The organism is Polyangium sp. 15x6 (assembly GCF_029960785.1).
Taxonomy (GTDB): domain Bacteria; phylum Myxococcota_A; class Polyangia; order Polyangiales; family Polyangiaceae; genus Polyangium.
In genome coordinates, this window is sequence record NZ_JASBQE010000002.1 from 57,672 (window position 1) to 171,411 (window position 113,740).

The following is a 113,740-nucleotide window of genomic DNA, read 5'->3' on the forward strand; positions in this document are numbered from 1 at the left end:
TCCTCGACGCGCGCTCGCCAGGCGAGCGCATCGACGGACGCTGCCGTCTCCTTGTTCGCGTCTTCCGTCACGCGCGGCCCCTCCCTCCCGTCGCAGCTGATCTCGCACGGTAGGCTTTTGTTCGCGGCAGATCAAGACGGCTGGGTACGCTCGAGCGCGGGCGTGGTCGACGCTTCTGCGGACCACCCAAACCCAAGAGAGTGCCCATGGGGGCCATGAGCGCTATCCGGGGCGTTTCACGGGTGAAGCCCGCGGCCCTTCGTAAGCGGGCATGTGTATGGTTTCCCGTCGCTTCCCCTTCGGTCGGACTTGATGTCAATGGTGCTCGGGCCATGATCCCGGTGCTCCGTCAACTCCAAGATCCAGATAGGACGGTTGGACACCGCTTCTGGTCACGAGGACACGGTCGGCAACCGATGGGGGATGTCGTAATGCGTGCTGGGCTGCTGCGAGCGCAATGCTGGCCGCATCGAGCATCTGGCCGGCCCCGAAGGCGCGTGCCATGCGCGGCAGGGCGAAATCGCGCGGGCGGACGCGCTCCGGACGTGTTCGTTCTGCGGGAGAACCGAGGCACAAACGAAGCTCGCTGCCGGGCCCGCCGCGAACATCTGTGCGACCTGCGCGCGCCTGGTCTGCGGAGTGCTGGGGCTTCGGCTGCTCGACACCGAGTCGAGATGAAGGGTTCGTCTTGACCGGCCACAACGTGGAGGTGTACTCTCTCGCCTCTATGCACAGCCCTCCTGATTGGGGTTTCGAATTCAACCCCGCGATTCTCCTCGGCCTCGTCGAACGATCCATTCTCGCGCAAGTGAACGGCCGTGAGTTCCGGCTCGTGATGCTCACGGACGAGCGCGGCGCGCGGCCCCTCGTCCTGATGCAGACCAAAGACGGCGCCTGCGTCTGGGCCCTTCCGGCGGTCGTGCCCGAGGGCGCTTTTGCGGTCCCCATCTCGGCCAGGGCGGTCGAGGCGCTTCGCGCGGGTGCCACGTCCGGGCTCGCACTCCGCGTGGATGATCGCGGTCTCGCTTTTGCCGACGTTCCGTGACGGGCCCGCACGTTGCCGTCTACGTCGTCTCGATCCTCGCACTGCTCGTGGCCCTGTCGCGGGCGCAGGGTGATCGCGAGTTCTTGCCCCTGGTTTGGCTTGCGGTTCTCGGCAACGTAGGGAGCGCGATCGCCGACGTCGCGCCTCTCATCAAAAACAACGCGCCGGTTCCTTACGTTGGCGCGCCACTCTGGGCCTGGCGAGCCGAGCATGCGGCTTGGCTCGCCTGGTTCGTCTCCGTTCCCGCCTGCGCGGATGCCCTTCGCGGCGTCCCGCGCCACCGCATCCATGTCGGCATATGGCTCGCGCTCGTCGCCCTCGTCTGCGGCGGGTATCCCCTGATTCGTGGGGAACGGCTTCGCCTCCTTTATTCTGTCATTCAAGTCGCGATTGCGCTCTACGTCGGGCTGTCCGTGTACCTCGCCAAGCGCGGCGGTATACCACGAACGCCGGCGCGGCTGGTCGGTTTTGCTTTTCTGGCGGGTGAGATCACCTTGCCCGTCGTGGTGTACGCCCGGATCGGCCCGTGGAACTACACGGAGGCGGTCCGGTTCGTGCAATTCTTTTTCATGCTGGTGGGGTGTTTATGGGTGCGTCGTTATCGTTCATTGTCGGACTCGTCGTCGCGTTTCTCATAACTGGAGCAGCCTTCCTGCTCCTCGCCCGCGACAAGATGCGCGCGGATCACCAGTGGTACATCGAGGTGCACGGCGCATCGCCGGGGCTCTTCACGTTGTTCATGGTCGTCCTGTTCGGTCGCTCTGCCCCTGCCGCCGCGGAGCCCCGGGACGAAGCCGCCGTCGCCACGATTGCGGCGACGCAGGAGAGCGAGGAGCCTGCCTCGGAGGACGAGCCCCCCACCTCGTCCGAGGACTATCAAGACAAGCGGGACCCGCTCGAAATCGGCGGCGATTACATCGGCATGGGCGCCCTCTTCCTGGTCAAGGCCGCGGCGCAACATGAAGCGCAGGAGGTCATGGCCGAAGTCTACGAGGACGAGCCTTATGACGTCCGCGAGCGGCACGCCATCGCCCTGTCGACGGCCGGGCGCATTTCGTTACGCGCGGCCCTCCTCCTGCGGATCTTCGGCGAACACTGCGAGAAGGTCGCGCGCGCCTTCCAGGAGAAGGGGGCCTCGCCGAGCCGCGATCAGGACGCGTGGTGGCCGGACGTGGATGCGCTCGTCGCGATGGCAGAGCGCGAGCATCGGGAGGCGAGCGCTCGGCGAGAGCGAGCGCCGCTGCGGGTCGTCGAGCTACCCGACGAACCGGAGAATGATGGGGGCGCGTGACGGGGGCGGTGTAGGTGTCCATCGCGGCGTCCTCGTGACAACGTTGGTTCGATTCGATCCGGTAGGCTGGTTTCATGTCGCCCACGATGCCCAGGATTGAAGAGGGTCTGCGGAATGCTCTCCAAAGGCTTACGGGCCAGCCGCGCGTGACCGCTCTGGACGATATGATCAATGTGGACGCGCAGGGTGAAGAGTATCTCCTCGTGTACGCCATCCTCGATGATCGCGATGCGAGCCCCGTCCCGCCGCGCGAACAGCTCGCGCGTATCGAGGAGATCATCCAAGCCGCGCCGCGTGTCGGCAGCCTGAGACGTACGATGACCAAGAAGTCCACGAGCAAACGTACCCCCCCGAGCGCTTGTCGCTGGCGGCCCGCCGGCCCGCCCGCGTGCCGCGCGCCCCCCGACCCGTCGCGACGGCCTACGGCGAAGACGTACAAGATTTCGGCCGAGAGGCAGCATCGACGGCGAGAACAAAATTATGGTTACAGCTCTGGTTTTTGCCCTACAATCTACGAACATGACAGGGTTGAGATATTTCGCACTGACCGTTCTCGCGGCAGCGACGGCCGCCTGTGACGCCAGCCGCCCCGCGGTGGCCACCCCCGCGTCGCCCCGCCCGAGCCCCACCCCGGTGACGGCGCCAGCCCCCCCTCAAAAGCACGTCACGCTCGGCGACGTCGGCCTCGACCCGACCGCGCTCGATCGCACCGCCGACCCTTGCCAGGACTTCTATCAATACGCCTGCGGCGGCTGGCTTGCCAAGAACGAGATACCCGCCGACCGCACCCGCGTGGGTCGCAATATCGAGATCGTCGAACGAAACCAGAACGCACTCAGAAGCATTCTCGAGAGCGCTTCGTCGCAGTCGACCGGCGACCCGGCGCTAGAGGCCGTCGGCACCTTCTACGGCACGTGCGTCGACGAAGCGGCGCTCGAGGCCGCCGGCACCAAGGGCATCGACCCCCTTGTAAAGAAAGTGCGCGCGGTGCGTGACCTGCCTTCGCTCGTCGCCGCCGTCGCCGAGCTGCACCGACACGGCATCTTTTCGATCTTCGTCATCGGCAGCGAGCAAGACGCGAAGGACGCGACGCGCGTCATCGCCCGCCTCGACCAAGGCGGCCTCGGGTTGCCCGACCGCGACGACTACCTGAACGACGACGCGCGGTCGAAAGAGATTCGAACGCACTATCTCGACCACGTCGGTCGCATGATGCAGCTTGCCGGCAAGAAGCCCGCCGATGCAAAGAAGGCCGCCGACGACGTGATGGCGATCGAGACCGCGCTCGCCCGCGCCTCGAAGACGCGCGTCGAGCGGCGCGACCCGTCCGGCATGTACAACAAGGTCGACCGCGCAGGGCTCGCGCGCCTCGCGCCCACCTGGGGCTGGAGCGCCTACTTCAAGGGCCTGGGCTTCGAAGGCCTGCACGACTTCAACGTCACCGCCCCGGGCTTTCTGCAGGGCCTCGAGCACCTGCTCGCGTCGACCAAGCCGGCGGCGTGGCAGGCCTACCTCGAGTGGCATGTTCTGAACGCCACCGCCGACGCGCTACCAAAAAGGTTCGACGACGAATCGTTCACCATGTGGCGGTTTTTGAGCGGCCAGCAGAAGCAGCGAGACCGCTGGAGGCGCTGCGTGACCGCCACCGACGCCGCGCTCGGCGAGTCGCTCGGCCGGTTCTTCGTCGCCCGCCACTTCGCCGGCGAGAGCCGCGATGTCGTCCGGCAGATGATCGGCGCCATCAGCGAGGCCTTCGACGAGCGCTTCGGCGAGCTCGGCTGGATGGACGAAAAAACCAAAGAGCGCGCCCGCGAAAAGCGCCAGCAGATAGCCTACCTCATCGGCTACCCGAACACGTGGCGCGTCTATGATTTCTCTCTCGACAAGAAGGTGCACGCGGCCAACGTGCTCGCCGGCAAGGCCTTCGAGGTGAAGCGCCAACTCACCAAGGTGGGCAAGCCCGTCGACCGCGAGGACTGGCAAATGAGCCCGCCCACGGTGAACGCCTACTACGACCCGCAGCTCAACCAAATGGCCTTCCCGGCAGGCATTTTGCAGCCGCCCTTTTTCTCGGCCCGCTCTGGCCTGGCCGTCAACATGGGCGCGACCGGCGAGACCATCGGCCACGAACTCATCCACGGCTTCGACGACGAGGGCTCGCGGTACGACGGCAAGGGCAACCTCGCGTCGTGGTGGGAGCCTGAAACGCGCAGGCGCTTCGAGGCCAGGGCGCAATGCGTCGTCGACCAGTATTCGGCCTACGAGCCCCTGCCCGGCGTGAAGATCAACGGCAAGCTGACCCTCGGCGAGAACATCGCCGACATCGGTGGCCTCAAGCTCGCCTTTCGCGCGTATCGCGCCCTGCGAAAGAGCGCAGAAGAGCGCATTCGGGCCGACGGGTTCGACGAAGACCAACAGTTTTTTCTGTCGTTCGGCCAGTCTCAGTGCACGAAGTGGCGTGAAGAGCGGGCGCGCACGCTCTTGCAGACCGACCCGCATTCGCTGGCAAAATTTCGGGTAAACGGGTCTGTCTCGAACATGCCCGAGTTCGCCCGCGCCTTCTCATGCGCCGAGGGCAAGGCCCTGAACCCCGAGCAGCGCTGCGACGTCTGGTGAGCCGCACTCCGACGACGATTTTTGTTCGATCGGTCCGCGAGAATCAACCTGCCGGATCACGTTACGGAGGCCCATGGCCTTCGCACCCGCCTTGACGGTTTCCGAGAATCGACCTGTCGGACCACGTTTCGGATGCGGATGGTCTCCGTATCCGCCATGCCGGACAGCGTCACCCAGGGTCCCGGTCTACGTGCTCAAGCCCCCGGTCTACGCCAACCGACGGGATGGGTCGACATCGCCTCGCCAACAGCGAGGAAGTGTCACCCGAGGTCCCGGTCTGAAGTGTTACCCAAGATTCCGGTTGCACACTTGCCCAAGCCCATGGTCCCGAGCATCCGCTCGGCCTACCTGCTTGCCCAAACGCATGCTCCCGACCATCGCCTCGGCCTACCCGCTTGCCCGAGCCCATGCTCGCGACCAGCCGCGCGGCCTACCCGCTTGCCCGAGCCCATGCTCGCGACCAGCCGCGCGGCCTACCCGCTTGCCCGAGCCCATGGTCCCGACCATCGCCTCGGCCTGGCCCCTACCCCATCCCCATGGTCGCGTTCATCGCCTCGGCCTACCCGCTTGCCCGAGCCCATGCTCCTGACCATCACCTCGGCCTACCTGCTCCGCCAACCCCGTGGTCGAGGACGGCACGGGCGGGCGGCGTAGGTGGCCCTCAGGGTTCCGTCGGATCGGGGAAGAGCTTGTCGATGTCGAGCTCGATGGCGTCGAAGGGTTCGGCGCGGAGGCGCTGACCCCGGGCGGCCTCGGCCGCGATGAGGTAACCCTCCGGGGTCCAGCGCAGGACAGTGAGGGACTCCCGCATCGGGTCGAGGATCCAGAAGTGCGGGACTTCGAAGCGATGGTACGTGTGCCGCTTCCGGATGGTGTCGTGCGCCTTGTTGCTCGGTGACAGGATCTCGCAGACCCAGTCGGGCCGGAGGGTGATCGGCGAGTCGTCAGGCAACCGCGGCAGCCGCTCGCGACGCCATCCCGAGAGGTCGGGGCGGTAGATTTGATCGGGCGCGAGAAGAATCTCCATCTCGGGGATGATCCACCACCCGCCGGGGCCACCGGAGCCCGGAGGGCCTCCGAAGACCGGATGGAGCGTCGAGCCGATGCTTATCTGACCGAAGCCATGGCGGGGCTTCGGCATGGCCTTCTGCACGAGCTCGCCGTCGATGATCTCGTGACGGCGCTGCTCTTCGGGGATGGCGAGGAGGTCTGCGAGGGTTGCAGGCGCGCGTCTCCGTGCGGGGTCGGCCATGGCGAATCAGGGTACGCCGCGCGAAAGGGGGTCGCAACAGGCGCGGGCGTCCCCGAAATGTCGATGGCACGACGCCCCGGTCGATAACCGGGTTGATTCCGCCGGACCCTTCGTGGCACCCTCCTGCCGATGCGAAATCTCACTGCGAATGATCTTTTTCTCGGGGTCCAAGATATGCTCACCGAGCGCAAGGCCGACCTCGAGCTCTCTGTGATCGGTAAGCTCTACACGCCGCAGCTCTCCGCGCGCCTCGTGCTCCTCGAAGCTTTGCCCGAGCGGCAAGCCACGCGAGCCAATGCCGGCGCCCTCGCGGAGACCGACAGCCGCCACGACGCCTTCGGCGATGGGATCTGGTGTTACACGGAAGCCGTGCTGGTCACGCCCGGCGTGTCGGCCGAGGCCCGCGCCGCCGCGCAACGCGTGCGCGACGCGTTCGTCCCGAACCGCGGCAGGCTCGTGGATTCGTACGCGGAGGAGGCCGCCCAGGCGAAAAAGAATCGTCCCAAGCTCGACGAGCTCGAGGCCGACCTCGGCAGCCTGCCCGTGCCCGATGGGAAAACCTTGCTCCACTGGGCCCTCGGCTTCGTCGATGCCGGCGAGACGCTCGACAAGCTCCTGAGCGACCGCTCCTCCACCGAGGCGACCGCCGCGAGCAAACCCGCCACGGAGCTCCGGACGACCACGATTGGCCTCCTCCGCCGATTCCGGGACGCCCTGCGCGACGAGGTCGCGACGAATCCCGCATTGCCGCGGGATCTCGAGAGCCGCGTCTTCGCCTACATCGACGAGCTTTCGGCTCGGCGCGCCAAGAAGAAGAAGGACGAGCAGCCTCCTGCGGGCTGAAGGTCGCCTTTCGAGATGTCAGGGCTCGCCCGCAGGCGGCCCTTCCTCTTCCGCGTAGCCGAGCAATTCGTCGATGTCGAGCTCGACCTCATCGAAGGGTTCGGCGCGGATACGCTCGCCGCGCGTGGCTTCCGCCGCGACGAGATAGCCGCCTTCGGCCCAGCGATAGACCGTGAGCTCGCCGCGCATCGGATCGAGGATCCAGTAGTGCGGGACCTGGAAGCGATGGTAGGTGCGGCGCTTCTTGACGGTGTCGTTGGTGCTGTTGCTCGGCGAAAGGATCTCGCAAACCCAGTCGGGACGCAGCGTCATGGGCCCGGTGTCAGGCAGCCGGGGCAGACGCTCGCGACGCCAGCCAGAGATGTCGGGGCGGTAGAGCTGATCCGGGGCGAAAAGGATCTCGAGCTCCGTGAGGATCCACCAGCCGCCAGGTCCCCCACGGCCCGAGGGGCGGTGGTAGGACGGACCGACGCTCATGACCACGCTCGTGTGCCCGCAGCCATGGCGTGGGCTCGGCGCCGCTTTCTCGACGAGCTCGCCGTCGATGATCTCGTGACGCCGCTCCCCCTCGGGGATCACCAGCAGTTCCTCCAGCGTCGCAGGCTTGGCAGACGGCTTGATGCCTCGCGCGGGGTCACCCATACCGGCCATCTTGCCCGGGGCAGCAGCCGTACGCAACGACCATGCCCCTTGCCAACCCCCCGCGTCCCGCCGAGGATACCGCGGAGTGTTCGAGCTCCGCGTCCACGAAACGATCCGCAACATCCCCGAGGAGGCCTGGGACGGGCTCGGGGGCGTCTCCGAGGCTCCTTTCCTGCGCTGGGCGTTCTTCGACGTCCTCGAGCGGACGGGCTGCGTCGAGCCGACGAGCGGCTGGCTGCCGCACTACCTCACCTTGCACGAGGGCGAACGCCTGATCGCGGCCGCGCCCACGTTCCTCAAGGGCAACAGCGAGGGCGAGTTCGTCTTCGACCATGCGTGGGCCAGCGCCGCGCATCGCGCTGGCATCGAGTACTTCCCCAAGCTCGTCGTGGCCGTCCCGTTCACGCCCGCGACGGCCCCGCGCATCCTCTTGGCCGAGGGCGCCTCGTCCTCGAAGATCGCGGCCGCCATGGCCGAGGGCCTCCGGCAGCTCGTCGCGCGGCTCGAGATTTCGAGCGCGCACGTCCTCTTTCCGACTGCGGAGGAGGCGACCAAGCTCGCGAGCTTCGGCCTCGCCGAACGGTACGGGCTGCAATTCCACTGGAAGAACCCCGGGTATGCGACCTATGACGATTTCCTCGCTCGGTTTTCGTCGAAACGTCGCAATCAGTGGAAACGCGAGCGGCGCGAGATGGCGGCGCAGGGGATCGAGATCGTCACCTTGCGGGGGCGGGAGATCACGCCCGATCTCGTGGACGCGATGTATGGGTATTACACGGCCACCGTCGACAAGTTTTACTGGGGGCGAAGGTACCTGAACCGCGCGTTTTTCGAGGAGATCGTGCCGCGGCTCGGGGACGGGGTGGAGGTCGTGCTCGCCCGGGACGGCAAGCGACCCATCGCCGGGGCTTTCAATTTCGCCGGGAAGGAAGCGCTCTACGGCAGGTACTGGGGCGCCTCCGAGGAGCGGCCTTTCCTCCATTTCAACGTCTGCTTCTATCACTCGATCGAGCAGTGCATTCTGCGGAAGATCGCGCGCTTCGAGCCAGGCGCGGGGGGAGAACACAAGATGACCCGGGGCTTCGAACCCACGATCACCCGGAGCCTCCATCACGTGGCCGATCCCAGGCTCGACGCGGCGATCCGGGATTACCTCGCCCGGGAGCGGCAGGCGCTCGCACGCGAGGCGTCGAATCCAGAGATCGCGTTCCGCTGAAGGAGCCCCGCGAGACCGAGTTGTTCGCCTCGTCTCCATGGTACTCCATGGTATGAGGCGAACATGGGCATGAGCGAGATCGAGACGCCGGCACCCGAGGCGCGCACGGTCCCAGGGGAAAGCGGGCGGCTCTTCCAGCCGGCGCCGAGGACGGAGGCGGAGATCGAGCGCGGAAAGCCGCTCGACATCGCGCCGGAGACCGTCGGCGAGATGGACGAAGAGACCTGGTATGCCAAGGCCTACCGCGGCGACGGGACCGCGCAGCTCACGCCTCGCGCGGTGGGCATGGGCGCGGCGCTCGGGTTCTTGCTCGCGTTCACGAACCTCTACGTCGGCCTGAAGACGGGCTGGCACCTCGGCGTCGCGATCACGGCGTGCATCCTCTCGTTCTCGATCTGGGGCGCCTTGCAGCGCGCCGGGATCGCGAAGACGCCGATGACGATCCTCGAGAACAACTGCATGCAGTCGACCGCGTCCTCCGCGGGCTACTCGACCGGCGGCACGATGGTCTCGGCGATCCCGGCGCTGCTCATGCTGAGCGTGACGCCGGACAACCCCAAGGGCACCCACATGCCCTGGCCCGTGCTGGCCGCCTGGACCGTGGCGCTGGCGCTTCTCGGGACGGTGATCGCCATCCCGATGAAGCGGAACATGATCAACCAGGAGCGGCTGCGCTTCCCCTCGGGCACGGCCGCGGCCGTGACGCTGCAGAGCCTCTACAGCCAGGGCACGACCGCGCTCGAGAAGGGGCGCGCGCTGATGGCGTCGGCCGCGGTGGCCGGGGTCATTCCGCTGCTCAAGGACCTGAACATCGTCAAGTCGGTGGACGCGGCGGGCGTGGTGACGCGCGCGGCGCTCGTGCCGGGCGCGTCGGCGCTCTTCGACTGGCTGCCCAAGATCACCGCGGCGGGCAAGGCGTACCCGCTCTCCGCGTTCAACATCAAGCTGGATCACGGCGTCGCGCTGGTCGCGGCCGGCGCGATCGTGGGGCTGCGCGCGACGATCTCGATGATGGTGGGCGCGATCGTGCTCGCGGTGTTCGTGACGCCGATCGCGATGGAAGCGCAGTGGACGAACCAGCTCGGGCAGGTCGTGGCGGCCGCCACGAAGCCGCAGACGGCGTGGAAGGAGATCGGGCTCTGGCTCGGCGCGCCGATGCTGGTGGCGTCGGGCCTGCTGTCGTTCCTGCTGCAGTGGAAGACGATCGTCCGGGCCTTCAAGAGCTTCGGCAAGGCCGCCGGCGGCGACGCCGGGACGGCGCGGGCCGGGGTCGAGGTGCCGATGCGCTGGTTCGTGATCGGCGGGTCGATCGCGACCGTGGGCGTCGTGGGGATCGCCTGGCAGTTCTTCGGGGTGCCGCTGCACCTCGGCCTGCTCGCCGTGGCGCTCACGTTCGTGCTGTCGCTCGTGGCGTGCCGCGCGACGGGCGAGACGGACATCACGCCGACGGGCGCGATGGGCAAGATCATGCAGCTCATCTACGGCGTGCTGATCCCGCAGAGCGCGACGGCGAACCTGATGACGGCCGGGATCACGGCAGGATCGGCGAGCGCGAGCGCGGATCTCTTGAACGATCTGAAGTCGGGCTACCTGCTCGGCGCGAACCCGCGGCGGCAGTTCGTCGCGCAGATGCTGGGGATCCTGCCGGGGACGATCGCGACGGTGATCGGCTTCTACATGCTCGTGCCGACGGCCGCGTCGCTGACGGGCGACAACCCCGCGTTCCCGGCGCCCGCGGCGCAGCAGTGGAAGGCGGTGGCCGAGGTGTTCAAGGTGGGCATCGGCAACCTGCACCCGATGGCGCAGACGTGCATCGTGGTGGGCCTCGCGGTGGGCACGGCGCTGGTGGCGCTGGAGAAGCTCCTGCCGAAGTACAAGAAGTACCTCCCCTCCCCCACGGGCGTCGGGCTCGGGTTCATCCTGCCGTTCTACTACCCGCTCGCGATGTTCCTCGGCGCAGTGCTGGCGTTCGCCGGCAGCAAGCTGAGCAAGAAGGGCGAGGAGATGGTCGTGCCGATCGCCTCGGGCCTCATCGCCGGCGAGAGCATCATCGGCGTCGTCGTGGCGACGCTGAACAACTTCGTCCTGACCTGATCCCAAAAGCCCCTTGCGATGCCGGTCGTGTGAGGCACATTCAATTTGTGCCCAAACGATCTGGTGTCCTGGTCGGAGCGCTCGCGTCCGCGTCGACGTTCGCCGCGGACGCGCTCGCCGCGGACGGAGACGCGGCGAGCGCCTCCCGGCTCCTCCATCGGGAGACGCCGTTCGGGCTGCTCGTCTGGCAGGCGCTCGTGGTGCTGGTGGCGCCGGTGGTCGGCTGGATCTGCGGCACGGTGGCGGTGCGCCTGCTCGGCAAGCTCGCGTCGCGCACGGGCGCGCGCTGGGATGATCGGATCGTCGAGGCGTTCGAGGGCCCTTGCCGTCTCATCCTGGCGGTGATGTTCGTGCGCGGGGGGGCGGCGGCGTTCGAGCCGACGGCCGAGGCGGAGGCGTGGCTCGGGCGGATCCTGAGCCCGCTGCTCGTGGTCGGCTGCGCATGGGCGATGGATCGGGCGCTCGGCGTGGGCGCCACGGAGATGACCGAGCGGTACGCGGCGAGGGATCAAGATCCCGCGCACGTGCGGGCGGCGCGGACGCGGATCTCGATGCTCCGCCAGATCGGGGGCGTGCTCATCGCGCTCCTGGCGACGGCGCTCGTCCTGATGCAGTTCGATCTCGTGCGGCAGGTGGGCGTCTCGCTGCTCGCGTCCGCGGGCATCGCGGGCGTGGTGCTGGGGTTCGCCGCGCAACGGTCGATCGCGACGATCCTCGCGGGGCTCCAGCTCTCGATCGCGCAGCCGGTGCGGATCGGCGACGAGGTGGTGATCGAGGGCGAGTGGGGCACGGTCGAGGAGATCACGCTGACCTTCGTGGTGGTGCGGATCTGGGATCAGCGGCGCCTCGTGCTGCCGATCTCGCAGCTCCTCGACAAGCCGTTCCAGAACTGGACGCGGTCGTCGCCCGAGCTCCTGGGGACGGTGTTCCTGCACGTGGATTACACGGCGCCGATCGACGTGCTGCGCGAGGAGGTGCGCCTGACCTGTGAGGAGGATCCGGACTGGGATGGGAGGGTCGCGATGCTGGTGGTGGTCGACGCGCTCGCGACGACGCTGCAGCTCCGGGCGCTGGTGTCGGCGCCGAGCGCGGGGAAGCTGTGGGATCTCCGGTGCCGGGTGCGGGAACGGCTGGTGAAACGGCTGCAGGGGCTCGACGGGGGGCGGTACCTGCCGCGGACGCGGTTCGAGCCGGCCGCGCCCACGGAGAAGCGCTCTTCGGAGCCGCCGAGGGAAGGGCCGGGAGCGACCCCGCTTCCGCAGCCGCTCACTGCACCGAGAACCTGACCGGCTCGGACGAGACGCCGTCCGCCTCGACGACGAGCGTGTGCTCGCCGGGGACGAGCGGGATCGATCGCTCGAACGGGGGCGTGAGGACGACCGCGCGGCCATCGACGAGGAGGCGCACGGCGTGGGTGTTCGAGGGCGCGTCGACGCGGACGCGGATGGCTTCCTCGGCGGCGAGGGCGCCGTCACGCACGAAGCGCGCGCCGTCGGGCGGGAAGGCGATGCGGATGCGGGAAGGCGCCGCCGTGCGATCGCTCTCGGGGCAGAAGGGCGACGAGGCGCGCGGCGCGACGGGGCGGCCGGCGTTCTCGGCCCACGCGGCGAGCTCGGGCGGGTAACGCTCGAAGACGCGCTCGTCGACGGAAACGTCCGAACAGGCAGGGCCGGCGCGCAGGCCGTTGCGACGGTCGATGCGGATGCGCTCGTGCATGTCGCAGGTCGCGAGCGAGGTTTCGCGGGGAAGAAGCTCGCTGCGGCGGTGCGGGCAATCCGGGCCGGGACGGGCGCCGGAGAGGGGGCAAATGTCGACGTCGACGAGGCCTTCGGGTCGCTCGAAGTCGCGCTGCGGGTACAGGCGTGCGGCCGCGAGCATGGCGTCGTGGAAGAGCGGGCCGGCGCCGGTCACGCCGCTGACGCCGCTCATGGGCGAGCCGTCGAAGTTGCCGACCCAGACGGCGACCGTGACGGAGGGCGTGAAGCCGACGGTGACGTTGTCGCGAAAGCCCTTCGACGTGCCGGTCTTCGCGGCGACCGGGAACGGCAGCTCGAGGACGCTGTTCTCGCCGAACGTGGCAAGGCGCGCGTGCCGATCGGCGAGGATGTGCGTGAGGACGTAGGCGGCGCGCCGATCGAGGACGCGGCGGGGCGGCGGTGCGGGGAGCGGGAGGGGCTCGCCGGTGGCGGCGCGAGCCTCGCGGACGGCGCGGGGGGTCACGGAGAGGCCGCCGCGCGCGAGGGTGGCGTAGGCGGCGGCGAGCTCGATCAAGCGGACCTCGCCGTCGCCGAGCGCGAGGGCGAGGCCGTAGTCGCGAGCGCTGCGATCGAGGGAGGCGAAGCCGAGGTCGCGCAAGCGCGCGAGGAGGCGCTCGGGGCCGACGCGGGAGGCGGCGACGACGGCGGGGACGTTGAAGGAGCTCGCGAGGGCCTCGCGGACGCGGACGGGGCCGTGGAAGCGGCCGTCGTAGTTGTTCGGGTGGTAGTCGCCGTCGGGCGTGGGGAAATGCAGGTCGACGTCGGGGAGGATCGTGGCGGCGGAGAAGCCAGCGATCTCCATGCCGAGGCCGTAGACGAAGGGTTTCAACGTGGAGCCGGGCTGACGTCGCGCGAGGACGCCGTCGTTGTGCCCGAGGCGGGCCTCGTTTTCGATGTCGGGCGAGCCGACGTAGGCGAGGACGTCTCCCGTTTCGTTGTCGAGGACGACGACCGAGGCCGCGGTGACGTGGCGTGGCGCGAGGCGCTCGACCGTTTGGACCGCGAGGATCTCGATCTCGCGCTGGAGGCCACGATCGAGGGTGGTCGTGATCGTGGTAGCCCGCCCGGCGAGCGCATCCGGGCCGATCCCCTTCCCTCCCGCGAGGAGCGCCTGGCGCAGGTGCGGGATGCCGAGGCCGCTGCCGCGCGGGGCGAGGATGAGAGGCTCGCCAAGGGCACGGTCGACGTCCTCGTGCTCGGCGAGGCGCGCAGCGCGCATGCGTTCGAGGACACGATCACGGCGGCGTTTCAGGAGATCGGTGCCGCGGCGAGGATCGTAGAGCGTGGGGCCACGCGGCAGGCTGGCGAGCGCGGCGGCCTCGGCGAGGGAGAGATCGCGGGTGGATTTGTCGAAGTAGAAGCGGCTCGCAGCCTCGACGCCGCGCAGCGAGGGGCCGAAGGCGACGCGGTTCAGGTACTCCTCGAGGATCCGCGGCTTCGACAGGGACGCCTCGATCCGCAGCGCGAGCGCCATCTCGCGGAGCTTGCCGACCACGGTGCGCGGGCGCGGGACGAGCGTGCGCGCGAGCTGCTGCGTGAGCGTCGAGCCGCCGGAGACGATGCCCCGCGCCAGGAGGGTCTGTCCCGCGGCGCGGGCGATCGCGAGGGGATCGACGCCGGGGTGGAGGTAAAACCGCTTGTCCTCGGCCGCGAGCACGGCGCGGGTGACGCGCGGATCGATGTCGGCGATGCGCACGGGGCGCGCGCGCGTGCCGTCCTTGGCGCGGACCTCGCAAAGGACGGTGCCGTGCCGATCGAGGAAGACGGTGGAGGGATCGGCCGCGGCGAGATCGTTCGAAGCGAGCTCGGGCGGGAGCGGCGTGAGCGCGGCGGCGAGGCCGAGGCAGAGGATCGGGGAGAGGAGGGCCGCGAGCGCGAGCTCGATCCGGCGGCGGCGGCTGCGAGGCACGAGCCACCGGACGAGCGCACGAGCGAGGCGGGATCGGGTCACTTGCTGGCGGTCACCGTGATCGTGCCGGCGGCGGTCCTTCCAAACACCTCGGGCGCGTACATCTCCTCGGCGCGCGCGGGCGGAAGGACGAACGTGCCGATCGAGGTCGCGCGCGCGAGGTAACGATAGCGATACATGCCCGCCGGCATGCGGTCGATGAAGAAGAGGACGCGGTCGTCGCGCAGCTCGCGCAGGTAGCGGCTCGAGAGGATCGCGCGGCCCGTGGCGACGTCGTCGTAGCCGCCCTCCTCGTAGAAGGCGTCCTCGGGATCGCCCTCCTCTTCGTCGAGATCGGCGTTGCGCGCGGTGGTGGCCAGGCGCGCGTCGACGGGCTCGAAGCCGGCCGGGAGCGGGTCGTCGACGACCACGTATTTGCGCGGCGAGGGCGTGACGACGACGATCTCGCCGAGGACGAGCTGGCCGCCGGGGAAGGAGCTCACGCCTTTGCCAGGCGGCGCGCCGAGGATGCCGGCGAGCTCGGCAGGGGTCACGGGGCGCAGGGTCTTCTGCACGAAGAAGCCACGATCGAGCGGCGCCTTGGGCAGCTCCTTGCGCGCGTAACGGAGGCGCGCCTCGTAGAAGAGGCGGCCCGTTCCATCGACGTCGAAGGCAAGGACGCTGCCGCCGGCCGAGGTGAGACGCTCGGCAGGCAGGCTGATGCGGGCCTGGTCGACGTCGCGGCCGCGGAAGGCCTGCGTCGCGATCTCGGCCTGCCCGAGGAAGACGTGCGCCACGAAGTCGGGCGCGGCCTTCTCCTGCGCCTTGCGATACGCGTCGAGCGCGACGAGCGACCAGGCGGCCTCCTGCGTGTTGCGCCAGGATCCACCCTTGCGATCGCCGAGCAGGCCCATGGCGAGCTTCGCCGCGATCGGGTGGTTCGGGCGCGCCGCGAGCAGCGCGCGGAGGACGAGCGCCGTCGTGCGCGTGTCGGAGTCCATGAGCACGGCGTACTTGTCGCCGAGGTTCGTCGCAGCGCGGGCGACGTTTCCGTCGAGCCGGAGCGCGCCTTCGAGCTCGTTCGAGAGCAGATCGATGCTCGCGCGATCGTGCTTGCTCGTGACCATGGCGTGCAGGAGGAACGCCTGCGAGAAGAGCGGGAGGGTCTTGCGCTCCTCGAAGAGGCGCGTCGTGCGGCCGGTGTCGGGGTGGCGGTTCTCGGCGAGCACGTCGAGGATGAAGGGCGCGGCGGCGCGCGTGTACTCGTCGGCGGCCTCGTTCAGCGCTTCGTGGACGTACCGCGAGGCCGCGTCGATCGCCGTCTGGGGAATGTCGGCCTTGCGGCGCTTGGCCTCGCCGAGGCCCCAGAGCGCGTACGTGCTGGCCCAGAGGTTCGATCGATCCGAGCCCGCCCACATGCCAAAGCCGCCGTCGCCGCGCTGGTGCTTCAGGATCTCGGCCACCGTGGACGCGATGATCGCGTCCGTGTTCTTCGGCAGCGGGATCTTGAAGTCCTGCGCGAGATCGCGGAGCGGGAGCATCGGCACGAGCTTGCTCACGAGCTGCTCGGTGCAGCCGTACGGGTAGTCGATGAGCTGCTCGACGCCGCCGCCGAGGCCCACGAGCGCGGTCGAGGCCATGCTGACGTCGAGCCCGCCCGTGTCATCGCGGATCGCCGAGAGGTCTCCGAGCTTCTCCGCGATCTCCGTGGTCGTGTCGCCGTAGAGCGCGACGGCCTCGGGCGAGAGCGGAACGCGGACGTCGCGCTCGACCTCGACGGCGTCCTCCAGGGGTTTGCCGGACTCGGTCGCGCGCACGACGAAGCCGATCTTCGCCTTGCCCGCCTTCGGCGCCGTGATCGGGAAGCGGACCTCGACGGGCGTGCCGGGCGCGAGATCGATCGTGCGCTTCGTGTCTCCCGAGAGCGTGAGGCCGTCGAGCTTGAGCTCGACCGTGGCCGTGGTCTTGCCGATGCCCTTCGAGCTCACGACGACGGACGCGTCGAGGGCGTCGCCGGCGCGCAAGAAACGCGGCAAGGCCGGGCGCGCCATGAGCGGGCGGCTCGCGACGACGCGGTTCTCCGCGAAGCCGAAGCGATCGTCCTCGGCCGCGGTGACGGCCATGAGGCGGTAGGTCGTGAGCATGTCCGGCAGGCGGAATTTTACCTTCGCGCGGCCCGCGTCGTCCGTGATGATCGAGGGGACGAACGTGGCGCTCGCGCGGAAGTCGCGCCGCACGGAGGTGCCGCCGCCGCCGTCGCCGCCGTCGAGGCCCTTGTCGGTGCCGAGATCACCGTACGGCCGGAAGACGCGGGCGAGCGCGGCGCGCACTTCGAGCGAGGTGACGCGCAGCGGGCGCGGGGCGCCGAAGACGCCGATCGGATCGGGCGTCTTGTACCCGATGAGCGAGAGCACGCCTTCGTCGACGGCGTAGAACGTGACCTCGGCGCGCGCGGGTTTGCCCGCGTGATCACGCACGACGACGTCGATCTCGACGTTCTCGCCGGGTCGCGCCTCCGCCTTGTTCGGCGTGAGCGCGATCTTGAGCCTGCGCTTCTCGGGGTTCACGAGCAGCGGCGCGTACCCCATGCGGAACGCCGGCGCGCCGACGTCGGGATCCTTCACGTTCGTCGGCGCGGGCTTGGTGCGGCCGCGGACGAGCACGACCGAGACGAACGCGTTCGGGCGCAGATCCTCGGTGACCGGGATCTCGATGGTCGGCATCGCGCCGGCGAGTTTCACGCGACGCTGCGAGAGGATGCCGGCGCGCTCCACGGTCACGAGCGCCTCGGCCGCGGTGAACGGCGATTTCACGAGGAAGCGCGCCTTGTCGCCGACCTCGTAGCTCTCCTTGTCGGCGACGAGCTCGACGACGAGCCTGTCGCTGTCGCCGAAGCCGCCGCCGCCCGAGCCGCCGAAGACGTAGAGCGGCTCCGCGGCGCCGACCGGGTTTTTCCGGGGGTCGACCGCGGTCGCGTGGACGATGTGGTAGCCGGACGCGGCGGGCGTGAGCTTGCACGAGACGGGTTTGTCGCCGGCCGTGGTCGTGACCGTGCAGCTCTCGACGACGCGATCGACGATCTCGGCCACGGTGTGCGCGAGGCCGCCCGAGGTCGCCTGCCTTGCGACGGTCCACGTGCGCGACACGAGCTCGATCTTGATCGGGACGCCCGCGACGCGCGCGCCCTTGGGATCCACGGCGAAGACCTCGGGGCTCACGGGTTTGCCCGCGTCGACGAAGAGGTCTGCGCCCGTGCGGAGCGCGACGTAAAACTCGGCCGGATGCACGAGGGCCGTGGTGCTGCCCGCGATGAACTGGCGCGAGACGTCGCTCACCTCGGCCTCGGCCGTCACGCGCTCGGGGCCGCGCTGGCCCGGGAGCGCGAGTTGCGCCTCGATCGAAGCCGTGCCCTTGGCGTCGAGCTTCGTCGTGCTGCTCTGGATCTCGCCTTCCCGCGTGGTTTCGTCCCTGTAGTCCGCGTGGAACGTGTCTTCATGAACGGTGAAACCGTCGGTGTTCGGCGGGCGGAACTCGGCTTCGCCGCGCGTCACGACGACCCGCGCGTCGGCGCCCGCCATGGGCGCGCCGTAGAGGTAATCGCCGCGCGCGATCCACTTGCCCTTGTCGCCGCGCACGTAGCTCGGCTTGTCGCTCTCGACCGAGACCGCGAACTCGGCGGGTCGATACTCGGCGACCTCGAAGTCGCCGCTCACGTCGGCCCAGCCCGGGTCCCCTTCCTGCACCGTGGCGCGAACCGAATACGTGCCGAGCCGGCCGGCGCGGGGGACGACGATGTCGATCGCCGTGGTGCCGAAGGGCGAGAGCTTCTCGGTGCGCGAGGCGATCTCGTCGCCGTCGGGGCCCTCGACGCTGATCTCCACGGGCACGCCGACGGGCGTGACGGTGCCGGGGTTGCCCTCCTTGCGGAAGATGCCCTTGATGTGGACCGTGTCGCCGGGCCGGTAGATGCCGCGATCCGTGAACACGAGGCCGAACGGCCGATCGGGGCCGGGATCGACCTGCACGTCGAAGCGCCAGCTGCTGAGCGTGTCGTTCAGATGCTTGTAGGTCCAATCATTGCCGTCCTTGACGATGATGACGGCGCGCTCGGCGCCCGAGCTCCCGCGGGCCCAGACCTCGGGCGGCAGCTTGATGAAGCCGCTGTCGTCGGAGCGGAACGGGCCGATCGGCGATTCGCCGGGCGTCTGGATCGTGACCTCGGCGCCCTTGACCGGCGCGGCCGACGAGAGGCGGCTGATCCAGAGCAGCGAGCCACGCGCGGAGAGTTTTCCGGTGACCGCGAGGTCACTGACCTTGGCGACCGCGGTGTTCGTGACGGCGCGCTGGTGGTTCGAGCCGGGCCAGCCGGTGTAACGAATGCCGAGCGCGAGCGCGCCGCGCGCGTCCTTGCCGCCGAGCGCCTCCTCGGTCTTCACGGCGTGCCGCGAGGCCTTGTTGAGCGGCGCGTTCGAGGCGAGCTTCGAGACCTTCGCGCCGGGCAGCTTCAAGATGTCTTCGTACGAGGGCGCGCGGCCCGCGCCGTACGGATCGTCCTGCAAGCGGATCGCGTCGGCCGGCGTGAGCGGAGCGACGACGAGCTCGAGATCGTTCGTGTTGATCGAGTCGATCGGGATCTCGCGCCGCGCCGCGGGCTCGAAGACGCTGCCGCTCAGGCCGATGTCGGCCTTCGGCCAGAGATCGTCGAAGGCCACGTCGGCGCGGTAGTCGGCCGCGAGCTTCTGCCCATGTTCGTCGGTGAGCCCCTTCGCGACGACGACCTTGACGCTCTTGCCCGGCGTGAACGCGCCGTAGACCGTGACGCCGGTCGTGACGTGATCGTCGTCGAGCCACGAGGGCCACGTGACGTCGATCTTCGGCTCGAAGCGGACGGCCTTCTTCAGCTCGGCGAGCTTGACGGCCGTCGTGAGGTAGATCCCGATGCCGCCGTCGGGCGCGCATCTCCCGTGCGGCGTGTCGTGATCACACGGGAGCTCCTTCACGGCGAGCGGGCCGTACGTGCGGAACTCGAACCGCTCTTCCTTCTCGGATCGGAGGTTGCCCTCCTTGCCCGCGAGGCCCTTCACTTCGAGCACGACCTCGCTGTCGAGCGGGAGCGGCGCGCGCGGGATGACCTCTACGAGCTGCTCGTTCTGCGGATCGGGACGCTTGACCGAGAAGGCCCACTTGTCCTGACGCTTGCCGGCCGTGACCTTGAGCGCCTTTTCGAGCTCGCGATCGTCGATCGGCTGGTTGAAGCGCAGCGTGAATTTCGTGTCGGGCCGCAGATCGTCGCGGCCCACTTCGGGTTCGACGGAGGTGACCTCGGGCCGCGCCGTCGTGAAGCGCAGCTCGAAAGGTTTTTCCAGGGTGGATCCATCGAGCGCCTTCGTGCCGGCCGGGACCGTGGCCACGAACGCCGTGGCGCGCGGCAGGCGCTTGTCCGGCACGAACGAGAGCGCGTTCGTGCCGACCCAGGCCCATCGACCCGGTACCGCAGGCTGGATCGAAGCCGGCGGCGCGCTCTCGTCGCCCGCGAGCTCGAGCGGCCGCATCGGGCGGTTGAAGACGAGGCTCACCTCGGGCGGGTCGAGCGTGTCCCCGCGCGGCGTACCGAACACGACGGCGAAGGCTCCACGCGTGTCGACCGCGGCCGCGCCGTCGGCGGCGCCGGGCACGAGGGTGCCGCGAGGCGCGACCTCGGGCGGGCGGTTTCCCTGCATGCATGCCATGCCGAGGGCCATCGCGGTGACCGCGAGGAATGCGTTGCGGGGACCTGGAAACATGGCTCGCGCCGTCATGGCGCGGCTCCTTCTCGCGGGCCCGCCCCGGCGGCAAGGCCGATGAGCGGGATCACGTGGAAACGCTGAACCTCCCGAGGGATCCCCCCGAGCCGCGAGGCGCGCCCCCCCGGCCGGCGGCTGCCCAGGGCGTTCGCGGCCGGCTCGACGTCGGATCCCGACGAGGTCGGGAATCATGGGCGCGAGCTTCTGTTATAAGGGCGCCGTCGCCGGGAAGCCGGCGCATGACGAAGGCTTTTGCCGTGATCGAAATCGTCGACCTCTACAAATACTACGGGGAGAGGAGAGCGGTCGGACCGCTCTCGTTCTCCATCGAAGCCGGCGAGATCGTGGGCTTGCTCGGGCTCAACGGCGCCGGAAAGACCACCACGCTCCGCATCCTCGCTTGTGACCTGCTCCCGTCGTCGGGCTCCGTCCGCGTGAACGGGCTCGACGTCGTGGAGAGCCCGCACGAGGTGCGGTCGCTCATCGGCTACCTGCCGGACACACCTCCGCTCTACGGCGAGATGACGGTCCGCGCCTACCTGCACTTCGCCGCGCGCCTGCGGGGCCTCTCGAAGGCCTCCGCGGACAAACGCGTGCCCGAGGTGCTCGAGGCGACGGCGCTCGCCGAGGTGCAGGACCAGCTCATCGCTTCCCTGTCGCACGGGTACAAGCAGCGCGTCGGCATCGCCCAGGCCATCGTGCACGGGCCGAAGCTGCTCGTGCTGGACGAGCCCATCAGTGGCCTCGACCCTGTGCAGATCGTGGAGATGCGTGAGCTGCTCCGCAGCCTCAAGGGCGAGCACACGATCCTTTTGTCCTCCCACATTCTCTCGGAGATCAGCGAGACGTGTGATCGCCTCCTCGTGATCCGCGACGGCCAGATCGCCGCCACGGGCACGGAGGCCGAGCTCAGCGCGAAGCTGCTCAAGAACCAGCGCATCGACGTGACGGTGCGCGGCGACGAGGAGAAGGCCAAGGAGGCCGCGAGCGGCGTGCCGGGCGTGGTGTCGGTCGAGGCGATCGACGCGACGGAGGGCGGCGAGGGCGTGATCGCGCTCAGGATCGAGTCCGAGGGCGACACACGCGAGGCGGTGTGCCGCGCGCTCGTGACGGCCGGGATCGGGCTCCTCGAGGTGCGTCGCGGCGAGCGGGAGCTCGAGAGCGTGTTCCTGGAGCTCGCGGGCGCGGAGACGGCGGACGGCGGCTCCGGGGCCGCACCGAAGAAGAAGCGAGCCGGCAAGAAGGGCGCGAAGAAGGTGCGCGCCACGGCCGGCGAGGGTGATGCCGGGGCGAAGGACGCCACGGCGGAGAAAGAGGACGGGAGCGGGACATGAGAAATGCTCTGCTCGTCGCAGGGAGAGAGATCGGCTCGTACGGGCGATCCCTGCTCGGCTGGGCCATCGGGGCCGCGGCGCTGCTCGTCGAAGGCGTGTGGTTCAGCGCGAACGGCCTGTCCGGATCGCGCATGTCGGCCGACGTGCTGCGCGAGTTCTTCAACGGCGCGAGCGGCGTCACGATGATCGTGGCGGTGCTCATGTCGATCCCGCTTCTCGCGGGAGAACGTGAGCGCGGGACGCTCGTCTTGCTCAACACGGCGCCGATCCGGGACGTCGAGATCATCGTGGGCAAGTACCTCGCGGCGCTCGCGATGGTCGCGCTCATCACGCTGGTCAGCGTGTACATGCCGCTGCTCATCTTCGTGAACGGCAAGGTGAGCCTCGGGCACGTGGCCGTGGGCTACACGGGCATCGTGCTGCTCGGCTCGGCCGCGCTGGCGATCGGGATGTTCACGTCGGCCGTGAGCCGAAGCCAGGTGATGGCGGCGATCCTCGGCGGGCTCTTGCTCGCGGTGATGGTGACGCTCTGGCTCGTCGCGAAGGTGACCGAGCCGCCGGTGAACGGCGTGCTCTCCGGGATGGCGCTGCACCACCAGCGGCAGTTCCCCTTCATGACCGGCGTGTTGAAGCTGGAGAACGTGGTCTATTACGTGGCCGTCACGTACTTCTTCCTGCTCGCGGCCACGAAGACGCTGGAGGCGCGGCGATGGCGCTGAAACCGAAAGAGGCGGCTCCGGCCGCCGAGAAGGCGCCCGAAGGCAAGGCCGACAAGGGCGCAAAGGCCCCCGCCCCGCCGAGCTACGCGCCCTTCCTCGCGCCCGCGTTCGTGGGCTCGCTCGTGCTCGTCTTCATCGGCGAGCGGATGCTCGGCAACGTCGAGACCTGGCGGCTCGTGGTCTCCGCGCTCGGCGCGCTCGGCGCGGTGGTCGCGACGGCGCTGCGGTTCGTGCACGCGTCGGCCGAGAAGGATCCGGAGCGGCGGAAGATCGAGCGCGCGCTCTCGCTCTTCGCGGCGCTCGGGCTCGTGGCCCTCGCGATCTACTTCGCGGGGAACACCGAATTCGGAAGGCGCACGCTCGGCATCCTCGACGCGGCGCCGGACAAACGCGCGCGCTTCGACGGGGCGAGCACGGTCGCGTGGGTCGTCTTGATCCTCGTGTCGGTCGTGCCGCTCGTGTTCGGAGAGATCGCGCTCGCGCCGATGCGGCGCGCGCCCCGCGTCGAGGGCCGTCGCGTGCGCGCGGCGACCGTCGCGGGCCTCTCGCTCGCGCTCGCGGTGGCCTACGCGGCGCTCTTCACGTACGCGGCCGGCGAGCTCGACGCGAAGGTCGACTTCTCGTACTTCCGCACGGCGAAGGCCAGCGAGTCGACGAAGAAGATCGTGACGAGCGCGCCGGACACCGTGGAGGTGCGCGCGTTCTTCCCGCCGTTGAACGACGTCGGCATGGAGGTCGAGGGCTACCTCGCGGACATCGCGAAGAGCGCGCCCAACTTCAAGTACGGCTTCTACGACCGGCTGCTCAACCCGCAGCTCGCGAAGGACAACAAGGTCACGCAAGACGCTGTGATCGTGATCCTGCGGGGGCCGACGCGCGAGACGCTCACGCTCGACAAGGAGCTGAACAAGGCGGCGGCGAAGCTGAAGACGCTCGACGCCGACTTCCAGAAGGCCCTCCTCAAGGCGATGAAGGAGCAACGCACGGCCTACTTCACGGTCGGCCACGGCGAGCTCAACGAGGGCGCGGGCGCGGCGGCGGCCGAGGGCCGGACGTCGAAGATCCTGCGTCGCTTGCTGGAGAGCCAGAACTACGTGGTGAAGGATCTCGGCATGCCGCAGGGCCTCGCGAACGCGGTGCCCGAAGACGCGTCGCTCGTCGTGGTGCTCGGCCCGTCGCAGGCGTTCCTGCCCGAGGAGATCACCTCGCTCGAGAAGTACGCGGCGCGCGGCGGCAAGCTGCTCCTCGCGCTGGATCCGGAGACGAAGGGGGATCTCGGCCCGCTCGCGGCGCTCGCGGAGCTCTCGTTCGATCCGACGGTGCTCGCGACGACGGACCAGCTCTTCGTGCCGCGGCGGCGCAACGCCTCGGACAAGGCGAACCTCGTCTCGAACCGCTTCTCGTCGCACGCCTCGGTCTCGACGTTGAGCCGCGTCTCGCAGCGCGCAGTCGTGCTCGTGCCCGTGGCCGGATCGCTCGACAAGAAGGCCGGATCCGAGCCGAAGGTGGATTTCGTCCTTCGTTCGTCGGGCGCGGCGTTCGCCGACAAGAACGGCAACTACGAGCTCGACGGCGACGAGAAGAAAGCGACGTTCAACCTCGCAGCAGCGGTGACGAAGCCGCTCGGCGAAGGCGTGGACAAGGCAAAGGTGAAAGGTCCGCAGGAGATGCGCGCCTTCGTGCTCGCGGACGCGGACGCGCTGAGCGATCTCGCGCTCGGTGTGGCCGAGACGAACCAGCTCTTCGCGGTGGACGCGGTGCGCTGGCTCGGCGGCGACGAGAGCTTCAGCGGGGAGATCGTGACGCCCGAGGACGTGCGGATCGAGCACACGAAGCAGAAGGATGTGTTCTGGTTCTACGGGACGATCATCGGGGCTCCAGCGCTCCTCTTCGGCGTGGGGCTCCTCGTGACGCGGCGGGCGCGCCGCACGGCCGGGAGGAAGGCATGAACGTGGGACGCGGCCTCTTCGTCCACGTGGGGCTCTTCGTGCTGGCGTCGGCCAGCGCGGTGGCCGTGTGGACCCGCGACGAGCAGCCGAAGGCGCTCGTGCAGACCGAAGCGACAGTGTGGCCCGGGCGTCCGGCCGACGTCGCGAAGGTCGTCTTCGAGGGCAAGAACCGAAAGGTCTCGCTCGAGACGAAATCCGACAAGATCGGCGCGTACTACGTCGGCTCGCTGGAGCGCGAGGCGACGCCTCCGCCGGTGAACCCCGACGCAGGCGCGCCGCCGCCCGCGCCCGGCGGCAAGACGAAGACCGATTTCGTCGGCGTGGGCGTGGCGCAGAAGCTCGTCGAGTCGCTCGCGCCGCTGAAGGCCCTGCGCGCGCTCGGGCGCATCCCGGAGGATCGCGCGGCCGAGTTCGGTCTCGCGGAGCCCGAAGGCACGCTCACGGTCACGATCGGCGGCGCGGAGCGCAAGCTCGTGCTGGGCGGGACGACGCCCGGCGGCGGCGATCGTTACGTGCGCGAGCCGCAAACCGGCGAGACGTACGTGATCGACGGCGGCGCGATGCGTGATCTCGACACGGCGGAGTCGCGCCTCGTGGAGCGTGAGCTTCACGGGTGGAAGGAAGCCGAAGTCTCGACGGCAGAGCTCAACGCCGGCGGGAAGAAGCGGCAGATCGTGCGCGGCGGGCCCGAAGGCAAGCGGTTCTGGGCCGATCCGGCCGCGGCCGATCAGAAGGACGAGACGGCAGCGAACTTCATGGCGAAGCTCGATCGGCTACGGCCGACGGACTACGTGATGAGCGACCCCGCGGGCAAGCAAGACGTGCTCCGCGTGGAGTACGCCGCCGGCGCGTCGCTCGGCTTCCTCGAGCTCGTGCGCGTGCCTGCGACGGATCCCTTGAGCACCGTGGAGTACTTCGTGCGCACCGAGCGCACGCGTCTCTACGCAAAGGTCCCCAGGCAGACAGCAGAGCAGGTCGAGCAGGACCTCGGATCCATCCTCAAGTAAACGCGTAGCGCCGGGGTTTCACCCCGGACCCGAGCAGGGGCTGTCCGCCCCTGCACCCGGACCAGGGCCAGCCCTGGACCTCTGGGCATCGACTGCGCGAAGCGCAGTCGATGCGGGGGAGATTTTTGGTAGCTGTCCGCCCCCCTTTGCAGGGCAAGCGCTGGACCTCTCTGGTGCATCGACCGCGATGCGGTCGATGCAGAGGGGCTTCAGGAGCGAGGATGCGCCCGACGGTACACGGTGCGGACGTGATCGTCCGTGAGGTGCGTGTAGATCTCCGTCGTCGTGATGTCCGCGTGTCCGAGCAGGGCCTGCACGCTGCGGAGATCCGCCCCTCCTTCGAGCAGATGCGTCGCGAACGAGTGGCGCAGTTTGTGCGGCGAGCTCGGCTTCGTCACGCCAACCCCACGCGCATACGCGCCGAGTAGCTTCCACACGCCCTGGCGCGTCAGCGGTTTGCCCCGGGGTGACAGGAACAGCGCGGGCGTCATCGCGGCGCGCGGATGATCCTTTCGAACCGCCAGGTACGCATCGAGCGCATCGAGCGCAGGTTCCCCGAGCGGCACGATCCGCCGCTTGCTGCCCTTGCCGAACGCGAACACCACGCCTTGCTTGCGATCCACGTCCGCGATCTTGAGCCCGACGACCTCGCTCACGCGGAGCCCCGCGGCGTACATCACGTGCAACATCGCGCGATCACGCAGGCCCCGGAACGATGCTCGGTCCGGCGCCTCCAAAATCCGCTCGATCTCCTCCACGGAGAGCACCTTCGGCAGCTTGCGGCTCGTCCGAGGCCGCTCGACGAGCGCCGCCGGATCGGCCGAAATCGCCCGCTCCCGCAGCAGGAACTTGGAGAAACCTCGCACCGCCGAGAGGTGCCGCGTCGCCGAGCGCGCGCCGAGCCCCTGTTTGCCGAGCTCGACGAGGTACGTCGAGACAACCGTCGCGTCGAGCTGCCCCGGCGCCGTGATCCCGCTCCGCTCGCAGAGCGCGCACAGTTTTCCGAGGTCCCGGGCATACGCCTCCAGCGTGCGCGGCGAGAGCGCCCGCTCGACCCGCAGGTGATCCAGGTACGCGTCCACCCAGGCGTGTAGGTCCACGCGCCGAGCCTACCGCTGCTCTCGGCCCCGCCGAAGAAATGCGCGAAACGCAAGGGGGAGTGGCGCGGACGAAACTTGGTACATGGGGCGGACGCACGAGCGAGGCAAGAGGCCCTTCCGTGCTCCTTCGAGCGCTCCACCTGCGGCCGGGCGCTTTATGGGGTATGAGTGTTCGCCGTGGTCGATCCCCGATACGACGATTGGGGGCTCCGCTCCGCCAGCGGAGCTATTCCGCCCAGCACCCAGTTCGAGGTCATCGAACCCAAAGGGGGCGAGACCCCCGTGGTCGTCGAGGTCCCCCACGCGGGCCTGTCCCTCGACGCCGAGAGTCTGTCGTTCACGATCGCGCCCGCGCGCAGCATCGCCCGCGACGCCGACCTGCACGTCGACGCCCTCTTCGAGGACGCGCCCGTCGAGGGCGCAACGCTGCTCTACGCCCGCGCGAGCCGCTACGTCGTCGACCTGAACCGCGGCGAGCAGGACGTCGACCACGACGCCGTCGACGGCGGAGGCCGAGCGCCCTGGCCACGCGGCCTCATCTGGCGCCTCACCACGGACAGCGAGCCCATCCTCTCGCGTAGGCTGCCCCGCGCCGAGCTCGAGCGCCGCCTCGACCTCGTGTACCGCCCCTACCACCGCGTCCTCGAACAACTCCTCGCCCGCAAACGCGCCCGGTTTGGCTTCGCCATCCTGCTCTGCGCCCACTCGATGCCGAGCCAGGCCCGGCGCGGTCATGAAAGCGCCGGGGTCGCCCGGGCCGATATCGTCCCCGGCACCCGCGGGCGGACAACCGCCTCCGCCGCGGTGATCGACATGGTGGATCGACACGCGCGCTCTTGCGGCTACACAGTGCGTCACGACGACCCCTATCGCGGTGGATTCTCGACGGGCCACTACGGGACCCCGGCGACCGGCATCCACGCCATCCAGGTCGAGATCTCTCGACGGCTCTACATGGACGAATCTACGTTGCGGACGGATCCACAGGGCTTCCAGAGTGTGCGAGAATTCGCCCGCACCCTTGTCGCCCGCCTCGCCTTCGCCGAAAACCCCACGACGCTCGACGCCCTCCGGGGGTATGCTCCGGGCGGTACCTGATCGACCGCGGGCGATCCAGATGGCCTCTCCAGCGCAGAACATGGACAGCCCGGCCTCGTCGAGGACGGCGACCGCCGGGACGACGAGCAGCGAGCCGCCGCCATCGGCGCGCCGCAGCGACCCCGCCGCCGCAATGGCCCCGAAGGCGCTCGCCGAAGCCGAGCCCGCCGAAGCGCCCGCGAGCGCACCCCGCTCGAAGCCGCGGGAGCTCGCCCTCGTGGCGGACGGCGCAGCGGCCGCGGCGGAGGGCGTGGAAGCCTCCTCCGACGGCGTCGCCGTGAGCGGGGTTTCCCGCAAGGTCGGTTCTCCCGCCGAGACCACGCCCTTCCCGGCGACGTCGGCGACGACATCGTCTCCGCCGCCGTCACTCGCTCCAGCCTCGCCGCGCAGCGAGGAGCGTCCGCGCGAGACGCCGGTCAAGCCGCTGCTCGCGTCCGAGGCGCTGATGGAGGACCTCGCGCCGATCGAGCCCTCGCGGCAGGCCGCGCGGTTCTGGTGCGCCGCCGTGGGCCTCGGCTTCGCAGGGCTCGGCGCGCTTCCGCTCGTGGGGGTGCGTCCCGGCGGTACGGTCGCCGCGCTGCCGTATTTCCTGCTCGGCGGCGTCACGCTCGCAGCCGCGCTCACGCGCGTGAGTTACCGCCATCGCGGCGTGGCCATGCTCGTGCTCGGCATGCTCACGGCCCTCGTGGGCTTCGGCGGATCCGGGCCAGCCGCGGGCATCGCCGCGAACGCGCCTCTCCTCGGCTTCGCGCGTCTGCTCGCCGCGACGACCCTGCCCGCCGCGCTGCTCTTCCGCGCCCGATACCGCGCCTACGCCGGGGCGCGATGGCTGCTCGCCGGCGCATTCCTCTGCGCCCTGCCCTTCGTGCTCCTCACGGTGCTCCGCCTGGCCGCGCTCTCGCCAGAGCTCGCGACGATCGGCTCGTTCGTCGCAATCGTGGTGATCGCCGCAGCACTCGTAGGCTTCATGGGCTCGGAGACGACGGGCGCGGGCACGTACGTGGGCCTCGGCGTGCTCTGCGGCCTCGGCGTGGAGCTCGCGCTGTCGGACCTGAGCCGGCCCGGCGCGTTCGCGACGTGGCAAAACGCAACGAGCACGAGCCTGGCCGCCGTGGCATTCGGAGCCGCAACAGGTCTCTCGGCGCTCGGCCTCTTCCAGATCCTGGCGTGGCGGCTGTCCGACGACGCACGGCGAATCGACATCCACGCGGCAGTCCCAGAGAAGCCGCGGCGGAAGCCCGAGCCGCCCACGACGTCGGACTGGTCGTCGTCGGACTGAGACGACGGAGCAGAGCGGAGCGGGGCGTTGCCCCGCACCCCAGCAGGGGGCTGTCCGCCCCCTGCACCCCGGACCAGGCACGGCCTGGACCGAGGGTGGAAGAACTGCGCTCCGCGCAGTTCTTCCAACGGGCCCGTTGGACCGCGTTGCCCGTCGAAAGGGCAGCGCGGCTGTCTTGGCTGGCAGGGTCGCCCTTGGTCTTGCCACGGCCCGTTCGATGAACTGCGCATCGCGCAGTCCATCGACCCCGGGTCCAGCGCTTGCGCTGGTCCGGGTCCAGGGGTGGACAACCCCTGGTCGGGGTCCGGGGTGAAACCCCGGCGCCACGCTGCAGCCCTCTAGCGCGTCAGGAGCGGCCAAACCCACCCGCTCGACGGCGCCTGCCCTGACGTTGCCTTCTTTGCGACGTCGCCGAGCATCCCCAGCAAGAACCGCGCGAACGATGTGTCGACTGGCATCGTGAACGCGACGTCGTTCTCGCGCTGCGCCACCTGCATCTGCGGCATGGGGCCCATGAGCCCGAGCGACGAGAGCAGGCCCATGAAGCCCGTGAGCTTCTGCAAATCGGCGAGATTCGTCGTCCCGGCCGCCGCCGACGCCGTGTCTGCGTACGTCAGCGATCCGGCGAGGTTCATGCCTGGCGGCTGGAAATTGCCGATCGTCCGTACCTTCTGCAGACCCGTGAGGAACGGCATCTTCTGCGTCGCGGCCTCGACCGTCCCCTGCCCGCTGATGTCGCCCGCGAGCGCGAACGCCGCGTTCGGCGTGTTCAGGAGCTCGATCATCCATGGCGGCACATCGCGCTTGATCTCCGTGGTCCGCAGCCGATCGAGCGCGCGGCGCATGCCCGTCTCGTTGCCCGTGAGCGCCGTGTGCGGCGTGAGCAACACGAAGCCCACGTTCCCCGCGGTGTACAGATCCATGTCCGCGTACCGCGAGCGCACGAGGGGCAGGCCCGAGCTCACCTTCGTGCGCGCCTCGGCCGCGCGGTGGATCGAGGCGACGTCGAAGTTGCCCTGGACCACGGCGCAGAAATCAGCGCCCTGCATCGCGTAGATCCCGCCGTAGAGCCGCGTCACGTCGCGCGACGCGACGAAGTTCGACTCGGGGCCGAGCGGCAAGACTGCCGTGATGATCGAGCCGACGTCCGGGCCGAGGCTCGACTGGAACATCGCTGCCGCGTCGAGGTAGCCGAGCATCACGGGGTTCGTCGGCAAGAGCGCGACGGGATCCCGATCGATCACCGCCGGATCGACCTGCCGGCCGCCGACGAGGACGACGTTCTGGTTCCCGCCCCCGCAGCCGGAGGCACCGAGGGCGAGAAGCGCGGCGGAGAGGGTGAAAGCAAAGAAGCGCGCCGAGGGGGCGCGACGAGCCGCAAAGGTCATGACGTTCGACGACGATCCTCCGCCTCGGTCGTTCTGTGCGCGGGCCGCTCGAGCGGGAAAGAGCCCACGATCTTGAGCATCTTCGCCTCTCGCTTGATCCCCTCGAGGGCGGCGACGAGGTTCCTGTCGGTCACGTGACCGAAGACCTCGACGTAAAACACGTACTCCCAGCCCTCGCCCGGCACGGGCCGCGACTGGATGCGGCGCAGGTTGCAGCTCCGCTCCTTGAAGTGCTGGAGGATCTCGTGCAGCGCGCCCGGCTTGTCGTGCACGCCGAACAGGAGCGCGGTCGCGTCGGAGCCCGAGCGCGGCGCCGGCAAGCGCGAGACCACCCCGTACCGCATGCGCACCTCGCCCTGATCGCCGATGTTCTCCCGCGCCACGCGCACGGGCGCGTCCGGGGCGAGCGCCCCGCGCGGGACGATCGCCCCGCTGCCGTGGTTCTCCGCGGCGAGCTCCAGCGCGACGAACGGCGAACGCACGTCGGAGACCGTCGTCCGCGGGTGGTTCGACTCGAGGTACCGGACCGTGGCCCCGTGATCTTGCGGCGTGACGTGGATCTTCTCGACGTCGCTCGGGTTGCCCGTGGCGTTCGCGAGGACGAGGACCTGCGAGAGCTCGTGCTCGCCGACGAGCTTCAGATCCGCGGCGGCGATGCCCTGGATGGTCGGAAAGATCGGGCCGTCCTCGAGCGACTCGTAGGGCACGACCGCGAACTCGGCGCGCTCGCGGGCGACCTCGTCGAGGGCGCCGAGGACGGTCTCGCCGCGGACGAGCTCGGCGCTCGGGCCGAACTGCTCGCGCGCGGCCATCCAGCCGAAGCCCCCTTCCGAGCCGAGGAACACGACGCGCGGCGCCACCTCGAAGACGCGGCAGGCGGCGTCGATGGCGGCGAAGGCCGTCCGGACCGCGCTTTGCGGAAGCGGCGGCTCGGCTGCTCGTTCGAGAGCGAGCAAGTGTTGCCCGTCTGCGATGGGCGCAAAACGAGCAGTCCCGCTGCGCAGCTTGATGATGTCCTGGGCGACACGCGCGCGCCGCTCCAGCTGGCGGAGCATCTGGTGATCGATCTCCGCGAGCTGCGCACGAAGCTCATCGAGCCGCTTTCTCTCGTCCATACCCCGACAACCTAGCATTCCTCGGACCGACGCGGGGCGGCCTTACCGTACACGCTCGAGGGCTCCGCTCCCGAAAGGAGCTGCGCCCCCAAACCCCCACACGCTCGAGGGCTCCGCTCCCGAAAGGAGCTCTGCTCCCGAGCCACGCGCGTCGGGACGAGAGGCCCACCCGCGCGTGGGGATCGGCTGGATCAGGACGTGGCCGCGGAGGACGTCGAGGACGTGCTCGACGAGCTCTCCGAGGACGAGGTCGACGAGGACGAGCTGCTCTCGGAGCTCGTGCTGCTCTCGGACTTGGACGACGACTTGTTGTTGGACGAGCTGTAGAGGTCGGCGTACCAGCCGCTTCCCTTCAGGATGAAGCCCGTGCCGCGGGAAATCTGCCGTCGGGCGGTTTCCTTGTGGCAGCTCGGGCACTCCTTGAGGGGATCTTCACGAATCGACTGCTCGGTTTCCCACTCGTGAGCGCAGGACGTGCAGGCGTACTCGTAGGTAGGCATAAAGAATACCTCTCGGAAATTCGCCGTGCAGGTACGGCTTCGTTGGACGCCTGTCAAGGCGACGAGGCGATTGCCAGCCATTCTGGCCACCCAGACGCCTGGTGGCTAGCCCTTTCGACTCCACTCCGGACGTCCGACGCCCCGAACGTCGAACACCTTGCCGCGCCCCCCCGGCGGGTGTAACCCTAGCCCTGCGCGATGCGTGGCGGTACGTGGCATTATGTGACGCCATGTGACTGTTCCCATCGCCGGTGACGTCGGATGCGTATTCGCAAGCTCGAGATTGCCGGCTTCAAGTCGTTCGTCGACCGGACGGTGGTCCATTTCGACGTCGACGTCGTGGGCATCGTCGGCCCGAACGGATGCGGCAAGTCGAACATCGTCGACGCCATCCGCTGGTGCATGGGCGAGCAGAGCGCCAAGCACCTGCGCGGCCGGAGCATGGCCGACGTCATCTTCAACGGGTCGGAGTCGCGCGGGCCGCACGGCATGGCCGAGGTCACGCTCACCTTCGACAACACCGACCCCGAGCTCGCCCAGCAGCTCCCGCTCGAATACAAGGACTACGCCGAGATCGCCGTCACCCGCAGGCTCTACCGCGACGGGACGAGCGAGTACCTGATCAACAAGACCCAGGTCCGCCTGAAGGACATCACGGACCTCTTCCTCGGCACCGGCGTCGGCACGAAGGCGTACTCGATCATCGAGCAGGGCAAGATCGGCCTGATCGTGTCGGCCCGGGCCGAGGATCGGCGCATGCTGATCGAGGAGGCCGCGGGCATCACGAAGTACAAGGCCCGGAAGAAGCAGGCCGAGCAGAAGATGGATCAGACGCGGCAGAACCTGCTGCGCATCGGCGACATCGTCTCGGAGATCTCGCGCAGCCTCTCGTCGCTCAAGCGCCAAGCTGCGAAGGCGGAGCGCTACATCGCCTACCGCAAGGAGCTCGAGGACCTCATGCTGCACGAGGCCTCGCACAAGCTGCTCGAGATCATCGTGCTCAGGCAGCGCGAGACGGCCGCGCGGGCCGAGTACGCCGAGAAGGTTCTCGCCTCCCGCACGGCGCTCGCCGCGCGCGACGCCGAGCTCGAAGTGCAGAGGCTCGCCGCGCACCAGACCGAGGAGCAGGCCGAGAAGGCGCAAAACGCGGCGTTCTCCGCCGACAACGACGTGCGCACGTTCCAGGCCGAGCTCGCCCGCGCGAAGGATCGGTTCAAGCACCTCGAAGAGCGCAGGGCCGCGGCGACGGTCGAGCAGCAGGACCTCGAGAAGACGATCGCGGATCTGCGGGTCGAGCGCGCAGAGCTCGAAAAGCAGCTCGAGAACGTGGCGGCCGAGGAGCAGCGCGAGAACCGCGAGGCGCTCGAAGAGCACGAGCGGCTCGAAGAGGTGCGCGCAGGCGAGAAGGAGGCCGAGCAGGAGGCTTCGCGGCTGCGCAAGCAGGCGGCGGACGCGGCGGCGAAGGTCGCGGCGGCCGAGGCGATGCTGACGGGCTACGAGCGGCGCTTCTCGGACATGATGGTGCGCCGCGAGAAGCTCGACGACGAGCACGGGCGGCTCGTCTACGAGCTGGAAGAGCTCGAAAAGAAGCGCGAGGTGCTGGCGGCGCAGGTCGCCGAGATGGCGACGCAGAAAAAGACGTCGATCGAGCAGCGGGCCACGCTCGAGAACGAGGCGAAGACGCTGCGGGAGCAGGCGGTCGCGAGCGATCGCAAGGTCGAGCAGGCGAAGAACGAGCACAACCAGAAGCGCAGCCGTCTGCGCGCGCTCGAAGAGATCCACGCGCGGCTCGAAGGCGTGGGCGCCGGCCCGAAGAGCCTGCTCAAGACGAAGGATCCGTCGATCGTGGGCCTCGTGGCCGATCGGATCGAGGCGCCTTCCGAGCTGCTCCCGGCCTTCGCAGCGCTGCTCGGCGACAAGCTGCAGGCGATCGTCGTGACGAACACGGAGCGCGCGTCGGCGCTGCTCGGCGAGCTCGCAGCGAAGAAGCAAGGGCGCGCGACGCTCGTGCCGGCGCGGCCGCGGTACGTGGCAGGCGGGCCGACGTCGCTGCCGTCGGGCGAAGACGTGGTGGGCACGCTGTTCGAGCGGCTGCGGTTCTCCGCGGAGGACGAGCCGCTCGTGCGAGCGCTCGTGGGCGACGCGGTCGTCGTGCGCACGGCGGAGGCGGCGATCCGGCTGGCGACGTCGGGGGCGACAGTGACGCTCGTCTCGCTCGACGGGATGGTGGTTCGTCCGGATGGAACGGTGAGCGGCGGCGCGGGCGACGCGGTGGCGGCGGGGATGCTGGAGCAGAAGCGGGAGATCCGCGAGCTGCACGACGTCGTGGCGAAGCTCGGCGATCAGGTGACGGCGCTGCTCGAAGCGCAGACGGCCGAGCGGCAGCGCATCGCGGAGCTCACGGCGGCCGTGGACAAGGCGCGGAGCGAGGCGCACACGAGCGAGATCGCGCTCGTGACGGCGGAGAAGGATCTACGTCGCGCGGAGGAGCAGCTCGCGGCGTCGCAGAAGCGGCGCAGCGCGGTCCAGCGGGATCTCGAGGAGATCATGGGCGCGCTGGAGAACGCGGGCGGCGAGCAGGAAGAAGCGCGCGAAAAGCTCGAAGAGGGTCGGCGGCTGCGCGAGGAGGTCGGCGGGAGGCTCGCGACGAGCGAGGAGCTCGCGGCCGAGTGGAAGGAGCGCGTGATCGCGCAGCAGTCGGTGGTGACCGAGCGCAAGGTGCGCCTCGCGCGCGTGCGCGAGCGGGCGACGGCAGCGCGGTCGACGGTGGAGCGGCTCGCGCGGTCGTGCGACGAGCTCAGCGGGCGGATCGCACGGCTCGACGGGGAGCGGACGGACTGCGCAGAGGGCGCGGGCATCGCGGCGGCAACGATGATGCTGTCGCGGGAGAAGCTCGACGACGCGGTGCAGCGGGCGCAGACGGCGCACGCGTCGCTCGAGGATGCGCGGCGCAGGCTCGAAGAAGCGCGGCAGATCCTCGCGGCAAAGGAGGCCGGCCTGAAGGGCCTCCGGCAGGAGCTCACGGACGCCACGGAAAAACTCCGGCAGCACGAGATGGCGCTCGCGCGGCTCGACATCGAGGAGAACCATCTCATCGAGGGCGTGCGCGAAAAGTTCCGCGGGCTCTATCTGCCGACGGTCGTGGGCGACTACCACAAGCGCGCGCCGGTCGATCAGCAGCACCGCGCGCGCATCCAGGAGCTCGGCGAGCTGCTCGATCGCATGGGTCCGGTGAACCTCGACGCGATGCGCGAGTACGCCGAGGCCGAGGAGCGGCACAAGTACTACGCGCAGCAGAAGGACGATCTCGAGAGCGCGCTCTCCGATCTGGAGAAGGCAATCGCGCAGATGAACCGCGAGTGCAAGAAGCTCTTCAAGACGACGTACGACGCGATCAACGCACGCTTCAAGGCGCTCTTCCCGAAGATGTTCCGCGGCGGCGCGGCGGAGCTACGGCTGACGAACCCCGAGGACATGCTGGAGACGGGCATCGAGATCCTCGCGCAGCCGCCGGGCAAGAAGCTCGGCAACATCGAGCTCATGAGCGGCGGTGAGAAGGCGCTCACCGCAGTGAGCCTCATCTTCGCCATCTTCCAGTTCAAGCCCTCGCCGTTCTGCGTGCTCGACGAAGTCGACGCGCCGCTCGACGAGGCCAACGTCGCTCGTTACAACGAGGCAATCCGCTCGATGACGGCGCACTCGCAGTTCATCCTGATCACGCACATCAAGCGCACGATGCAGTCGGTCGACGTGCTCTACGGCGTGACGATGCAAGAGCCAGGCGTGTCGCGCATCGTGAGCGTCAAGGTCAACGAGAACGCGAAATCCTCGAAGGACAAACCCGCCGAGACGGTGGCGGTGGCGTAGTCCCTCTCTTGGGGCCGCCGCGCCGGGGCGCTGCCCCGGGCCCCGCGGGGGCTGTTCGCCCCTCGACCCGAACCAGGGCAAGCCCTGGACCTTCAGGGGAAGAACTGCGCGATGCGCAGTTCTTCCCACAGGCCGGTGGCAAGACCACAGACAGCGTTGCCAGTCACGGCGGTCTTGGCTGGCAGGGTGGTAGCCGGTCTTGACCTGGCCTGTTCGATGACCTGCGCGAAGCGCAGGTCATCGACCCCGGGTCCAGCGCTTGCGCTGGTCCGGGTCCAGGGGCGGACAGCCCCTGGTCGGGCCTGGGGCGAAGCCCCAGCGCAGCGGCCCACGAAGAGACTCAGGTCCCGGCGCGGAAGTGCACGACATCGCCGTCCTTGACGATGTAGTCCTTCCCTTCGAGCCGCATCTTGCCCTGGGCCTTCAGCGCGGCCTCGGTGCGGGCGATCTCCAGGTCCTCGGGCCGGTAGATCTCCGCGCGGATGAAACCTCGTTCGAGATCCGAGTGCACCTTGCCTGCGGCGCGCTTTGCGCTCGTGCCGCGGCGGATGGGCCAGGCGCGACACTCGTCGGGGCCTGCGGTCAGGAAGCTGATGTAGTCGAGCAGGCGGTAGGCCTCGCGCACGAAGACGTTGCGCGCGGGCTCGCCGAGACCGAGTCCTTCGAGGAAATCCTTCTGCTCCTCTGCTGGCAAGGCCGCGATTTCCGCCTCGATCGAGCCGCAGAGTGCCATCTTCACCCACTGCTTGCCGTGCTTCGTCTCGCGCAGGTGCGCGCGGGCTGGATCGTTCCAGGCCTCCTCGGAGAGGTTGTAGAGCGTGATGAGCGGCTGCATCGAGAGCAGCTGGATCCCTGGGCCGAGCGCGCGTAGCTCCTCCTCGGAGAGATCCAGCGTGCGCAGCGGCTCGCTCTTCTCGAGGTGCTCGATCATCTTCGTGTTCACCTCGACCTCGGGACCCTTCTTCGACTCCTTTTTGAAGCGCTCCTTGCGCTTCTCCAGCGTGCCGAGGTCGAGCAGGAGCAGCTCCTCGTCGAACGCCTTCTCGTCGCGGGGTGGATCGGGCGGCGTCGTGAGCGAGGGGTTTTCGAAACCTCGCACGACGTGCACGATCACGTCGGCGTTGCGCATGCCTTGCAGCACTGCGGGCGGGAAGGCGCCGCCCGAGCGCGTCCCGCTGCCGACGTCGACGAACGTGATCTCTGCGAAGGTCGTCTTCTTTGGGCTGAAGATCGAGGCGAGGAAGTCGACGCGCGCGTCGGGCACCTTGATGTTGCCGTAGGCGATCTCGCGCTCCGCCTTGCCGCCGGGCGCGAGTGCCCGAAAGACCGTCGTCTTGCCTGAACCCGGGTAACCGCAGATTCCTACGTGCATCCTCGCCCCTCTTTCCGAAGTCCCCTGCTTCGATCGCGCGCGACGATACCACGCTTGCGGTAGGCTCCCGGCCATGTCCGACAGACCCCGCCTCTCCCCCGACGAGCTCCTCCACGCCACCACCGTCCTGCATGCCGAACCGCGCCCCGTCCGCTTCCAGGACGTCGACGCCGCCGGGATCATCTACTTCGCCCGCGTCCTCGAGTACTTCCACGACGCGTTCCTGAGCCTCCTCCGACGCGCGGGCATCGACCTCGCGGCCATCTTGCGTGAGGGCAAGTGGGGGATGCCGCTCGGACACGCCGAGGCGGATTACCTCGGGCCGATGCGGTTCGGCGACGACGTGGTCGTGGAAATCGTAAAACTCACGCTGAGCGAACGGTCGCTCCACGTGGGGGCGCGGGTGCGTTCGACCGAGGGGCGCGTGCTCGCGATCGGGCAGGCCGTGCACGTGTGCATCGATCGGGAGACGTTCCGGTCGCGGGGCGTCCCCGAGGCGACCGTGGCAGCGCTCACGGCCGTCGGGGCACAGGTGAGAGGCGCGGGCTGAGCTCGCGGATAGCGCGGGCGCGATCGAGCTTGCCCGACGCCGTGAGCGGGAGGGATTCGACGGCGGCGACGAGGCGCGGGCGCTTGTGGGGGGCGAGGCGCGCCCCCGCCTCGGCGACGAGGGCGGCGGCGCGGGCCGGGTCGGGCGGGTCGAGGGCGAGGCCCGCGGCGACGATCTGGCCCCAGCGTTCGTCCGGGACGCCGAAGACCACGGCGCGCGTGACGCCGGGAAGCGCTTCGAGAGCCTGCTCGACCTCGGCCGGGTAGACGTTCTCGCCGCCGGTGACGACGAGGTCGGTGCGGCGGGCGTGGACGAAGAGGCGGCCTTGTTCGTCGAGGGACCCGAGGTCGCCGGTGTCGAAAAATCCGTCCGTGGTGAGCGAGGCGCGGAGGGGCTCGCCGGGGCCGGCGAGGTAGCCGCTCATGAGCGTGGGGCCGCGTACTTGAATGCGTCCGACGTCGCCGGGGGCAGCGAGAGCGCCATCCTCGAGAACGGTGCGCACGTCCACGCCAAGGAGCGCTTTTCCAGATCCTGGCTCGGTGGTCCCGGGGGCGCGGAGGGGCTGGCAGGTCACCTGCGAGCAGGCCTCGGTGAGGCCGTAGGTCGTGAGGGCGAGAACGCGGCGGGCGGCGGCCTCTTCGAGGAGCGCGGGGGGCGCGCCGGCGCCGCCGACGAGGATGAGCCTGAGCGTGGCGAGGGTGCCGTCGCGGTCGGCGTCGAAGAGGGCGCGAAGCATGGTCGGGACGACCGAGAGCAGGGTGACGCGCTCGCGGCGGATGGCGCGGAGGACGGCGTCGGGGTCGAAGCGGGGTTCGAGGACGATGGGCCGTCGAGCCTCGATGCAACGCGTCACGATGGAGAGGCCACCGACGTGAGCGAGGGGCATGCAGGCGAGCCAGCGATCGTCGGGGGTCCAGCCGAGGTTCTTGGCGCTGGCCGCGGCGCTCGCGGCGAAGGCTCCGCGGGAGAGGACGGCGCCCTTGGGGCGGCCCGTCGTGCCCGAGGTGTAGAGGATCGCGAGGGGCGTGGACGGGGTGGAGATCGTCCGCGGAAAGGTTCCTTGTTTCGGTAGGTTGTTGCTTCGGGTGAAAGGCTGAACCTCAAGGTCTGGACGCGCATCCTCGGTGATGACGCGCACCTCCGCATCGGTCAGCCGCGGGTGAATCGGGACGAGGGCGACGCCGAGCTCGATCAGGGCGAGGACGGTGACGACCGTGCCGACGTCACACGTCGTTCGCAACGCGGCGCGGCATCCCGGGCCGAGTCCTTGGGCCGCGAGGGATGACGCGACGCGTTCCACCTGGGCCGCGAGCTCGCCGAACGAGGTCACGCGGCCGTCCTCGATCAGCGCTGGCTCGGTCGCGACGCCAGGCTCCCGGATCGCTTCGAGCACGCTCAGTCCGTCGTGATCCATCGTGTTCGGGCCTCCTCCGAGAAGCCGAGTCCCGGCAGCGCCGCCTCCCGGACCGTGCCCGGTCGTCCCCGCTGGGGAATCGCCATCGCCGGATAGGCCGACAGCCCCGGATGGGGTTCCAGGCCACAAGCGAGCGGCGGCTTGGGCAGGGCGCGCGCGAGCTCGGCGGCCGCGGCGAGGCCGACCGGGCCGTCGGCAAAGTGCGTGACGACGAGATCGAGGCCCGCCGCAGCGCCGATCGCGGCGACGGCGAGGGCACGATCGAGGCCGCCGAGGGCGGCGGGCTTCAGGATGAAGGCGGCGCACCCCTCGGCACGCGCGAGGCGCTCGGCCATGCCCGGCAGGAGCAGGGACTCGTCCGCGGCCCAGGGGACGGCCGCGGGGCCGAGGTCGGGCAAGAGAGCGGCCGGCACGGGTTGCTCGACATAACGAGGCGCGACCTCGGCGAGGCGGGCGAGTTTTTCGTGGGCCTCGGCCACCGTCCAAGCGCCGTTCGGGTCGAGGCGAAGCTCGAACGGCAGCGGTAGGGCATTTCGCAAGGCCCGGAGCGCAGCGAGCTCCCGCTCGAAGCCGGCCTCGTCCCGGGCACGCAGCTTGACCTTGACGGCGTGGAGGCCTGCCTCGGCGACCCCTCGGGCCCGCTCGACGAGGTCGGGCGCCGAGGCGTCGAGCAGGGCGTTCGTGGGCACGACGGCGAGGCGATCCGCGCCGGCGAGGCAGGCCGCCACGGAGAGGCCGCGTCTCCGGCCGACGACGTCGAAGAGGGCCGTCTCCAGGGCGAACCGCGCCGCGGGGTACGGGGCGAGCGCGCGCTCGACGGGCGCCATCGCGGCGGCGACGGCCTCGCGCGGCGGGAGGTCGTCGGCCGTCGTGGCGAGGTCGGGAAACGCCTCGCCGAGGACGACGGCGAGCACCGAGGCGACGTCCGCGCTGAACGGCGGCAACGGGGAAGCTTCGCCGATCCCGAGGCGCCTGTGCTCGTCGCGCAGGCCGAGGCGCACGAACTGGCGGTTCGGCCCGTACGCTGGGTGCGCGGCGCCGCCCAGGATCCGCACGCTACGCTCCCCCGACCACGAGCCCGACGCTGAACAGGACACCGAACAGCAAGAGGAGCATCGCCGTCCGCGCGAGGACCGCGTTCAGCGGACGGCCTTCCCGTGTGGCGAGGGCCCGGAGCAAGCCGAGGCCGAGGGGCAAGGACACGAGCGGCAAGAGCGCCCACGGCGAGCGGCCGAGGCTGGCCACGCAGACGACGGGCGCGGCGTAGGAGGCGGCGAGGAGCGCGGCGTACTCGAGGACGCCGGCGCGCCGGCCGAAGCGAACGGCGAGCGTGCGCTTGCCGGCCTTCACGTCGGTCTCGCGGTCGCGGACGTTGTTGACGACGAGAATCGCGGTCGCGAGCGCGCCCACGGGCACGGCGGCGAGGAAAGCGAGAGGCGGGACGCCGCCGACCTGGACGAAGGCGGTGCCGCAGACGGCCACGAGGCCGAAGAACAGGAAGACGAAGACGTCGCCGAGCCCGTGGTAGCCGAGCGGGTACGGTCCGCCGGTGTAGGCGATGCCGGCGAGGATCGAGGTGATGCCGATGGCGACGATGGGCCATCCACCCACGAACGCGAGGTAGAGGCCGGGGAGCAGGGCGAGCGCGATCGTGACGGCGAGGCCTTTGCGGACCTGGCGCGGGGTGAGCAGGCCCGTGGCGGTGGCGCGCGTCGGGCCGAGGCGCTCCTCGGTGTCGGCGCCTTTTTCGTGGTCGAAGACGTCGTTCGCGAAGTTCGTGGCGATCTGGATGAGGATCGAGCCGAGCAGGGCCGCGAGGGCGGGCAGCGCGCGGAACGAGCCGCTCGCGTGGGCGACGGCGGTGCCGACGGCGACGGGTACGACGGCGGCCGTCAAGGTGGCGGGGCGACAAGCGAGCACCCAGGCGCGGAACGAGCCGGGGCGGATCGAGGGCGCGGATGGGGCGGAAGGCAAGGCCCCGAGGGTCGCGGTCTTTTCGGGGCTCATGAAAGGTCCTCGCGTGCGAGGGCGGCGGAAAGCTCGGTCCGGAAGCGGGTGACACGCGCGCGTCCGTCGTCCGGCGGGACCACGGCCTCGATCAGCGTCGCGCCGGCCGTCCGGAGGGCCTCGACGAACGCGCGACCGAGGGCGTGCTCGGTCGCGACGCGGGCGAACCGAACGCCGAACGCGGCCGCGGCGGGCGCGAGATCGACGGGCTCGTGCATCGTGAAGTATTTATCGAAGCGTTCGACGTCGACGGCGCGGGCGATGGGCAGGCGCTCGAAGATACGGCCGCCCTGGTTCTGGACGACGACGACGACGAGGGGGACCGGGGCACGGCGCGCGAGCGAGAGGCTCGTGAGGTCGTGCAGGACGCTGGTGTCGCCGAGGAGAAGGACGACGGGCCTGCCGGCGACGCTGGCCGCGCCGGCGGCGGAGGCGACGAGGCCGTCGATGCCGCTGGCGCCGCGCTGGTGGAGGACGCCGAGGGGGCTCGGGCGAGGCGGAGCCCAGAGGTCGACGTCGCGGACGGGCAAGCTGTTGCCGACGGAGAAGAGGGCGCCGGCGGGGGAGGCGGTGACGACGATGCGGGCGACGGCGGCCTCGGTGAGGTGGGCCGCGGGGGCGTGGGCCTCGGCGAGGGACCAGACGAGGGCGTCGGCACGGCGGAAGCTCTCGGCCCAGGCGCTCGGCGAGGAGCGGCGCGGAGGGCCGAGGCGCGCGGCGAGGGCGTGGGCCGTCTCGGCGGGATCGGCGAGGACGAGGGCCGTCGCGTCCTGCGAGGGATCGTTCCAGCCGTGGGGCGCGATGACGTACCGCGCGGCGGTCGGGTGTTTTCCGATGTAGTCGGCGTACCCCTGGGACGTGGGGGGCGCGCCCAGTTCGAGGAGGAGGTCGGGGGCATGGCGCGCGGCGAAGGCGGCGTCGCGCAAGAGGGTGTCGAAGGCAGCGCAGGCGACGACGTCCGGCGCGGCGGATCCGAAGCGGACCTGGCTCGTGGTCTCGGCGAGGAGGGGGAAGCCGGTGGCACGAGCGAGCGCGACGGCGGCTTCGCGCAGCGGGGCGTCGGGGCGATCGACCGGCGCAGGGCCGCAGACGATGAGGCCTCGTTCCGTGTGGGAAATGCGCGCGGCGAGGGCTTCGAGGGCCTCGGGCGGCGCCGTGATCCGGGGCGTGAAGACGCGCGTCGTGCCTCGGCGAAGGACGTCGGTGAGGCGCGTGGCTCGAGCGGGCTCGGGCCAAGGCTGAGAAGGCTCGAGCGGCTTGCGGAAGCGCGCGTTGACGTGCACGGGGCCGGGATCGGGGCCGAGGGCGCGGGTCGCGGCGTGGATCGCGACGCGAGCCGGGGCCTCGCGGGGCGCGCCGGGATCGGGAAGGCCGAGCTCCACGAAGAAGCGCACGTGCGCGCCGAAGAGCTTGGTCTGGTCGATGGTCTGCGGCGCGGCGACGTCGACGGCCTCCCAGGGCCGATCGGCCGTGACCAGGAGAAGCGGGACGTGGCTCTGCGAGGCCTCGATCACGGCGGGCATGAAGTGCGCGCCGGCCGTGCCCGAGGTGCAGAGCACGACGCTCGGGAGGCGGGTCACGCGCGCCTGTCCGAGCGCGAAAAAGGCCGCGGCCCGCTCGTCGACCGCCGTGTGGATCCGCAGGCCCTCGGTGACGTCGGCGGCGAGCGCGAGCGGCGTGGAGCGTGAGCCCGGACAAACCACGACGTCACGCACGCCGGCTGACGCGAGCGCAGCCATGAAGGTCTCGGCCCAGGCGAGGTGATCATTTGGACTCATACGATCCCCAGGGCCGCGAGCATGGGAGCTTGTTTCGCGCGGGTCTCGGCGTACTCGGCCGGCGGATCCGATCCCTCGACGATCCCGGCGCCCGCGTAGAGCCAGGCCTCGTCCTCCGAGACGAGCCCGGCCCGGATGGCGACCGCGAAGTCACCGTCCCCGGCGGCGTCGAACCATCCGACGGCGCCCGTGTACCAGCCGCGCGCGTCGGGCTCGTGCGTGGCGATCCACGCGGTCGCGTGATCACGCGGCGTGCCCGAGACGGCCGGCGTCGGGTGCAAGGCCTCGACGAGCGCGAGCACGTGCGTGTCGTCGCGAAGGTCGCCGCGGATCGGCGTCCACAGGTGGTGGACGTTGGGCAGGCTGCGGATCGTGGGCGTCTCGGGGACGTCGAGCGAGGCGCAACGAGGGCCGAGCACGGACGCGATGGATTCGACGACGAGCGCGTGCTCGCGTCGCTCCTTGGGGTTCGCGAGGAGCGCGCGCACGAGCGACGCATCGTCGGCGCCGCGTCGCACCGTGCCAGCGAGCCCGTCCGTGGTAACGACGCGGCCACGGCGCGAGACGAGCCGCTCGGGCGAGGCGCCGAGGAAGACACGCTCTCCGCGCTGCACGGCGAACCGCGTGGTCTCGGCGTAAGCGTCGGCGATCCGCGCGAGGGTGGCACGCGCGTCGAGCGGGCGAGCGGGGCAGATGCGGCTCGTGGCGACGGGGACGACCTTGTCGATCTCGCGCGCACGGATGGCGTCGAGCGCCTCACGCACGAGCGAGCAGAAGGCCTCGCGGCTCGTCCCTTCGATCCGCGCCCCCTCCCCTGCCCCATGCGAAAGCGCATCCTGCGCAGGCCGCGCCGCGATCACGAAGGCCGCCTCGATCGACGCGAGCTCGGCTTCGATGGCAGGACGCTCCGACGCGAGATCCTCGTCACGCACCAGAAGCCAAAGCCACGCCTCGCCTGCGCGGGCCACGTAGATCCACCGCGCCAAGGAAAAACTCGCATCCGCGAACGAGGTCCACGGCGGCTCGTGATGCGCCTCGGTCCGGAAGGACAAACCCCCGACGAACCGCGGCCCCGGCGCGCTACCGGCATCTGCATCACGCTCCTCGCGCAGCGACGCGAACAACTTCCGCGCCGCGCTCGTGACCTGCACGAGCCGCTCGGGCCCGCTCCCTTCGACCCGCGCGATCTCACCGAAGCCGACGATGCCGAGCGGCTCCTCGCCGTCACGCGGAGAGGCCTGGAACAGCACGATCGGCGCGGCAGACGCGCACGCGGCGACGAGCCGGGCCGCGGGCACGACCGGCGCGGGGGCCACGACGGCCACGATCTCCCCGGCCGATCCCGCTCCTCTCCTCGTGGCCCGCGAGAGCCGCGCGAGGAGGTCTGTCCCGAGGCCCGAAGACACTTACGCCTCCTCCCGCCGCGACCCTTCCCCGAGCGGCGTGCCCACGAAGAGATGCGCGACGCCGAACGTGAGCGGCGAAGCTTCGAGCACACGGAGCCCCGCCTCCTCCATCATCCGGCCGAAGACGTCGGGCGGCGGAAACACCTCGATCGAGCGCTGCAGGTAGCGGTACTCCTTCGCCCCCGAGAGCGCCGCGCCGATGCGCGGGACGATCTCGTGCACGTACGTGCGCGCGAGCAGGCCCATCACGCCGGCCCGAGGCTCCGAGAGCTCGAGGATCACGACGCGCCCGCCCGGCCGCGTGACGCGCGCCATCTCGCGGAGCGCTTTCGCACGATCGGGGACGTTGCGGATCCCGAACGCGATGGCCACGCCGTCGACGCTCGCGTCCTCGAACGGCAAGGCCTGCGCGTCGCCGATGCGCAGCGTGACGCGACCTTCGAGCCCGGCCGCCGCGAGCTTGTGCGCGCCCTCGGCCAGCATGCCGCTCGACGGATCGAGGCCGATCACCGTGGCATCGGGGTACGACTTCGCGATCGACATCGCGAGATCCGCGGTCCCCGTGGCGAGATCGAGCACGCGCGCGCCTGGACGCAGCGCGAGCGCCTCGACCGCGCGGCGGCGCCAGCCTTGATCCATCCCGAGCGAGAGGATCCGGTTCAGGAGGTCGTAACGCGCCGCGATCGCGTCGAACATCTCGCCGCTGCCTGCGCGCGGAGCCTTCGTCGATACCTCGCTCATCGTCCCACCTCGCTTCGCGACCCGTTCAGCGCGGGCGGCGGATCGGTGACCTGCACGTTGTTCTTGCGCTCGTGCAGGCGCATGTGACCTCGCTGGATCCCCTCCCCCGCGAGCGCGCGCAGCGCCGCGAGGTTCGACGCGAGCCCCACCGACGCGAGGGCCACGGCGAGCTCGCCCGCGTTCGACGCGCCCAGCATGTCGAGCGCCGCGCGCACGCCCGGATGCGCGCTCGACAAGCCGCCCGCCGTGCCCACCGCGAGCGGCAGCTCCGCCTCGCCGACGAGCCCGCCGGGCTTGCGCTTCCACGTGCTGAGCGGCCGGTATTGCCCGCGGTGCGCGGCGAACGCGTGCGCGCCCGCCTCGATCGCCCGGAAATCCTGCCCGAGCGCGATCGCGGCCGCGTCGAGCCCGTTCATGAAGCCCTTGTTGTGGGTGACGGCGCGGAAGACATCGAGCTCGGCGAAGCGGCTGGCGCGCGCGATGCCGTCCGCGAGCTCCGCTCCGCCCACGTCCTCGTCGCGCACCTCCGCGCGCACGCGCACGAGCCGCCGGAGCGGCAAGTTCGTGAGGATCCGGAGCCCCATCGTGCCGCCCGCGATCTCGTGCACGGTGGGCGCCATGGCCTCGGCCACCGTGTCGACCGTGTTCGCGCCCATGCAGTCGCCCACGTCGACGTGCACGTGGAGCACGATCACACCGAGCGCCTCGTCGAGCACCCGCGCGTCGAGATCACGCACGCCGCCGCCTCGCGCCACCATGCGCGGGATCGACGCATCGCCGAGGGCGCAAAGCCGTGATCGTGCTTCGAGGATCCGCTCACACGCCGCCGTCGGTTCGGGCACGTCGTCGAGCTGGATCTGGGCCGTCATGATCGGTGGATCCGCCTCGCCGAAGAACCCGCCCGACGCGCGCACCATCCGCGCCGCGTTCGACGCCGCGGCCACGACGCTCGGCTCCTCGACGGCCATGGGCACGAGGATGTCGCGTCCGTTGATCACGAAATTCAGGCCCACGCCGAGCGGGAGCGCGTGCGTCGCGATCACGTTCTCGCTCATGCGATCGGCCACCGTGACGTCGAGTGATCCGCCCCGCGCGAGGTGCGCGAACGAGGCGTCGTCGACGGCGCCCATCTCCCGCAGCACGACGAGGCGCGCCTCGGGCGATCGCTCGTAGAACTTGCTGAGACGGCTCGTGATCGCGCGCGTCATCGGGCCTCCCCTGTCGAGACGAGACGGCCGAGCAGCGAGCCGAGCTCGCCGAGCGGCACCGCCTGCGGGCCGTCCGAGAGCGCCGACGCGGGGTCCGGGTGCGTCTCGATCATGAGCCCCGCCGCGCCCGCCGAGAGCGCCGCGCGGCCGAGCGGCGCGACGAGATCGCGCCTGCCGAGGCCATGCGAAGGATCCACCACGACCGGCAGCCGATGCACGTACCGGAGGAGCGCCACGGCCCCGATGTCGAGCAGGTTCCGCGTCGAATCGTCGAAGCCGCGGATGCCTCGCTCGCAGAAGATCACACCCTTCGCGCCGTGCGAGAGCAGGTACTCGCCCGCGAGCAGCCACTCCTCGATCGTCGCAGCCATCCCGCGCTTCAAGAGCACCGGCTTCTCCGTCTTGCCGATCGCCTTGAGCAGCGAAAAGTTCTGCATGTTGCGCGAGCCGACCTGCACGAGATCCGTGTAACCCGCGACCGTCGAGACGTGGCCCTCGCCGAGCGCCTCGGTCACGACCCGCATCCCGGTCGCATCGGCCGCGCGCCGCACCCATTCGAGCGCGACGTCGCCGTGGCCCTGGAACGCGTACGGGCTCGTCCTCGGCTTGAACGCACCGCCGCGGATGAACGCGACGCCGAGCGACGAGAGCACCGAGGCCGTCTCGCGCACCTGCGCCTCGGATTCGAGGCTGCACGGGCCGCACATGAAGACCGGTTTGTCCGCGCCGACAGGGAGGCCGCCGACGTCGACGACCGGGCCCTGCGCCGACACCAGCGGGTGTGCGGGCTTCGGCGTCGTCACCTCGGCGACGCCGTCGATCCGGGCGAGATCCTCGGGATCCGCCGGCTGCGAATGCGGCGCGATGACGTAATGCACGGCGCCGCCAGACGTACTGCGCTCCACGCGCGAGACCCAGAGCCCCCGCCCCGTCAGCTCCCTGAGCACGTTCGCCGCGTCGGCGCCGCTCTTCAAGGACACGATCATGGCGCTTACCTCCTGCGCTCGGGCGTCGCGCGCGCGACGGTCACGAGCGCACTCTTGGCGACTCCATCCGGGATCGAAGACAGCCCCGCGATGGCCTCTTCGCAGAGCTTCCGCGCGAGCGCGAGGCACTCGTCGACCACGCCTGACGAGCGGAGCTGCGACGCCACGCGACCGCCCACCTCGGGCCCGACCTCTTCACCCGCGCACACGGCCTCGAGCAGCGGCACGAGCTCCGGGCAACGCTCGAGCGCGCAGAGCAAGGGGTACGTCATCTTCCCCTCGCCGAGATCCGCGAGCAGCGTCTTGCCCGTGGCCTCGGGATCACCCGCGACATCGAGGACGTCGTCGACGAGCTGGAACGCGACGCCGAGCTTCTTGCCGTAATCGACGAGCGCCTCGCAGCCCTCGTCGCTCACGCCGCCGGCGCGCCCGCCCGCGAACATCGCCCAGCGGAAGAGCGAGGCCGTCTTGCCATCGACGATGTGGAAGTAGTCGCTGACGCTCGTGTCGAGCTTGCCCCGGCGCGCGAGCTGCATCGACTCGGCGATGACCATCTCCTTGATGACGTCGAGCATGCGCGCGAGGACCTCGGCGCTGCCGGCGCGCTGGATGCGGCACAGAGCCTCGACGAGCAGCCAGTCGCCGCCGAAGATGCTCGCGGCGTTGCCGTAGATGACGCGCGCCGCGTCGGCGCCGCGCCTTCGCGCGCCGACGTCGACGACGTCGTCATGCAGGAGCGTCGCGTTGTGCACGAGCTCGACGGCCACGGCGTAGGCGCGCGCCGCGTCGTTGAAGCCCTTGCCCACGTGCGCCGCGAGCGCGACGACGATGGGCCGCAGGCGCTTGCCGTCCTGCGAGAGCAGGTGCCGCGCGCTCGCCTGGGCCGGCGTCTCCGCCCCGAGCCCTACAGCTGCGATGGCGCGATCGACCTCGTCGAGGTCGTGCGCGAGAAAGAGCCGGAGCTCCGCGAGCTTGCCCGCGAGCGGATCGAGGCCGTGCTCCTGGCAGCCACGCTCGAGGGCCCCGACGACGTCGTGATGAGGGACGCGCTGGATGGGATACGTTGCGATCGACATGGGTTCTCCCGCCGGGGCACGGCATTTCCGTGCCGTCCCCGGACCGAAGGGTCTCGAGATGGCTAGGCCCTGCGCTTGCGTGAAGCCACGCGAAGCGGAAAACGGATGAGGTCGCCGAACGGCGAAAAGTCCACGCGGCGCGATCGGATGAAGCCGTCGAGCGCGGTCTCGGCGACGATGACGAAGGAGAGCAGCCGGCGCACGCGATCGGCGCGCTGCTCGGCCCCCGGCAGCCGCGGCCGGGCCTCGAGCATCGCCACCGCGCGCTCGAGCCGCGCCCGCACCGACTCGGCGAGCAGCCGCTCGCGCTCGTCGAAGACCTTCGAGATCATCTTCCAGAAGTCCGTCTCGGCCTCGAAGTACTCCTTGCGCTCCCCCGGCCGGAACACGCGCCGCACCACGCCCCAGCGCTGCAGCTCGGTGAGCGACATGCTCACCGCCCCCGCCGACAGGCTCAGCCGCTCGCCGATCACGGCCGCGGGCAAGGGCTCCGCCGCGATGAACAGGATGGTCCACACGCGCCCGAGGACACGACGAAACCCCCAGTGCTCGATCACGTCGCCGATCGCCTCGGCCGCGATGAGCTCGGCCTCGTGGCCGTCGTCCAGTTTCGGTGTTTCGCGCTCGGACATGGTGGAATGAACTTTCAAAAGATTTTGAAACTGCAAGTAGCGATAAAGCACGACGAGGTCAAGGCGTGGCGCAGACATTTCGCGCGCAGCGCAATGCGTCGCCGCGACGGCGCGGTGTGACGACGCGACGCGAAAGGCTCGGGCGGAGGTCGATGCAGAGGATGGAAACGAAGCGGCCCCGACGTCGTCGCCAGGGCCGCGGGTGCGGATTCGCAGAGAAGCCGCGTCAGGTCTGGAGGTGCGAACGAAGCGCGCGGTGCTCGCGCCAGATCCCCTCCGGCATGTTGTCGCCGAACGATCCGAAGAACGCCTCCTGATCCGCGAGGTCCGCGAGCCACGCCTCGCGATCGATCGAGAAGAGCTCGCTCATCGCCGACTCCGGCAGATCGAGCCCGCTCGTGTCGATCTCGCCCTCGTTCGGGAAGATGCCGAGCGCCGTCTCGCGGCCCTTCGCGCGGCCGTGGACGCGATCGTTGATCCAGCGCAGCACGCGCAGGTTCTCGCCGAAGCCAGGCCAGAGGATCTTGCCCGCGTCGTTCGTGCGGAACCAGTTCACGTGGAAGACCTTCGGGAAATGCGGGCGGCCGCGCCCCATTTCGAGCCAGTGCCCGAAGTAGTCGCCCATGTTGTATCCGCAGAACGGGCGCATCGCCATCGGGTCGCGGCGCACGACGCCGACCTTGCCCGTGGCCGCCGCCGTCGTCTCCGAGGCCATCGACGCGCCGAGGTAGACGCCGTGCGCCCAGTCGCGCGCCTCGTACACGAGCGGCGCGAGCTTGGCCCGGCGACCGCCGAACACGAACGCGCTGATCGGCACGCCCTCGGGCGCCTCCATCAACGACGAGACGCAGGGACACTGCTTCGCCGGCGCGCAGAAGCGGCTGTTCGGATGCGCAGCGGGCTCCTTGCTCGCGGACGTCCACGCCCTGCCCTGCCAGTCCGTGAGCTCGCCCGGCACCTGGCCATCCATGCCCTCCCACCACGGATGCCGATCCCGCGTCATCGCCACGTTCGTGAAGATCGTGTTGTGCTGGACCGTGGCGAGCGCGTTCGGGTTCGTCTTGCGGCTCGTGCCAGGCGCGACGCCGAAGAAGCCCGCCTCGGGGTTGACCGCCCAGAGCCGACCGTCGGGGCCGACGCGCAGCCACGCGATGTCGTCGCCCACGGTCCACACCTTCCAGCCCTGCTGGCTCGCGGGCGGGACGAGCATCGCGAGGTTCGTCTTGCCGCAGGCGCTCGGGAACGCGGCGCAGATGTAGCTGACGTTCCCCGCGGGATCCTCGAGCCCCATGATGAGCATGTGCTCCGCGAGCCAGCCCTCGTCGCGCGCCATGGTGCTCGCGATGCGCAGCGCGAAGCACTTCTTGCCGAGCAGCGCGTTGCCGCCGTAGCCCGAGCCCACGCTCCAGATGAGCCGCTCCTTGGGGAAATGCGCGATGAAGCGGCGGTTCGGGTCGAGGTCGCCGAGCGAGTGCAAACCGCGGCAGAAGTCGCTCGACGTGCCGAGGTGCTCGAGCGCGACCTTCCCCATACGGGTCATGATCCGCATGCTCGCCGCGACATAAGCGCTGTCCGTGATCTCGACGCCGACCTTCGAAGCGGGCGAGCCGACCGGGCCCATCAGGTACGGGACCACGTACATCGTCCGTCCGCGCATCGAGCGGTCGAACAGGCGGCCCACCTTCTCGCGCGCGTCCGCGGGGGACATCCAGTTGTTCGTCGGTCCGGCGTCCTCGGCCCGATCCGAGCAGATGAAGGTAAGGTGCTCGGTGCGCGCCACGTCGGACGGATGGCTCCGGTGCAGGTAACACCCGGGGTACGCCGCCTGGTCGAGCTCGTGCAGCGTGCCGTCCCGGAGCATGGCTTGCACGAGGCCGCGATACTCCTCCTCGGAACCATCACACCACACCACGCGGTCGGGCTCCGTCTGGCGGGCCACCTCGTCGACCCACGCGGAAAGGCTCTGATTGTTCATGGCGCGGTAGAGTAGCCCCCAGGCCAGCGAGACGCTACCGGGTGACATTCCGCGGGGACTGCACCCGCCTCTGCCCGATTCCGATATGACGAGGGCGTGACGCGCTTTCACGAGCAAGAAGGCCGAAGTGCGGTACTCTCGCCCGCTGTGCGACGCGTCGTCGTGCTTCCAGAACGCGGCAAGCTCATCGTCGCCACGGACCTGCAGGGTCACGTGGACGACTTCGAGCGCATCACTGCCATTTTCGAACGCGCCGCCCGCGAGCCCGATGGGGCCGTCCTGGTCGTCACGGGCGACCTGGTACACGGGCCCGAGCTCGCCGAGATGGATTGGCCCGACTACCTCGGCAGCTACTACGAAGGCGATTCGCCAGCGCTGCTCGAACGAGCGCGCGACCTGCAAAACAGGTACCCCGGCCGCGTTCACTATCTGCTCGGCAACCACGAGCACGCGCACGTCGGCGGCCCGATCGTCGCGAAGTTCTTCCCGGACGAAGCGCTGCGGCTCGAGGAGCTGCTCGGCGACGAGGGCACGCTGTCGATGCGCGCCTGGTTCCGTACGTGGCCGTTCGTCGCGGTGGCCCCGAAGGCTCAGCTCGTCATGCTGCACGCAGCGCCGCACGCTCGCATCCAGAGCCGCGACGATCTCGAGAACCTGTCACTCGACGGGTGTACAGGCCTGACGCTCGAAGAGATGGCCGCCCGCGGGACGCTCGGCGCGCTCCTTTGGGCTCGAACGACCTCGTCCGAGCGCGCGTGGTCCTTCCTCCGCGCCATCCATCCGAACGCGCGCGTGGCCGTGTACGGGCACGACGTCGCGCGGACGGGCTACGCGATCGATCGCGAGCCGATGCTCTGCGTGTCGACGAGCTTCGGCTGCTTCGACGGGGACAAGATGTATCTGGAGTGGGATCTCGCGGAGTCGGCGGCGAACGCCGAGGACGTTGCCCGCCGAGGCCTCCGGCTCTTGCACCCGGGGGCACCGGCGGTGCACCGGGTCGCGTTCTAGAACTCTTGTCCCGAGGGGGCGCCCCGCGTCCCCCTCTCAGCCCGGACGATTCACCCCCCCGAGGGAAGATCGCTTCACGATCTTCCGAGCATCGAACCGGTCGATGCTCTAGCCCTTCGCCGGCGCGGGCGTCGCGCCGCGCGGCGGGCCGGGCTGGGGCGAACGCTTGTTCCACACGTACGCGCCCACCGCGAGCGCGAGCAGGATGAGCTGCGCGGTGATCGTCTCGAGCGTCGGATAGAAGCCGAGGACGGGCAGGCTCGGCAGGCCGACCCGGTGCGCCGGCACGACGCCCGCCATCTGCAGCGCCGAGAGGCCCTGGCCGATGAAGACGACCGCGAGGCCGTAGAGCAGGTAGCTGGAGATGCGGAAGAAGACCTGCGGCGGCGCGAAACGTCCAGCCCGCGTGTACATGGTCACGATGATCACGAGCACGACCGCGCCGACGGCTGCACCCACGACGGCCGCGAGCGACGAGGCGTCGGAGGCGAGCAAGGCCTGGTAGAAGAGGACGGTCTCGAACGCCTCGCGGTAGGCCGCGAGGAACGAGACGCCGAAGAGCGAGAGCGCGGCCTTGCGCGGCGAGATGTGCTCCTTGAGGAAGCGCATCCAGCGCTGGACCTCGCGCTTCGCGAGCAGCGAGTAGCTCACGTAGAAGAGCACGGCCGTCGCGAGCAGGGCCGTGATGCCCTCGATGAGCTCGCGCTTCGCGCCCGAGATCGTGACGAGCCGGAGCGAGAGGATGAACGTGAGCACGCCGAGGACGATCGCCACGGCCCACCCGGCGTGGACGTAGCGCTTCTTGTCCGAGTGGCCCGCCTGCGCCGCGAGGCCGAGCAGCGCCGCGACGAGCAGCGCGGCCTCGACGCCCTCGCGCACGACGATGCCGCCGCTCGAGATCGCCGTGGACACGAAGCTCGTACGCTTCGCGTCTTCCTTGAGCCTCGACTCGGCGGCCGTGAGCTCCGCGAGCGTCCGGCCGATCGCGGCGCCGAGCTCGGCCGGCGTCTCGCCCCGATCGAGCGCGGCGCGCAGGCCCATGTAGTGGTCCTCGATGCGCGCGACGACGCCGGCGTCCATCGACTTGAGCTGCGCCTCGACCGGCTCGACGCCTTCGAGGTAGCTGTCGATGATCTGCCCCTTCGCGCCCTCGCGATCGCCGCGCTGGAGCGCGACGCGCGCGCGATCGAGCTTGGCCCGCGCGAGCGCGAGCGGCGAGCGGGCCGCGCGATCCTCGTAAGGCGCGCGCTTGCGCAAATCCGCGAGCACCGCGGAGACACGATCCTCCGCCACGCCCGCGGCGAGCAGCTCCCCGCGCAGCGACGCATCCGAGCGGGTCGCGAGCTCCGCGAGCGCGTACGTCGGCGATCCGTCCGCGGGCGACTCCGTGTGCCGCAGCGAGACCACGTAGAACGCGACGTCCCATCGCTCGGCCTCACTGAGCTGCGAGAACGGCACCATCGCGGTGCCTTGCACGCCGAAGCGCACGGTGCTCGCCACGCGGAACGGCGTCATGCCGTCCGCCACCTCCGGATCCCAGAAGTTCGCGGGCCGCGGGTTCAGCGTCGCGGCCTTCGGCGTGTCGCCGCGGCCTTGCTCGCCGTGACACTCGGTGCAGTGCTTCTGGAAGATCGCACGGCCGCGCTCGGCGTTCGGGGCCGTCGCGGGCGCCTCCGCGAGACGGAACGCGCCGAGGATCGCCGTGCGCGCTTCGAGCGTCGCCTCCGTCACCTCGCTCGCGGGCGCCTTCTTGTCGACGAGCCCGCGCACCTTGCCGACGAGCGACGGCAGATCCACGCGTGGCGCATCGGCAGGCAGCGCGGGCTGGATCCGCCCGGCGATCTTCGCGCCGTCGTCGAGGAGCGAGAGCTGCTCGTCGTACTCGCTCTGGTTCGTGATCGCGCCGTGCTCCACGGCGCCGCCGTAGTCCGCGCCCACGTAGCCGAGCACGTGCACGAGGCGCTGCGCCTCGACCTCGGGCGGATCTCCGTAGTCCGCCCTCGCGAGGGGCGCGGCCACGAGCACCAGCGCCGCCGCGAGCAGCGCCACGAGCGACCGGAGACGGGCGAAGATGAAAATCATGTTCAACAATGGTACCGAAACCACGAACCGTTGCAAGGGCTGGATCAGAAGTGATCCAAGGACCCGAAGAACGTTTTTCCGGGATCGATCATGGGAAAACCCTCGCCGAGTGCAAGCGCCATCGCGATCGCCGTGGGGCGGTTTCTTGCGACGAACGGTTCGCCCTCGAGGTGGGGCGGGAGCCAGCTCGCGACGTGCGCGGCGCCCTCGGCGAGCGCGATCCGGCGGAGAGCGCCGAGGACGTCTTCCCGCGGGATCCCGGGCGCGGCCCACTCGTCGACCCACAACGTGCGGGGCGGCGGTTCGGCGCCGTCGTCGCGCTTGCCGTCGTGAAGCGCGGCGAGGACGTAGCCGACGTCGCGCCCGTCACGACGAAGGATCCAGCCGAGATCGCCGTGATTGCGGAAGCGGAAGTACCGCAGGATGTCGAGCGTGCGCGCGGGCCGCACGAACGAGGGATCCCAGGACGCGTCGTAGGTTTCGAGCATCCAGCGCTCGTCCTCGGGCGTGGAAGGACGCGCGTCGAGCGAGGTCTCGGCCGGGAGCGCGGAGACGGTCGCCGTGTGTTCGAGCGAAGGCAACGCGACGAAGCCGAGCCGCTCGTAGAAGCCGGGATCGATGTCCGAAAAAAGAAGCGCGAGCGCGACGCCGTCGGCCCGCGCCTCGTCGAGCACGGCGCGAAGGAGCTCGCTCGCAGCGCCCGTCCCGCGCGCGTCGGGCAGCGTGAAGACCGCGCCGATGCCCACGCCCGGGGCCTTGCCGCCGCCGGGGACACTCACGGAGAGGCCGTAGCGCTTGATGCCTGCGACGAGCCGCCCGCTCTCGTCGAGCAGGCCCGTGTACCGCAGGATCGCGGGCCCGGCGCGGCGGAGCTGCGCGCGCTGGCCCTCGATGTGCGCTTCGAGCGTGCGGCCGCCCGACCAGATCACGTGCGTCTGCGTAGCCGCCTCGGCGACCCGCGCGTCGTCGAGCCAGGGCACGTACGTGCGATTCACGACGCGACCTCCCGGCGGATCTCCTCGGCGACGGCGATCGTGCCGCGATCGATCTCGTCGTCCGTGAGGTACGGCGCCGGGCCGATCCGCACGAGCTCGCCGCGCGAGTCGACGAAGACCTCGCGCGCCCGGAGCCGCTCGACGACGTTCCCGGCGCCCGGAGATCGTACGGCGACGAAAGCGCCGCGCCGCTCGTCCACGCGGGACGAGGCCACGCGATCGGCGAGCCCCGCCGCGTCGAGCTTGGCGAGGATGCGGCGCGTTTGCCGGAGCGAGATCGCGCGCAGGGCCGGGACGTCGAGCCCGAACGCATCCCAGTGCCGGAGCACCGCGTCCGCGCGGTAGACCGGCGTGGCATCGAACGTCGCGCCCGAGAACCGTGCGCCGCCCGGCCCGTACCCCACGGCCTCCGTGCGCTCGCCTTCGAGCGCCGAGAAATCCGCGAACCAGCCGGTGTCCGCCGGCCGAAGTTTTGTGGTCGCGGGGGACCGCAAAAAGCAGATCCCCTCCCCCAGCTCGGCGTACTTGTAGCCGCCAGCCGTCACGAAGAGCGCGTCCTTCGCGGGTCCCCACGCGATCGGCACCACGTTGAACGCGTGGTACGCGTCGACGAGCGGGACGGCGCCAACCTCCACCGCGCGCGCCGCGATCTCGCCGATCCGCGGCACGACGAAGGCATCCTCGAAAAGCACGGCCGAAAGCGCCACGAGGCTCGTTCCTGGCACGATCGCTTCGAGGAACCGATCCACGAGGGTCTCGCGATCCGCCGTGTCGACCCACGTGACGCGAAGGCCGTCCTCCGCGAGGCGTGATAGTTGGCGGTGCAACGAATGGAACTCGGACCGCGTCGTGACCACACGCGGCGCCGAGGCGAGCGGGAAACACGAGAGCAGGCGCGTGACGAGCTCGTGCGTGCTCTTGCCGAAGGTGATGGCATCCCCCTCGTCGAACCCGAGCCGCCCGAGGATGCGACGCCCGACGGACTCCATCTTCGGGAAGACCGCGCGGGACCACTTGTCGTCCACGAGCCGCGCGGCGTCGTCGAACGCCTCGAGCATCGCCGCACGCGCGACGTCCGGCCACGCCTGGTGCGAGTGGCCCGTGAGGAGCACCCGATCGCCCTTCAAAAAGTGGCCGTACGCCGCCCGAAACGCGCCGAGATCCAGCGCGCGTCCCGCCTCGTCGCTCATGCGCCTGCCTCCCCGATCACTTGCGCGAGTACGACACGGTCACGTTCGTGTCGACCGAGGTGTTCTGCTTCTCGGTCTTGCCGCCCGCGCTCACCTGCACCTCGAGCGTCATCGAGCTCTTCACGGTCATCGATCCGCCCGACGGCGCGACGTCCTTCGTGTCGAGCACGCTCGTGCCGCCGCCCTGCGACTTGAATGCGACGAGCCGCGCCGACGCGCCCGGCGGCATGCCCGGCGGGTTCACCGAATCCTTCGCCGCGAGTTGCTTCACCGCGATGTCCAGCGTGAGCACGTCGCCCTTGCGCTCCTTCAGGGTGAACGTCGAGACCTGGAGCAGATCCGCGCCGTTCGCCGTGAGCCGACCGATGACCTCCCACTTCGCGCCGCTGCCCACGGGCTCGTCCGGCAAGGGCGCCATCATCGACTCGATCGACTGCGTCATGCCCGCCATCATCTGCTGCGCCGCCTGCGGCACGGCTTTCGGCATGCTCATGGTCACGTCGTGGACGCGGCCCTTCTCGTCGACGAAGTAGCGCATCCCGAGCCCCTTGATCGGCTCGAGCTGCGGACGGAGCGCCTCGGCGATCTTGTCCTGCCCCGGCGCCTGCGACTCGACCCCGACGTCCTTCAGCGTGCCCTCGATCGGCCAGTCGCTCCCCTTCTTGTCGCCGGTCGAGAAGTCGAACGTCATGACCATGCGCGGCATCTTCGTGGGCGGCAGGTTCATGCCCGCCGCGCTCATGCTCATCTCGAGCTCCATGCCCATGCGCAGCGGCTTCGACGTGCCCTTCACGAGCGCGTAGGACGCGACCGTTCGCGGCTCTCCGCCCGCCGCAAGCAGCCGCACGACCGGCCGCCCGCCCGCCTTGACGAGTTTGTCCGCGGCGCCCTTCGGCAGGATCCCGTTCGGCGCGTCCGGCACCGTGGTCTTCGCGGCGACGTCCGCCGCGGGCTTCGTCTCGCCCTTCGGCGCCGCCGCCTTCGCCTCGTCCGTTGGCGCGGCCTTCGCCTTCTCGTCGGCTTTGGGCTCGTCCTTCGGGGCCTCGACCTTCGCCTCCGCCTCGGGCTGCTTCGCCTCTTCGGGCTTCGCTTCCGCCTTCGCCTCCGGCTTCAGCGCGTCCGCCTTCGCCTTCGCCTCGTCGACCTTCTCCGGCGCGGGCGCCGGCGGGGTGTCCTTCGATTCACACGCGAAAAGCGAAAACGCGAGCAGGCCGGCGAGCGGCAAGCTGAGGAGCGACCTCGACATGACGAAAAACCCTCCAGAGCCGGCCCGACCGAACCTCGGCGGCGGCCGAGCCTGCTTTATCCCAGTTCCACGCGCGCTTCCACTTTGCCCACGCGCGGCGAGCCTGCGCGGATCGTCACCACCCCGCGCCCCCGCACGATCCAGCGCACGCGCCCGCGCCGCGGACCGCCGCCCGTACGCGGAAAACCGGGCGAGCTCATCGCATCCACCGCGCCCCAGCCTTCGAGGTGACCGAGGGCCGCCTCGCGCTCGCCCGACACGAGCGTCACGCCCTCGCCGAGCGAGATCTGCGCCCGCACGACGTCGTTCCAGGGAAGGCTTCTTGCCGACGAGAGCACGAACGTCGGCAAGAAGCCGAGGTTCTCGACGACGGCCGACACCTCCCACAGATCGTCGGTCGACGCTCGGGGGCTCCGCTCGGACGAGCCGAGCTCCGCCCCCGAACCCCCGGCCAGCCGCGTCGCGCGCGCCTCCACGAGCCGCGGCCGCGGCGCGAGCGAGGCGAGGCGCAGGAAGAAGCGCGACTGCCGCTCGCAGAGCTCGCCGAGCCGATCCGGCGGCGGGTTCCAGATGCCGAAGCGCGGATCGTGTCCGCCGATCTCCACCGGCCCGAGCTGCGGATGCACGAACGGCCGCCACGCGCCGACGATCCGCTTCTGGTTGTGCTCGCGATCCCACGCGGCCATGCGGATCGTGTCCTCGCGCGTGCGCCGCTGGTAGTTCCAGACGAACGGCCGCAGCACGGGCAAACCCACCTGCTTCCAGAAGTCCCAGAGCTCGCACACCATCGAGACCGCGCCGCGCTGCGTGTACGCGTAGGAGCTCAGATCCCCGCGGAGAGGCTTGTCGGGCTCGTAGAGAAACTCCTCGAAGCCGCTCACCATGGGGTAGCCGGTGATGTCCTCGGCCCAGCGGTCGAGCGTCCGGTAGAGCGTGAGATCCGTGGGATCCATGCGGTTATCGGGCTGCTCGCCCGACGGGCGGATGAACACGCCGCCGAAGCAGTGCAGGTTCACCCACGCGAAGATGTTCGGGTGCTTCGAGGTGAACTCGACGACCGCGCGGGACTCGGGCTCGCTCGTGGCGTACGCGCCCGCGCCCTTCTGGTGCGGCTCGGGCGCCCAGCCGTAGGGAAAGTTGCGGTTCATGTCGACCGCGTTGTCCGAGAGGTAGTCCGGCGCCGGGATCGAGAAGCCGTCCCAGTGCTCGATCGTGCCCTCGGGATACACCGTGTAAAACGGCCCCGCGTCCTCGATGCGCCGCGGCAGCATGAGATCCGGATCCTCCGGCGAACCGACGAAATCCCCGGCCGGATCGAGCCTGCGCATCGAGAGCGCGAGCCCGTCGCCGTCGACGTCGCCGCTCTTCCAGAACGGCGCGCCCTTGCCGAGCCGATCGTCGCGCGGGTTCGATCGCACGTAGCCGCCCGTGCGGAGCACGCTCTCCGCGCCGTCCGGGCACATGCGCGGCAGCACGTAAAACACCACGTCTTCCCGCAAGAGCGCCCCGAGGTGCGCGGGCAGATCGTGCAAAGGTTCGCTCGGACAAACCAGGTTCCGGATCACGTCCTCGGCGATGGCGAGGGCCACGCTCGACCCGGCGAGCTCGACCGCGTGCATGTTGCCGTCCACCCACGCTGCCGGCCCGTCTCCCGCGGGATCCCGCCCGATCGCGAGCAGCCAGATGTCGCGCCCTTCCAGCGTTTTTCCGAGGCTCTCGAGCCGCACGAACTCGGGAAAACCTTCCGCCCAGGCACGCACCTGCCGCGTGAGCTCGTCGTACGTCACGTACTTCGCGCGAAACCCCACCGACATCGCTTCGAGCCGCGCGCGCGCCTCGCTCGGATCCTTCGACATGTCTGCACCCTTGCAAACGGATCGCCGCCTCGCAAGCGCATGAAATCCTTCCGCTGGAGACGATGGTAAAAACGTTGCCCACGCCCGTCGTTCGGGGAATCATCACGAGCTAGAGGCACACCCTTGCGCGCGCGCGCCGACTTCCTCGACGGACTCCTCGAGCTCCACAGGTACGAAGATCGCAGCGCGCGCCGCAGCGTCTTCCGGCAGAGCATCGCCTCGCTCGCGATCGAGGCCTCGCTCGACGGCCCGCCGCCACTCGACGGACTCTCCGCGGAAGCGCTGCTCGCGGGCATCCGCGTCGCGCTCGCCGACGGGCTCTTCGATGATCTCGGCTGGCTCGCGCCCGCGGCCGCCGCCGTCGCGCTCTACGAGATCACGGGCGCGCTCCCGCTCGGTCCGGAGCGACGCGAGATCGGGAGGCGCGTCCTCGCCCAGCTCTACGACGGGAGCGCCGCCACGTTCGTCGCGCTCGCCACGCGCATGGCCCTCGGCAGCGCGCGCGCCCTCGCCGGCGCGCCCGTGCGCGCGCGTATCGCCCTCGCCCTGCAGCTCCCGAGCAGCGTCGACGTGCCCGTCGATCCGCTCGCGCTCGCGCTCGTCTCCCGCCGCGACCTCGCCCGCGACTGGGTCGGCAGCGCCTCCACCGGCTCGCTCCCCGAGCGCCGCCTCGCCGCGCGCCTGCTCGAACGCGCCGCGCGCGAAGCCGTCCGCCGCGCGAGCCAGGGCGACGACGACGCCTTGCGTCTCTTCCGCGGCCTGAGCGCCGACGCGCCCGCGTCCTCGAGCCGCGCCACCGCGCCCGATGTCGTCCTCGAGGCCTACCACCTCCTCCTCGCCGATCGCGAGACGCTCGTCTGGCGGCACGTCGCGGCCGCGCGGGGCCTGCTCTCCGGCGCGCTGCCCGAGCTCGAACGCGAAGTCCGGAAAAACCTCGCGCCGAACCTCACACCCACCGAGTGGCGCCGCGCCGCGACCTCGCTCGTCGCGAGCATCGCCGTCGATCCGGAGAACAACCTCGCCACGAGCCGCGATCTCCTCGCCTCGGGCCTCTTGCGCGAAGATCCCGGCCTCGCGATCGCCATGGTCTGGGGCCTGCCGCGCGCCGCCGACGCCGAGCCCGAGGCGGCCGAAGCGCTACTCGAAGCGATCACCGCCGCCCACCCGATCGCGGTCGCCGACAGCGTCGCGGATCTCCGCGTGGAGCTCGGCCCCGCGTTCGGCACGCGCGCTCGCGCCGCGTGCGTCCAGGCCCTCGCCGTGAGCCTCGCCGCCCCACAGACCGACGACGGCCTCACCGCCCTCGGCCAGAGCATCCTCCGTGATCTCGAAGGCCGCGAGCCCTCCGAGCTCGCCGCCACCGTGCGCGGCGCCGTCGACGCGTTCGTCGAGAGCGGCTCGCGCGAGGCCCACACCCGCGCCCTCGGCGCGCTCGACCTCGCCGCGAGCACGCTCGACGCCCTCGACGCGCTCGACGCAGGCTCGAGCCCCACGCCCTCGGCGCGCGGCGGCCTCCCCGTCAAACCGAGCGCCCTGCCGCCCGGCCTTCCGCAGACGAACCTCTCCCGTCGCGCCGCGGCGCGCCTCGTCCGCGAGCTCGATTCGAACCTGTACGAGTCCGGCGCGCTCCGCAGCCTGCTCCTGCTCGAACGGCGCGGCTCCGGCACCGAGGGCGCCACGCCGGGCCTCGACGCCCTCGACGATCGCATCACGCGCTGGCTCCTCCGCGTCGAGGCGCAGTCCCCGGCCGAGGGCACGCCTCCGCAGGCCACGTTTCACCAGCGAAACCTCCGCGCCCTGCTCCACGTCGTCGACGGCGAGAGCAGCGACGGAGACGGAGACGGCGACGCCGCCCGCGGCCGCGGCAAGCGGCGCCTGCTCGACACGTGCGACGTGCTGTCGAAGCGCCTCACCGCCGAGCCGGGATCGCCCCTCCGCCGCGCGGTCGTCGCCACGGTCGCCCGTGCCTTCGACGCGCTCGTCCGCACGCACGCCGCCGACGCCGCCGACGTCCTGCTCTTCGCCTGCATGCGGAGCGGCGATCCCGAGACGCTCGCGATCCTCGCCGAAGCGAGCGTGCACCCCGACGTCCGCCAGCTCCTCGCCTGCCATTCGCGCTTCACCGACGCGATCAACGCCGCCGCGGCCGATCGCGGCGCCGAGGAGCGCATGGACGCCGCCCTCGCCGCGCTCGAGTCCCTCGTCGCCGAGCTCCCGCAAGGCACCTCGCAGCGCACCGAAGCCTTGCGCACCGCGCTCGCCCGCCTCGCCCGCGGCCTCGACGCCGTCCGCGCGGCGCGCGCCCTCGCTCCGCTCGCCGAGTCCGCCACGAAGGAGGGTTCTCCCCTCGTCTCCCTCGAAGACGCGCTCGTCGCGCTCGCGCGCCTCACGGCGTCCGCGCGCCGCCGCTTCGGCGACGGCGAGAGCGACGAGACCCCGCACTCGACGATCCTCGGCGCCCACGCGCTCGCCCTCGCCGCCGGGATGGCCCGCGAAGGCGGCGCCACGGTGGAGCTCCAGGCCGCGATCGAAAAACTCGTCGCGGCCGCCCGCGCCTCCGCCCCGGCCCCGATCGCGCTCGCCGCCTCGCTCGTCCTGCCGCGCCTCTGCACGCTCCCCGGCCAGCGCGCCGGCGCGCGCGCGAGCGATCCCGACGAGCTGCCCACGACCGATCTCCCCCTGCCCGCGTGGCTGCCGCCGCGCCGCACCATCGGCGGCTACTTCGTGCACCGAAGGCTCGGCGGCGGCGCGATCGGTACGGTCTTCGTCGTCACGCGCGCCGAGGAGCGGCACGACTCGAACGCCGAACGTTTTGCCCTCAAAGTACCCGACTACGACGCGACGGCCGCGCGCAGCGTATCCGAGGCCGAGTTCTTGAAGCTCTTCCGCGACGAGGCCGGCGCGCTGCTCTCACTCCCCGATCAGCCGAACCTCCCGCGCTTCGTCACGTTCGACGCCGGCGCGCGGCCAAAGCCGATCCTCGTGATGGAGCTCATCGAGGGCGTGCGCGCCGATCAGCTCATCGACAGCCGGAGCCTCACGATCCAGACCGCGCTCGCGCTTCTCGACGGCGTGCTCGCGGGCCTCGAAGCGATGCACTCGGTCCGCATCGGCCACCTCGACGTAAAACCCTCGAACATCATCCTGCGCGGCGGCAAGGGTCCGGTGCTCGTCGATTTCGGCCTCGCAGGCCGGCACATCCGGCCCGGCTGCGCCACCGCGAACTACGGCGCACCCGAGGTCTGGGACATCGTGCCCGAGGGCGCGACCGCGACGCCGCTCACGGCCGACATCTACAGCTTCGGCTGTCTCGCATACGAGGTGCTCACCGGCGACACGCTCTTCGACGGGCCGAGCGACGTGGCGCTGATCTCAGCGCACCTCACGCACGACGGTCTGCCCCCGAAGATCCGCCGTCTCTCGCAAGGTCGGCTCGCCTCGGTGGGCATGTTCCTGTTCCAGTGTCTGCGCCACAACCCGGAGCAACGCATGGCGGCCACATCCCTGCGCGCCGAGCTCCGCCGCATCGCCCCCGAGATCCTCCGCCTGCGCTGGCCGATCGCGGACTAGCTGGGGGCGCCGCGCCGGGGCTCTGCCCCGGGCCCCGCGGGGGCTGTTCGCCCCTCGACCCGAACCAGGGCAAGCCCTGGACTCGGGTTGGAAGAACCGCGCGATGCGCGGTTCTTCCACGAGCCGGTGGCAAGACCAGCGACAACGTTGCCGAACGACACGTCCACGCGGCGGTCTTGGTTTGGCTCGCCGGTCTTGCCTGGGGGCCTGTTCGATGAACTGCGCATCGCGCAGTTCATCGACCCCGGGTCCAGCGCTTGCGCTGGTCCGGGTCCAGGGGCGGACAGCCCCTGGTGGGGCCTGGGGCAACGCCCCAGCGCAGCGGCCCCCAGCCTACAAGAACGTCAGCACGTCCTCGACTGGCTTCCGGAGCGAGCGCGCCGTCGGCGGCTCTGCCTTCGAGAGACGGAACAGGAGGATCTCCGCGTGCCCTGCGGGCACCTCGAATACGCGCAAGAACCGCTGCCGGAGCTCCCCGAGCTGCTCGCGCACCTTTGGCTCGAGCGCCTTGCCTCCGCCTCGTTCGAGCCGCGCGAAGAGATACAACATCGCCGACCATGGCTGGATTGCGATCCCCTGCGCCGTCGCGGAAAGCCACACGCGCTCGAGCGCCCGGCCGCCCTCGAAATACGAGCGCGACGACGTCCCCGGGAACACGACGAGCGCCATCGCGGACGACGACGCGACCAGGTGCCGGGCGGACTTCGCGAGCGCACCGCCGCCGCCCATCTTCGCCGCGAATTCCACGGCCTTCCACGTGGTCGCGAGCCGCACCGCTGCGAGCGCCGACGGCGGCACGTCGAGCGTGAGCACGTCGAGCCCGTCCCGCGTCCTCAGCGCCTCCTCCTCCGTCCAGCGCAGCTCCGCGCCCATCTCCTCGTTGTGCTTGCGCGACAGGAATAGCATCCGATCGGCCTGCCCGAGGATCTCCCCCATCTCGGCGATCGCCGCCCGATCGGTCACGAGAAGCAATTTTCCTCCGCGCTCCTCCGCCGCCTCTGCGAGCTGCGCCGCCGCGCGATCCGAGAGCGACGCGCCCGTGCCTGGCTTGCGGTTCGTGGAGCGCGCGCCGATCACTGTGCAGAGCGGATCGACCGCGTACGACGAGTCGTCCACGCGGAACACCACGTCGCATGCGGCGAGCGGATCGCTCGCGTCCCCCGCATCGACCACCTCGGCCGAGAGCCCCATCGCGGGCGCGGCGAGGACCATGTTCTCCACGGCTGCGCCGAGCGCCACGAAGCTCGCGGAGCTCTGGAAATCGTTCAGCGACCGGCCCCCGTCCGGCGACACCTTGCACCGCACCCGCCCGCCCTTCGCGACGAACCGCCATGGCTGCGCGTTGCCGCCCGACGGCGCGAGCACGCCGAACCCCACGAGCCTGCGCACGTCCTCCCGCGTCACCGTGCGCTTGTCCGCCGGCCGCGCGAGCGGCGGCGCTGCGGGCGGCGGGAGCGGCCTCCGTACGAGCGCCTCCTCCAGCGCTGCGTCGACCAGCACCTCCGCCTCGCGCCCGTCCTTCACGAGCGCGTCGAGGTCCACGAAATACCGCCCCGATCGCGTCAACTCGCCGAGCAGCACACGCCGCGCCGCGTCGGTCGACACTGCGCCGCCGAGCATCGTCCCCGAGGCGAGCTGCGGCCACGACGTCGTCGTCTCCTCCACCTCGAGCAGCGACGCCCCGAGCCGACCCTTGAGCGCGTCCGGCCCGATGATCCGGAGCACGATGGCCACCTTCTGCGCCTGCGTCAGCCCCTTGAGATCCGCCGCCGAGAGCCCCCGCAGAAGCGAATGCAACACCGGCCGATCCGGCTCTCGATCGAAGCGCTCGACGTCGAGCATCCCCCGATCGTTCGTCTCCATCAGCACCGGGACCCCGTGCGCCCGCGCCCGTTCGCGCAGAAAAACCTTCGTATAGAGGTCGTCGCACTCCTCGATCACCAGATCGAGCTTTCCGCCCTCGGTCAGGAACGCCTCGACGTTCTCCTCGGTGATCCCCGTCCGGCTCACCTCGACCCGCACGTACGGATCGATCTCCGCGATCGCGCGCGCCGCAATCACGCACTTGTGCAAGCCGATCTCGTGCACCCCGGCGCGCAGGCGGTTCATGTTCGAGAGCGCGAGCTCGTCGAAATCTGCGAGCCGGAGCACCCCGCCCACGCCTTCGAGCGCGAGCGTCACCGCGCTCGCCTGCCCGACGGACAGCCCCACGACGCCGATCCGTTTGTCCCGGAGCCGCGCCTGCTCGTCCGGCGTGATCTTGTATCGATTGCGTGAAAAACGAAGCTCGCGATATTCGGCCTCGCCGAGCACGTGCACGAGCCGCCCGCTCCACGGGTAATGCACCCAGGTCCCGCGCTCCTCCGGCGGGCCGTCCCCGAGCGCCGCTTGCACCGCCTCGTCGAGCGCCGCGCCGCGCAGCCTCTGCTTCGGCGACCGCGTCGCACAAAGCTCGGCGAGCTGATCGACGTAGCGGTCGTGCACCTCGCGGACCAGACCCGAGGCGACGAGCTCCTCGACTTTGCGGCGATCCCACGAATCGGCGAGCGAAAACAGCGCCGGCTGATACGTCCCCTGATCCACGACCGCGGAGAGCGCCGCGAGCCGCTCGGCGAGCTTCATTCCTTCCCCTGCTTCGGCTTGTACCGGCCGATGGCCGTGAGCTCGTAGACGTGCTCCAGAAACTCCGGGAGGATCTGCGCCGAAATCGCCCAGCAATTGCCCGGCCCGAGATCCAGCATCTTGCAGCGCTCGATGTGCTCGCCGTCCGGGTGCTCGTGCATGTACACGAAGCTCGACTTCCCGCGATTGCGATAGAACTGCCGCGCCTCCTCGATCAGCGGGACGAACGCGGCCCGCCCGCCGCGGCCGAGCTCGTAGAGGCGCACGCAATCGAGCAGCCGGAACAGATTCGTCCCCGTCTCGCCCGTCTCCACGATCGCCGCCGCCACGGGAACGCCCGCCCGCCGCGCCGTGAAGAACACGCGCTCGCGCCCCATCCCCGCTTCCTTCCAGAGCCGCGCCGTTTCGCCGAGATCCACCCGCTCTGGCACGAGATCGAGCGCGTCGAGCAGCGCCGCCGTGTGCGTCTTGCGGAGCTCGTCGAGCAGCCACGCCGTCTCGAAAGGCGCCGCCGGCCCGACATCGAAGCGCTCGCCCGAGACCACCTCGCTCGTCCCGGCCGATTGCAGCTCGAGCAGCCGGAACGGCCGGATCGCCGCGAGCCCCTGATCCACGTACGGCCGCGCGAAATCGAGATGCGCCATCGACCAGGGCACCTCGCCGTCGATGAACGCGAGCGCCCAGGTGAAGGCCGGATCGAGCTGCGGATACTCGAACGCCCGCAGATAGATGTCGCGCAGGATCTGCCGCACGTGCGCCACGCCGGGCGCCTTGCCCGGACGCTTGGCGAGCTGGTGGACGAGCCAGCTCCCGCTGTAGATCTTGGCCACCGAGAGCGATGCCTCGATCCCGCGCTCCGACGGCCACACGGCCTGGCAGATGATCCGCGGCGCCGCCGCCGCGCGCGCGCCGAACTCGAGAAACGTCTTCTTCAGCGGCTCGAATTGATCCGGCGTTTTACCGGACAAATTGAAATATCCCGATTGCTGCAGCAAGCTCCACATCGACTCCGGCGTCTCCGATCCGCCGAGCGTCTTTTCGTGCAGCTCCTGGCTCACGAGCCGCATCCAAGGCCCCTCGTCCTTCGATGTGCGCGGCCCCACCTTGATCCCGCATCGCGCCTTCGCGCCATTGCGCGCCGGGAGCACGTACCGGACCTCGCCGTGCAGGTGCAGCGGCGTCTCCTCCCCCACGCAGACCTCGATGTCCGGCATCTCGAGGCCCGGGAACACGAGATCCTGGTCGGCTTCGATCTCGAAGCACAACCCCGCGAACGAGACGTCGAGCACCGGCCGCCCGGACACGACCACCTCGGGCCATATCGGATGCTTGAACGACGCCGTGATCGGACGCTGCACCTTGCACCGCCGGAACCACCGGTGCCGCACCCGCTCGATCCGCGTCGGCATCGGCGTCGTGACGCGCCCATCGGCCTCGAACTCGGCCTTGTCGAGGTGGATCCGATGAATCGAGTTGTACCCGCCCAGATCCACGATGTACGGCGGCGGGCCCCAGCTCTGCGCCGATTTCCACACGACCCGCGTGTCCTCGCGTGACTCGATCTTCTCGGCCTTGACCGGCACGTCCGACCCCACGACGAGCCCTTCGCTGCCCGCGTGGATCAGCGCCCGCAGGATCGCCCGCACCCGGCCTGGATCGTCGATCTGCTCGCGGACGCGCGACAGGCTCCGCGCGAGATCCGCCTGCCCGACGACGTAGAGCTCCTGCAGGAGGCCGAGGATCTTCCGGCCGAGATCCTGCGTGACCCGCTCGAACTGCACGCTGACGAGCACGTTGCCCTGCGGCCCCGTCGGCTCGATCGAGACCACCACGCCCTCGACGGGCCCGACGGCGCCCTTGCCCGAGAGCATGTACGCCGTCACGCGCCCGCCGAGCCGCGGAATCAGCCCGTCGCCCGGGGAAAACCACACCGCCGAGGGCGAGAGCCGCACCACGGACGCGGGCAGGATCCAGCGCCCCTCGGTGGAAAGCGCGACCGCGCACGCCCCCTCGCGCAGCCGATATCCCGGCCCCGCCTCGCCGCTCACGCGCCGGAAGCGGACCGACGGCGGGCTCACCGAAGGCGGGTTCTCCGTGTAGTCCGAAGGCCGCGGCGCCTCCGAGGGCCGCGGCGGCCGCATGTCCGACAGGCGCCGCGACGGGAACCGCACCGACGCCGGCACCTCGCCGAGCGGCTCGTCCTCGCGCATCCCGAGCGCCGCGCGCCCCTCGGCCGTCAGGCGTGGGAGCCGCACCGACGCCGAGCCCTCGGAGAGCACCTCGTCGTCGCGCCCTGGCCCCCGCTCCGGCGCCGACGGCGCGATCGACCGCGGGAACCTGAGCGACGGCGGCGGCTCCGCGAGCCCCTCCTCGTCGCTGCGCAGCCCGAGCGGCGGCCCCGAGAGCGGCCGCGGGAACCTGAGCGACGGCGGCGGCTCGCTGAGCCCCTCGTCATCCCGCGGCGGCCCCCACGACGAATGCCGCGCCTCCGTCATCGGCCGTGGAAATCGCACCGACGGCGGCGGCTCCGTCAAATGGTCCTCGTCGCGCGGCGGCCCCCACGACGAGTGCCGCGCCTCGGGCATTGACCGCGGAAATCGCACCGACGGCGGCGGCTCCGTCAAATGGTCCTCGTCGCGCGGCGGGCCCCACGACGAGTGTCGCGCCTCCGGTATGGTCCTCGCAAACCGCACCGACGGCGGCGGCTCGCTCCGACGCTCCTCGTCCAGCATTCCGAGCGCCGCTCGCCCATCCGCGGTAAGCCGAGGAAAACGCACCGACGACGGTCCGTCCGACAACGGATTGACGCTCGGCGGGGCGGGTGACTCCGTGGTCGAGACGGGTCGAGGCTCACCGCCTGCGCCTGGCGCCCGTTCGCTGCTCACCCCGCACCCCCTCGGGGAGCCTTCGAAGCACGGAAGCGCCGACTCTTCGCGTCAAGCAAGGTGCGATGCCTCCAGCGGTCTCACGTTCGGGCAGTGAAAGGCCTCGGGGCCCGACCTCGGGTCCGACATTCGTCGTGGCCGGAGCGCGCTCACACGCGCTCGAGCCACGGACCAACACCCGTTTTTATCGAACGGCCCCGACAGCGTCAAGGCCGTCGTCATGCGCTTCCGGTGTAATTGTCAACACCAAGGCATGATCGGGTTCGTCCCCTGGTCGCTCGGATTTCCGCGGAGTCAGCCCTCGTCGGGCATCGCCTTCGACGGCCCGCCGGCCTTCGCCTTCTTGAGCGCCAAGCGGAGCGTCTGGACCGCGGTCTTCATCGCAATGTGATACCGCGGCGGAACGTCGAGATACGTGAGCGCCTGATTGATGTGATCCGGCGGAAAAGCCGCGTACGCATCGTGGTAAAACCATCGGAGCGCCGTGAGCACGCCGCGGACGAACGAAGACGCGGTGACCGTCGCCACCTTCGGCTCTTTCTTGTTCGGCACGTAGCTCGGCGACGCGCGCAGCTCATCGACGCGCATTTTCAGGCGCTTACGTTGCGAGGCGGTCGGCGCTCCCCCGTCCGTGATGATGAGAATGGACTCATACGTGTAGTGCTGCATCCATTCGTCCCACTCTTCGTCGGTGGGCGCCATGGCGTTGTGGACGAGGACGATGTAGTCGCCCACTTTCTGGAAGGCCATGTTCTTCATCCAGCTCGCTCCAGCCGCACCACCGACGCAACGCTGCCGCCCACTCCTCGCCTCGGTCAGCGTACAGGAGGGCCGAAAGCTTGGCAAGCAAGGGCCAAGCCCCGCGGGTTTCGCCGGACAAGACGCACCCAGGCCTTAAGGCACGTGACTACGGGACCTGGCTCACTTCTTCAGTAGCTCGACGTCACCCTTCTTCCGCTGCTTCACGGAGGGCTTTTCGTTGTCCGTGCCCCGATCCAAAAGCTCCGGATCGAGCTTCGGCTTCGCGCTCGTGGGCGCGGGCTTCGGCGGCGGAGCGACCTTCGGCGGCGCCTTTACCTTCTCGTCGATCTCGCCCTTCTCGCCCTTCGTGTTCCGCTCGGTCGACGTGGGCACAGGCGGCGGCGTCGTGAGCGCCCGCCGCGCCTGCTCGCGCGCCGCCTGCACCTCGGGCGCCTGATCTCCCGTGGGATCGAGCTGCTTCGCCGCGTCGAGCTGCTCCACGCAGACCCGGTACGACCCGCGCTCGCACCACCAGAGCGCGTCCGCCCGGAGCGCCCTCGCCCGATCGAGCGGCGTATCCGACGGCGCGGGTACCCGGTCCGGCAGCGGCAGGATCGCCTCTTCGGGATCCTCGGCGTCCTGGGCCACTCGCCAGAGCACGACCGCGAGGACCGCGAGCGCCGCCACGGCCGCGAGCTCCGCGAGCCACCGCTCCTTCATCCAGCGCCGCATGCGCGACACGCGTTGCCGCACCCGCGCCGCCGGGACCTGCTCTTCCTCCGCGATGCTCTCGAGCTTCTCGCCCTCGCCTTCCCGCGCCATCCAGGCGAGCGTCTTCTTGGCCTCCTCGGTCGCCGGGGCCTGACGCTCGGCCCAGCGCATGAGCGCCTCCTCCTCGACCGGCGGCGGGCTCGCCACGAGCTCCGGCGGATCCCGCACCTCCTCGCGCGCCGTGCGCCGGTGCGCGTCCGCGACCTTGTGCCGCGCGATCCCGAGCAGGTACTTGCGCAGCTCCGCGCCGTCGTCCGGGCGGTTCTTCGCAGTGAGCGCCTCGCAGAGGACGGTCTGGACGATATCGTCGGCGTCCGCGGGCGAGACCCTGCGGCGCACGAAATCGAGCAAGAATCGCCGCAGCTCCGGATCTGCCAGCGGTTCGGCAAGCCTCGGTTCGTCCATGGTCATCGGAGCGCTCATCGCCCCCTCATCGGAGAACGTACCCGGAGTGTGACAGCCGAAAAAATGATTTTTTTCGCGTGGGCCGATCGTCACGATCGCCGGGAGATCCCCGACAGCGGGGCATGAACGCCCTCTTCGCGCTGCTCATGGTCCCGACGGTCCTCTTTTCCTCCCCGCTCCCCGGCGCGCCGGCCGCAAAGCCTGGCAAACCCGAGGCGGACGTCGTCTCGCTCGTCCGCGTCGACAAGAGCGAGCATCGGCTCGAGCTCATCGCCCAAGGCGGCCGCGTGCTCAAGACGTACCAGGTCGCGATCGGGAGCGGCGGCGCCGGCCCCAAGCGCTTCGAGGGCGACAAGGTCACGCCCGTCGGCACGTACCGCGTGAAGGGCCGCTTCAAGGGTCTGTTCCATCAGTTCCTGAACGTGACCTACCCGAACGACGAGGACCGCGCGCGGTTCGCCGATCTGAAGCGCCGCGGCGAGGTGCCGCCCGGCCGTACGATCGGCTTTGGCATCGGCATCCACGGCGTGGGCCAGCGCGACTGGAACGGCGTGCACAAGCAATCGGACTGGACGCACGGCTGTATCGCGCTCGACGATGCCGAAATCGACGAGTTCTCCCGGCTCGTTCCCGACGACACGACGCTCGTGATCACGGACTGATTCCTGTTGTTGGATCGGGGAGTCGGGCTGTATGGTCCCGACGAACCATGACGACGGAGACGCATTACTGGCTCGTCAAGAGCGAGCCGTACAAATACTCGTTCGCTCAGCTCCTCGCCGACAAGCGGGCAGTCTGGGACGGCGTGCGCAACTACGAGGCCCGGAACAACCTGCGCGCCATGAAGAAGGGCGATCTCCTGCTCTTCTATCACTCGAACGAGGGCAAGTCCGTCGTCGGCATCGCCCGCGTCGCCCGCGAGGCGTACCCCGATCCCACCGCCGAGGGCGAGGACTGGAGCGCCGTCGACGTCGAGCCCGTCGTCGCCCTCAAAGCCCCCGTCGAGCTCGAGGTCATCAAGAGCGACCCAGCCCTGGCCGACATCGCCCTGCTCAAGCGCTCGCGCCTCAGCGTGGTCCCCGTCTCCGCCCCACACTTCGAGCACGTGCTCGCGCTCGGAAAAACAAAACTCCCGGTGAAGAAACCGCGCCGGACTTGACGAAAGGCCCCCCCCGGGGCGACGCTGCGCGCCGTGATCCGCCACAGCCTGCGCTCGCGCTCCGCGTTCGCCGCCCTCGCGCTCCTCGCGACCTCCCTCGTCGCCTGCTCCAACGCCCAGGTGACTTCGACCATCACGGGCGAGCCCGTCTGCGCCGATTTCACGCTCGGCGAGGCGAGCAAGATGCGCGGCGGCCTCCGTCAGCCAGTCCGGGTCACCGTGCTCGACGACGACGATCAGGTCGCCAAGGTCATGCTCCTCGGCAAACGCGCCGAGGGAGATCCAGGCGCACGGCTCGTCCTGCCAGACGCGAACGCCGAGTACAAGGTCGAGTGGGCGCAGTGCAGCAACGAGCGCGCGTCCGTTCCCCTCCGCGCAGGCAAGACCCAGGAGCGTGACCTCACGGCGTACGAGTGCGGCGAGGCCAAGGTCTACAAGACCGACCCGCTCGTGACGAAGAAGGGCGATCGCGCCTCGCACGCACTCACCTACCAGCCCCCGCCGAACGCAGCCTGCTGGACCGACGAACGCCCGGCAGAAGAGCCCCCGAAGCCCGTCCCCGAAGCCCCTCCGCCCGCCGAGCCAGTCGACGCAGGCGTCGAAGACGCCGCGACAGATGCCGCGACCGACGCCGCCCCGGCCGACGCAGGCACGGACGCAGGCGCCGCGAAGCCCGCAGGGCCGACGGAGAAGCCGACGGACGGCGCGAAGGACAAACCGGCCGAGGCCCCGAAGGCCGAGCCGCCGAAGCCTGCCCCGGCGGCGCCGAAGCCCCCCGAGGGTCCGAAGCCTCCGGCTGCGTCGCAGTAGTTTCACGCGGAGGCCGTCGCGCCGGGGCTCTGCCCCGGACCCCGCGGGGGCTGTCCGCCCCTCGACCCGGACCAGGCACGGCCTGGACCGAGGGTGGAAGAACTGCGCTCCGCGCAGTTCTTCCAAGCGGGCCCGTTGGAAGACCAGGGACAGCGTTGCCGCCTGAAACGTCAGCGCGGCTGTCTCGGTTGGCAGGATCGCCCGCCAGTCTTGACTTGGCCTGTTCGATGAACTGCGCATCGCGCAGTTCATCGACCCCGGGTCCAGCCCCTGGCTGGTCCGGGTCCAGGGGCGGATAGCCCCTGGTGGGGCCTGGGGCGAAGCCCCAGCGAAACGCCTCAGCCCGGCGGCGGCGTGATCGGCAGACTTGGCTGAAGCTTCGCCGGATTGAACATCCCTGCGCGCTTGTGGTGGTTTGCGTGCATGTAAATGCCGAACCACAGCCAGTTACCGACCTTGTAATACCCGTGGTCGAGGTTCACCGGCTTGAAATCGTTGCTTGGCGAGAATGCGTTGTGCGTCGACCAGTTGAAGTGCACGAGGTGGACGAAGCCCACGATCGACGCTGGTACGAACAGGAAGAAGAAGCCTACCTTCCCCAGGAACAGGTACCACGTCGCGATCAAGAGCAGGTTCGTTCCGTAGCTCACGTATGCCCTCAGCCGCTCGTATCGCCGGTTCTCGGGCGTATCGCCGTACAGATCGAAATAAATCTGCTGGAGCTGATGCTCCACGTTCACGATCGTATTTACTAGAAACTTGAAGTAGCTCGGTAGTACCGGGTGTGGGTCTTTTGCGACGTCGTCCGAGTAGCGGTGATGGCGCTGGTGGATCACTTCCCAGGATGCGAACCGCGTCAGCACCACCATCCCGCAGAGCTCTCCCACGATCCGGTTGATCGGGCGCGGGAAGTTGTTGTGCGTCGCGTTGTGGATGAACACGCTGCACAGGATCTGCAGATGACAGGCTAGCGGCAGCACCAGCCACAGGCGCGCGTCCCAGACCGGCGCGAGTCCTTGGAAGCCCGTCGTCACCATCAGGGCGACCAGCGAGCCGCAGAGGACCAGGTAAAAACCGTCGTACCACAAGTAAAAATAGCGGTTTCGACGGAGCTGCGTGAACGGTAAGGAGGTTAAGGTCGATACGATGGCAGTCACGGCGTTCTGAACGTATCGGTTAACGCAAATCCGTCCGTTCGTCCATGATTGTCGACTGGCCTGGACGGATGGTAGAAGCCGGAGCCGTGTCCTCTTCGCTTCCTGCCCGAAGCCCCTGGCTGGTCAAGCACCCGGCGGAATGGCGGCAGATCGGCATCGTTGCGGCCTATCTCGGCGTCCTTGCCTCGATGGTCTTCGTGCCGGCCTGCCGGAACGTCCTGTTCCTCGCTGCGGCTTGTTATTTGAGCTTCCTCAACACGGTGGTCATCCACAACCACCTGCACCAGGGCGTCTTCCAGAGCCGCCGGCTCAACATGATCTTCCGCGTCGTCCTCAGCTTCGGCGCCCTCTACCCGGCTTCCGCCAACATCCCCTCGCACAACCTCGTCCACCACCACTTCGAGGACGACGGCAAGCCCGACTGGGCCGCGCCGAACCACGTCTCCTTCAAGTGGAACCTCCTCAACCTGATCCACTTCCCCAACGTCGCTGGCCCGAACACCTTCGCGGGCGTCTCGCGCTGGGCCCGCATCAAGGGCCGCGAGGACTTCGTCCGGCAGTACCTCGTCGAGCAGGTCTTTGCCTTCGGCCTCACCGGCGTGCTCCTCGTCTACGACGTCTGGACCACCCTCTTCTTCGTCCTCGTCCCGCAGCTCTACGGCGCGCGCTGCATCCTGCGCATCAACCTCATCCAGCACGACCGCTGCGACACCACGAGCGAATGGAACCACTCGCGCAACTTCGTCGGTCGCGCCTTCAACTGGGTGATGTGCAACAACGGCTACCACACCATCCACCACAACCGCGCCGGCCTACACTGGTCCGCGCTCGCCGAGGCGCACCGGCGCGAGGTCGTCCCGCGCGTGGATCCGAGCCTCGACGAACCGAGCATGGTCCTCTACCTGCTCCGCACCTACCTCCTCCGCCCGAGCCGCCCGCGCATGCGTGACGTCGCCGAGGCCGAGGCCCGAGCCGCGCAGATCGAGCTCGCGCCGCGGGAGATCCGCCGCGCCGAAGCCGAAGCCGCGAGCGCATAAGAAGGATGACAAAACCTCTGCCCTACGAGCTCATGGGCCTCTTCGTCCTCGGGGTCCTCTGGGTGAACACCCTGCTCGTCCTCGCCGCGGCGTACAAGGAGATCGCGGCCCTCTCTGCGCTCGCGCGGCGCTTCGTCCCCCTTGGCGCGACGAACGAAGGCACGGGCCTCCTCATCGGCCGCGTGACGCGCGGCGACGGCGAAGGCCGCGCCCTCGCGGCGCACCACGTCCCGCAGGTCGGAAGACTCGCACGTGGTGACGAGCCTCTCGTGCTCTTCGAGGACAGGCCCCCGGAAGGCGCGTCGTTCGGCGGCGCGATCGAGGCGGAGGGACGCGCCGTGGAGATCCCGCCGCTCGCGGGCCCCGGCGTCGAGGTCTGGCATGGCCCCGACGCGCTCCGCGCCGCCGCGGCCTGCCCCTCGCCCGAGGCCTTCGACGCGGCCCTGCCCGACGCCCGAAAAGCCCGCGGTTTTTCCCGCAAGGTCACGGCGAACATCCCCGAGGGCCGGGTCCTCTACGCCTTCGGCGCCCTCCGCAAGGACGGACCGACGTCGCGGCTCGCGCCCGCCGAGGACGGCACCCTGATCCTCTCCACGATCGATCCGCGATCCTTTTGTGGTCAAAAGACCCGCCTCGGCTGGCTCTTCCTCTTCGGTGTCCTCGCGCTCGCCGCGGGCGTGACGGCGCTCGCCCTGCACGAGCCGATCGTGTCGACGACGAGCAAGCTCGGAGGCGTGCTCGGGCTCGCGTTCTTCCTGATCGTGCAGCCCGCCGGCACCGGCCTCCGTGATGCCCTCGCGCGCCCGAGCGTGGCGGCTCTGCGCGGCGAATGGCGCCGCCCCGGACGCGCTTCCTGATCCGTGCGCCCTCTGCCCAGCGGCATCCCGCGCACGAAAGTTGCCGCTGTCGCCTGTTCGAATGGCGATCATCGAACAGACGTGGACGTTCTTTCCGGGGCGCTCGTATAGCCAGGACGAGCTCTCCGAGGCGCTCCCTCGGTGGCTCGATGGACGCGCCCTCGGGCTCGCCCGCCAGCTCTTCCGCAGGAGCGCGGTCGAGCGCAGGAACCTCGTCATCGCTCCGCACGAGCTGCTCGCCGTAGGCCGCTCGTTCGCCGTGAAGAACGAGCTCTACCGCACGACCGTCCGTGACGCCTGCGGCGCGCTCTCGCGGCGCATCGCCGAGGGGACGACCGAGGACGAGCGCGACAGCATCGACCTCGTCGTCACGGTCTCGTGCACGGGATTCCAGATTCCGGCGATGGACGCGACGCTCGTCGCGGCCCTCTCGCTCTCGCCGAACGTCCGCCGCATCAACCTCACGCAGCACGGCTGCGCGGGCGGCGCGGCGGCGCTCGCGATCGCGCACGAATGGCTCGCCGGCCACCCTGCGGCCCGCGCGCTCGTCGTGTGCGTCGAGCTCTGCTCGGTGACGTTTTTGCCCGAGGATCGGAGCGAGGAGAACCTGGTCTCCGCGGCGATCTTCGCCGACGGGGCCGCGGCCGTGCTCCTCGCGGGCGAGCGAGCCGAGCGGCGGCCTTCGAAGGCGCCGGCGCTCTGGATCCGCGACACCTTCCGCGAGCTCTTCGCGTGCACCGAGCACTTCATGGGCTTCGAGGTGCGCGAGGAGGGGCTCAAGATCAAGCTCTCGCGCGACGTCGTGCCCTTTGCCGAGCGCGGCTTGCCGGACGTCTTCGCGCGGGCGATCGCGCGGTTCCACGTCGAGGACCCGAGCCGGTTCTCGTTCGGCGCGGTGCACCCGGGGGGCCGGCGTGTGCTCGAGGCGCTGGAGGATCACGCGCGTTTGCCGAAGAGCGTCACGCGCACGAGCTGGGAGACGCTGGCGCGTCACGGCAACATGTCCTCGGTCACCGTGCTGGTGGCGCTCGATCGGCTCCTGCACGAGCACGCGCCGCTCGGGCCAGGCGCGCTCGGCCTCGTGACCGCGTTCGGCCCGGGGTTCTGCGCGGAGATCGGTCTGTTGGAGGCCACCTCTGGGCGATGAGCGAACGACCTCCGCTCGGCGTCGTGGGAGGCGGGCTCGCCGGCCTCGCCGCGGCCATCGCGGCGGCCCAGCGCGGCCGCGAGGTGCTCGTCTGGGAGAGCGGCACGATCGGCCGTGACAAGGTCTGCGGCGAGTTCCTCTCGCCCGAGGCCGAAGAGGATCTCGACGCCCTCGGCTGCGGCGATCTCGCCTCCGTGCTGAAGCCCGCCGAGCTGCGCGCCGTGGCGCTCTTCGGCGCGGGCGGCGCGCGCCTCGATCTCACGCTGCCGGGCCGCCCCGCGCTCGGCATCACGCGCGCGGCCCTCGAAGCCTTCCTCGCTCACCGCGCGCGGGAAGCAGGCGCCAAGGTCCTCGAACGCACGCCCGTCCGCGCGATGGCGCCGAGGCCGCCGCGCGCGCTCGAGGTCCAGAGCCAAGCCGGCGCGCACGCCGTGCGAGGCCTGGTGCTGTCGATGGGCAAACGCTCGACGCTCGACGCGGCGCTCGCGCTCCCGCGCGCGAGCGCCGAGCGTCCGAGCTTCGTCGCGATCAAGGCCTACTGCGCGCCGACGCCGCTCGAAGCCGACGTGGAGCTCTACCTGGTGCCAGGCGGCTACGTCGGCGTGAACCCCGTGGAAGACGGTCGCATCGGCGTCTGCGCCCTCCTCGACGGCGACGCGCGCCCCGTCTGGCAAACCCTCGAAGACCAAGCCAAGCACCACCCCGCGCTCGCGCGTCGCCTCGCAGCCCTCGGCGCACCCACACAAAAACCCCGCGGCCTCGCCCGCTTCGGCTTCGGCGCGCAAGCCGTCGCACGCGCCTGCCCCACGACGGGCGTCCCCTTGCTCTTCGCAGGCGACGCAGCGCGTCTCGTCCCCTCGTTCACAGGCGACGGCATGGCCATCGCGCTCCGCAGCGGCCGTCTCGCCTCACTCGCGACGTTCTCGCCGGACCCGATCTGCGCCTACACGCGCGCCTTTTCACGCGCCTTCGCGCCCCGCTTCTTCGTCGCCGGCGCGCTTCACGGCCTGTTGCTGCGTCCGGGCGTCTTCGAGCTGCTCGCGCCGCTGGTAGGTCGCGCGCCGAGGATCGTGGACATGTTGTATCGCGCGACGCGGGGGTAGGCTGGAGCGTGGCGCCGGGGTTTCACCCCGGACCCCGAGCAGGGGCTGTCCGCCCCTGCACCCGGACCAGGGCAAGCCCTGGACCGCTGGTGCATCGACCGCGATGCGGTCGATGCAAGGGGATGGGGGGTGGGAAGCGGGAGGTGAAGCGCATGGGGGGCCCCCCGGAGGGGGGTGAGGCGCATCGGTTTGCGTGTGAAAGGCCCCGCGAGGGTCGGGGTACGCAAGCCGATGCGATCGTGGTGCCTTCGAAGGGGTCTTTTGTAGGATGACGAACCGGCGGGAGGGGCCCTCGGAGGGTCGTCGGGCGCTCGTCGTTGCGGTGGGGGACGCTCCGGAGGGCATCACGCCGGTTCGATTTGCGTCGGCGAGGCTCCGCCGGGGGTGGCGATCGCAATCGGAAGCGCGTCGGAGGCCTCGGGAGGCTACGCATCTCACAAGACGGAGCCATTCTCGACCCCTTCGAAGGGGTCGTCACCGCTCGACGTTGCGTTGCCCGACCCTCCGAAGGCACAACGCACGCAACGGGAAGCGTTTCGACCCCCTCCGGGGGGTCCGTGGAACGCTCGGGCTTGCGTGGAGGGATGCCCGTCGAGGGGTGTCGAGCGCGGACGAACCCGGCAAGCTCCGGGGGAAAGGTTGACGGAGCGCCAATCGCACCTGTAGCCTTCCCCACCGCGCAAGAGGAAATGCACGGCGACGAGGGAGGGGTGGCTCCTGGGAGGGATTCTCGTCGTCAGCCGGGCCCGCATGGCCAAGCGTCATGCAACCCATCGAGCTGGCCACCGTGAAGACGTCCAGGCTTTACAGCCGGGCACATGACCTCGCCCGACGCAGCGTTTCTTGCAAGCTCACCGGAGCGAGCTTATCACTTATTTTTGCAATTTTTGCACTCCTATTGACGTCGGCGAGCGACGTAACTGCCGATCCGGTCCCTCAGCAGTCGAAAATGGAAGCCCGAAAAAGGCGCTGCGACAGATTCCTCCGATACTGCATCGAGAAGTGCAATTACGAGTTCAAGCGCCCCTTGTGATCGACCCAATTGTTACAACGATGCAACCAGGAGTATGCACGATGTCTGCGAGACGCCGAGAAGGGGGGCGACGATTGAAGCCGGGCGGGAGAAGCATCCTCGCGGTCCGCACCTTGAAATATCGACACGAGGATGGATCCGAAAGGGACCTATATCTGAGAGTTGGAATGCCGTACGTGGTGAAGGGCGGAGTATGGAGATGCGGGTTCGAACTGGGTGCCCCGCTCAATATCAATCCTCGCGAGGGCTACGGCGTGGATGCATTGCAGGCGCTCTTGCATTGTCTCGGCATCGTGCGTGCATCCATCGACGGCTCTCCGTTGCGGGGCAAGGTGCATTGGGGCGGCATGCTCTCTTGTGGTCTTCCCGATCTCAGGGACGGGCAGATTCAGCTGGACATGGCCGACCTCGAGTCCCCGTCGACCCCCTGATCGCGGGCGTTTCTGGCAGGGACGGCATCCGGCCAATGGCCTTGCCGCTACGATTTCGACAAGCAATGAGGGTACGGAGCCATGACAAGTGATCGAGACATGGCAAACGCGATCGCCGAAGGCATCAATTGCATTGCTGCCTTCGTGATGGCGCTGCGGGATGATCCTTCCACGACTCCGGATCCCGAATGGGTGACGCTCGTACACGAGACGGAGCGCGCCCTCGACGCTATCCTCGCAAAAGAGGTCTGGACGGACATGATCGTCCGCGAGGAAGACCGGAACCGCGTCCGGACGCTGCGAGCGCTCGTCTCGGACTGGGTGGCGACGCGGAAGGCGCCCGATGAACTCCGATCGACAGCGGAATCCTTGTTGACGTCCTTCGGCATCACCGTGTGACTGCCATGGGAGGTGCTTCGATGTCGGATACGGATGACCCCACTGCGATGGCTACCCGAATCGCGCTCCTCCTTTCGACGCTCGCCCGGCTGTTCCGGCTCGATGGTAAGTAAGCCCCCACCGCCCGTTCGTCCCGGAACCGAAAGTTTGTCCAAGGACTTGACACGCCCGTTTTTCCCCGGTAAGAGGGGACCTCGGAGGCTGGCGTTGGGCGTGCGCCCCCTGACCAGGATCGCCACGAAAGCTCGTGTCAGCCTCCCCTTTTCATCGCGTGGATTGCGGAATCTTTCTCCCCGTCGTGCCGCGCGTCGCAGCCCTTACTCCCCTCCTCTGCATCTCGCTCCTCGCGCCCATCGCTCACGCCACCGAGCCCGATGCGACGCGTCGATCTGGGTGAGCTCCGACGCACACGGGGCTAGACATCCTGTGTGGACGGCTGGTAGGGTCGCCGCCATGACAAGAGTGCTCGAACCCACCTCGGTGGTCACCCTTCCGCGCCTCGACGCGAACCAGGCCATGGTGCTCGCCCAGCAGCTCACGGCCGCTACGCTCGATGAGAAGGGGGATCCGCGCTCTCTTCCGGAAGCCGTCGAGGAGGCGCTCGACGACGTGAAGGTAGACCGCGCGGCCCTTCAAGACGTGCTCGGTCCCCAGACCCAAGGCGACGTCCGGGCCATCGACAAGCTGGAGGACAACGCCATCGCGGCGCTCATCCTCATTCTCGCAGGCTGGTCGCGCGTGCGCGGGCAGCTCGACCTCGGCGACGTCGCCGTGGAGGTGGGGACGCGCATCGGCGTCGAGGACGGGCTCGCCTTCGTCAACATGCGGCCGCGCGACGAGTATGGGATCGTCGATACCAAGCTGAAGACGATCTCGCGGGAAAACCTCGAAATGAAGCTCGAGAAGCTCGGCCTCGGCCCGCTGCTCGCGCACCTGCGCGAGGTCCACGAGCAATATGGGAAGGCGCTTGGAATGGTGCACGCCGTGCCCGTGGAGGAGCCCGCGGCCGTGCGCGCTCGCCTCGACGCGCTCACGGATTCGCTGCGCCATTACGTCACCGCCGTGCTCGGCTCCGTGCAACGGAAGAAGCCAGCCACCAAGGAGCTCGCCGACGCGCTCCTGCGGCCCCTCGCCACGTGGCAGCAGGATCCGGTGAGGAAGGCGCCCAAGGAGGATGCCACGGAGGGCGCCGCCGAGGGCCCGTCGGACGATCAGGGCTAAAGCGCTCGATGTTCTAGCGGCTGCGGTTTGGGGGTGAGGATCCGCCTCGTTTGCACTATACCGGCGCTCCCACGATTCCCCTGCTCCTCCGAGGTTTGCCCTGAGCGCTGAACCTTCCGCCTCGCCGCCGCCCAGCCGTTCGTCCGAGACCCTGTTCGACCGACTCGGCCGCGTGCAGTTCGAACGTCCGCTCGTGCCGCTCCTCGTCGCCGCGGCGCTCACGATCGTCTCGGTGGTCCTCGCCCTGCGATTGACCGTCCAGACCGGCTTCGAATCGCTCCTGCCCTCCTCCCGCCCGAGCGTGCAGGAGCTCAACCGGGTCGCCGCGCGCACGGCCGGCGTCTCCACGCTCTTCATCGTGCTCGAGGGCGGCCCGGACACGCCCACCTCGGCGCTCCGGCAGGCGGGTGACGCGCTCGTGCCCGCGCTCGCGGCCGTGGGCCCGCCCTGGGTCGGCAGCGTCGAGGACGGCGTGCACGAGGCGCGCGCCTTCCTCTCGCCCCGCGCCGGCCTCTACGCCGACAAGAAGGACCTCGAAGGCCTGCGCGACGACATCGAGGCGCGGTATGCCTACGAGGTCAACAAGGCGACGGGCACGTTGCTCGACGAGACCGAAGAGCCCCCGGCCCTCGACGCGGACAGCATCAAGAAGCGCTTCCAGCTCGGCACCGAAGCTTCGCCTGACCGCTTCCCCGACGGCTACTACCAATCGAAGGACGGCAAGACGCTCGTCGTCGCGGTCCGCTCCAAGGTGCTCGGCAGCGATTTTTCACGAGGCACCGAGGCGCTGCGTCGTATCCGCGAGGCCGTCGATCGGGTGAACCCCGCCTCGTTCCACCCCGAGATCCGGTACGGCTTCGGCGGCGATCTCCAGACGGGCATCTCCGAGTTCGCCGCGATCAACGCGGACCTCACCGAGGTCGGCCTCTTCGGGGCCGCGCTGCTCGCGGGCGTCGTGTTTCTTTATTACCTCCGCATCCGCACGCTCTTCGCCATGCTGCTCACCATCGGCATCGGCGTCGCGTGGACGTTCGGCGTCACCGAGCTGCTGATTGGCCATTTGAACATGGCCACGGGCTTTCTCTTCACGATCGTCGCGGGCAACGGCATCAATTTCAGCATCATCTACATGGCGCGGTACCTCGAGGCGCGCAGGGACAAGGTCCCGCTCGCCGAGGCGCTCGCTCTCGCGCGTCGGGAGACCTGGCGGCCCACGCTCACGGCGGCCGCGGCGGCGGGCGCGGCGTACGGCTCGCTCATCGCGACGGAGTTCCGCGGCTTCCGTGATTTCGGCGTCATCGGCGGCATCGGCATGCTCCTCTGCTGGATCGCGACCTATCTCGCGCTGCCGAGCATCCTCACGCTCATGGAGCGGCTCCTGCCGCTCGATCGCGAGGCCAAAGGCGTCTGGGGCCGCGTCCAGCGCGCCACGCAGGGCGGCATCGCGTTCGGCCGTCCCTTCGCGGTCTTCGCCCAGCGCGCCCCCCGCCTGCTCACGGTCCTCGGCGTCGCCGTGGCCCTCGCCGGCGCCATCGCGGTGGTCTTCTACGTGAAGAGCGACCCGATGGAGTACGACATGCGCAACCTGCGCACCGACGCGAGCAGGCGGGCCGAGGAGATCCGCCTGAGCCAGCTCGGCGAGCAGATCACCGGGTACGTCGGGACGGACGGCATGGCGATCCTCGTGGATCGCCCCGAGCAGGTCGAACCATTGCGCGCGGCGCTCTACGCGAAGCGCGACGCGGCCCCACCGGGGGAAAAACCCTTCGAAAAGGTGCACGCGCTCCAGGACTTCGTGCCCGCGGAGCAGGCCGAGAAGCTCCCGATCCTCGAAGAGATCAAGCAAAAGGTCCTCAAAGCGCGGCGCCGCGGCGTCATCCCGGACGCGGACTGGAAGACGATCGAGCAGGTCCTGCCCCCGGACGATCTGAAACCGTTCGGCATCGAGGAGCTGCCCGCGGGTCTGGCGCGGGCGTTCACCGAGACCGACGGCACGCGCGGCCGCATCGTCTACATCAGCCCGACCGAGGGCGAGACCGTGGACGACGCGCATTACCTCTTCCGCTGGGCGAATGCGTATCGACGCACGGTCCTGCCGGACGGCAGCGTGATCCTCGGCTCGGGCCGCGCGGTCATTTACGCCGACATGTGGGAAGCCGTGATCGACGACATCCCGCCCGCGGTGCTCCTCTCGCTCTTCGGCACGATCCTCGCAGTGCTCATCGCGTTCCGCCGAGGTCGGCCCTCGATGTACGTGATCGCAGCCTTGGTGGTCGGCATCGGGTGGATGGCGCTCGCGCTCGTGGTGATGAAGGTCAAGCTGAACTTCTTGAACTTCATCGCATTGCCGCTGACGTTCGGCATCGGCGTCGATTACGCGGTGAACATCGTGCAGCGGTATACCCGCGAGGGCACGGGCGGGGCGATCGCCGCGGTGCGCGAGACGGGCGGCGCGGTGGTGCTCTGCAGCCTGACCACCGCGCTCGGGTACATGGCGCTCGTGCGATCGGATAATTTCGCCGTGCGCAGCATGGGCGTCGCCGCAGTCATCGGCGAGGTCACCTGCCTCTTCGCCTCCGTGATCGTCCTGCCCGCAGCGCTCGTGTGGATGGATCACCGCAAGCGGGTGTGACAGCGCGCTTCCCTTCAGGGCCAGCTCGTTTTATCGTGGCCCCGTGGCAAAACCCGAGGATCGAAGTGGGGGAGCGTCGGAGGGCAGCAGCTCGGGGCTGCGCTCCGCGGCGAGCCTCCTGTTCACGGTAGCGCTGCTCGCGGCGACAGGCGCGGCGCTTTACAACGTGTACGGCGTGAGCGTGGAGGTCGAGGCGCTCGCCTCGGAAGCCGCATGCCAGGGCCAAGCGCAGCCGTGCAAGGCGCAATTCACGTTCTGGGAGCGCTCGCCCATCGCGCACACGTTCACGATGCAGACGCCAAGCGGCGCGCACCCCGTGACGTGCCAGCGCGCATACATCCTGTTCGGCGCATATACCTGCAAGAGCAAGGACGGCACGGCAACCGCGGAGCCAAGCCCCTCCGCGTCGGCGTCGGCCGCGACCTCGGCGAAGGCGCCGCCAGCCAAGGCGGTGCCTGCGAAGGCGAAGGCGCCGTGAGTGGAGCGTAGCGCCGGGGTTTCACCCCGGACCCGACCAGGGGTTGTCCACCCCTGGACCCGGACCAGCGCAAGCGCTGGACCCGGGGTCGATGAACTGCGCGATGCGCAGTTCATCGAACGGGCCGAGGCAAGACCGGCGACGATGGTTCTACCGGCAAGGCGGTCTCACCGGCCTGTGGGAAGAACTGCGCATCGCGCAGTTCTTCCCCAAATGGTCCAGGGCTTGCCCTGGTTCGGGTCGAGGGGCGAATAGCCCCCGCGGGGCCCGGGGCAGCGCCCCGGCGAAGCGGTCCCTGTCAACCGAGGAACGCGCCCTCGAATTCGCCGTAGCCGCCGGGGATGAAGAAATCCTTGCCTGGTTCGAGGCCGAAGGCGCGGATCACGGTGGCTGCGATGTCCTGCGACGTTGGGGGGCGCGTCACCTTTTCGCCGGATTCCTCGATGATGTTGACGGGGGCGCCGAGGGGCGAGCCTTGCGCTGTTTCGTCGTAGCCTCCGAGCATCTGGTTTCCCTTTACGCTCCCGCCGACCAGGATGCCGCACGTCGCTGGATGATGGTCGGTCCCGTCCTGCGGGCTCCGCGCGAATGTGCGCCCGAAATCGCTGTAAATGTAGACCAGCGTCTCGTCGAGCAGTGAACCTTGCCCTGAGGATGCGGGCGTGAGTTGCATCTCGTTGAGCAACTGGCCGAGGGCTTCGAGTGCGATACGCAGGTGGCTCGTCTGCGCGCGCGCGCCGCCCGAGTAATGCACGTCGAATCCCGTGTTCGCGATGCTCGTCGCGCGCAGGGTCACGCTCGTCACGAGGTTCGACTTGAGCAGACGCAAGGCGAAATCGAATGAGCCTCCCGAGAGCACGCTCCCGCAGACGTCGGCCGATCCGATGCACGCGGTCTGGAACGGCCCGCCCGCATAGAGCGGGTCGGCCTTCAGGAATTCGAACCCCTTCGTCTGATCGAGCACGGTGAGCACGTCGCGCGCCACGGTCTTGCTGATGCCTGCGTACGTGTCGTGGATCTGCCGATAGAGATCGTCCGTCCCCTTCGTCGAAATGCCCTTTCGCTCGCGGATTGCTTCGAGCACCGCGCGATCCGTGATCGTGAGGGGCAGCGTCTGGCCGGTGGGCGTTCCGTCGAATGCCATTCCCTCGACATCCGTCCGGGTGCGCAGACCGTCCCATGCGCTATTGCGACGATCCGAGACCGTGGACTCGACGAGCGCGAGGCTCGTGAGCGAATACGGCGTCGCGAGCGCGGGCAGGTCGACCGCGGCTGGCAACATGCCGCCGAGCGTCGCGTTCGGCACGGGCCTGTCCGGGAAATGCGCCGCCATGTAGTTCGCGATCACGGCCTGCACGCTCGGCGCGCGGAACGACGAGCCCGCGACGCCGCACATGCTCGCGACGATGCCGCTCGCGTGGGACGCCGTGCCCTGATCGGCGCCGACGAGCACGCAGGTGCGGTCATATAGCTTGTACTTCGGATCCACCCACGAATATCCCCAGGGGCGATAGTTCTGCGTGCCGCCGGAGAGCGGATTCGTGCCCGTCGTGTCGGCGGGGTTCGCGTCGTTCCACGAAACGGGGCCGCGGAGCTTCCGGGTCGGGTTCGTGGAGCCGAGATCCGCGGCCGTCCCGTCGAAGTTCCGCACCTGCTCCTTGGAATAACCGAACGGGTGCACGCCCCCGTCGGGCGGCTGGATGAACTTGTCGATGCCGCCGCCCGTGAGCGGGGTGAAGAAATGCTCCCAGTTGCATCCGCCGTCGAGCCAGATGCAAAGGAGCTTCGTGGGGCCGTTCGGCGGCGGCGCGGCGGATGCGCTGCGCACGGCGAAGCGGCCGAGCAGCGCGAGCTGGGAGGCCCCGAGGGCGGCGAGAAGGAGTTTTCTGCGGCTCGTTTTCATCGGGGCCTCTCAGTAGAAGATCCAGTCGGGGTGGCGGATGAAATAGGAGCACGTGCCGACGTAGGCGTTGCGCGCGTCCTTCTCCATCTCGAGGGGGACGAACACCGTGGAGAACACGCGATCGATGTCCGCGTCGGTCGCGTCCACGGCGTGGAAATGCAGGTACCAGGCGCGAATGACCGACTTCACGCTTGCCGCGTCGGCGCTGCCCGTCTGGACCGAGGCGCCGGCGGGCAGGAGCGCCGTATTGCCCGGTTTGTCGAGCGAGAGCGCGCACCAGCGCTGCGAGAGCTGCGTGATCAGGCCGAGGAAGCTCGGGGAAACCGTGCCGTCGGCCTTCATCTGGTTCGGCGCCGAGCCGCCCCCGAGCGCGGCGAACCGCTCGACGGGCAAGTTTTCATAAGGCGCCGGGATCGAATCCGGCGACGTGAACGGATACGTGTCGTCGTTCTGGCTCGTCTTGTGCGGGATGTCGAAGCTCGACGCGGCAACGTAAAAATCGTCGTCCGACAGGCCGAGCTGCTGGTAGAGGGCGCGCCCGACGTCCTCCGCGGAGAGCCGGGTGATGCGGCGGGCCTCGATGGACGGGAGCGGATCGGCGGTCCGGGATTCGAGGTTCGTCACCCACGCGCGGATCTGGGCCATGGTCATCTTCGTGGAGCCGCTCGCCGCGATCTCGGCGAATGGCGGCCCCGCGATGGGCATTTGCTTGAACGCGCGGGTCCCCTTCCCTTCGAGGAGGCGAATGAGCTCGCTCTCGTCGGGTTTGCCCGGGACGACCGCCGCGGAGTTGTAGACGACGAGGGATTCGAAGGCCTCGATCGACGCGAAATACCCGCGCGCCCCCGTGACGTGGCATCCCTGGCAGGACGGGGCGAGCGCGTCGAACACCGCCTGATTTTGCGCCCGCTCCTCGGGCGTCGGTCCGCCGCAGGTGTTTCCTTCGTCCCCGTCGCAGCTCGCGGCCCCGAGGGCGACGACGAAGGGGGCGACGATCTTGAAAAGGATTCGTTTTCGCATGTCAGTGCCCCCTGCGGAACGACGTGGACTGCGTGAGGGACTTGATGAAGGGCCGCACGAGCCGGCCGTTCGCGATGAACGAGGCCGTGAGCGTCTCGAGATAGCCGTTTTCCGCCGCCGGATCGATGTCGCGCCCGAGGACACGCTCGTGCACGCGGCGCACGACGCACCGATCGAAGGATCCCGCGGCCACGATGAGCTTGGCGAACCCGAGCGGCCCCACGGTCCCGTCGCTGGTTTGCCCGAGCAGGGTGTACTCCGGCGGCAGGAAATCGAGGAAGAGCGCGTAGGGATTGGCGTTCGCCTCTTCCTCGGTGGCGGGCGTGAGCAGCGAGCCCGGGAGGTACCACTTGTTCCATTGCGCGAACGGCTCGCTGCCGTAGGGCCATGCGCCCGTGCGCCACACGGGATCCCATTGCCACTTGCCCACGCCGGGCATGTAGTATTGCGCGCCCCAGCCCTCGAACGCGTGGTCGGCCTTCGCGTACCGCTTGAAATGCACCGCCGCGGTGTCGATCCGGGCGTGGCAGTGCTGGCAAGGCCCTTCGCGGCCGGGATCGGTCTCGTACGCGTTGAACGGGATGTCGCCGCCCGGCGGCAAGAGCTGCTCGCAAGCGAGGGTTTCGAGCGCGCGCGCCGCGCGCAGGCGCTCACGCGGATACGTGTCGAGGAAGCCGAGCGAGGTGAGCATGCCAGCCGAGGGGAAGCCGGAAGGCGTGCCCGGATCCTTGCGCGGATCGAACGTGTAATCACGTTCCTTCAAAAAGAACGCGTTTCGCGCGGAGATCGAATACTCGCGCCACGCCTTCGGATCACTCGGCTCGTGGAGCGGATCCACGGCCGCGCCGCCGAAGCTCGCCGGGTTCCACCAGCTCTCGTCGTCGAGCACGTCGAGCGCGCCGCCGGCGAGGGATTGATTGATGTGGGCCGCCTGGACCTCGGTCGGGCCGACGGAGTAATCCGAGAGGATGAGGTCGGTCGCGGGCCGATCGTGCCAGACGATGTGCGCGAACAGGCGCGCCGGCTCCTCGGCGAGCAGGCGCCGCTGGCCGTCCGGGTTCGCCGCGATGTACGCGCCCCAGCCGGGATAGGTGCCGGGGTCGTGCCAGCAGCTCACGGCATTCTTGCCGCATCCGCACGTGCCCTCCGCCCGCTGATTGCACTCGATGTCGACCGGCGAGCCGTTCGGCTTGATCTGGCCGGTGTTCGTGGTGTTCGCCGCGCTCCCGACGAGCGTCACGGTCGTCCCCGGCGCCCACCAGGGCTCGACCGTGGTCTTCGCGGCGCCCGCGGCGCACGCCACGTCCTCGGGGACGTCGTCGCGGAAATAACGAAGCGCGCCCTCGTTCGCGGTACCCGCCTTGCACGCCGTCAGCACGCGCTGCTGCTTGGCGCCGTACTCGGGCGCGTCGGCCGTGCGCGGGATCAGCGGGATGTTGAACCACTTGCGCGCAAACTCGAACGTGATGTCGTAAAACCGCGGGTCTTCGAGCGCCTCGTCGATGAAATCATCGACGTACGCGAACTGCTCCTCGGGCGTCGGCCTCGCGAGGAGCTCTTGCATTCGCTCATCGGTCGGGGGCACGCCGAGCAGCGCGATGCTGGCGCGCCGCAACAAACGGAGGGGGGTGAGCTCGTCCTCGGGCTCCTCGCGCACCGGGACGCCGTCACCAGGATCGACCGTGCAATCGGCGTTTTCCGAGGATGAAGACGGATCCCCCTGGGAGCACGCGACGAGCGCGACCCCGAAAAGGAATGTGTACCTTCGCATGTTGCAGCGCAACATACGGGCGGCGCGAACATCGGAGCAAGAAAACCGCCTCGATCCCCGCAGGGGCGCTCACTCACTCGCCTGGAAGGAATCGTGGCGCGCGCAGCAAGCTGCTCGTCGTCTCGCCGGTCTCGTTCGCAACCCGGGTGGTCATGTAGTACAGGCATGACGTATCGACCGTGAGCTGGTTGATGGCATCCGGCGACGTGAAGAGCTCCACCGCCTCGCCCCCGGTCTTGGGGACACGGTTCATGCTCCGCGCCTTGCCCCTGGCCCAGTACAGGTAGTCCCCGTCCTGCGCCATTCCGGCCGCGAGATCGCTGTTGGAGTCGAATGTCCACTCCTTGAGGGTCTTCGCCTCACTCCCGTCCTTCCGGGTGCGCACCAGGCGGACGGGGCTCGCGTTCGTTGCAATCCAGAAGAGGAACATCGAATCGGCGACGAAATGCGTGGTGGCGGCGCCCTCGACGAAGAGGAGCGCGCCGCCCTCCTTCGGCGTCGCGTGAAAGCCCGGCATCGACCAGAGCCCGCTGGCCGACCAGTACAGCTTGCTCTCGTCCGCGATCATGCGCGGCACCATGTCCGGCGTGAGCTCCTCGTCCTTGGCCAGGGTCTCCGGCGTGCCGCCGGATTTCGAGACCCGCCGCACGGCCTGATCTGCCGGCGTGATCCAGTATGCGAACGACGCGTCCACCGCGATCGACATCGATCCCTCCTGGTTGTCCGCGACGAGGCTCGCCCCGCTCCCGTCCTTCGAGGCGCGCATGACCCGATCGCCGTCCAGGAAATAAAGCGAATTCGCGTCCGCGACGAGGGACTCGGTCCAGCTCGACGCCGGGACCACCGTCTCGATCGCCCCGCCGGCCTTGGGCACGCGCAGCACCGCGCCGCCTGCGCCGTAATGGGTGAAATACACGTGATCGCCATCGGCGAGCAGGCCCGAGAGCCGCTCCGCGCCGCTGACGAGGACCACCGGCGCCTCGCCCGCCGTGCAGAGCGGAGCCTCGCAGACGCCCGCGTTGCATGTCCCGCCGCCGCAACACGCCGCCGACGTGCGGCACGCTTCCCCCACGGTCGCGCAGACCTCCTCGCTCCTGCGGCTCTCCGGCAGATCCGTCCGCGCCCCGCACCCGGCCCCGACAACCCCCACGGCGAGCGCCGCCGCCACCACCTTGCCGTTCGTCATGAAAGCTCCCGCGTCAAAGATCCTTGCAACATCGAACGCCGGTCGAATAATCGAAATAATCGAACGGATGGGCCCGGACCATGGAGGCACAACCATCCTTCTTCGATCGCGCGTAAAACCCGCCGACGAACGTCCCCTCCGGATCGTCGATCCACTCGTCGATGTTGCCGACCATGTCGGCGATGCCATCGCCCTCCCACCGGCTCACGCAGGCCCGCGTCTCGCCCGTCCGGCGGAGGAGCGGCTTGTCCCCGGCCTTCACCGTGTTGAGACGCGGATCGCTGTGACCGATGCTCGGATTGCCGTGCAAGAGCCCCGCGGGGTGCGCCTCGCGGAAGATGTTGCATTTGCCCGGTTCGTACGTGTCGCCATAAGGAAAGTCGCGCTCGTCCTCGCCCCGGCAAGCCGTCTGCCACTCCGCGAGCGAGCAAAGGCGCTTGCCCGCATTCTTGCAAGCGAGCGCGGCGAGCGGACCCGTGAGGTAGCCCTGGGGGATGCGGCTCTTCTTCGAGACGGCCTTCGGCTCGAAATTGCGCTGCGATTGCCACGGCGGCAGCGGCGGCAGCTCGATCGTGCGCGCCTCGACGGGCCCCACGGCGAGGCGCTCCTGCTCCCACAATTTCTGGATCGAGAGCGCCTGCTTGCGGGAGGGCACGTAATAAGGTGAAAGCTCCTGCCCCGTCTCCACGTCGACCAGGCTCGCCTCGTATCGATCGACGCAATAACTCTTCTTCACGCGCACCATCTCCGGCGGACACGTGGGCGTCGCCGGCTCGACGAGCGCAAAATCGTCGGGCCGCTCGGGAAGCGCCACGGGAGCCGAGGCGGAGGCGGGCGCAGGCGCGGCAGCGGAGGCGGGTGCGGCGGCGGAAGCGGACGGGGGCGCGTCGCCGGGCTTTTCGTCGTCGCAAGCCGTGACGAGGAGCGAGCCGAAAAGGACGATTCGGACCAGACGGTTCATTGAAATGCATGCCCCCACGGATCGCGGCCCGAGGGCTCCGGGCAGAGGTAACGTCGGACCACGATCCAGTGGTGCATCGGATAGAGGATCGTGTCTTCCTTCATCGACAAACCCATCCGGCTCGTATGCGCGCCGGGGAACGGCGTCTTCGGGTAGAACGGCACGATCCCCGAGAGCGCCTCGTACTCGTCCATGAGCCCCAGCAAATGCCCCACCTCGTGCGCGATCACCGGCAGCGACCAGCCGCTCCGCAAGGACCAAAAATACGGCGTCCGCCCGCACGTCGTCGACAGCGGCAACGTGAGATCGACCGGCACGCCCTCCCGCGCCGCCTGGTCATGCGGCAAGAAGGTGAAATCGTACCGCACCGGCAATCCATATCGCTCGGCGTCCCGGTTCCAGTACCGCTCCGCCTCCTCGGACCAGCGCGCGAGCAGCGCCTCCATGTTGCGCCGCGTCGCCGGCGCCCGGAACTCCCCCGACGAGGGACACGCCTCCGTCGTGTTCGATCGGGAAAACGGCACGCCCCGGCACACGACCTCCCCCTCGTACCGATCTTTCCCGTCGCAATCCGCGAGCCCGAGCGTCCCGCCCTCGCGCGGCAGCACCACCGCGAACGTCGCAGACACCTCCCAGCGCCCCGGCGCGCCCCCGCGCGGCCCCAGCCGTCGCACGTGGTAATGCATCGGTCCGAAAAACAGACGATAATGCGGCATGGCCCCGCGGATCGTGCGCTCGCCTTCCTCCACGTCGCCAAAAAAGACCTCCCGCGGCGACGGCGAACAGGTGTAAGCGTCCTCCGCGAGGGTCGTCGAGAGTACGTCCCGGAACGTCGCGCGCGCTTCCGCGCCGAGCCCCGGCGTCATCGACGCGAGCTCGAGCGCGACGTCGTCCGTCGGCAAATAACGCGCGTCGAACCGCGACGCGACGCATCCCGACGCGAAGGTCGCGCCGAGGGCGACGAAGGCTGCGACGTGGGCCAGCATCGCCCCTTCCCTTCCGGCACTTTTCCTTGCTTCGCCCCTTCGCATCGGGCTACCAACATGGCTCCCGAGGGCGCTGCTCGGCAATCCGGATCCGGACGACGAGCACGCACGTAGGTGGGAAACCCCAGCACCCCGGGGGGAGACGATACATGGCGGGGGGGAGGTTTCGCACGAAGCGCTCGATGTCGCGACTTCCTCGGGGTGCCTACTCAGAAAAGAACCGCTTGGAACGGAGATTGACCATGAACATGAACAAGATGATGGCGTCGCTTGCGGTGGGCGGGATGATCGCGGGTCTCGCGGCGTGTGGCGGCAGCCAGGCGCAGCCCGAGAACGCCGACAGCAAGGCGGGCGCCGAGTCGGGCGCGCAGGCCTCGTGCAGCGGTCAGAAGACCGACGGCGCGGCGCACTCCTGCAAGGCCGGCGCCTGCAGCGGCAAGAAGGAAGGCGAGGCCGCGCCGGCCGACGGCGCCGCCCCCGCTCCGGCCGACGCGCCGAAGTGATTCGAGCGGCCCCCCGCGCCGCTTGAGCCCGAAGGGCCGCCGTTTCCACCCCAGGGTGGCGCGAGCGGCCCTTCGTCTTTAGACCGCTTCTTCGGAGACACCGCGATGACCGCACCCGCCCGCATGCGCCTCGGCCTCCCCGACCTCGGGATCGGCGTGGGCCTGCGCCTGCCGCACTACGAGGAGATCTTCGAGACCCGGCCCAAGGTCGACTGGTTCGAGATCATCAGCGAGAACTTCCTCGTCCCCGGCGGCGTGCCGCTCGCGAACCTCGACCGCGCCCTCGCCCACTACCCCGTGATCCAGCACGGCGTCACGCTCTCGATCGGCGGCACGACCCCGCTCGACTTCGAGTTCCTCCGTGATCTCCGGACGCTGCTCCGCCGAACGAAATCTCCGTGGGTGAGTGATCACCTCTGCTGGACCGGCACCGCCACGCTGAACACGCACGACCTCTTGCCCCTGCCCTACACCGCCGAGGTCATCCGCCACGTGGCCGCCCGCGCCCGCATCGTTCAGGACACGCTGGAGGTGCCGCTCGTCCTGGAGAACGTGTCGAGCTACCTCACGTACACGTCGAGCGACATGACCGAGTGGGACTTTCTCACCGCCGTCGTCGAAGAGGCGAACTGCGGGATCCTGCTCGACGTCAACAACATCTACGTCTCGTCGGAAAACCACGGCTTCGACCCGCGCGCGTACGTCGACGCCGTCCCGGCCGAGCGCGTCGTGCAGATCCACCTCGCCGGCCACACGAACTACGGCGACTACATCATCGACACGCACTCGGGCCCGGTGATCGATCCGGTCTGGGACCTCTACCGCCAGGCGATTCGCCGCGTCGGTCCGGTCTCCACGCTGATCGAGTGGGACGAGGACATCCCGCCGCTCGCCACGCTCCTCGCCGAGGCAGAGCGGGCGCGCGTCGTCCGCGAGGAGGCCCTGTCCCATGCGAAATGATCTCGCCTCGGTGCAAGCGTTCCTCGCGAGCGTGATCCCCGGCCACGCGCCGATCCCCGACGAACCGGCCCTCGCAGAGACGGCGGCGCGGTTCGTCACGGGAAACGGTCGCCTCACGCCGGCCGCGCAGGTCGACATCTACCGACGCCAGTTCTGGCTCCGCCACCGCGAGATCCTGCGCGACGATTTTCCCGCGCTCGCGCGTCTGCTCGGCGAGGACAAGTGGAACGCGTTCTGCCGCGACTTCCTCGGCGTCCATCCTCCTGCGCACGCCGCGTTCGAGAAGTTGATCGAGCCCGTGCCGCGCTTCGCCGAGACATGGACCGGCCTCGAAACGCAAGCCGAGCGCACGTTCGCCGCGGACCTCGCGCGCTACGAGATCGCGCTCCTCGAGGTGCGTACGGGCCCCGACGCGCCGCCGCTCGATCCGCAGATGCTCGCGCGTCTGCCCGAGGACGCCTGGGAGCGCGCGCGGATCGTGCTGCACCCCGCGATGCGACGGCTCTCGTTCGCCTACCCCGTGCACCGCCTCCGCAAGGCGTGGCTCGTCTCCGGCGAGCCGGCCGTCTTCCCCGACGCACCCTCGCCCGCGCACATCGCGCTCTACCGCAACCGCGAGCTCGTCACGCACTTCGAGGAGCTCGAGCCCGAGGCCGCCACGCTGCTCGACCTCCTCGCCGAGGGTGTGCCGCTCGTGCCTGCGCTGGGCCGCCTCGCCGAGCCCTTGCCCGAGGATCGACAGGCCCACGTGGCGGCGAGCGTCGGGCGCTGGTTTCAGCAGTGGACGGCCCTCGGCATCGTGGCTTCGGTCGACCTCCCCTCATCTTCGTAGTTGCAGAGAACCCCGACCATCGGACACGTTAGGAGCCACGTGCGGGGGGAAACGTGCCGATGAGGGAGAGCGTCCACCAGAAGACCCTCGACATCCGCACCCGCGGGCGGGGTCTCTACGACGTCACGAGCGCGGTCGCGGCCGTGCTCGACGACGCGGGCATCACGATCGGCCTCTGCTCGCTCTTCCTCCAGCACACCTCGGCGAGCCTCGTCGTGCAGGAGAACGCCGATCCGGCCGTGCTCCGCGATCTCGATCGCTGGATGGCGCGCGTCGCGCCCGACGGCGCCGGCTACGAGCACGACGCCGAGGGCCCGGACGACATGCCCGCGCACATCCGCGCGGCCATCACGAGCACGAGCCTCACGATCCCGGTCACCGCGGGCAAGCTCGCGCTCGGCACCTGGCAAGCCATCTACGTCTGGGAGCACCGAACGAGCCCGCACACGAGGCGCCTCGTGATCACCTTGCTCGGCGCCTCCGGAGGCCCATGAACGCACGTACTTCGATCTTCGCCCGCGCCCTTTTCGTCCTTCCTTTGGCCCTCGCGTTCGCCGCGACGCTCGTCTCCGCCTGCGCCGGCAGCCTGCCGACGAGCCTCGAAGACGGCCGCTTTCAGACGTGCGAGACGAACGAAGACTGCGCCGCGCGCGACGCCGGGGTCGGGGGCGGGATCTGCTGGAACCTGCGCTGCGTGCAGTGCCGCTACGACACGGACTGCGCCGCGGGCTCGTACTGCGCCGACAACCTCTGCAAGACGCTCGATCCGAAGCCGGCCGAGGAGAAGGACCCGACGGACCAGAACGCGAAGAACATCGACGAGTGCATCAAGGCCTGCACCGACAAGGAGTGCATCGACACGTGCAACGCGCGTTTCCCCGACGCGAAGAAGAAGCGGAGGGGGCGATGACGCTCGTCGAGACGGCCAAGGGCATCCTCGACACGGCACGCATCAGCGTGCCCACGGTCGTCGACGCGGCGATGGGACGTCTCGACGCCGAGACGTGCGACGAGCGGCTCGCGTGGTGGTCGCGCAAGCTCTTCGCGGACGCGGAGGTCAGCCTCGTCGTGCGCGGGCGCGAGCACCTCGGCGATGGACGCGAGACGTTCATCGTGATGTCGAACCACCAGAGCCTCTACGACATCCCGGCGCTCTACCGCGCGATCCCGGATCGAAGGCTGCGCATGGTGGCGAAGGCGGAGCTCTTCGACGTGCCGGTCTGGGGCCACGCGATGAAGGCCGCGGGGTTCGTCCGCGTCGAGCGCGGCAACCGCACGCAGGCCGTCGATGCGCTGCGCACGTCGAGCAGCATCCTGGAGGAAGGCTCGCTGCTCTGGATCGCGCCCGAGGGGACACGCAGCGCGACGGGGATCGTGGGGAGTTTCAAGAGCGGAGGGTTTCACCTGGCGCTCGAGACGGGCCACCGCATCTTGCCGGTGGCGATCGACGGCACGCGCGACGTGCTGCCGGCGCGTGGGACGATCGTACGCAAGGGCAAACGCGTGGTCGTGACGATCCTGCCGCCGATCGATCCGAAGGCGTACGGCAAGGAGCACCGCAAGGAGCTCACGGTCGCGGTGCACGACGCGATCGTCGAGGCGATGAGCCGCTAGGGCTGCGTCTGCGCGGTCTTCTGCGGGCTCGGGCTCGGGCCTCCGGCGTTCTTCTCCGGGCGCAGGCGCCAGGGGTTCACGGCGTGGCGGCCGGATCCCTTGGGCAGCGCCTCGCCGTCCTTGGGCGCGGGCGCGCGCTCGGCGAGCAGCCATCGGAAGAACGCGTCGGCCCACGCGGCGCCGCCGGGGTTATCGGGGTGGATCCCGTCGGGTTGCCGCGAGATCGGGCCGGCGACCGCGTCCGAGTCGAAGAAGCGGCAGGGCGAGATGTGCTTGCGGAAGACCTCGATGATGCCCGTGTCCTTGCGCCAGAGCGGCGGCGAGACCCACACGCACGGCCTGTCTCCGACGATCTTGACCAGCCGCTCGACCGCGTCCGCGCGCGCGGCGGGATCGGTCAACGTCACCTCGTTCGCGCCGAGGTTGATGATCACGAGATCCGGGTGGTAGTCGCCGACGAGCTTCGCGAGCTTGAGGTGCCAGCTCGTCGTGTACGAGGCCTGCTCGGAGCGGACCTCGTAGAGCGCGCCGACGGCCTTCATCTTGGGCCGAAGCGCCTGTGAAAAGCCGGCCATGAGGAACGAGTCGCCGATGTGCAGGACCACGGTGCGAGGCTCGATCGGCGGCGCCGCTTCGGGTTTGACTGCCGATCCACCGGAAGCAGGAACCGCAGCCTCGGCGCTGGAAGCAGGAGACGCAGCGTCGACCTCTCCAGAAGTCCCTGCGGGAGGCGTGGGGGGCAGAGGAAGGGCCGCATCGCGGCCCGACCGGAGCCCATCACCGCTGGCAACGTGCGTGGTGCTTGCTGGCGTGGCAGGCTGCGCGTCCGGAGGCGCTGCGGAGGCGCACGCGCCAACGAGGGAAAGAAGCGTGGGCGCGAGGATCGGAGCGAAGCTCGAAGAGCGCATCGGAGGTCTCAGGGCTCCGCACTCTACGGCACACTTCGTCCGAGCCGCAAAGAAACGGCCCGCCTCGGGCGGGCGTGCACTAGGATATTCGAGGGCATGAATTTCAGGCTGTTCGGCATCGACGTCGAGGTCCAGGCGAGCTTCTGGTTCAGCACAGTGCTGCTCGGCATCAGCTTCGTGGACCTGTCGCGCGGCCCCGCCGGGCTCGTGCCGCTCGCCTTGTGGGCGTTCGTCGTGCTCGTGAGCGTCCTCATGCACGAGTTCGGGCACGCCCTGGCGATCCGACGGTACCGCATCCAGCCGGAGATCACGCTCTTCCTCATGGGCGGGGTGACCCGCTGGCAGCAGGTCCTCCCGCTCCGGCGCATCGATCACATCTTCATCAGCCTGGCCGGTCCCCTCGCTGGATTTGCCTTCGCGGGCCCGTTCCTCGCGCTCGATTACTGGCTCGACCACCACGCGTCGACCGAGATCGTCGCGCGTGTCCCCTCGCTCGTCCGCTCCACGATCACCCTCTTCATCTACGTGAACGTGCGCTGGGGGCTCATCAACCTCCTGCCCGTCCTGCCGCTCGACGGCGGACACGTGCTCGAGCACGCGCTCGGCCCGCGGCGCGTCCGCCTCGTGGCGGGGCTGTCGATGCTCGCGGGCTTCGCCGTGGCGCTCTACGGCCTCCGCACGCACAACATGTTGCTGGCCATGATGTTCGGCATGCTCGCGTTCCAGAGCCTGCGCCGCATGCAGATGCTCGGCCCCGGCGAGGCCGAGGAGGATCCGCGGCCGCACGCGCCGGCGCCGGACACGGAGCCCGCGCTCTCGGGCGAGCAGCTCTCGCTCCTGCTTCGCGCTCGCCAGGCGGTCGCGGACGAGGACCTCGGCCGCGCGCGGAGCCTCGTCCAGGAAATTTTCTCGTACGAGCAGCGCACGGGCGAGCCGCTCCCGCCGCGCGCGCGCCGCGAGGCGTTCGAGGTGCTCGGCTGGGTCGCGCTCGTGAGCGACCACGTCGACGAGGCGGCGCAACGCGTGGCCGAGGCGCGCAAGCTCGGCGAGGTCGATCCGGCGCTCGTGGGCGCGGTGCACTTCGCCAAGCGCGAGCTCAACGCGGCGAGGCGCGTGCTCGAAGCCGCGCGCGCGGCCGGCGACGATCGCAAGGAGATCGTCGGCCCGCTCGTGCAGATCCTCCTCGAGCAGGGCGAGGTCGCGCGCGCCGCGGCGATCGCCTACGACATCGTCGACTCGCTCAGCGAGGACGACGCGCGCAAGATGGCGAAGCTCGCCTTCGAGGGCCGCGCGTTCGACTGGTCGGCGCGCCTCTCGGAGGCCGTCTTCGAGCGGCAGAAGAGCGCCGAGGACGCCTACGAGGCGGCGCGCGCGCACGCGCAGGACGGCGCCTACGAGCGCGCGCTCGACATGCTGCGCAAGGCCGTCGAGGCCGGCTTCAGCGACCGAGGCCGCGTCTGGTCGGACAAAGCGCTCGAAGCGCTGCGCACGCGAAGCGGGCTCGAAGCCGTCGTCCCGCGTCCGTAAAACTCCCCTCCCCCGCTGGCGGGAGAGGGGCTCGGGGTGAGGGTCTCACCGCCCCGTCGAACCGTACCCGCCTTCGCCTCGCGCCGTCTCGTCGAGCGACTCCACGACGACGAGCTCGGCGCGCGCCACGGGACAGATCACGAGCTGCGCGATCCTCTCCCCGCGCCGCACGACGAACGGCGCGTCGCCGTGGTTCACGAGCAGCACCATCAGCTCGCCGCGGTAGTCCGGATCGATCGTCCCGGGCGCGTTCAGCACCGTGATCCCGTGCTTCAACGCGAGCCCCGAGCGCGGCCGCACCTGCCCCTCGTAGCCCTCGGGGATGGCGACACGCACGCCCGTCGGCACGAGCTTGCGCTGCCCGGGGCCGATCGAGACGTCCTCGACCACCGCGGCGCACAGATCGAGGCCCACGGCGCCTGCGGACTGATACGCCGGCAGCGGCACGTCCGCGCCGCCCACGCGCACGCACGCGATGCGCACGGATGCTCCGTGGGTCACTTCTTCTTCTTCGACAGCAGATCGCCGAGCGTCCCGAACCCGCGCGGCTCGGGCTTCTTCGCGGCGCCTTGCGGGGCCTTCTTGCCGTCGGCCTTGGGTTTGTCCGTCCCGGCCTCGGCCGCTTCGGCGCCGCCTTGATCCTTGAACTTCTCGAACGAGCTGCGCTCCTCGTCGCGCGCGACCGCGGACACCGACAGGCGGATCTTGCCCTCCTGATCGATGTTCACGATCTTCGTCTCGACCTCCTGGCCGACGGTGAAGTGCTTCTTCAGGTCGGCGCCGCGCGGCGTGCCGGTCTCCGCGGTGGGGATGAGCCCGCGGCCGCTGCGGCCCTGAGTGCCTGCAATCTGCACGAACACGCCGTAGCGCTCGACGCCGGTGACGCTGCCCTTGACGCGCGCGCCCTCGACGAGGACGGGGGCCTGGCCCTTGGCGCCAAGGCCGATGGAGGTGGTGAGCGCCTCACCTTCCGCGTTGCGGATGAAGAGGGGGCTCAAGCGGACCTGGCCGGTGCCGCGATCGATGGCGGCGACGGTGGCGCTGACCTTGTTGCCGACGGCGACGAGCAACTTGCCGTCGGGATCGGTGAGGTCGATCCGTTCGAAGTAGCCCTCTTGCTTGCCGCCGAGATCAGCGAACACGGCGTTCTGGGCGACGACGACGATGGTCACTTCGACCTTGTCGCCCACATGGAAGCGGCGTCGCTCCTGGCGACCGCCGCCCGCTTGCTCGAACAGGGCCCCGAAGGACTCCGACGTTTCCCGGCGCTCGGACATGGTGGACCGCCTCTTAGCGCGGCTGCGCCGGGAAGGCGAGGGAACGGATGCGGAGGCGAGGCGCGAAGGTGAGCGCGGCGACGGGCGTGAGCGCGGAGGCGGAGGCGGGAGAGGGTGGACGGAGGGAAGGATCGTTTCCTGCTTGTCGCAGACGGGCCGGATCGTGCTAGGGTGCCGCCCGCGATGCGCCGGAGGGAGTTCTCGCCGGAACGTCCAGGGTCGATAGCTCAGTCGGTAGAGCTGCGGGCTTTTAACCCGTAGGTCCAGGGTTCGAGTCCCTGTCGACCCACCTAATAGTACGATACAATACAATTTCGTAAGTACGCGGAATTGTTGAGAAAACCGGCGCTCAATACCCTCTCCCCGGGGCGACCTAACAGAGGTCGTCTCGAACCGCTCCCGCCTCGGGAGAGGGCCATGCGACGACGCCACGGTAACAGCGCGGTAACGCTCCGAGGGCCCTTCTGGGCCTCATCCCTCCCCCTCCGCGCCCTCACGGCCATGCCCTCACCACGGGGCCGAGCCACGGTCGTCGTCCTCCAGGAAGACGGCTGATGGCCCAGCTCCATCCTCCACTCGTCCTCGATGACGCTCGGTCCCCTCGACCCGAGCGGGCGCCGACGTGTGTCCATCGTCCGTCCGTCGGCACGGACGATCCATGGTCGGGTGTCCATGGTCGGGCGGCTCGGGTGTTTGGGTGAGACCAACGAGTCCCTTTCACCATACCATTAAGCAATTAATCATTAAACAATTACCTAGTTTCCTATCGCAATAACTGCAAACTGACTGACGAGTCAGTCACAAGGAAAGTTACATGGTCATGTCGATTTTGCTTGACATATACTCAGTATAATTTGACATGTAGCCGTGTGGGCTAGCGAGGTGTCCGCGCTCGGGTAGAGTGCCCCGGCCATGGGTGACCCCTCCCCCTTCAGCGTCAACATCCCCATCAAGGGGTTCAGCAAGCTGTTCGACATCCTCAAGAGCTACTTCGGCACGAAGCTGATTCGTCCCACCGCGGAGGCCGAAGCCCACGCGAAGCTCCTTACTGCGCAAACGGACGCCCAGGTGAAACCCCTCCTCGCGCAAACGGACGCCCAGGTGAGGCTCATCGCGGTTCAGGCCGAGCTTGCGGAGAGGAAAGCGCGGCTCCAGGGCGAACACGAGCTTCGGGCCCTCGAAGAGGAGCTTCGAGCGAAGGCCCTTCCTGCCCCTGTCGAAGACATCATCGACGTCATGTGGGAACCGGCTGCTGCCGAGATCGTGGTCGATACTCCTCAACAGAAGCCCTTCGAGCACGTCGAGCAGAAGCGATTCCGGAACATCAAGCAGGTGACGGCACACGCCATGAGGGCTCTCCCCGAGCACCAGGAAGTTTCGGACGAGCCCGTCGACCCCGATTGGACTGCAAGATTCTTCGACAACGTGAAGGACGTGTCGAACGAGGACATGCAGAAGCTTTGGGCCCAGCTCCTTGCGGGCGAGATTGCTCAGCCTGGCAGGTTCTCTCTGCGTACCCTGGAGACGCTGCGGAACCTCACCTCTGCGGAGGCGCAGCTCTTCCATCGCTACCTGACCTTTTGCGACGACAGCGGACAGATATTCCTTCCAGGCGACGATGTACTGCCGGCGCGCTGCGGGATGCACCACTCTGAGATGTTGCAGCTCGTGGACTGCGGCCTGCTGCTTCCAGAGAAGGATTTCATGTTCGGAAACACCGAGGGCGCGGAGCTACGCATTCGTTATCGAGGGAAGATTCTCCGTATCTACGGCTCGGGATCGCAGAAGAGAATCCTACCCAAGTTCTGGGGTGGTGTGGCTTTCACTCTGACTGGAGCCGGGCGCGAATTGGGCAACTTGCAAGTTCCACCCGTGGACGAGCGTTACCTCCGCGCCCTCATCGATTCAGCGGCGGCCGTCGAGCTGAAGGGCGAATACGTCGACGCTCCCGCCACGCCTCCTGCGACAGGTTCGCCCACGTCTACCTGAGCCCACGCGCAAGGACGTGGCTCCTCTCCACGTGGGCCGGTAGTGGGCGATGCTCTTCCTAGCTCGACTGCCCGTGCGGGGCGGCCTCTGACGCGGGGGCCACGTCGGGCTCCTGGCCGATGAGGTAGCTGTCCTTGCTCTCAAGCACTCTCTTCGCCGGGATTGCACTGTCGGAGCCATGTTCTGTTTGGCGCCAGAGCACGTGCTCACCTGTCATACCGGCCACTACCAAGATGCGCCCATGCTGCTTGAAGCGCCAAACCTGGCCCTTCTTGATCTCCTTCGGTTTCTGCGCGGCAGCCAAGCGAGCCTCTTTCGCGAGAAGCCGTTCGTACGCCGCGTCAGCGAGGCTCTCGGCCCGTTCAGCGACCACGGCCGCTGGCTCCTGGGCGCTCGACGTGGTCAAGCCCGTCAACGCCGACACGAAACACTCGTACCACCTGGGATCGACAATCATCTTGCATCCTCCAATCTGAAGGAGCCGGTAGCGCGTCCCCCATCAACGAGCAAGGATCATTCGATCGGGTGCGGGATGTGGAAAAGATGGGGGCGCGGGGCTCGGTCGGTCGAAGGAACACCGGCTTGTTCTCTTGGCCCGGCCCGCCCAGGTGATGGGCCGGGCTCTCGTCGTTCAGATGTCGGTGTCCAGGTCGACGCCGTCTCTCTTCGCGATTGCCAAGCCCTTCTCCAGATCCTCGGCAAGACACGTCTTGTCTGCCAGCCTTCGAGCGATCTCCGCGTGACCCTCGTCTTGCCTCAGCCGAGACGCCGCGAGGATGTCGTCATCGGCGCAGCCCGCACACCATACGATGTAGACCCTCCGAAGATCCTCCGGGTCGAGGCCCTGGAGCCAGTGCCACAGAGCGTAATCATGCGGGCGCTGGGCTTTCCAGGCGTCCGGATCACTGCGAAATCTGATCGATTCCATCGCTTCGCGAACCACGTCGGCTGAATTCCGAAGGGGGTATGGCCCCTTCAGGTTGGCGTCGTACTCCTCGGCTCGCCTCGTCGCGAGCACGATGGTGTGCCGGAGGATCGCCACGATCCGCGTCTCGTGTCCCTTGCCCATCGACCATGACCTCCTGGGCCGCGTCCCCTGGACTGGCCCGCATCGAGCGCGAGACCTTCTCCCGCCCGTACAGAGGTCATGCCGCGGTCGATCGGCATCCCGCGACGATTTTCAAAAAAGGTAGGACAGGTGCCCACACGAGGAGCCGGTGACGGCAACCCGGGTTGCGGCGGCGTCCGAGTCCAGACGCCGAGCTGGTTCCCGCGAAGGTTCCCGCGGTTCCCGCCGGTTCCCAAGCCGCGGGAACCAAGAATCCTCTGCGATTACAGGCACTTCCGAGTCAGGTTCCCGCGGTTCCCACTTTTTGAGAGGTATAGATACGTACGTGAGGCTCGAAAAATCGTTGGGGGCCTGGAGAGACTTTCTCGGAGAGGGGTCCGAACGTGTCTCTACCCTCCCGAAAGCGGGAACCGCGGGAACCGAACCCGCAAGTGCATGATATGAAAGGTGATTCTCGGTTCCCACCCTCTGGGAACCGACGGGAACCCGTGGGAACCGTCCGGGAACGCGGGGTCAGTCGGCGGCGCGCCTCCCGCAGCGACACCGCTGTGCAGCCGTCTCCGTGAACTGGTAACTGGGCTGCATGACCGTTGGCACGTTGGGGCAGAGCCCCAGCGGCTTGCCCAACGCGATGCCGCTGAGTGACGTCATGAGATAGCTGAGCACCACCTCGTCGTCGGCGCCGGGCGCAAAGGTGAGTTCGAAGCTCTCGCCTGTCGGACGTACGAACGTCATGCCGCGCCGAACTTGCATCATGCCCACCTGGAACCGAACGCTTCCGCACGTGCATCCGCTGACCCGCACCACCGCAATCGTGGTCCTGAAGCCGTCACGCTCCACGACAAGGGTCTCTTCACGGCCAACCTTCCACCCGGCCTCGACAAGCATCTCGCGTACCCGTCGGCGCCAGGCCGTCAGCTCTGCATCTCGCACGCATCACCTCCGCCCCCCTGGCTTACCACGGGAGCCGCCTCGATGAGCTTCGCCCCGCTGGTCGTACGATTTTTCGTCGACCCGTGAACCACATCACCAAAACCTCGCGATAGTTCTCTTGTGAAATCGCTCGGGGAGAAAGGAGGCCGTCATGGGCCGCCACGATCCCCTGAGCAAGTCCAAGCCCGTCGTCCCCGTCGACGACGACGTCCACACCCGTATCCGCGTTCTCAGCGCGCAGAAGAACGTGACGATGAAGCTCATCGTCCGCGAAATGCTCGACCTCTACGAGGCGCACCTCGCCACGGCGCAGCAGGCCACCTCGACCCCCTGAAACGCGAAGACCCGCCGGGCAGGGCGGGTCCTCGTGTGCTCCCACGTAGGAGATTTGCTTCAATGAATTCTACACCGGAAACGCAGAATGTCGAGGATGTCGCCGTGGGTGATGCTCCCGAGGCCCCGAAGTCGCGACTCATTCGCTTCTCCATGGGTCTGTCGAAGGAGACGTCCTCCTGGACGATGACGGCCCCCATGAGCTTCGAGGAGATGTCGAAGCTCTTCGAGGGGGCCAAGCCCGCCACGAAGTCGAAGGACGACCTCCCCGGTTGGTGCGCCGGTCATCTCACGGGTGCGCGAAACAAGGGCAACGCCACCGGTTCGGACGTGCTCGTCGTCGAGTACGATCAGCACGAGCTCGTCAAGACGGGCGAGCTGGACGACCGCGGCCGTGCGGTCCGCGAGAAGCGCCTTCTTCCCGAGGAGCGCCGTACGAGCATGGACACGGCCCTCTCCCGCTGGGATGGCGTCGAGCGCTTCCTCGTCACCTCGTTCTCCCACACCCCCGAGGTGCCGCGATTCCGGGTCGTTCTCGCCCTCTCCCGCCGCGTGAACCCCCAGGAATTCGATTGTCTCATCCATTGGGCTCTGCACAAGCTCATGGACGCGGGCGACACGGTGGACACGAGCTGCAAGGACATCTCGCGCCTGTGGTTCGTCCCGTGCATCCCCCCGTCGGGGCACTTCAACCACAGGTACGTCGCGGGGAATTCCCTCGATGTGGATTTGATCCTCAAGAGCATTCCCACGGCAACCCCCAAAAAGTCCGAAGGGTTCGCCGCCGATTCGCGGATCGGGGAACGCATCGAGGAAATCAAGCATCGGGTCGACTTCGAGGACGTGCTTCGCGCGGACGGCATCCCCTTCTCCATCAAGGGATCGCATCGCGTCTACAACCTCCGCGGTGAGCGCACCCCGAGCGCCGTCTACTTCGAGGACGGGCACATCTACGATTTCGGATCGTCGGAAGTCTGGGACGTCATCTCCTACTGGCGCGAGCGTCACGCGAACGACGATTTCAAGCGGACCCTCGACGACCTCTCGGAGCGTGCCGGCTTGCCCGCGTTTTCGTGGAAGCTCGCGTCCAAGCCGCGCAAGGTGGACCCCACGCCCATCATCGCGGCTCTCCCGGCCGAGCTGCCGGACACGGGGCGCATGGGCGTCCTCGCACCTGCTCTCAAGGCGATTTCGACGCAAGACGCGCTCGACCAAAAGACCTTCATCGACGCGCTTTTGGCGAAGTTTCCGAAGAAGGTCACCCGAAAGGACGTCGAGCGCGCTCTCCGCGAAATCGCCGACACGGACGAGCAGGAGAACGAGACGAGCGACGGGACGTACGAGCTGCGGGACGGCGCCCTCTACCACGGGGATACGAAGCTCGTGAACGGCAACATCGAGGTCATCGAGGCCGTGCGTCACGACGACGGGGCGGAGACGCGTGACTATTTCCGTGTCCGTGCGACGACGGAGAGCGGAACCGTCCTCCCCGAGTTCGAGGTCCCCATGGGGGAGTTCGACCTCATGTCTTGGCTCACCCCCAAGACGTTCGGCAATCTCCGCGTGGAGCCCGGGAAGACGACCCGAGATCGTCTTCGCCACGCCATTCTCACGCGCTCGTCCTTCGGGCAGAGCGTGACCTACGGCGACTACGGCTGGCGCCTCATCGACGGTCGTCACGTGTTCATTCACGCGGACGGCGCCATCGGGACCGATGCCCCCATCCGCGTCGAGCCACCGAGCGAGAAGCTCCGGAAGTACACCCTCTCGCCCATCGATGCGCGAAAGGGTCTCGACCCCAAGCAGGCGCTCCGTCTCGCCATCTACGAGTCTCTGGAGTTCTTGAGGGTCGGCAAGTCGACCATCACCCATCCGCTCTACGCGAGCATCTGGCACGCCCCCGTGCTCGATGTGCTCCCCCACCGTTCGGCCGTGACCATCATCGGGGAGACCGGCTCCTTGAAGTCGAGCCTCTCCTTCGAGGCCCAGCGTCATTTCGGCTCCGGGTTCCTCACGATTCGCGATTTCGTTGCGAACTTCGAGAGCACGTCGACGGCCATGGAGATCATGGGCCACTCGCTCCACAACATGCTGCTCGTGGTCGACGATGCATGGCCGAAGGCGGGCCGCGAGGGCGACAAGCAGCGGGACCTGTGCCGTCGGATGATTCACACGTACGGGAACGGCTCGTCGCGGGAACGTGCCACCCCCGACGTCAAGCTCCGGGCCTCGCGGGAAATCCGCTCCGTCCTGTGGCTGACGGCGGAGACTGACCTCGCGTCCGCATCCGAGGGCGCGAGCACGGCAAACCGCGCCCTCAAGATTCACGTGCAGAAGGGGGACATCGACGGGAAGAAGCTCGCGTCTCTCCAGCTCTCGAAAAACCCCCATGCCGTCACGAGGGCCTACATTCAGTGGCTCGCGGACAATCCTTCGTGGCGGACGACGCTCCCCAATCGCCATCGCGACACCCTCTTCGAGCTGCGGGAGCTGGCCGCCAAGGGACAGATTCAGGCCCGCCAGCCCGAGGTTCTCGCGTCCCTTATCGTCGCGATGGGATCCTTCTTGGAGTTCTGCGTCGCAGTCGAGGCCATCACCCAGGAATCGGCGGACAAGATCCTCGCCGAGACGCGAGCGGCCCTCATCGAGGTGGCCTCGGAGCAGACGGAAATCAGCAAGGCCACGTCTCCCGTCGCCCGCTACATGAGGCTCATCAAGTCGGCCCTCAACACGGGCCGGGCTCGTATCCGGCTTCCCGAGGAGCCCCTCAAGTCCGAGCCCGGGTGTGCGGACATCGGGTGGGCGGAGTCCACGGGCACGCACGTCTGTCTCCAGCCCGAGGCGATGCACTCCCTGCTTGTCTCCACGGACAGCGAGAAGGCGGGCATCGCGCCTCTCCGCGACGTCTACCAGCAGATGGTGAGCGAGCTGGGGGCCACGCTGCCTACCGCAAGCGAGAAGGGCCGCACGGGCGTCAAGAGGGACCGCGGCGGCGTCAAGCAGAGGGTCATCGAGATCCCCATCGAGCACTTCGAGGGCGTCCGTCTGCCTGACCGCGATGCGTCCCCGTCGACGGACGAGGTGAACCCCCAGGTGGCGCGGAAGACGAACGAAGACCTCACGCCATACCTGGACCCCCTCCGCGCCCGAGTCGAACCCCAAGGTGAGGATCGCGTAAAGCTCATCCCCCTCAACAATGCAGACCTTGGGGCGGCGGAATACCCTCTTGGGTATGCCGAGTTCCGGGCCATCTACGCAGTCGAGAACGACACCGTCTCGCTCATCGAGCAGGACGGCATGTATCTGCCGATGAGGCGCGCGGTTCACTGACCCCCAAGAACCCACCAGGCCCCCCGGCATCCCCGTCCCGCGCGACACGGGCGTCGATGCCGAGGGCCTGACCCCCCAAGATGCAAATCGTCATGGGGCCGGTTGATCGGGTGGGAGCGGCGCTTGTAGAGGCCGACAGACTCACCCCGAGGCCCCTTCGTTTACGTTCCGCCGTCACTGTAACCCATAATCCTTTTGTGCCTCGGAGAAGGGTGTAACGAGCGAAAGAATCGTAACGCCCCGGTGTAGGAGAGGGACATGGCGAAGCAGACCAAGCAGACCAAGAAGAAGACGAACCCCAACCTGGAGGCCGTGTTCGCCGTGGCCAGGGATATCGGCCTGTACGACCGCCTGATCGCGGCCTACCAGGCGGATCGGCAGCGCCCCATCGCGCTCCGATACGATATCCCTGGGACGGGCGTCCATGTGCCGCACTCTGACGCCGCCTCGGAGCACGGCCGCACCTGGGCGGGGATGATCCGGTTCTACGTGGCCCAGGTCGAGACCCGGTGCCCACGTCTGCGGTGTGATGGGCGTCGCCTGCTTGGGGACGTGTGCTCGAAGTGCGGACACCAGATGTCGCCCCTCGCCGTGCCACCGCCGGAGTGGTGACCATGGACGACCAGCCCCCCAAGAACAAGACCAGGTCCCTCCTCATCCACGTGTCGGAGGAGGAATACCGTAGGTTCGCGGTCGGTCGAGCTGAAAAAGGGGTCAAGACGGCGGAGTACCTGACGTATCTGCTCGATCTGGCTGATAGGCGCGACGACGATCCGTCCTGACCCCCAAGACCAATACCAAAAAACGAAGAGGGCCCCGGATGCACCACCGCTCCGGGGCCCTCTTCGTTTTGATAGTCCTTCTATACGGCACCTCTACTGACACCGGAGAGTTTCGTCCCGGTGTCAGAGGGGAACCATGAAGAAGTACATCGCGGCGATCATCGCGGCTCTGACGCTCACCTTCACGGCTTGCGTCGGGGAGCCGGAAACCGAGACGGAGTGCGCCGTCGCCATCTACCCGGGGGCGCATACTCAGGGGTGCATCACGTGCGGGGAGATGATCTGGTCGGGCGGGGATCCCGCCGACCTCTGCCCGGACGCGGTGGTGCCGTACGACGACCTCATGACGTGCTTCTACAACGAGGCGGTCGTGGGGTGCCCGTACGAGTGGGGCGTCCGATTGGAACTGGCGTGCTTGACCAATATCGGCAAGGCGCCGAACTGCTGGCCGTTCTACCAGGCGTGCCGTGGCCCTTCGGGGGAGGAGGAGTGATCATGGCGATCAAGTTTTCCCGCGGCGAGGAGGGCGAGTTCGTCGTCACCGACTCGGCAACGGGTGAGACGAGGATCTACGTGGATCGAGACGCGTGGCTCGCCGATGCTCTCGGCGAGGTGCTTCGCGCGACGGAGCGGATTGACGCGGGCCTCGTTCGCCTCGAAAAGAGCTACGCCCGCAGCTCCTCGGCGGCGGACGACGACGTCGAGGTCCCCACGTGGCCGTGATCAAGAACCCCCAGCTCGCCGAAGAGCTGCGTCGGACGGTCGAGACGTGCGGGATCCGAGATACCGCACGGGCATTTCACGTGTCGATCCCCCAGCTCAAGGCGCTCCTCAAGTCCGAGGAGTTCGAGCCGGAGCAGCTCCGGCTCGCGGTCGCGCTCGGGCTCCTGGAGCTGTGGGAGGAGTAGCTTCGTGAGCTACGCCGGATACAAGATCCTTCGACGACGGGCGACGTTCTGGATCGCCCGCCGTCGAACCAAGACGGCGATCCACCAGATCGGCCCCGCCCGATCTCTGCGCGAGATCCAGGCGGAGATCGACCGACGAAATGCTGAACTCCCATGGGAGGAGCTGATCGAGCAATGAACCCCAAGGAGCAAGCTCGGGCCCGAGCCTTCGTCGCCGCCGTCGTGGCGGAGCCCGTCGGGCCCGGCCTCGTTTCCCGTGTTCGCGAGCGACAGGAGGCGATCCTCAGCCGTGGCACGCGCGGGAAATGGGGGTCGCTCCCTGCTGAGGAGATCACCCGTATCTTCGACCAGCTCGGCGGGGTCGCCTCTGCGGCCAGGCATCTCGGCGTGAGGCATACGACGCTCCATCGCTGGAGACGAGCGGCGAGGATGCCGCTCGCAGCCTGGACGCTGGCGATCGATCTGATCGCATCGGGGGCACGGCCGATCCGAAAAAACCTGCACAATCGCCGCACCGGACACACCCGATGATCGGTGTAGTGGACGAGTCCCGGCGATCGACAACAAAGGGGCGGCGGGGCGTCGACCTCGACATTTCGGTCGAGCGACACCCCGCCGTTTTTCTTGGGGGGATGTATACTGTGAGCAACGTGAACGAACTTCTCCTCGAAGGTGGCGCCCGATTCAGCGTCGATCACTGGGAGGAACAGGATGACTTCGTCGACGTGATCGTCATCGGCGCGGTCGACGAGGGAACGGTGCAACCCGCGACGCTCACGCTCCGCGAGGGAGACACCGAGCGTCAGCTTCGTGGAGTCGCTAGGGCCATCTCCGTCGAGGACCGTGATGACGAGACCACGAGGACGCTCGTGGAATTGCATGGGGTCGTCGTCGTGCCGCGTGGATGACTTGGGAAAGCGAAAACCCGTAAGATTCACGGGTTTCGTGGCCGGTGTAACCGGCCATCATGACGACCATCAAGAGAATTTCTCTCGCCGCCGCCATTCTCCTCGCCGCCTGTACGACCCCTCCTCCGTCGACCGAGTGCGCCACCGGGTCGGGTGTCTCCTCGTCCTCGGCTGGCGGCGGTGACGCTGGAATGGGCGGGGCTGGCGGCTCCGAGCCGTGCATCGAGTGTACGAGCTGTTCCGATGGCAAGCTGAACGGCATGGAGACGGACGCCGACTGCGGCGGGAGCTGGAACGGGATGCCGTGGGGCGATTGCCCCCGCTGCCAGCTCGGGCAGGGCTGCTACTTCCCGAGCGATTGCGCGAGCGGGTACTGCGAGGCCGACCAGCCCGGCTCGTATGGGGCCTGCACGGAGCGTCCCGAGTGCTTGACGTGTCGTCAGTCGCTCTCTCTGCACGAGCAGGAAGAGCACTGCTCCGAGGACGACGCCATCGAGTATCAGGCGCTCATCGAGTGCGCCTGCGACGCGGATTCCTTCTACGAGATCCCCGAGTGCGCCGACTTCTGCGACGGCCTCCCTGCGACTTCTGCATGCTCGCAAGCCCTCGCGGCCGAATTCAGCGGCGGCTGTCACCTTCAGTTCGAGGCTTGCATGCAGTGACCGCCAACGGCCGGGGGAGGTGCTCTCCCCCGGCCGCGGTCTTCATCCGTTAAGCCGCGATGCGCAGCCGGAGGCGGGAGCCGTCCCCGCCAGACGGCCCGCCGTACTGAAACAGAACCCACGTCACGACCAGCAGCGTGATCTGCACACCGCTCTGCACACCCATCCAGAAGATCTCGATCGCGTTCATCCTGGTCCCTTCTTGCCTCGGAGAGGAACTCCCCTCTCGTCGGCCCATAGGTCGAGGATGCCCAGCTCGATCTACGCCCGAGAGGGTGATGCAAAAATAAGTAGGACACGCCCCCACACGTGAGAGATCACGCAAGAATCTACTTGTTCTCGGTGTACCTGTAGGAGGCATGACCGACATGATCTTCAACGAGACTTTCGCGGCGCCGCGAAACTCGACCGACGACCCCAGGGAAGAGCCGAAGCCCACCCCCGCGCCCCAGCCTGCCCCCGACGAGCTGCCGAACGGCCCGCCCATCAAGGGCTGAGCACCCGCCCATGCTCCCGCTCCTCCAGGGAGCCGCCTACGCCGGGCGGCTCCTCTTCCTCGTCGCCGCCTGGAGGTTCCCCCGCCTGCGGACCTACCTCCTCTCGTCGTTCGCCGCCGAGCTGGTCAGGCTCCCGCTCCCGAGCCTCCTCGGAGGCCCCCCGCCGTTCACCGGCGCCGACAAGCTGTTGTTCTTGATGGACGGCGCGCTCTTCACCGTCGGCCCCGTCCTGCTCGGATGGGCCGTCGGGCTGTGGAAGCCCTTGGCGGGCTTCTGGGCGACCGTGATGGTGGGAGTGGCGTCGGCGTACCCGCGCGTCCGGGGAGACGCCCTGGTGACGCTCTACGTAGCGGAGCACGTGACGATGCACGCGGCCCTCGTCGGGACGTGCATCGTCATGGCGGTGAAGGAGAGGGAGAGGCGGGGGCGGGAGGACAAGGCGCTCCTCGTCCTCGCCCTACTTGGCTTGACGGGGGCAGTCCTCGCGCTCGCATGCCCCGACGACTGGGCCGTCGTCACGGTGGCCAACGCGAGCGCGTATGCGCTCCTCGGCGGCTTGTGCCTCTTCTGCGAGGGCGGCGATGGCACTCAGAAGGGCGATCTCTGACTGGCGTAGAAGCCGGTCATGCCGGCGCCGAAGCCTCCAGGATCGAAAACCATCGGCGATAGAGAACCCGAGCCATCCGAGCCCCACGGCACACAGCCCCAGCAGAATGGCCACGGCATAGCTCACGGCTCCCCCGCATGATCATCACTGCTTCCGTACGCCCCGTGGAGGCACCGACACGGGGGGTGGGGTGTCCTCGTCCATTCCCACCCCCGGGAGGGTGCCGTTCCTCGCGATCTTCGCGACACGGGAGTCGATCTTGTCGATCCGCTTGTCGAAGATGTCTTCCTTGAGGGCCGCGACGGCATTGTCGATCTTGGCCGAGATACGCCCCTCGGTTTGGGCGAGGTCGGCCGAGAATCGAGTCTCTGATCCGGTGATGGCCTCGCGCATCGAGTCGCGGATCCCGCTCATCATGTCGGGGATCTTGATCATCGTGGCCGTGGTGGCCTCGATGAGGGCCGTCTCCTTGGCTTTCTTGTCGATGTACGCCTGAGCGACCTTCGGCAGAAGAGCCTCCATGGCCTTCTTGATCGAGTATCCGATGAGGATGACGATCGACCCGAAGACGCCCAGCTCTTTGATGTTCGCGTTGAGGAAGGCCCAGATGTCCATGCGTCCCCTTCAATCGACCCCGATTTGCGAACCGGCGAGCCGCGTGTACGTCACGCGCCCCCAGAGGTAGATCGTACCCGCAAGGGCGTTCGCGCCGTACTCGGGCGATAGCCGCACGAAGTACCGGTATGCCGTGGTGTCGACCACCTCGTTGATGCTCGACGCCGAAATCGTGTGCGCCGTGTCGTACGACCCGCCCCCGGGGTCCGACGCGATAGCGATGAGCGAACCCGCGGAAGAAAACTCACCCCAGCGGTAGACTTCCAGCACGGGGAAGTTCGCGGGCGGAGACCCACCGTGGGCCGGCGGGTCGATTTTCACGACGACGCTATCGAGCCGGCATCCGTTGGGGAGGTTCAATGGTATCACGAGCTTCGCGGAGTTCGTAGCCGACAGGTTCACCCACGTCGAATCGATCTGCCCCTCCCATGCCGTCACGGGGCAGTGCGGCGTGTTCGCGAGGTATCTCGTCACCGTGACATCGGCAGACAACCGATAGGACGGCGCCGTCGTGAATCCGTAGAACCGGGCCTCCGCGGGGTCGTCGTAGAGTTCGAGCACGGTGACGCCGAGCGCGCTCAGGATCAGCGGAGGCGTGCCCGATTCGATGAAATTCGCCGAGAGGTTCTCGAAGGCCGCCCCCCCAGCAACGTCGCGAATAACGATCGTGCTCGGCGTTGGGAGCGACGTCGCGTTGTCGAGCTTCCCCTTGTCGGCGGCGGCCATGAAACCGGCCGTCGCACCCGTGGCCGCCGAATGGAGCGAGCCCCCCGAGAGATTCCCGTGGTTCGCGTCGCCGATGACGCCGACCTGGATCGAGTTGGGGTTGACGACGATCGAACCATCGGCCGCCACGACGTTGTAGCCGCCGCCCGAAAATACGAGCCCCGCCCCGGCGCTCGCAGGGTCGACAACGCCGCCCGAGGTGCGGATCACCTCATTGATTTTGGTGATCCACCCGAAGGAGGCAGAGCCCTCGGTCTTCTCGTCGAATGCGAGGACGCGCTGGCCCGTTGCCCCCGTCAGCACGTAGACGCCGAACGTCGTCGCCCATTCCTCGACGTACCGACCGTTCACGTCGCGCTGGTTGTTGATGATCGACCGGAAGATGAGCGCCGCTCCGTCGGAGTCTGCGGGAGCCGTGAACGTCGCGGTCTTGGTGACGTGGTTGATCGACAGGCTTGCGTTGATGGTCGCAGCGTCGTGGAGGTCATCCGTGTTGATGGCCGCGATCGACCACGTGGTGACGCCCGCGAGGTCGGCGAGCTGGATCGTGACCGTGGCGCCACCAACCACGTCGACCCCGTCGACCGTGCTGTTGCCGTCGACCGTGCAAATCGGGGATGCCATGAATCAACCCTCGTCGTACGAAGAAACGGTGTACGTCGCGGACCACCCGAGGACCTTCCATCCCGCGAGCGAGTCCGCGCCACCTTCCGCGGCCACGCTGATGTAATACTTGGTGGTCGTGTTATCGATCGTCACTGAAAGACCTGAGACCTCAATGTAGTCGGTCACGCCGTTATAGTTCGCGATGTTGCCCCCATAGTCGCCGGAGGACTTCGAGGCCGTCCCCAAGGACGACGCCGTGTACGAGCTGTACGGAGCCGACGTCACGTAAATGGCCCCGAGAGTGATCGGAAAAACGGCGTGACCCGTTGGCGCTCGAAAATAGAGGCGCACGGACGTCAGCGTGGAGCCGTTCGGCAGTGACAGCATGCACTGTGCCCTGGCACCACCCGTAACTGCCGTCTGCATCACGGCGGCGTCGTCCAACGCGCCCTCCCACGAATCCGGGTTCGTCGGGAGGAAGATATACGGCTGAACCCTCGTGATGGACCGCGAGCTGAGCTGAATGCGATTGCTCGCTCCCTGGACGGTCAGAGTCCCAGCCAC

Annotated in this window: 97 protein-coding genes, 1 tRNA gene and 1 pseudogene (2 of these 99 only partly in view); 52 read left to right on the forward strand and 47 right to left on the reverse strand. The window is 69.0% G+C overall.

Features of this window, described 5'->3' with window-relative positions:
• Positions 1-71, reverse strand: the 5' portion of a protein-coding gene (locus QHF83_RS01755; RefSeq protein WP_282415979.1) for a PAS domain-containing protein. It extends 901 nt beyond the left edge of the window; only the first 71 of its 972 coding nucleotides appear in the window; its start codon is at positions 69-71; the stop codon falls past the left edge of the window.
• Positions 72-727: 656 nt separating this feature from the next.
• On the opposite strand from QHF83_RS01755, the gene QHF83_RS01760 reads away from it, so the two are divergent.
• The 4 genes from QHF83_RS01760 to QHF83_RS01775 all read left to right on the forward strand — a co-directional run bounded on the left by QHF83_RS01760 (position 728) and on the right by QHF83_RS01775 (position 4,952).
• The gene (locus QHF83_RS01760) at positions 728-1,045 is read left to right on the forward strand and encodes a hypothetical protein (RefSeq protein ID WP_282415980.1); all 318 of its coding nucleotides are present in this window, start codon (positions 728-730) and stop codon (positions 1,043-1,045) included.
• Positions 1,042-1,683 carry a hypothetical protein gene (locus tag QHF83_RS01765; protein WP_282415981.1) on the forward strand — a complete coding sequence of 214 codons (642 nt, stop codon included), beginning with the start codon at positions 1,042-1,044 and terminating at the stop codon, positions 1,681-1,683. Before QHF83_RS01760 ends, QHF83_RS01765 begins: the two co-directional genes overlap by 4 nt.
• Positions 1,632-2,336, forward strand: coding sequence for a hypothetical protein (locus tag QHF83_RS01770; RefSeq protein ID WP_282415982.1), 705 nt, complete (start codon positions 1,632-1,634; stop codon positions 2,334-2,336). Before QHF83_RS01765 ends, QHF83_RS01770 begins: the two co-directional genes overlap by 52 nt.
• A 519-nt stretch (positions 2,337-2,855) precedes the next feature.
• On the forward strand, positions 2,856-4,952 hold the full coding sequence (locus QHF83_RS01775; protein WP_282415983.1) for a M13 family metallopeptidase: 2,097 nt from the start codon (positions 2,856-2,858) through the stop codon (positions 4,950-4,952).
• 661 nt (positions 4,953-5,613) lie between these two features.
• Here the strand turns inward: QHF83_RS01775 and QHF83_RS01780 are convergent.
• Positions 5,614-6,204 (reverse strand): Uma2 family endonuclease, encoded by a 591-nt coding sequence (locus tag QHF83_RS01780; RefSeq protein WP_282415984.1) that lies wholly within the window; start codon positions 6,202-6,204, stop codon positions 5,614-5,616.
• Positions 6,205-6,333: 129 nt separating this feature from the next.
• Between QHF83_RS01780 and QHF83_RS01785 the strand changes: the two genes are divergently transcribed.
• The gene (locus QHF83_RS01785) at positions 6,334-7,047 is read left to right on the forward strand and encodes a hypothetical protein (RefSeq protein ID WP_282415985.1); all 714 of its coding nucleotides are present in this window, start codon (positions 6,334-6,336) and stop codon (positions 7,045-7,047) included.
• An 18-nt stretch (positions 7,048-7,065) separates the two neighbouring features.
• Here the strand turns inward: QHF83_RS01785 and QHF83_RS01790 are convergent, their stop codons facing one another.
• A complete protein-coding gene (locus QHF83_RS01790; protein ID WP_282415986.1) occupies positions 7,066-7,689 on the reverse strand; it encodes a Uma2 family endonuclease in 624 nt (207 codons plus the stop codon).
• A gap of 85 nt (positions 7,690-7,774) precedes the next feature.
• Between QHF83_RS01790 and QHF83_RS01795 the strand changes: the two genes are divergently transcribed.
• The 3 genes from QHF83_RS01795 to QHF83_RS01805 all read left to right on the forward strand — a co-directional run bounded on the left by QHF83_RS01795 (position 7,775) and on the right by QHF83_RS01805 (position 12,285).
• Positions 7,775-8,905, forward strand: coding sequence for a GNAT family N-acetyltransferase (locus QHF83_RS01795; protein WP_282415987.1), 1,131 nt, complete (start codon positions 7,775-7,777; stop codon positions 8,903-8,905).
• 63 nt (positions 8,906-8,968) lie between these two features.
• A complete protein-coding gene (locus tag QHF83_RS01800) occupies positions 8,969-10,999 on the forward strand; it encodes an OPT family oligopeptide transporter (RefSeq protein ID WP_282415988.1) in 2,031 nt (676 codons plus the stop codon).
• Between the two features lie 47 nt (positions 11,000-11,046).
• Positions 11,047-12,285: a mechanosensitive ion channel domain-containing protein gene (locus QHF83_RS01805; RefSeq protein ID WP_282415989.1), complete on the forward strand. Its 1,239-nt coding sequence runs from the start codon at positions 11,047-11,049 to the stop codon at positions 12,283-12,285.
• On the opposite strand, the gene pbpC is transcribed toward QHF83_RS01805, so the two are convergent.
• Both pbpC and QHF83_RS01815 read right to left on the reverse strand, forming a co-directional pair.
• On the reverse strand, positions 12,266-14,665 hold the full coding sequence (gene pbpC, locus QHF83_RS01810; RefSeq protein WP_282415990.1) for a penicillin-binding protein 1C: 2,400 nt from the start codon (positions 14,663-14,665) through the stop codon (positions 12,266-12,268). The two genes, QHF83_RS01805 and pbpC, sit on opposite strands and share 20 nt — an antisense overlap.
• 38 nt (positions 14,666-14,703) lie before the next feature.
• Entirely contained in the window at positions 14,704-20,442 is a 5,739-nt protein-coding gene (locus QHF83_RS01815; protein ID WP_282415991.1) for an MG2 domain-containing protein, read from the reverse strand.
• 224 nt (positions 20,443-20,666) lie between these two features.
• On the opposite strand from QHF83_RS01815, the gene QHF83_RS01820 reads away from it, so the two are divergent.
• The 4 genes from QHF83_RS01820 to QHF83_RS01835 are packed head-to-tail and all read left to right on the forward strand — an operon-like array spanning position 20,667 to position 25,436.
• Positions 20,667-21,761, forward strand: coding sequence for an ABC transporter ATP-binding protein (locus tag QHF83_RS01820; protein WP_282415992.1), 1,095 nt, complete (start codon positions 20,667-20,669; stop codon positions 21,759-21,761).
• On the forward strand, positions 21,758-22,480 hold the full coding sequence (locus QHF83_RS01825) for an ABC transporter permease subunit (RefSeq protein WP_272423686.1): 723 nt from the start codon (positions 21,758-21,760) through the stop codon (positions 22,478-22,480). Before QHF83_RS01820 ends, QHF83_RS01825 begins: the two co-directional genes overlap by 4 nt.
• Positions 22,471-24,429 carry a Gldg family protein gene (locus tag QHF83_RS01830; RefSeq protein ID WP_282415993.1) on the forward strand — a complete coding sequence of 653 codons (1,959 nt, stop codon included), beginning with the start codon at positions 22,471-22,473 and terminating at the stop codon, positions 24,427-24,429. Before QHF83_RS01825 ends, QHF83_RS01830 begins: the two co-directional genes overlap by 10 nt.
• Positions 24,426-25,436, forward strand: a complete 1,011-nt coding sequence (locus QHF83_RS01835; protein WP_282415994.1) for a DUF4340 domain-containing protein — start codon at positions 24,426-24,428, stop codon at positions 25,434-25,436. The genes QHF83_RS01830 and QHF83_RS01835 overlap by 4 nt, the downstream gene beginning before the upstream one ends.
• 209 nt (positions 25,437-25,645) lie before the next feature.
• On the opposite strand, the gene xerD is transcribed toward QHF83_RS01835, so the two are convergent.
• Positions 25,646-26,536, reverse strand: a complete 891-nt coding sequence (gene xerD, locus QHF83_RS01840; RefSeq protein ID WP_282415995.1) for a site-specific tyrosine recombinase XerD — start codon at positions 26,534-26,536, stop codon at positions 25,646-25,648.
• Positions 26,537-26,713: 177 nt separating this feature from the next.
• Here xerD and QHF83_RS01845 point away from each other — a divergent pair, with 177 nt between their 5' ends.
• Together QHF83_RS01845 and QHF83_RS01850 are read left to right on the forward strand one after the other, a co-directional pair.
• The gene (locus tag QHF83_RS01845; RefSeq protein WP_282415996.1) at positions 26,714-27,634 is read left to right on the forward strand and encodes an N-formylglutamate amidohydrolase; all 921 of its coding nucleotides are present in this window, start codon (positions 26,714-26,716) and stop codon (positions 27,632-27,634) included.
• 40 nt (positions 27,635-27,674) lie between these two features.
• Positions 27,675-28,913 (forward strand): hypothetical protein, encoded by a 1,239-nt coding sequence (locus QHF83_RS01850; protein WP_282415997.1) that lies wholly within the window; start codon positions 27,675-27,677, stop codon positions 28,911-28,913.
• A 338-nt stretch (positions 28,914-29,251) separates the two neighbouring features.
• On the opposite strand, the gene QHF83_RS01855 is transcribed toward QHF83_RS01850, so the two are convergent.
• Positions 29,252-30,301 (reverse strand): hypothetical protein, encoded by a 1,050-nt coding sequence (locus QHF83_RS01855; RefSeq protein WP_282415998.1) that lies wholly within the window; start codon positions 30,299-30,301, stop codon positions 29,252-29,254.
• Positions 30,298-31,416: a prephenate dehydratase domain-containing protein gene (locus tag QHF83_RS01860; RefSeq protein WP_282415999.1), complete on the reverse strand. Its 1,119-nt coding sequence runs from the start codon at positions 31,414-31,416 to the stop codon at positions 30,298-30,300. The genes QHF83_RS01855 and QHF83_RS01860 overlap by 4 nt, the downstream gene beginning before the upstream one ends.
• A gap of 198 nt (positions 31,417-31,614) precedes the next feature.
• Between QHF83_RS01860 and QHF83_RS01865 the strand changes: the two genes are divergently transcribed.
• Positions 31,615-31,743 (forward strand): hypothetical protein, encoded by a 129-nt coding sequence (locus QHF83_RS01865; RefSeq protein WP_282416000.1) that lies wholly within the window; start codon positions 31,615-31,617, stop codon positions 31,741-31,743.
• Positions 31,744-31,769: 26 nt separating this feature from the next.
• Here QHF83_RS01865 and QHF83_RS53430 read toward each other — a convergent pair.
• A pseudogene (locus QHF83_RS53430) lies at positions 31,770-31,997 on the reverse strand (zinc ribbon domain-containing protein); the annotation flags it as partial.
• Between the two features lie 180 nt (positions 31,998-32,177).
• Here QHF83_RS53430 and smc point away from each other — a divergent pair.
• Positions 32,178-35,783: a chromosome segregation protein SMC gene (smc, locus tag QHF83_RS01870; RefSeq protein WP_282416001.1), complete on the forward strand. Its 3,606-nt coding sequence runs from the start codon at positions 32,178-32,180 to the stop codon at positions 35,781-35,783.
• Positions 35,784-36,123: 340 nt separating this feature from the next.
• Here the strand turns inward: smc and QHF83_RS01875 are convergent, their stop codons facing one another.
• Positions 36,124-37,155: a DUF933 domain-containing protein gene (locus tag QHF83_RS01875; RefSeq protein ID WP_282416002.1), complete on the reverse strand. Its 1,032-nt coding sequence runs from the start codon at positions 37,153-37,155 to the stop codon at positions 36,124-36,126.
• Between the two features lie 73 nt (positions 37,156-37,228).
• Between QHF83_RS01875 and QHF83_RS01880 the strand changes: the two genes are divergently transcribed.
• Positions 37,229-37,705, forward strand: a complete 477-nt coding sequence (locus QHF83_RS01880; RefSeq protein ID WP_282416003.1) for a thioesterase family protein — start codon at positions 37,229-37,231, stop codon at positions 37,703-37,705.
• On the opposite strand, the gene QHF83_RS01885 is transcribed toward QHF83_RS01880, so the two are convergent.
• From QHF83_RS01885 to QHF83_RS01935, 11 genes are all read right to left on the reverse strand, one after another.
• Positions 37,668-39,119 (reverse strand): AMP-binding protein, encoded by a 1,452-nt coding sequence (locus tag QHF83_RS01885; RefSeq protein WP_282416004.1) that lies wholly within the window; start codon positions 39,117-39,119, stop codon positions 37,668-37,670. The two genes, QHF83_RS01880 and QHF83_RS01885, sit on opposite strands and share 38 nt — an antisense overlap.
• Complete coding sequence (locus QHF83_RS01890; protein ID WP_282416005.1) at positions 39,101-40,174, reverse strand: enolase C-terminal domain-like protein; 1,074 nt, start codon at positions 40,172-40,174, stop codon at positions 39,101-39,103. The genes QHF83_RS01885 and QHF83_RS01890 overlap by 19 nt, the downstream gene beginning before the upstream one ends.
• A 1-nt stretch (position 40,175) precedes the next feature.
• Positions 40,176-41,126, reverse strand: a complete 951-nt coding sequence (locus QHF83_RS01895) for a 1,4-dihydroxy-2-naphthoate polyprenyltransferase (RefSeq protein ID WP_282416006.1) — start codon at positions 41,124-41,126, stop codon at positions 40,176-40,178.
• Positions 41,123-42,904 (reverse strand): 2-succinyl-5-enolpyruvyl-6-hydroxy-3-cyclohexene-1-carboxylic-acid synthase, encoded by a 1,782-nt coding sequence (gene menD, locus QHF83_RS01900; protein WP_282416007.1) that lies wholly within the window; start codon positions 42,902-42,904, stop codon positions 41,123-41,125. Before menD ends, QHF83_RS01895 begins: the two co-directional genes overlap by 4 nt.
• Positions 42,901-44,310, reverse strand: coding sequence for an isochorismate synthase (locus QHF83_RS01905; RefSeq protein WP_282416008.1), 1,410 nt, complete (start codon positions 44,308-44,310; stop codon positions 42,901-42,903). The genes menD and QHF83_RS01905 overlap by 4 nt, the downstream gene beginning before the upstream one ends.
• A complete protein-coding gene (gene ubiE / locus QHF83_RS01910) occupies positions 44,311-45,051 on the reverse strand; it encodes a bifunctional demethylmenaquinone methyltransferase/2-methoxy-6-polyprenyl-1,4-benzoquinol methylase UbiE (protein WP_282416009.1) in 741 nt (246 codons plus the stop codon).
• On the reverse strand, positions 45,048-46,259 hold the full coding sequence (locus QHF83_RS01915; protein ID WP_282416010.1) for a hydroxymethylglutaryl-CoA reductase, degradative: 1,212 nt from the start codon (positions 46,257-46,259) through the stop codon (positions 45,048-45,050). Before QHF83_RS01915 ends, ubiE begins: the two co-directional genes overlap by 4 nt.
• The gene (gene aroF / locus QHF83_RS01920; RefSeq protein WP_282416011.1) at positions 46,256-47,245 is read right to left on the reverse strand and encodes a 3-deoxy-7-phosphoheptulonate synthase; all 990 of its coding nucleotides are present in this window, start codon (positions 47,243-47,245) and stop codon (positions 46,256-46,258) included. The genes QHF83_RS01915 and aroF overlap by 4 nt, the downstream gene beginning before the upstream one ends.
• A gap of 5 nt (positions 47,246-47,250) precedes the next feature.
• Complete coding sequence (locus tag QHF83_RS01925; protein ID WP_272423714.1) at positions 47,251-48,321, reverse strand: polyprenyl synthetase family protein; 1,071 nt, start codon at positions 48,319-48,321, stop codon at positions 47,251-47,253.
• 62 nt (positions 48,322-48,383) lie between these two features.
• On the reverse strand, positions 48,384-48,953 hold the full coding sequence (locus QHF83_RS01930; protein WP_282416012.1) for a MarR family transcriptional regulator: 570 nt from the start codon (positions 48,951-48,953) through the stop codon (positions 48,384-48,386).
• Positions 48,954-49,179: 226 nt separating this feature from the next.
• Positions 49,180-50,928, reverse strand: coding sequence for a phosphoenolpyruvate carboxykinase (GTP) (locus tag QHF83_RS01935; protein ID WP_282416013.1), 1,749 nt, complete (start codon positions 50,926-50,928; stop codon positions 49,180-49,182).
• Positions 50,929-51,075: 147 nt separating this feature from the next.
• Here QHF83_RS01935 and QHF83_RS01940 point away from each other — a divergent pair, with 147 nt between their 5' ends.
• Positions 51,076-51,936, forward strand: coding sequence for a metallophosphoesterase (locus QHF83_RS01940; protein WP_282416014.1), 861 nt, complete (start codon positions 51,076-51,078; stop codon positions 51,934-51,936).
• 108 nt (positions 51,937-52,044) lie between these two features.
• On the opposite strand, the gene QHF83_RS01945 is transcribed toward QHF83_RS01940, so the two are convergent.
• Genes QHF83_RS01945 through QHF83_RS01965 form a run of 5 tightly spaced genes read right to left on the reverse strand, consistent with a single transcriptional unit; the run spans position 52,045 to position 59,305 of the window.
• Positions 52,045-54,018, reverse strand: a complete 1,974-nt coding sequence (locus tag QHF83_RS01945; protein ID WP_282416015.1) for an FTR1 family protein — start codon at positions 54,016-54,018, stop codon at positions 52,045-52,047.
• A 44-nt stretch (positions 54,019-54,062) separates the two neighbouring features.
• The gene (locus QHF83_RS01950; RefSeq protein ID WP_282416016.1) at positions 54,063-55,013 is read right to left on the reverse strand and encodes a GNAT family N-acetyltransferase; all 951 of its coding nucleotides are present in this window, start codon (positions 55,011-55,013) and stop codon (positions 54,063-54,065) included.
• The gene (locus QHF83_RS01955; protein ID WP_282416017.1) at positions 55,010-56,203 is read right to left on the reverse strand and encodes an aminotransferase class V-fold PLP-dependent enzyme; all 1,194 of its coding nucleotides are present in this window, start codon (positions 56,201-56,203) and stop codon (positions 55,010-55,012) included. The genes QHF83_RS01950 and QHF83_RS01955 overlap by 4 nt, the downstream gene beginning before the upstream one ends.
• Positions 56,204-56,219: 16 nt before the next feature.
• On the reverse strand, positions 56,220-57,449 hold the full coding sequence (locus QHF83_RS01960) for a hypothetical protein (RefSeq protein WP_282416018.1): 1,230 nt from the start codon (positions 57,447-57,449) through the stop codon (positions 56,220-56,222).
• Positions 57,450-57,505: 56 nt separating this feature from the next.
• A complete protein-coding gene (locus QHF83_RS01965; protein ID WP_282416019.1) occupies positions 57,506-59,305 on the reverse strand; it encodes a M14 family metallopeptidase in 1,800 nt (599 codons plus the stop codon).
• A 123-nt stretch (positions 59,306-59,428) separates the two neighbouring features.
• Here QHF83_RS01965 and QHF83_RS01970 point away from each other — a divergent pair, with 123 nt between their 5' ends.
• The gene (locus tag QHF83_RS01970; RefSeq protein WP_282416020.1) at positions 59,429-62,875 is read left to right on the forward strand and encodes a serine/threonine-protein kinase; all 3,447 of its coding nucleotides are present in this window, start codon (positions 59,429-59,431) and stop codon (positions 62,873-62,875) included.
• Positions 62,876-63,208: 333 nt separating this feature from the next.
• On the opposite strand, the gene QHF83_RS01975 is transcribed toward QHF83_RS01970, so the two are convergent.
• The 4 genes from QHF83_RS01975 to QHF83_RS01990 all read right to left on the reverse strand — a co-directional run bounded on the left by QHF83_RS01975 (position 63,209) and on the right by QHF83_RS01990 (position 70,299).
• Positions 63,209-65,497, reverse strand: a complete 2,289-nt coding sequence (locus QHF83_RS01975; protein WP_282416021.1) for an Rv1355c family protein — start codon at positions 65,495-65,497, stop codon at positions 63,209-63,211.
• Positions 65,494-68,082 carry a hypothetical protein gene (locus tag QHF83_RS01980; RefSeq protein ID WP_282416022.1) on the reverse strand — a complete coding sequence of 863 codons (2,589 nt, stop codon included), beginning with the start codon at positions 68,080-68,082 and terminating at the stop codon, positions 65,494-65,496. The genes QHF83_RS01975 and QHF83_RS01980 overlap by 4 nt, the downstream gene beginning before the upstream one ends.
• A gap of 594 nt (positions 68,083-68,676) precedes the next feature.
• Positions 68,677-69,132 (reverse strand): hypothetical protein, encoded by a 456-nt coding sequence (locus QHF83_RS01985; protein WP_282416023.1) that lies wholly within the window; start codon positions 69,130-69,132, stop codon positions 68,677-68,679.
• 171 nt (positions 69,133-69,303) lie between these two features.
• Positions 69,304-70,299 carry a sigma-70 family RNA polymerase sigma factor gene (locus QHF83_RS01990; protein ID WP_282416024.1) on the reverse strand — a complete coding sequence of 332 codons (996 nt, stop codon included), beginning with the start codon at positions 70,297-70,299 and terminating at the stop codon, positions 69,304-69,306.
• A gap of 122 nt (positions 70,300-70,421) precedes the next feature.
• Between QHF83_RS01990 and QHF83_RS01995 the strand changes: the two genes are divergently transcribed.
• From QHF83_RS01995 to QHF83_RS02005, 3 genes are read left to right on the forward strand one after another with little or no spacing between them, the layout of a single operon-like run.
• Complete coding sequence (locus tag QHF83_RS01995) at positions 70,422-70,961, forward strand: L,D-transpeptidase family protein (RefSeq protein ID WP_282416025.1); 540 nt, start codon at positions 70,422-70,424, stop codon at positions 70,959-70,961.
• Positions 70,962-71,008: 47 nt separating this feature from the next.
• Positions 71,009-71,458 (forward strand): EVE domain-containing protein, encoded by a 450-nt coding sequence (locus QHF83_RS02000; protein WP_282416026.1) that lies wholly within the window; start codon positions 71,009-71,011, stop codon positions 71,456-71,458.
• Positions 71,459-71,491: 33 nt separating this feature from the next.
• The gene (locus QHF83_RS02005) at positions 71,492-72,268 is read left to right on the forward strand and encodes a hypothetical protein (RefSeq protein ID WP_282416027.1); all 777 of its coding nucleotides are present in this window, start codon (positions 71,492-71,494) and stop codon (positions 72,266-72,268) included.
• Positions 72,269-72,606: 338 nt separating this feature from the next.
• On the opposite strand, the gene QHF83_RS02010 is transcribed toward QHF83_RS02005, so the two are convergent.
• Positions 72,607-73,356: a fatty acid desaturase gene (locus QHF83_RS02010; RefSeq protein WP_282416028.1), complete on the reverse strand. Its 750-nt coding sequence runs from the start codon at positions 73,354-73,356 to the stop codon at positions 72,607-72,609.
• A 155-nt stretch (positions 73,357-73,511) separates the two neighbouring features.
• On the opposite strand from QHF83_RS02010, the gene QHF83_RS02015 reads away from it, so the two are divergent.
• From QHF83_RS02015 to QHF83_RS02055, 9 genes are all read left to right on the forward strand, one after another.
• On the forward strand, positions 73,512-74,462 hold the full coding sequence (locus QHF83_RS02015) for a fatty acid desaturase (protein WP_282416029.1): 951 nt from the start codon (positions 73,512-73,514) through the stop codon (positions 74,460-74,462).
• 5 nt (positions 74,463-74,467) lie between these two features.
• Entirely contained in the window at positions 74,468-75,319 is an 852-nt protein-coding gene (locus QHF83_RS02020) for a hypothetical protein (RefSeq protein WP_282416030.1), read from the forward strand.
• A 61-nt stretch (positions 75,320-75,380) separates the two neighbouring features.
• Positions 75,381-76,466: a 3-oxoacyl-[acyl-carrier-protein] synthase III C-terminal domain-containing protein gene (locus tag QHF83_RS02025; protein ID WP_282416031.1), complete on the forward strand. Its 1,086-nt coding sequence runs from the start codon at positions 75,381-75,383 to the stop codon at positions 76,464-76,466.
• Positions 76,463-77,569: an FAD-dependent monooxygenase gene (locus tag QHF83_RS02030; RefSeq protein ID WP_282416032.1), complete on the forward strand. Its 1,107-nt coding sequence runs from the start codon at positions 76,463-76,465 to the stop codon at positions 77,567-77,569. Before QHF83_RS02025 ends, QHF83_RS02030 begins: the two co-directional genes overlap by 4 nt.
• Positions 77,570-78,769: 1,200 nt before the next feature.
• The gene (locus QHF83_RS02035) at positions 78,770-79,033 is read left to right on the forward strand and encodes a hypothetical protein (protein ID WP_282416033.1); all 264 of its coding nucleotides are present in this window, start codon (positions 78,770-78,772) and stop codon (positions 79,031-79,033) included.
• 81 nt (positions 79,034-79,114) lie between these two features.
• A complete protein-coding gene (locus QHF83_RS02040; protein ID WP_282416034.1) occupies positions 79,115-79,432 on the forward strand; it encodes a hypothetical protein in 318 nt (105 codons plus the stop codon).
• A 453-nt stretch (positions 79,433-79,885) separates the two neighbouring features.
• Entirely contained in the window at positions 79,886-80,653 is a 768-nt protein-coding gene (locus QHF83_RS02045; RefSeq protein WP_282416035.1) for a hypothetical protein, read from the forward strand.
• A gap of 172 nt (positions 80,654-80,825) precedes the next feature.
• Positions 80,826-83,285: an MMPL family transporter gene (locus QHF83_RS02050; RefSeq protein WP_282416036.1), complete on the forward strand. Its 2,460-nt coding sequence runs from the start codon at positions 80,826-80,828 to the stop codon at positions 83,283-83,285.
• A gap of 43 nt (positions 83,286-83,328) precedes the next feature.
• Positions 83,329-83,763 carry a hypothetical protein gene (locus QHF83_RS02055; RefSeq protein WP_282416037.1) on the forward strand — a complete coding sequence of 145 codons (435 nt, stop codon included), beginning with the start codon at positions 83,329-83,331 and terminating at the stop codon, positions 83,761-83,763.
• A gap of 298 nt (positions 83,764-84,061) precedes the next feature.
• Here QHF83_RS02055 and QHF83_RS02060 read toward each other — a convergent pair whose 3' ends face one another.
• From QHF83_RS02060 to QHF83_RS02085, 6 genes are all read right to left on the reverse strand, one after another.
• Positions 84,062-85,666, reverse strand: a complete 1,605-nt coding sequence (locus QHF83_RS02060) for a DUF1501 domain-containing protein (RefSeq protein WP_282416038.1) — start codon at positions 85,664-85,666, stop codon at positions 84,062-84,064.
• A gap of 9 nt (positions 85,667-85,675) precedes the next feature.
• Positions 85,676-86,686, reverse strand: coding sequence for a hypothetical protein (locus QHF83_RS02065; protein ID WP_282416039.1), 1,011 nt, complete (start codon positions 86,684-86,686; stop codon positions 85,676-85,678).
• Position 86,687: 1 nt separating this feature from the next.
• Positions 86,688-88,457, reverse strand: a complete 1,770-nt coding sequence (locus QHF83_RS02070; protein ID WP_282416040.1) for a hypothetical protein — start codon at positions 88,455-88,457, stop codon at positions 86,688-86,690.
• A gap of 73 nt (positions 88,458-88,530) precedes the next feature.
• Complete coding sequence (locus QHF83_RS02075; protein ID WP_282416041.1) at positions 88,531-89,643, reverse strand: EB domain-containing protein; 1,113 nt, start codon at positions 89,641-89,643, stop codon at positions 88,531-88,533.
• A gap of 13 nt (positions 89,644-89,656) precedes the next feature.
• Positions 89,657-90,604 (reverse strand): SUMF1/EgtB/PvdO family nonheme iron enzyme, encoded by a 948-nt coding sequence (locus QHF83_RS02080; RefSeq protein ID WP_282416042.1) that lies wholly within the window; start codon positions 90,602-90,604, stop codon positions 89,657-89,659.
• Positions 90,601-91,590, reverse strand: coding sequence for a hypothetical protein (locus tag QHF83_RS02085; protein WP_282416043.1), 990 nt, complete (start codon positions 91,588-91,590; stop codon positions 90,601-90,603). Before QHF83_RS02085 ends, QHF83_RS02080 begins: the two co-directional genes overlap by 4 nt.
• A gap of 242 nt (positions 91,591-91,832) precedes the next feature.
• Here QHF83_RS02085 and QHF83_RS02090 point away from each other — a divergent pair, with 242 nt between their 5' ends.
• The 6 genes from QHF83_RS02090 to QHF83_RS02115 all read left to right on the forward strand — a co-directional run bounded on the left by QHF83_RS02090 (position 91,833) and on the right by QHF83_RS02115 (position 95,499).
• Positions 91,833-92,093, forward strand: a complete 261-nt coding sequence (locus tag QHF83_RS02090; RefSeq protein ID WP_282416044.1) for a hypothetical protein — start codon at positions 91,833-91,835, stop codon at positions 92,091-92,093.
• 105 nt (positions 92,094-92,198) lie between these two features.
• Entirely contained in the window at positions 92,199-93,053 is an 855-nt protein-coding gene (locus QHF83_RS02095) for a DUF692 domain-containing protein (protein WP_282416045.1), read from the forward strand.
• Positions 93,043-93,885 (forward strand): DNA-binding domain-containing protein, encoded by an 843-nt coding sequence (locus QHF83_RS02100; RefSeq protein ID WP_282416046.1) that lies wholly within the window; start codon positions 93,043-93,045, stop codon positions 93,883-93,885. The genes QHF83_RS02095 and QHF83_RS02100 overlap by 11 nt, the downstream gene beginning before the upstream one ends.
• 59 nt (positions 93,886-93,944) lie before the next feature.
• Entirely contained in the window at positions 93,945-94,379 is a 435-nt protein-coding gene (locus tag QHF83_RS02105) for a secondary thiamine-phosphate synthase enzyme YjbQ (protein WP_282416047.1), read from the forward strand.
• Complete coding sequence (locus QHF83_RS02110; RefSeq protein WP_282416048.1) at positions 94,376-94,795, forward strand: hypothetical protein; 420 nt, start codon at positions 94,376-94,378, stop codon at positions 94,793-94,795. Before QHF83_RS02105 ends, QHF83_RS02110 begins: the two co-directional genes overlap by 4 nt.
• Positions 94,792-95,499 (forward strand): lysophospholipid acyltransferase family protein, encoded by a 708-nt coding sequence (locus tag QHF83_RS02115; RefSeq protein WP_282416049.1) that lies wholly within the window; start codon positions 94,792-94,794, stop codon positions 95,497-95,499. Before QHF83_RS02110 ends, QHF83_RS02115 begins: the two co-directional genes overlap by 4 nt.
• Here QHF83_RS02115 and QHF83_RS02120 read toward each other — a convergent pair.
• A complete protein-coding gene (locus QHF83_RS02120; RefSeq protein WP_282416050.1) occupies positions 95,496-96,104 on the reverse strand; it encodes an SGNH/GDSL hydrolase family protein in 609 nt (202 codons plus the stop codon). The two genes, QHF83_RS02115 and QHF83_RS02120, sit on opposite strands and share 4 nt — an antisense overlap.
• A 399-nt stretch (positions 96,105-96,503) precedes the next feature.
• On the opposite strand from QHF83_RS02120, the gene QHF83_RS02125 reads away from it, so the two are divergent.
• A complete protein-coding gene (locus tag QHF83_RS02125; protein WP_282416051.1) occupies positions 96,504-97,934 on the forward strand; it encodes a site-2 protease family protein in 1,431 nt (476 codons plus the stop codon).
• Between the two features lie 45 nt (positions 97,935-97,979).
• On the opposite strand, the gene dut is transcribed toward QHF83_RS02125, so the two are convergent.
• Together dut and QHF83_RS02135 are read right to left on the reverse strand one after the other, a co-directional pair.
• Positions 97,980-98,417 (reverse strand): dUTP diphosphatase, encoded by a 438-nt coding sequence (gene dut, locus QHF83_RS02130; RefSeq protein WP_348980420.1) that lies wholly within the window; start codon positions 98,415-98,417, stop codon positions 97,980-97,982.
• A 14-nt stretch (positions 98,418-98,431) separates the two neighbouring features.
• Positions 98,432-99,211 carry a S1 RNA-binding domain-containing protein gene (locus QHF83_RS02135; protein WP_282416053.1) on the reverse strand — a complete coding sequence of 260 codons (780 nt, stop codon included), beginning with the start codon at positions 99,209-99,211 and terminating at the stop codon, positions 98,432-98,434.
• Positions 99,212-99,427: 216 nt separating this feature from the next.
• On the opposite strand from QHF83_RS02135, the gene QHF83_RS02140 reads away from it, so the two are divergent.
• Positions 99,428-99,500: transfer RNA gene (locus QHF83_RS02140), tRNA-Lys, on the forward strand.
• 623 nt (positions 99,501-100,123) lie between these two features.
• On the forward strand, positions 100,124-101,200 hold the full coding sequence (locus tag QHF83_RS02145) for a DUF2806 domain-containing protein (RefSeq protein ID WP_282416054.1): 1,077 nt from the start codon (positions 100,124-100,126) through the stop codon (positions 101,198-101,200).
• Between the two features lie 58 nt (positions 101,201-101,258).
• Here QHF83_RS02145 and QHF83_RS02150 read toward each other — a convergent pair whose 3' ends face one another.
• The 3 genes from QHF83_RS02150 to QHF83_RS02160 all read right to left on the reverse strand — a co-directional run bounded on the left by QHF83_RS02150 (position 101,259) and on the right by QHF83_RS02160 (position 103,157).
• Positions 101,259-101,657, reverse strand: coding sequence for a hypothetical protein (locus QHF83_RS02150; protein WP_282416055.1), 399 nt, complete (start codon positions 101,655-101,657; stop codon positions 101,259-101,261).
• Positions 101,658-101,831: 174 nt separating this feature from the next.
• Complete coding sequence (locus tag QHF83_RS02155; protein WP_282416056.1) at positions 101,832-102,269, reverse strand: hypothetical protein; 438 nt, start codon at positions 102,267-102,269, stop codon at positions 101,832-101,834.
• 513 nt (positions 102,270-102,782) lie between these two features.
• Entirely contained in the window at positions 102,783-103,157 is a 375-nt protein-coding gene (locus QHF83_RS02160; RefSeq protein ID WP_282416057.1) for a hypothetical protein, read from the reverse strand.
• A gap of 196 nt (positions 103,158-103,353) precedes the next feature.
• On the opposite strand from QHF83_RS02160, the gene QHF83_RS02165 reads away from it, so the two are divergent.
• The 10 genes from QHF83_RS02165 (at position 103,354) to QHF83_RS02210 (ending at position 110,125) form a co-directional block, all read left to right on the forward strand.
• Positions 103,354-103,536 (forward strand): hypothetical protein, encoded by a 183-nt coding sequence (locus QHF83_RS02165; protein WP_282416058.1) that lies wholly within the window; start codon positions 103,354-103,356, stop codon positions 103,534-103,536.
• Positions 103,537-103,598: 62 nt separating this feature from the next.
• Positions 103,599-106,865 (forward strand): hypothetical protein, encoded by a 3,267-nt coding sequence (locus QHF83_RS02170; protein ID WP_282416059.1) that lies wholly within the window; start codon positions 103,599-103,601, stop codon positions 106,863-106,865.
• Positions 106,866-107,123: 258 nt separating this feature from the next.
• A complete protein-coding gene (locus QHF83_RS02175; RefSeq protein WP_282416060.1) occupies positions 107,124-107,477 on the forward strand; it encodes a hypothetical protein in 354 nt (117 codons plus the stop codon).
• Between the two features lie 2 nt (positions 107,478-107,479).
• A complete protein-coding gene (locus QHF83_RS02180) occupies positions 107,480-107,647 on the forward strand; it encodes a hypothetical protein (protein WP_282416061.1) in 168 nt (55 codons plus the stop codon).
• A gap of 136 nt (positions 107,648-107,783) precedes the next feature.
• Complete coding sequence (locus QHF83_RS02185; RefSeq protein WP_282416062.1) at positions 107,784-108,140, forward strand: hypothetical protein; 357 nt, start codon at positions 107,784-107,786, stop codon at positions 108,138-108,140.
• A gap of 2 nt (positions 108,141-108,142) precedes the next feature.
• A complete protein-coding gene (locus QHF83_RS02190) occupies positions 108,143-108,370 on the forward strand; it encodes a hypothetical protein (protein WP_282416063.1) in 228 nt (75 codons plus the stop codon).
• The gene (locus QHF83_RS02195) at positions 108,367-108,555 is read left to right on the forward strand and encodes a hypothetical protein (RefSeq protein WP_282416064.1); all 189 of its coding nucleotides are present in this window, start codon (positions 108,367-108,369) and stop codon (positions 108,553-108,555) included. The genes QHF83_RS02190 and QHF83_RS02195 overlap by 4 nt, the downstream gene beginning before the upstream one ends.
• 4 nt (positions 108,556-108,559) lie before the next feature.
• Positions 108,560-108,733: a hypothetical protein gene (locus QHF83_RS02200; RefSeq protein WP_282416065.1), complete on the forward strand. Its 174-nt coding sequence runs from the start codon at positions 108,560-108,562 to the stop codon at positions 108,731-108,733.
• A 349-nt stretch (positions 108,734-109,082) separates the two neighbouring features.
• A complete protein-coding gene (locus QHF83_RS02205; RefSeq protein ID WP_282416066.1) occupies positions 109,083-109,463 on the forward strand; it encodes a hypothetical protein in 381 nt (126 codons plus the stop codon).
• Between the two features lie 59 nt (positions 109,464-109,522).
• Positions 109,523-110,125, forward strand: a complete 603-nt coding sequence (locus tag QHF83_RS02210; RefSeq protein ID WP_282416067.1) for a hypothetical protein — start codon at positions 109,523-109,525, stop codon at positions 110,123-110,125.
• 49 nt (positions 110,126-110,174) lie between these two features.
• On the opposite strand, the gene QHF83_RS02215 is transcribed toward QHF83_RS02210, so the two are convergent.
• Positions 110,175-110,315, reverse strand: a complete 141-nt coding sequence (locus QHF83_RS02215) for a hypothetical protein (RefSeq protein WP_282416068.1) — start codon at positions 110,313-110,315, stop codon at positions 110,175-110,177.
• 169 nt (positions 110,316-110,484) lie between these two features.
• Here QHF83_RS02215 and QHF83_RS02220 point away from each other — a divergent pair, with 169 nt between their 5' ends.
• Both QHF83_RS02220 and QHF83_RS02225 read left to right on the forward strand, forming a co-directional pair.
• On the forward strand, positions 110,485-110,622 hold the full coding sequence (locus tag QHF83_RS02220) for a hypothetical protein (protein ID WP_282416069.1): 138 nt from the start codon (positions 110,485-110,487) through the stop codon (positions 110,620-110,622).
• A 10-nt stretch (positions 110,623-110,632) separates the two neighbouring features.
• A complete protein-coding gene (locus QHF83_RS02225; RefSeq protein WP_282416070.1) occupies positions 110,633-111,229 on the forward strand; it encodes a hypothetical protein in 597 nt (198 codons plus the stop codon).
• Between the two features lie 144 nt (positions 111,230-111,373).
• On the opposite strand, the gene QHF83_RS02230 is transcribed toward QHF83_RS02225, so the two are convergent.
• The 3 genes in view from QHF83_RS02230 to QHF83_RS02240 are tightly spaced (at most 9 nt apart) and all read right to left on the reverse strand, a layout consistent with a single transcriptional unit that may run on beyond the window.
• Positions 111,374-111,844: a hypothetical protein gene (locus QHF83_RS02230; protein WP_282416071.1), complete on the reverse strand. Its 471-nt coding sequence runs from the start codon at positions 111,842-111,844 to the stop codon at positions 111,374-111,376.
• A gap of 9 nt (positions 111,845-111,853) precedes the next feature.
• Positions 111,854-113,194: a hypothetical protein gene (locus QHF83_RS02235; RefSeq protein WP_282416072.1), complete on the reverse strand. Its 1,341-nt coding sequence runs from the start codon at positions 113,192-113,194 to the stop codon at positions 111,854-111,856.
• A 3-nt stretch (positions 113,195-113,197) separates the two neighbouring features.
• Positions 113,198-113,740, reverse strand: partial view of a hypothetical protein gene (locus QHF83_RS02240; RefSeq protein ID WP_282416073.1) — the 3' portion only. Its footprint extends 699 nt past the window's final position; only the last 543 of its 1,242 coding nucleotides appear in the window; the start codon falls outside the window, past its right edge; the stop codon is at positions 113,198-113,200.

What these genes read in the sequence shown, in the direction of transcription:
- QHF83_RS01990 (WP_282416024.1), bottom strand. Translation starts at nt 70,299, where the DNA reads ATGGACGAACCGAGGCTTGCCGAACCGCTGGCAGATCCGGAGCTGCGG.
- QHF83_RS02170 (WP_282416059.1), top strand. Translation starts at nt 103,599, where the DNA reads ATGAATTCTACACCGGAAACGCAGAATGTCGAGGATGTCGCCGTGGGT.
- QHF83_RS01980 (WP_282416022.1), bottom strand. Translation starts at nt 68,082, where the DNA reads ATGCCCGAGGCGCGGCACTCGTCGTGGGGGCCGCCGCGCGACGAGGAC.
- QHF83_RS01915 (WP_282416010.1), bottom strand. Translation starts at nt 46,259, where the DNA reads ATGACGCGCGCGATCACGAGCCGTCTCAGCAAGTTCTACGAGCGATCG.
- QHF83_RS02035 (WP_282416033.1), top strand. Translation starts at nt 78,770, where the DNA reads ATGCCGTACGTGGTGAAGGGCGGAGTATGGAGATGCGGGTTCGAACTG.
- QHF83_RS02150 (WP_282416055.1), bottom strand. Translation starts at nt 101,657, where the DNA reads ATGATTGTCGATCCCAGGTGGTACGAGTGTTTCGTGTCGGCGTTGACG.
- aroF (WP_282416011.1), bottom strand. Translation starts at nt 47,245, where the DNA reads ATGATCGTGTCCTTGAAGAGCGGCGCCGACGCGGCGAACGTGCTCAGG.
- QHF83_RS01815 (WP_282415991.1), bottom strand. Translation starts at nt 20,442, where the DNA reads ATGACGGCGCGAGCCATGTTTCCAGGTCCCCGCAACGCATTCCTCGCG.
- QHF83_RS02220 (WP_282416069.1), top strand. Translation starts at nt 110,485, where the DNA reads ATGACCGACATGATCTTCAACGAGACTTTCGCGGCGCCGCGAAACTCG.
- QHF83_RS02125 (WP_282416051.1), top strand. Translation starts at nt 96,504, where the DNA reads ATGAATTTCAGGCTGTTCGGCATCGACGTCGAGGTCCAGGCGAGCTTC.
- QHF83_RS02185 (WP_282416062.1), top strand. Translation starts at nt 107,784, where the DNA reads ATGAAGAAGTACATCGCGGCGATCATCGCGGCTCTGACGCTCACCTTC.
- QHF83_RS02090 (WP_282416044.1), top strand. Translation starts at nt 91,833, where the DNA reads ATGAACATGAACAAGATGATGGCGTCGCTTGCGGTGGGCGGGATGATC.
- QHF83_RS02100 (WP_282416046.1), top strand. Translation starts at nt 93,043, where the DNA reads ATGCGAAATGATCTCGCCTCGGTGCAAGCGTTCCTCGCGAGCGTGATC.
- QHF83_RS02180 (WP_282416061.1), top strand. Translation starts at nt 107,480, where the DNA reads ATGGACGACCAGCCCCCCAAGAACAAGACCAGGTCCCTCCTCATCCAC.
- QHF83_RS01925 (WP_272423714.1), bottom strand. Translation starts at nt 48,321, where the DNA reads ATGTCGATCGCAACGTATCCCATCCAGCGCGTCCCTCATCACGACGTC.
- QHF83_RS02095 (WP_282416045.1), top strand. Translation starts at nt 92,199, where the DNA reads ATGACCGCACCCGCCCGCATGCGCCTCGGCCTCCCCGACCTCGGGATC.
- QHF83_RS01965 (WP_282416019.1), bottom strand. Translation starts at nt 59,305, where the DNA reads ATGTCGAAGGATCCGAGCGAGGCGCGCGCGCGGCTCGAAGCGATGTCG.
- QHF83_RS01935 (WP_282416013.1), bottom strand. Translation starts at nt 50,928, where the DNA reads ATGAACAATCAGAGCCTTTCCGCGTGGGTCGACGAGGTGGCCCGCCAG.
- QHF83_RS01830 (WP_282415993.1), top strand. Translation starts at nt 22,471, where the DNA reads ATGGCGCTGAAACCGAAAGAGGCGGCTCCGGCCGCCGAGAAGGCGCCC.
- QHF83_RS02070 (WP_282416040.1), bottom strand. Translation starts at nt 88,457, where the DNA reads ATGCGAAGGTACACATTCCTTTTCGGGGTCGCGCTCGTCGCGTGCTCC.
- QHF83_RS02085 (WP_282416043.1), bottom strand. Translation starts at nt 91,590, where the DNA reads ATGCTGGCCCACGTCGCAGCCTTCGTCGCCCTCGGCGCGACCTTCGCG.
- QHF83_RS02145 (WP_282416054.1), top strand. Translation starts at nt 100,124, where the DNA reads ATGGGTGACCCCTCCCCCTTCAGCGTCAACATCCCCATCAAGGGGTTC.
- QHF83_RS01880 (WP_282416003.1), top strand. Translation starts at nt 37,229, where the DNA reads ATGTCCGACAGACCCCGCCTCTCCCCCGACGAGCTCCTCCACGCCACC.
- QHF83_RS01820 (WP_282415992.1), top strand. Translation starts at nt 20,667, where the DNA reads ATGACGAAGGCTTTTGCCGTGATCGAAATCGTCGACCTCTACAAATAC.
- QHF83_RS02230 (WP_282416071.1), bottom strand. Translation starts at nt 111,844, where the DNA reads ATGGACATCTGGGCCTTCCTCAACGCGAACATCAAAGAGCTGGGCGTC.
- QHF83_RS01760 (WP_282415980.1), top strand. Translation starts at nt 728, where the DNA reads ATGCACAGCCCTCCTGATTGGGGTTTCGAATTCAACCCCGCGATTCTC.
- QHF83_RS02235 (WP_282416072.1), bottom strand. Translation starts at nt 113,194, where the DNA reads ATGGCATCCCCGATTTGCACGGTCGACGGCAACAGCACGGTCGACGGG.
- QHF83_RS02020 (WP_282416030.1), top strand. Translation starts at nt 74,468, where the DNA reads ATGACAAAACCTCTGCCCTACGAGCTCATGGGCCTCTTCGTCCTCGGG.
- QHF83_RS02210 (WP_282416067.1), top strand. Translation starts at nt 109,523, where the DNA reads ATGACGACCATCAAGAGAATTTCTCTCGCCGCCGCCATTCTCCTCGCC.
- QHF83_RS02165 (WP_282416058.1), top strand. Translation starts at nt 103,354, where the DNA reads ATGGGCCGCCACGATCCCCTGAGCAAGTCCAAGCCCGTCGTCCCCGTC.
- QHF83_RS01800 (WP_282415988.1), top strand. Translation starts at nt 8,969, where the DNA reads ATGGGCATGAGCGAGATCGAGACGCCGGCACCCGAGGCGCGCACGGTC.
- QHF83_RS02075 (WP_282416041.1), bottom strand. Translation starts at nt 89,643, where the DNA reads ATGACGAACGGCAAGGTGGTGGCGGCGGCGCTCGCCGTGGGGGTTGTC.
- QHF83_RS02110 (WP_282416048.1), top strand. Translation starts at nt 94,376, where the DNA reads ATGAACGCACGTACTTCGATCTTCGCCCGCGCCCTTTTCGTCCTTCCT.
- QHF83_RS01775 (WP_282415983.1), top strand. Translation starts at nt 2,856, where the DNA reads ATGACAGGGTTGAGATATTTCGCACTGACCGTTCTCGCGGCAGCGACG.
- QHF83_RS02045 (WP_282416035.1), top strand. Translation starts at nt 79,886, where the DNA reads ATGACAAGAGTGCTCGAACCCACCTCGGTGGTCACCCTTCCGCGCCTC.
- QHF83_RS01785 (WP_282415985.1), top strand. Translation starts at nt 6,334, where the DNA reads ATGCGAAATCTCACTGCGAATGATCTTTTTCTCGGGGTCCAAGATATG.
- QHF83_RS01790 (WP_282415986.1), bottom strand. Translation starts at nt 7,689, where the DNA reads ATGGGTGACCCCGCGCGAGGCATCAAGCCGTCTGCCAAGCCTGCGACG.
- QHF83_RS02215 (WP_282416068.1), bottom strand. Translation starts at nt 110,315, where the DNA reads ATGAACGCGATCGAGATCTTCTGGATGGGTGTGCAGAGCGGTGTGCAG.
- QHF83_RS01770 (WP_282415982.1), top strand. Translation starts at nt 1,632, where the DNA reads ATGGGTGCGTCGTTATCGTTCATTGTCGGACTCGTCGTCGCGTTTCTC.
- QHF83_RS02205 (WP_282416066.1), top strand. Translation starts at nt 109,083, where the DNA reads ATGATCGGTGTAGTGGACGAGTCCCGGCGATCGACAACAAAGGGGCGG.
- QHF83_RS01995 (WP_282416025.1), top strand. Translation starts at nt 70,422, where the DNA reads ATGAACGCCCTCTTCGCGCTGCTCATGGTCCCGACGGTCCTCTTTTCC.
- QHF83_RS02155 (WP_282416056.1), bottom strand. Translation starts at nt 102,269, where the DNA reads ATGGGCAAGGGACACGAGACGCGGATCGTGGCGATCCTCCGGCACACC.
- QHF83_RS02105 (WP_282416047.1), top strand. Translation starts at nt 93,945, where the DNA reads ATGAGGGAGAGCGTCCACCAGAAGACCCTCGACATCCGCACCCGCGGG.
- QHF83_RS02040 (WP_282416034.1), top strand. Translation starts at nt 79,115, where the DNA reads ATGACAAGTGATCGAGACATGGCAAACGCGATCGCCGAAGGCATCAAT.
- QHF83_RS01825 (WP_272423686.1), top strand. Translation starts at nt 21,758, where the DNA reads ATGAGAAATGCTCTGCTCGTCGCAGGGAGAGAGATCGGCTCGTACGGG.
- menD (WP_282416007.1), bottom strand. Translation starts at nt 42,904, where the DNA reads ATGAGTCCAAATGATCACCTCGCCTGGGCCGAGACCTTCATGGCTGCG.
- QHF83_RS01835 (WP_282415994.1), top strand. Translation starts at nt 24,426, where the DNA reads ATGAACGTGGGACGCGGCCTCTTCGTCCACGTGGGGCTCTTCGTGCTG.
- QHF83_RS01860 (WP_282415999.1), bottom strand. Translation starts at nt 31,416, where the DNA reads ATGGACGAGAGAAAGCGGCTCGATGAGCTTCGTGCGCAGCTCGCGGAG.
- QHF83_RS01875 (WP_282416002.1), bottom strand. Translation starts at nt 37,155, where the DNA reads ATGCACGTAGGAATCTGCGGTTACCCGGGTTCAGGCAAGACGACGGTC.
- QHF83_RS02030 (WP_282416032.1), top strand. Translation starts at nt 76,463, where the DNA reads ATGAGCGAACGACCTCCGCTCGGCGTCGTGGGAGGCGGGCTCGCCGGC.
- QHF83_RS01850 (WP_282415997.1), top strand. Translation starts at nt 27,675, where the DNA reads ATGGACAGCCCGGCCTCGTCGAGGACGGCGACCGCCGGGACGACGAGC.
- QHF83_RS01975 (WP_282416021.1), bottom strand. Translation starts at nt 65,497, where the DNA reads ATGAAGCTCGCCGAGCGGCTCGCGGCGCTCTCCGCGGTCGTGGATCAG.
- QHF83_RS02160 (WP_282416057.1), bottom strand. Translation starts at nt 103,157, where the DNA reads ATGCTTGTCGAGGCCGGGTGGAAGGTTGGCCGTGAAGAGACCCTTGTC.
- QHF83_RS01960 (WP_282416018.1), bottom strand. Translation starts at nt 57,449, where the DNA reads ATGTCGAGGTCGCTCCTCAGCTTGCCGCTCGCCGGCCTGCTCGCGTTT.
- QHF83_RS01985 (WP_282416023.1), bottom strand. Translation starts at nt 69,132, where the DNA reads ATGGCCTTCCAGAAAGTGGGCGACTACATCGTCCTCGTCCACAACGCC.
- QHF83_RS02080 (WP_282416042.1), bottom strand. Translation starts at nt 90,604, where the DNA reads ATGAACCGTCTGGTCCGAATCGTCCTTTTCGGCTCGCTCCTCGTCACG.
- QHF83_RS01855 (WP_282415998.1), bottom strand. Translation starts at nt 30,301, where the DNA reads ATGACCTTTGCGGCTCGTCGCGCCCCCTCGGCGCGCTTCTTTGCTTTC.
- smc (WP_282416001.1), top strand. Translation starts at nt 32,178, where the DNA reads ATGCGTATTCGCAAGCTCGAGATTGCCGGCTTCAAGTCGTTCGTCGAC.
- ubiE (WP_282416009.1), bottom strand. Translation starts at nt 45,051, where the DNA reads ATGAGCGAGGTATCGACGAAGGCTCCGCGCGCAGGCAGCGGCGAGATG.
- QHF83_RS01780 (WP_282415984.1), bottom strand. Translation starts at nt 6,204, where the DNA reads ATGGCCGACCCCGCACGGAGACGCGCGCCTGCAACCCTCGCAGACCTC.
- QHF83_RS02225 (WP_282416070.1), top strand. Translation starts at nt 110,633, where the DNA reads ATGCTCCCGCTCCTCCAGGGAGCCGCCTACGCCGGGCGGCTCCTCTTC.
- QHF83_RS02135 (WP_282416053.1), bottom strand. Translation starts at nt 99,211, where the DNA reads ATGTCCGAGCGCCGGGAAACGTCGGAGTCCTTCGGGGCCCTGTTCGAG.
- QHF83_RS01895 (WP_282416006.1), bottom strand. Translation starts at nt 41,126, where the DNA reads ATGAGCCCCGAAAAGACCGCGACCCTCGGGGCCTTGCCTTCCGCCCCA.
- QHF83_RS01930 (WP_282416012.1), bottom strand. Translation starts at nt 48,953, where the DNA reads ATGTCCGAGCGCGAAACACCGAAACTGGACGACGGCCACGAGGCCGAG.
- QHF83_RS02060 (WP_282416038.1), bottom strand. Translation starts at nt 85,666, where the DNA reads ATGAAAACGAGCCGCAGAAAACTCCTTCTCGCCGCCCTCGGGGCCTCC.
- QHF83_RS02190 (WP_282416063.1), top strand. Translation starts at nt 108,143, where the DNA reads ATGGCGATCAAGTTTTCCCGCGGCGAGGAGGGCGAGTTCGTCGTCACC.
- QHF83_RS01955 (WP_282416017.1), bottom strand. Translation starts at nt 56,203, where the DNA reads ATGAGCGACGAGGCGGGACGCGCGCTGGATCTCGGCGCGTTTCGGGCG.
- QHF83_RS02000 (WP_282416026.1), top strand. Translation starts at nt 71,009, where the DNA reads ATGACGACGGAGACGCATTACTGGCTCGTCAAGAGCGAGCCGTACAAA.
- QHF83_RS02175 (WP_282416060.1), top strand. Translation starts at nt 107,124, where the DNA reads ATGGCGAAGCAGACCAAGCAGACCAAGAAGAAGACGAACCCCAACCTG.
- QHF83_RS01945 (WP_282416015.1), bottom strand. Translation starts at nt 54,018, where the DNA reads ATGATTTTCATCTTCGCCCGTCTCCGGTCGCTCGTGGCGCTGCTCGCG.
- QHF83_RS02025 (WP_282416031.1), top strand. Translation starts at nt 75,381, where the DNA reads ATGGCGATCATCGAACAGACGTGGACGTTCTTTCCGGGGCGCTCGTAT.
- QHF83_RS01885 (WP_282416004.1), bottom strand. Translation starts at nt 39,119, where the DNA reads ATGGATCACGACGGACTGAGCGTGCTCGAAGCGATCCGGGAGCCTGGC.
- QHF83_RS02065 (WP_282416039.1), bottom strand. Translation starts at nt 86,686, where the DNA reads ATGCGAAAACGAATCCTTTTCAAGATCGTCGCCCCCTTCGTCGTCGCC.
- QHF83_RS02115 (WP_282416049.1), top strand. Translation starts at nt 94,792, where the DNA reads ATGACGCTCGTCGAGACGGCCAAGGGCATCCTCGACACGGCACGCATC.